This window comes from Arcobacter aquimarinus, assembly GCF_013177635.1.
GTDB classification, from domain to species: domain Bacteria; phylum Campylobacterota; class Campylobacteria; order Campylobacterales; family Arcobacteraceae; genus Aliarcobacter; species Aliarcobacter aquimarinus.
Window position 1 is genome coordinate 2,363,703 of record NZ_CP030944.1, and the last position, 115,343, is coordinate 2,479,045.

116 protein-coding genes, 2 tRNA genes and 3 rRNA genes (2 of these 121 cut by a window edge) are annotated in these 115,343 nt (G+C 28.0%); 66 read left to right on the forward strand and 55 right to left on the reverse strand.

Annotated elements, in window-relative coordinates; all coding sequences use genetic code 11:
• Positions 1-358 carry the 5' end (the start) of a dTDP-glucose 4,6-dehydratase gene (gene rfbB, locus AAQM_RS11935; RefSeq protein ID WP_129096258.1) on the reverse strand. Its footprint begins 683 nt before the window's first position, so the window shows 358 of its 1,041 coding nt (coding positions 1-358); its start codon is at positions 356-358; its stop codon lies off the left edge, out of view.
• A 295-nt stretch (positions 359-653) separates the two neighbouring features.
• Between rfbB and AAQM_RS11940 the strand changes: the two genes are divergently transcribed.
• The 5 genes from AAQM_RS11940 to AAQM_RS11960 all read left to right on the forward strand — a co-directional run bounded on the left by AAQM_RS11940 (position 654) and on the right by AAQM_RS11960 (position 4,397).
• Positions 654-863: a hypothetical protein gene (locus AAQM_RS11940; RefSeq protein ID WP_129095152.1), complete on the forward strand. Its 210-nt coding sequence runs from the start codon at positions 654-656 to the stop codon at positions 861-863.
• A 96-nt stretch (positions 864-959) separates the two neighbouring features.
• Positions 960-2,009 (forward strand): recombinase RecA, encoded by a 1,050-nt coding sequence (gene recA, locus AAQM_RS11945; protein WP_129095153.1) that lies wholly within the window; start codon positions 960-962, stop codon positions 2,007-2,009.
• A gap of 124 nt (positions 2,010-2,133) precedes the next feature.
• Entirely contained in the window at positions 2,134-3,411 is a 1,278-nt protein-coding gene (gene eno / locus AAQM_RS11950; protein ID WP_129095154.1) for a phosphopyruvate hydratase, read from the forward strand.
• Positions 3,412-3,417: 6 nt separating this feature from the next.
• Positions 3,418-3,660, forward strand: a complete 243-nt coding sequence (locus AAQM_RS11955) for an FtsB family cell division protein (protein ID WP_129095155.1) — start codon at positions 3,418-3,420, stop codon at positions 3,658-3,660.
• Complete coding sequence (locus AAQM_RS11960; protein ID WP_129095156.1) at positions 3,657-4,397, forward strand: AMIN domain-containing protein; 741 nt, start codon at positions 3,657-3,659, stop codon at positions 4,395-4,397. The genes AAQM_RS11955 and AAQM_RS11960 overlap by 4 nt, the downstream gene beginning before the upstream one ends.
• Before the next feature lie 48 nt (positions 4,398-4,445).
• Here the strand turns inward: AAQM_RS11960 and AAQM_RS11965 are convergent, their stop codons facing one another.
• From AAQM_RS11965 to AAQM_RS12070, 22 genes are all read right to left on the reverse strand, one after another.
• Positions 4,446-5,348: a biotin synthase gene (locus AAQM_RS11965; protein WP_412784045.1), complete on the reverse strand. Its 903-nt coding sequence runs from the start codon at positions 5,346-5,348 to the stop codon at positions 4,446-4,448.
• Positions 5,305-5,817 carry a metallophosphoesterase family protein gene (locus tag AAQM_RS11970; protein ID WP_129095157.1) on the reverse strand — a complete coding sequence of 171 codons (513 nt, stop codon included), beginning with the start codon at positions 5,815-5,817 and terminating at the stop codon, positions 5,305-5,307. The genes AAQM_RS11965 and AAQM_RS11970 overlap by 44 nt, the downstream gene beginning before the upstream one ends.
• A 3-nt stretch (positions 5,818-5,820) precedes the next feature.
• Positions 5,821-8,181, reverse strand: coding sequence for a type I DNA topoisomerase (gene topA / locus AAQM_RS11975; protein ID WP_129095158.1), 2,361 nt, complete (start codon positions 8,179-8,181; stop codon positions 5,821-5,823).
• A gap of 54 nt (positions 8,182-8,235) precedes the next feature.
• Entirely contained in the window at positions 8,236-9,021 is a 786-nt protein-coding gene (locus AAQM_RS11980; RefSeq protein ID WP_129095159.1) for a UDP-N-acetylmuramate dehydrogenase, read from the reverse strand.
• A gap of 3 nt (positions 9,022-9,024) precedes the next feature.
• On the reverse strand, positions 9,025-9,891 hold the full coding sequence (locus tag AAQM_RS11985; protein ID WP_129095160.1) for a menaquinone biosynthesis family protein: 867 nt from the start codon (positions 9,889-9,891) through the stop codon (positions 9,025-9,027).
• A 13-nt stretch (positions 9,892-9,904) separates the two neighbouring features.
• A complete protein-coding gene (locus AAQM_RS11990; RefSeq protein ID WP_129095161.1) occupies positions 9,905-10,393 on the reverse strand; it encodes a transglycosylase SLT domain-containing protein in 489 nt (162 codons plus the stop codon).
• A gap of 59 nt (positions 10,394-10,452) precedes the next feature.
• Positions 10,453-11,958, reverse strand: coding sequence for an NADH-quinone oxidoreductase subunit NuoN (gene nuoN, locus AAQM_RS11995; protein WP_129095162.1), 1,506 nt, complete (start codon positions 11,956-11,958; stop codon positions 10,453-10,455).
• Positions 11,958-13,484: an NADH-quinone oxidoreductase subunit M gene (locus tag AAQM_RS12000; protein WP_129095163.1), complete on the reverse strand. Its 1,527-nt coding sequence runs from the start codon at positions 13,482-13,484 to the stop codon at positions 11,958-11,960. Before AAQM_RS12000 ends, nuoN begins: the two co-directional genes overlap by 1 nt.
• A gap of 12 nt (positions 13,485-13,496) precedes the next feature.
• Positions 13,497-15,356 (reverse strand): NADH-quinone oxidoreductase subunit L, encoded by a 1,860-nt coding sequence (gene nuoL / locus AAQM_RS12005; RefSeq protein ID WP_129095164.1) that lies wholly within the window; start codon positions 15,354-15,356, stop codon positions 13,497-13,499.
• 2 nt (positions 15,357-15,358) lie between these two features.
• Complete coding sequence (nuoK, locus tag AAQM_RS12010; RefSeq protein ID WP_128986315.1) at positions 15,359-15,658, reverse strand: NADH-quinone oxidoreductase subunit NuoK; 300 nt, start codon at positions 15,656-15,658, stop codon at positions 15,359-15,361.
• Positions 15,655-16,236: an NADH-quinone oxidoreductase subunit J gene (locus AAQM_RS12015; protein ID WP_129095165.1), complete on the reverse strand. Its 582-nt coding sequence runs from the start codon at positions 16,234-16,236 to the stop codon at positions 15,655-15,657. Before AAQM_RS12015 ends, nuoK begins: the two co-directional genes overlap by 4 nt.
• 9 nt (positions 16,237-16,245) lie before the next feature.
• On the reverse strand, positions 16,246-16,866 hold the full coding sequence (nuoI, locus tag AAQM_RS12020) for an NADH-quinone oxidoreductase subunit NuoI (RefSeq protein WP_129095166.1): 621 nt from the start codon (positions 16,864-16,866) through the stop codon (positions 16,246-16,248).
• A gap of 9 nt (positions 16,867-16,875) precedes the next feature.
• Positions 16,876-17,868 carry an NADH-quinone oxidoreductase subunit NuoH gene (nuoH, locus tag AAQM_RS12025; protein WP_129095167.1) on the reverse strand — a complete coding sequence of 331 codons (993 nt, stop codon included), beginning with the start codon at positions 17,866-17,868 and terminating at the stop codon, positions 16,876-16,878.
• A 1-nt stretch (position 17,869) separates the two neighbouring features.
• On the reverse strand, positions 17,870-20,344 hold the full coding sequence (locus AAQM_RS12030; RefSeq protein ID WP_129095168.1) for an NADH-quinone oxidoreductase subunit G: 2,475 nt from the start codon (positions 20,342-20,344) through the stop codon (positions 17,870-17,872).
• Positions 20,341-21,138, reverse strand: coding sequence for a hypothetical protein (locus AAQM_RS12035; RefSeq protein WP_129095169.1), 798 nt, complete (start codon positions 21,136-21,138; stop codon positions 20,341-20,343). The genes AAQM_RS12030 and AAQM_RS12035 overlap by 4 nt, the downstream gene beginning before the upstream one ends.
• On the reverse strand, positions 21,131-21,403 hold the full coding sequence (locus AAQM_RS12040) for an NADH-ubiquinone oxidoreductase subunit E family protein (protein ID WP_129095170.1): 273 nt from the start codon (positions 21,401-21,403) through the stop codon (positions 21,131-21,133). The genes AAQM_RS12035 and AAQM_RS12040 overlap by 8 nt, the downstream gene beginning before the upstream one ends.
• Complete coding sequence (nuoD, locus tag AAQM_RS12045) at positions 21,400-22,626, reverse strand: NADH dehydrogenase (quinone) subunit D (protein WP_129095171.1); 1,227 nt, start codon at positions 22,624-22,626, stop codon at positions 21,400-21,402. The genes AAQM_RS12040 and nuoD overlap by 4 nt, the downstream gene beginning before the upstream one ends.
• Positions 22,627-22,629: 3 nt before the next feature.
• Entirely contained in the window at positions 22,630-23,433 is an 804-nt protein-coding gene (locus AAQM_RS12050; RefSeq protein ID WP_129095172.1) for an NADH-quinone oxidoreductase subunit C, read from the reverse strand.
• On the reverse strand, positions 23,433-23,942 hold the full coding sequence (locus AAQM_RS12055; RefSeq protein WP_129012320.1) for a NuoB/complex I 20 kDa subunit family protein: 510 nt from the start codon (positions 23,940-23,942) through the stop codon (positions 23,433-23,435). Before AAQM_RS12055 ends, AAQM_RS12050 begins: the two co-directional genes overlap by 1 nt.
• On the reverse strand, positions 23,924-24,313 hold the full coding sequence (locus tag AAQM_RS12060; protein ID WP_129012319.1) for an NAD(P)H-quinone oxidoreductase subunit 3: 390 nt from the start codon (positions 24,311-24,313) through the stop codon (positions 23,924-23,926). Before AAQM_RS12060 ends, AAQM_RS12055 begins: the two co-directional genes overlap by 19 nt.
• Positions 24,314-24,592: 279 nt before the next feature.
• Positions 24,593-26,326, reverse strand: coding sequence for an ATP-binding protein (locus AAQM_RS12065; RefSeq protein WP_129095173.1), 1,734 nt, complete (start codon positions 26,324-26,326; stop codon positions 24,593-24,595).
• Positions 26,327-26,341: 15 nt separating this feature from the next.
• Positions 26,342-26,695 carry a hypothetical protein gene (locus AAQM_RS12070; RefSeq protein WP_129095174.1) on the reverse strand — a complete coding sequence of 118 codons (354 nt, stop codon included), beginning with the start codon at positions 26,693-26,695 and terminating at the stop codon, positions 26,342-26,344.
• Positions 26,696-26,803: 108 nt separating this feature from the next.
• Here AAQM_RS12070 and AAQM_RS12075 point away from each other — a divergent pair, with 108 nt between their 5' ends.
• Entirely contained in the window at positions 26,804-27,418 is a 615-nt protein-coding gene (locus tag AAQM_RS12075) for a tetratricopeptide repeat protein (RefSeq protein WP_129095175.1), read from the forward strand.
• Positions 27,419-28,063, forward strand: a complete 645-nt coding sequence (locus AAQM_RS12080) for a tetratricopeptide repeat protein (protein ID WP_129095176.1) — start codon at positions 27,419-27,421, stop codon at positions 28,061-28,063.
• Positions 28,064-28,075: 12 nt separating this feature from the next.
• Here the strand turns inward: AAQM_RS12080 and AAQM_RS12085 are convergent, their stop codons facing one another.
• Positions 28,076-28,657 carry a TetR/AcrR family transcriptional regulator gene (locus AAQM_RS12085; protein ID WP_129095177.1) on the reverse strand — a complete coding sequence of 194 codons (582 nt, stop codon included), beginning with the start codon at positions 28,655-28,657 and terminating at the stop codon, positions 28,076-28,078.
• A 140-nt stretch (positions 28,658-28,797) separates the two neighbouring features.
• On the opposite strand from AAQM_RS12085, the gene dauA reads away from it, so the two are divergent.
• The gene (dauA, locus tag AAQM_RS12090; protein ID WP_129095178.1) at positions 28,798-30,426 is read left to right on the forward strand and encodes a C4-dicarboxylic acid transporter DauA; all 1,629 of its coding nucleotides are present in this window, start codon (positions 28,798-28,800) and stop codon (positions 30,424-30,426) included.
• 9 nt (positions 30,427-30,435) lie between these two features.
• Here the strand turns inward: dauA and nfo are convergent, their stop codons facing one another.
• Entirely contained in the window at positions 30,436-31,281 is an 846-nt protein-coding gene (gene nfo / locus AAQM_RS12095) for a deoxyribonuclease IV (RefSeq protein ID WP_129095179.1), read from the reverse strand.
• 292 nt (positions 31,282-31,573) lie between these two features.
• Between nfo and AAQM_RS12100 the strand changes: the two genes are divergently transcribed.
• Entirely contained in the window at positions 31,574-32,776 is a 1,203-nt protein-coding gene (locus tag AAQM_RS12100; protein ID WP_129095180.1) for an NAD(P)/FAD-dependent oxidoreductase, read from the forward strand.
• A gap of 87 nt (positions 32,777-32,863) precedes the next feature.
• Entirely contained in the window at positions 32,864-34,204 is a 1,341-nt protein-coding gene (locus AAQM_RS12105) for a sodium-dependent transporter (protein ID WP_129095181.1), read from the forward strand.
• A gap of 16 nt (positions 34,205-34,220) precedes the next feature.
• Here AAQM_RS12105 and AAQM_RS12110 read toward each other — a convergent pair whose 3' ends face one another.
• The gene (locus AAQM_RS12110; RefSeq protein WP_228254520.1) at positions 34,221-34,592 is read right to left on the reverse strand and encodes a hypothetical protein; all 372 of its coding nucleotides are present in this window, start codon (positions 34,590-34,592) and stop codon (positions 34,221-34,223) included.
• An 84-nt stretch (positions 34,593-34,676) separates the two neighbouring features.
• Between AAQM_RS12110 and AAQM_RS12115 the strand changes: the two genes are divergently transcribed.
• From AAQM_RS12115 to mreC, 7 genes are read left to right on the forward strand one after another with little or no spacing between them, the layout of a single operon-like run.
• On the forward strand, positions 34,677-35,750 hold the full coding sequence (locus AAQM_RS12115; RefSeq protein WP_129095182.1) for an epoxyqueuosine reductase QueH: 1,074 nt from the start codon (positions 34,677-34,679) through the stop codon (positions 35,748-35,750).
• A complete protein-coding gene (gene lpxB, locus AAQM_RS12120) occupies positions 35,747-36,790 on the forward strand; it encodes a lipid-A-disaccharide synthase (protein ID WP_129095183.1) in 1,044 nt (347 codons plus the stop codon). The genes AAQM_RS12115 and lpxB overlap by 4 nt, the downstream gene beginning before the upstream one ends.
• Before the next feature lie 51 nt (positions 36,791-36,841).
• Positions 36,842-37,285, forward strand: a complete 444-nt coding sequence (gene fabZ, locus AAQM_RS12125; RefSeq protein WP_129095184.1) for a 3-hydroxyacyl-ACP dehydratase FabZ — start codon at positions 36,842-36,844, stop codon at positions 37,283-37,285.
• A 15-nt stretch (positions 37,286-37,300) separates the two neighbouring features.
• Positions 37,301-38,083: an acyl-ACP--UDP-N-acetylglucosamine O-acyltransferase gene (gene lpxA, locus AAQM_RS12130; protein ID WP_129095185.1), complete on the forward strand. Its 783-nt coding sequence runs from the start codon at positions 37,301-37,303 to the stop codon at positions 38,081-38,083.
• An 11-nt stretch (positions 38,084-38,094) separates the two neighbouring features.
• Positions 38,095-39,309 carry an ATP-dependent Clp protease ATP-binding subunit ClpX gene (gene clpX / locus AAQM_RS12135; RefSeq protein WP_129095186.1) on the forward strand — a complete coding sequence of 405 codons (1,215 nt, stop codon included), beginning with the start codon at positions 38,095-38,097 and terminating at the stop codon, positions 39,307-39,309.
• Between the two features lie 15 nt (positions 39,310-39,324).
• On the forward strand, positions 39,325-40,356 hold the full coding sequence (locus AAQM_RS12140; RefSeq protein ID WP_128986291.1) for a rod shape-determining protein: 1,032 nt from the start codon (positions 39,325-39,327) through the stop codon (positions 40,354-40,356).
• A complete protein-coding gene (gene mreC, locus AAQM_RS12145; protein WP_129095187.1) occupies positions 40,349-41,158 on the forward strand; it encodes a rod shape-determining protein MreC in 810 nt (269 codons plus the stop codon). Before AAQM_RS12140 ends, mreC begins: the two co-directional genes overlap by 8 nt.
• Here mreC and ribE read toward each other — a convergent pair.
• Entirely contained in the window at positions 41,148-41,768 is a 621-nt protein-coding gene (gene ribE, locus AAQM_RS12150) for a riboflavin synthase (RefSeq protein WP_129095188.1), read from the reverse strand. The genes mreC and ribE overlap by 11 nt on opposite strands.
• Positions 41,769-41,927: 159 nt before the next feature.
• Here ribE and mnmG point away from each other — a divergent pair, with 159 nt between their 5' ends.
• On the forward strand, positions 41,928-43,805 hold the full coding sequence (gene mnmG, locus AAQM_RS12155; protein WP_129095189.1) for a tRNA uridine-5-carboxymethylaminomethyl(34) synthesis enzyme MnmG: 1,878 nt from the start codon (positions 41,928-41,930) through the stop codon (positions 43,803-43,805).
• Between the two features lie 62 nt (positions 43,806-43,867).
• The gene (locus AAQM_RS12160) at positions 43,868-45,583 is read left to right on the forward strand and encodes a hypothetical protein (RefSeq protein WP_129095190.1); all 1,716 of its coding nucleotides are present in this window, start codon (positions 43,868-43,870) and stop codon (positions 45,581-45,583) included.
• Between the two features lie 8 nt (positions 45,584-45,591).
• Here AAQM_RS12160 and AAQM_RS12165 read toward each other — a convergent pair whose 3' ends face one another.
• A complete protein-coding gene (locus AAQM_RS12165; RefSeq protein WP_129095191.1) occupies positions 45,592-46,380 on the reverse strand; it encodes an exodeoxyribonuclease III in 789 nt (262 codons plus the stop codon).
• 122 nt (positions 46,381-46,502) lie between these two features.
• Here AAQM_RS12165 and AAQM_RS12170 point away from each other — a divergent pair, with 122 nt between their 5' ends.
• Both AAQM_RS12170 and AAQM_RS12175 read left to right on the forward strand, forming a co-directional pair.
• Positions 46,503-47,876, forward strand: a complete 1,374-nt coding sequence (locus tag AAQM_RS12170; RefSeq protein WP_129095192.1) for a TRM11 family methyltransferase — start codon at positions 46,503-46,505, stop codon at positions 47,874-47,876.
• A gap of 64 nt (positions 47,877-47,940) precedes the next feature.
• Positions 47,941-51,003 (forward strand): ATP-dependent helicase, encoded by a 3,063-nt coding sequence (locus AAQM_RS12175; RefSeq protein ID WP_129095193.1) that lies wholly within the window; start codon positions 47,941-47,943, stop codon positions 51,001-51,003.
• A gap of 35 nt (positions 51,004-51,038) precedes the next feature.
• Here the strand turns inward: AAQM_RS12175 and AAQM_RS12180 are convergent, their stop codons facing one another.
• Genes AAQM_RS12180 through AAQM_RS12200 form a run of 5 tightly spaced genes read right to left on the reverse strand, consistent with a single transcriptional unit; the run spans position 51,039 to position 56,116 of the window.
• Complete coding sequence (locus tag AAQM_RS12180) at positions 51,039-51,497, reverse strand: hypothetical protein (protein ID WP_129095194.1); 459 nt, start codon at positions 51,495-51,497, stop codon at positions 51,039-51,041.
• A gap of 3 nt (positions 51,498-51,500) precedes the next feature.
• Entirely contained in the window at positions 51,501-52,697 is a 1,197-nt protein-coding gene (locus AAQM_RS12185) for a TniQ family protein (protein ID WP_129095195.1), read from the reverse strand.
• 1 nt (position 52,698) lies between these two features.
• Positions 52,699-53,568: a TniB family NTP-binding protein gene (locus AAQM_RS12190; protein WP_129095196.1), complete on the reverse strand. Its 870-nt coding sequence runs from the start codon at positions 53,566-53,568 to the stop codon at positions 52,699-52,701.
• A gap of 3 nt (positions 53,569-53,571) precedes the next feature.
• On the reverse strand, positions 53,572-55,458 hold the full coding sequence (locus tag AAQM_RS12195) for a Mu transposase C-terminal domain-containing protein (RefSeq protein WP_129095197.1): 1,887 nt from the start codon (positions 55,456-55,458) through the stop codon (positions 53,572-53,574).
• On the reverse strand, positions 55,445-56,116 hold the full coding sequence (locus AAQM_RS12200; RefSeq protein WP_129095198.1) for a TnsA endonuclease N-terminal domain-containing protein: 672 nt from the start codon (positions 56,114-56,116) through the stop codon (positions 55,445-55,447). The genes AAQM_RS12195 and AAQM_RS12200 overlap by 14 nt, the downstream gene beginning before the upstream one ends.
• Before the next feature lie 154 nt (positions 56,117-56,270).
• Between AAQM_RS12200 and AAQM_RS12205 the strand changes: the two genes are divergently transcribed.
• The 4 genes from AAQM_RS12205 to AAQM_RS12220 are packed head-to-tail and all read left to right on the forward strand — an operon-like array spanning position 56,271 to position 60,819.
• A complete protein-coding gene (locus AAQM_RS12205; RefSeq protein WP_129095199.1) occupies positions 56,271-58,298 on the forward strand; it encodes a ribonuclease H-like domain-containing protein in 2,028 nt (675 codons plus the stop codon).
• A gap of 1 nt (position 58,299) precedes the next feature.
• The gene (locus AAQM_RS12210) at positions 58,300-59,265 is read left to right on the forward strand and encodes an adenylosuccinate synthetase (protein ID WP_129095200.1); all 966 of its coding nucleotides are present in this window, start codon (positions 58,300-58,302) and stop codon (positions 59,263-59,265) included.
• The gene (locus tag AAQM_RS12215) at positions 59,247-60,233 is read left to right on the forward strand and encodes a dCTP deaminase/dUTPase family protein (protein WP_129095201.1); all 987 of its coding nucleotides are present in this window, start codon (positions 59,247-59,249) and stop codon (positions 60,231-60,233) included. Before AAQM_RS12210 ends, AAQM_RS12215 begins: the two co-directional genes overlap by 19 nt.
• Positions 60,223-60,819, forward strand: a complete 597-nt coding sequence (locus AAQM_RS12220) for a deoxynucleoside kinase (protein ID WP_129095202.1) — start codon at positions 60,223-60,225, stop codon at positions 60,817-60,819. Before AAQM_RS12215 ends, AAQM_RS12220 begins: the two co-directional genes overlap by 11 nt.
• A gap of 214 nt (positions 60,820-61,033) precedes the next feature.
• Here the strand turns inward: AAQM_RS12220 and AAQM_RS12225 are convergent, their stop codons facing one another.
• Positions 61,034-62,056, reverse strand: coding sequence for a thioredoxin family protein (locus AAQM_RS12225; RefSeq protein ID WP_129095203.1), 1,023 nt, complete (start codon positions 62,054-62,056; stop codon positions 61,034-61,036).
• A gap of 192 nt (positions 62,057-62,248) precedes the next feature.
• Here AAQM_RS12225 and AAQM_RS12230 point away from each other — a divergent pair, with 192 nt between their 5' ends.
• From AAQM_RS12230 to recJ, 4 genes are all read left to right on the forward strand, one after another.
• On the forward strand, positions 62,249-63,085 hold the full coding sequence (locus AAQM_RS12230) for a hypothetical protein (RefSeq protein WP_129095204.1): 837 nt from the start codon (positions 62,249-62,251) through the stop codon (positions 63,083-63,085).
• Positions 63,086-63,183: 98 nt separating this feature from the next.
• The gene (gene ccoG / locus AAQM_RS12235) at positions 63,184-64,566 is read left to right on the forward strand and encodes a cytochrome c oxidase accessory protein CcoG (RefSeq protein WP_129095205.1); all 1,383 of its coding nucleotides are present in this window, start codon (positions 63,184-63,186) and stop codon (positions 64,564-64,566) included.
• Positions 64,567-64,678: 112 nt separating this feature from the next.
• The gene (gene pyrG, locus AAQM_RS12240; RefSeq protein WP_129095206.1) at positions 64,679-66,292 is read left to right on the forward strand and encodes a CTP synthase; all 1,614 of its coding nucleotides are present in this window, start codon (positions 64,679-64,681) and stop codon (positions 66,290-66,292) included.
• 2 nt (positions 66,293-66,294) lie between these two features.
• Positions 66,295-67,860 carry a single-stranded-DNA-specific exonuclease RecJ gene (gene recJ / locus AAQM_RS12245; RefSeq protein ID WP_129095207.1) on the forward strand — a complete coding sequence of 522 codons (1,566 nt, stop codon included), beginning with the start codon at positions 66,295-66,297 and terminating at the stop codon, positions 67,858-67,860.
• On the opposite strand, the gene AAQM_RS12250 is transcribed toward recJ, so the two are convergent.
• A complete protein-coding gene (locus tag AAQM_RS12250) occupies positions 67,855-68,439 on the reverse strand; it encodes a FlgO family outer membrane protein (protein ID WP_129095208.1) in 585 nt (194 codons plus the stop codon). The genes recJ and AAQM_RS12250 overlap by 6 nt on opposite strands.
• A gap of 3 nt (positions 68,440-68,442) precedes the next feature.
• Positions 68,443-69,108: a FlgO family outer membrane protein gene (locus AAQM_RS12255; protein WP_129095209.1), complete on the reverse strand. Its 666-nt coding sequence runs from the start codon at positions 69,106-69,108 to the stop codon at positions 68,443-68,445.
• Between the two features lie 153 nt (positions 69,109-69,261).
• Here AAQM_RS12255 and AAQM_RS12260 point away from each other — a divergent pair, with 153 nt between their 5' ends.
• The 6 genes from AAQM_RS12260 to AAQM_RS12285 are packed head-to-tail and all read left to right on the forward strand — an operon-like array spanning position 69,262 to position 75,970.
• Positions 69,262-69,807, forward strand: a complete 546-nt coding sequence (locus AAQM_RS12260; RefSeq protein WP_129095210.1) for a DJ-1 family glyoxalase III — start codon at positions 69,262-69,264, stop codon at positions 69,805-69,807.
• A gap of 37 nt (positions 69,808-69,844) precedes the next feature.
• Entirely contained in the window at positions 69,845-70,594 is a 750-nt protein-coding gene (locus AAQM_RS12265) for a UDP-2,3-diacylglucosamine diphosphatase (protein WP_129095211.1), read from the forward strand.
• Complete coding sequence (locus AAQM_RS12270; RefSeq protein ID WP_129095212.1) at positions 70,581-71,342, forward strand: patatin-like phospholipase family protein; 762 nt, start codon at positions 70,581-70,583, stop codon at positions 71,340-71,342. The genes AAQM_RS12265 and AAQM_RS12270 overlap by 14 nt, the downstream gene beginning before the upstream one ends.
• A 24-nt stretch (positions 71,343-71,366) precedes the next feature.
• Positions 71,367-74,933 carry a DNA polymerase III subunit alpha gene (dnaE, locus tag AAQM_RS12275; protein WP_129095213.1) on the forward strand — a complete coding sequence of 1,189 codons (3,567 nt, stop codon included), beginning with the start codon at positions 71,367-71,369 and terminating at the stop codon, positions 74,931-74,933.
• The gene (gene surE / locus AAQM_RS12280; protein ID WP_129095214.1) at positions 74,908-75,696 is read left to right on the forward strand and encodes a 5'/3'-nucleotidase SurE; all 789 of its coding nucleotides are present in this window, start codon (positions 74,908-74,910) and stop codon (positions 75,694-75,696) included. Before dnaE ends, surE begins: the two co-directional genes overlap by 26 nt.
• 10 nt (positions 75,697-75,706) lie before the next feature.
• Positions 75,707-75,970: a hypothetical protein gene (locus tag AAQM_RS12285; protein ID WP_129095215.1), complete on the forward strand. Its 264-nt coding sequence runs from the start codon at positions 75,707-75,709 to the stop codon at positions 75,968-75,970.
• A 53-nt stretch (positions 75,971-76,023) separates the two neighbouring features.
• On the opposite strand, the gene rpsU is transcribed toward AAQM_RS12285, so the two are convergent.
• A complete protein-coding gene (gene rpsU / locus AAQM_RS12290) occupies positions 76,024-76,236 on the reverse strand; it encodes a 30S ribosomal protein S21 (RefSeq protein WP_128986274.1) in 213 nt (70 codons plus the stop codon).
• Positions 76,237-76,350: 114 nt separating this feature from the next.
• On the opposite strand from rpsU, the gene moaC reads away from it, so the two are divergent.
• Together moaC and AAQM_RS12300 are read left to right on the forward strand one after the other, a co-directional pair.
• The gene (gene moaC / locus AAQM_RS12295) at positions 76,351-76,827 is read left to right on the forward strand and encodes a cyclic pyranopterin monophosphate synthase MoaC (RefSeq protein WP_129095216.1); all 477 of its coding nucleotides are present in this window, start codon (positions 76,351-76,353) and stop codon (positions 76,825-76,827) included.
• On the forward strand, positions 76,827-77,090 hold the full coding sequence (locus AAQM_RS12300) for an HP0495 family protein (RefSeq protein WP_129095217.1): 264 nt from the start codon (positions 76,827-76,829) through the stop codon (positions 77,088-77,090). The genes moaC and AAQM_RS12300 overlap by 1 nt, the downstream gene beginning before the upstream one ends.
• Before the next feature lie 247 nt (positions 77,091-77,337).
• Here the strand turns inward: AAQM_RS12300 and rrf are convergent.
• The 5 genes from rrf to AAQM_RS12325 form a co-directional block, all read right to left on the reverse strand.
• Positions 77,338-77,453 (reverse strand): 5S ribosomal RNA (gene rrf, locus AAQM_RS12305).
• 241 nt (positions 77,454-77,694) lie between these two features.
• A 23S ribosomal RNA gene (locus tag AAQM_RS12310) occupies positions 77,695-80,609 on the reverse strand.
• Positions 80,610-80,972: 363 nt separating this feature from the next.
• Positions 80,973-81,048: transfer RNA gene (locus tag AAQM_RS12315), tRNA-Ala, on the reverse strand.
• 31 nt (positions 81,049-81,079) lie between these two features.
• A tRNA-Ile gene (locus AAQM_RS12320) sits at positions 81,080-81,156 on the reverse strand.
• A gap of 99 nt (positions 81,157-81,255) precedes the next feature.
• Positions 81,256-82,773, reverse strand: a 16S ribosomal RNA gene (locus AAQM_RS12325).
• The 16S, 23S and 5S rRNA genes sit together here with 2 tRNA genes alongside, the layout of an rRNA operon.
• 560 nt (positions 82,774-83,333) lie before the next feature.
• Here AAQM_RS12325 and AAQM_RS12330 point away from each other — a divergent pair.
• The gene (locus AAQM_RS12330; protein WP_129095565.1) at positions 83,334-84,035 is read left to right on the forward strand and encodes a Bax inhibitor-1/YccA family protein; all 702 of its coding nucleotides are present in this window, start codon (positions 83,334-83,336) and stop codon (positions 84,033-84,035) included.
• A gap of 42 nt (positions 84,036-84,077) precedes the next feature.
• Positions 84,078-84,482 (forward strand): thiamine-phosphate pyrophosphorylase, encoded by a 405-nt coding sequence (locus tag AAQM_RS12335; RefSeq protein ID WP_129095564.1) that lies wholly within the window; start codon positions 84,078-84,080, stop codon positions 84,480-84,482.
• Here AAQM_RS12335 and AAQM_RS12340 read toward each other — a convergent pair.
• A complete protein-coding gene (locus AAQM_RS12340; RefSeq protein ID WP_129095563.1) occupies positions 84,434-85,129 on the reverse strand; it encodes a methyltransferase in 696 nt (231 codons plus the stop codon). The two genes, AAQM_RS12335 and AAQM_RS12340, sit on opposite strands and share 49 nt — an antisense overlap.
• 107 nt (positions 85,130-85,236) lie before the next feature.
• Here AAQM_RS12340 and secG point away from each other — a divergent pair, with 107 nt between their 5' ends.
• Genes secG through AAQM_RS12375 form a run of 7 tightly spaced genes read left to right on the forward strand, consistent with a single transcriptional unit; the run spans position 85,237 to position 91,117 of the window.
• Complete coding sequence (gene secG, locus AAQM_RS12345; RefSeq protein ID WP_129095562.1) at positions 85,237-85,590, forward strand: preprotein translocase subunit SecG; 354 nt, start codon at positions 85,237-85,239, stop codon at positions 85,588-85,590.
• A gap of 18 nt (positions 85,591-85,608) precedes the next feature.
• Positions 85,609-86,550, forward strand: a complete 942-nt coding sequence (locus AAQM_RS12350; RefSeq protein WP_129095561.1) for a polysaccharide deacetylase family protein — start codon at positions 85,609-85,611, stop codon at positions 86,548-86,550.
• Positions 86,551-86,562: 12 nt separating this feature from the next.
• Positions 86,563-87,120 carry a ribosome recycling factor gene (frr, locus tag AAQM_RS12355; protein WP_129095560.1) on the forward strand — a complete coding sequence of 186 codons (558 nt, stop codon included), beginning with the start codon at positions 86,563-86,565 and terminating at the stop codon, positions 87,118-87,120.
• A gap of 2 nt (positions 87,121-87,122) precedes the next feature.
• On the forward strand, positions 87,123-87,722 hold the full coding sequence (pyrE, locus tag AAQM_RS12360) for an orotate phosphoribosyltransferase (RefSeq protein WP_129095559.1): 600 nt from the start codon (positions 87,123-87,125) through the stop codon (positions 87,720-87,722).
• 3 nt (positions 87,723-87,725) lie between these two features.
• On the forward strand, positions 87,726-88,208 hold the full coding sequence (locus tag AAQM_RS12365; protein WP_129095558.1) for an RDD family protein: 483 nt from the start codon (positions 87,726-87,728) through the stop codon (positions 88,206-88,208).
• Positions 88,208-89,287, forward strand: a complete 1,080-nt coding sequence (locus AAQM_RS12370; RefSeq protein WP_129095557.1) for an MFS transporter — start codon at positions 88,208-88,210, stop codon at positions 89,285-89,287. Before AAQM_RS12365 ends, AAQM_RS12370 begins: the two co-directional genes overlap by 1 nt.
• Positions 89,288-89,314: 27 nt before the next feature.
• Entirely contained in the window at positions 89,315-91,117 is a 1,803-nt protein-coding gene (locus tag AAQM_RS12375) for a mechanosensitive ion channel domain-containing protein (RefSeq protein WP_129095556.1), read from the forward strand.
• Position 91,118: 1 nt separating this feature from the next.
• Here the strand turns inward: AAQM_RS12375 and zntB are convergent, their stop codons facing one another.
• The 4 genes from zntB to AAQM_RS12395 form a co-directional block, all read right to left on the reverse strand.
• The gene (gene zntB, locus AAQM_RS12380) at positions 91,119-92,135 is read right to left on the reverse strand and encodes a zinc transporter ZntB (protein WP_268878219.1); all 1,017 of its coding nucleotides are present in this window, start codon (positions 92,133-92,135) and stop codon (positions 91,119-91,121) included.
• Positions 92,102-92,842, reverse strand: coding sequence for a YaaA family protein (locus AAQM_RS12385; RefSeq protein ID WP_129095554.1), 741 nt, complete (start codon positions 92,840-92,842; stop codon positions 92,102-92,104). Before AAQM_RS12385 ends, zntB begins: the two co-directional genes overlap by 34 nt.
• Positions 92,839-93,267 carry a YchJ family protein gene (locus AAQM_RS12390; RefSeq protein WP_129095553.1) on the reverse strand — a complete coding sequence of 143 codons (429 nt, stop codon included), beginning with the start codon at positions 93,265-93,267 and terminating at the stop codon, positions 92,839-92,841. Before AAQM_RS12390 ends, AAQM_RS12385 begins: the two co-directional genes overlap by 4 nt.
• A gap of 78 nt (positions 93,268-93,345) precedes the next feature.
• On the reverse strand, positions 93,346-93,699 hold the full coding sequence (locus tag AAQM_RS12395) for a ComEA family DNA-binding protein (RefSeq protein ID WP_129095552.1): 354 nt from the start codon (positions 93,697-93,699) through the stop codon (positions 93,346-93,348).
• A 146-nt stretch (positions 93,700-93,845) separates the two neighbouring features.
• Here AAQM_RS12395 and AAQM_RS12400 point away from each other — a divergent pair, with 146 nt between their 5' ends.
• On the forward strand, positions 93,846-94,256 hold the full coding sequence (locus tag AAQM_RS12400) for a hypothetical protein (protein ID WP_129095551.1): 411 nt from the start codon (positions 93,846-93,848) through the stop codon (positions 94,254-94,256).
• Between the two features lie 7 nt (positions 94,257-94,263).
• Here AAQM_RS12400 and AAQM_RS12405 read toward each other — a convergent pair whose 3' ends face one another.
• Positions 94,264-94,911: a Crp/Fnr family transcriptional regulator gene (locus AAQM_RS12405; protein WP_129095550.1), complete on the reverse strand. Its 648-nt coding sequence runs from the start codon at positions 94,909-94,911 to the stop codon at positions 94,264-94,266.
• A gap of 109 nt (positions 94,912-95,020) precedes the next feature.
• On the opposite strand from AAQM_RS12405, the gene AAQM_RS12410 reads away from it, so the two are divergent.
• Entirely contained in the window at positions 95,021-95,368 is a 348-nt protein-coding gene (locus tag AAQM_RS12410; protein ID WP_129095549.1) for a nitrous oxide-stimulated promoter family protein, read from the forward strand.
• Here the strand turns inward: AAQM_RS12410 and ung are convergent, their stop codons facing one another.
• From ung to AAQM_RS12425, 3 genes are all read right to left on the reverse strand, one after another.
• Entirely contained in the window at positions 95,369-96,016 is a 648-nt protein-coding gene (gene ung, locus AAQM_RS12415) for a uracil-DNA glycosylase (protein ID WP_129095548.1), read from the reverse strand.
• A 78-nt stretch (positions 96,017-96,094) separates the two neighbouring features.
• Complete coding sequence (locus AAQM_RS12420; protein WP_129095547.1) at positions 96,095-97,486, reverse strand: aldehyde dehydrogenase family protein; 1,392 nt, start codon at positions 97,484-97,486, stop codon at positions 96,095-96,097.
• 18 nt (positions 97,487-97,504) lie between these two features.
• A complete protein-coding gene (locus tag AAQM_RS12425; RefSeq protein WP_129095546.1) occupies positions 97,505-99,151 on the reverse strand; it encodes an acetolactate synthase large subunit in 1,647 nt (548 codons plus the stop codon).
• A 234-nt stretch (positions 99,152-99,385) separates the two neighbouring features.
• On the opposite strand from AAQM_RS12425, the gene AAQM_RS12430 reads away from it, so the two are divergent.
• From AAQM_RS12430 to AAQM_RS12465, 8 genes are all read left to right on the forward strand, one after another.
• Complete coding sequence (locus AAQM_RS12430; protein ID WP_129095545.1) at positions 99,386-99,976, forward strand: LemA family protein; 591 nt, start codon at positions 99,386-99,388, stop codon at positions 99,974-99,976.
• A complete protein-coding gene (locus AAQM_RS12435; protein ID WP_129095544.1) occupies positions 99,976-100,593 on the forward strand; it encodes a TPM domain-containing protein in 618 nt (205 codons plus the stop codon). Before AAQM_RS12430 ends, AAQM_RS12435 begins: the two co-directional genes overlap by 1 nt.
• Positions 100,590-101,498, forward strand: coding sequence for a TPM domain-containing protein (locus AAQM_RS12440; RefSeq protein WP_129095543.1), 909 nt, complete (start codon positions 100,590-100,592; stop codon positions 101,496-101,498). Before AAQM_RS12435 ends, AAQM_RS12440 begins: the two co-directional genes overlap by 4 nt.
• The gene (locus AAQM_RS12445) at positions 101,485-102,144 is read left to right on the forward strand and encodes an HAD family hydrolase (RefSeq protein ID WP_129095570.1); all 660 of its coding nucleotides are present in this window, start codon (positions 101,485-101,487) and stop codon (positions 102,142-102,144) included. The genes AAQM_RS12440 and AAQM_RS12445 overlap by 14 nt, the downstream gene beginning before the upstream one ends.
• Positions 102,134-102,352 carry a hypothetical protein gene (locus AAQM_RS12450; protein ID WP_129095542.1) on the forward strand — a complete coding sequence of 73 codons (219 nt, stop codon included), beginning with the start codon at positions 102,134-102,136 and terminating at the stop codon, positions 102,350-102,352. The genes AAQM_RS12445 and AAQM_RS12450 overlap by 11 nt, the downstream gene beginning before the upstream one ends.
• 124 nt (positions 102,353-102,476) lie before the next feature.
• Positions 102,477-102,899, forward strand: a complete 423-nt coding sequence (locus tag AAQM_RS12455; protein WP_129095541.1) for a MarR family winged helix-turn-helix transcriptional regulator — start codon at positions 102,477-102,479, stop codon at positions 102,897-102,899.
• A 2-nt stretch (positions 102,900-102,901) separates the two neighbouring features.
• A complete protein-coding gene (locus tag AAQM_RS12460) occupies positions 102,902-104,053 on the forward strand; it encodes a multidrug effflux MFS transporter (protein ID WP_129095540.1) in 1,152 nt (383 codons plus the stop codon).
• Positions 104,054-104,224: 171 nt separating this feature from the next.
• Positions 104,225-106,168, forward strand: coding sequence for a methyl-accepting chemotaxis protein (locus tag AAQM_RS12465; protein WP_129095539.1), 1,944 nt, complete (start codon positions 104,225-104,227; stop codon positions 106,166-106,168).
• A 39-nt stretch (positions 106,169-106,207) separates the two neighbouring features.
• Here the strand turns inward: AAQM_RS12465 and AAQM_RS12470 are convergent, their stop codons facing one another.
• Entirely contained in the window at positions 106,208-106,591 is a 384-nt protein-coding gene (locus tag AAQM_RS12470) for a hypothetical protein (RefSeq protein ID WP_129095538.1), read from the reverse strand.
• 181 nt (positions 106,592-106,772) lie between these two features.
• On the opposite strand from AAQM_RS12470, the gene AAQM_RS12475 reads away from it, so the two are divergent.
• The 4 genes from AAQM_RS12475 (at position 106,773) to AAQM_RS12490 (ending at position 108,397) form a co-directional block, all read left to right on the forward strand.
• Positions 106,773-107,621 (forward strand): bacteriohemerythrin, encoded by an 849-nt coding sequence (locus tag AAQM_RS12475; protein ID WP_129095537.1) that lies wholly within the window; start codon positions 106,773-106,775, stop codon positions 107,619-107,621.
• On the forward strand, positions 107,622-107,813 hold the full coding sequence (locus AAQM_RS12480) for a hypothetical protein (protein ID WP_129095536.1): 192 nt from the start codon (positions 107,622-107,624) through the stop codon (positions 107,811-107,813).
• 64 nt (positions 107,814-107,877) lie between these two features.
• Complete coding sequence (locus tag AAQM_RS12485) at positions 107,878-108,132, forward strand: prevent-host-death protein (RefSeq protein ID WP_129095535.1); 255 nt, start codon at positions 107,878-107,880, stop codon at positions 108,130-108,132.
• Positions 108,122-108,397 (forward strand): type II toxin-antitoxin system RelE/ParE family toxin, encoded by a 276-nt coding sequence (locus AAQM_RS12490; RefSeq protein WP_129095534.1) that lies wholly within the window; start codon positions 108,122-108,124, stop codon positions 108,395-108,397. Before AAQM_RS12485 ends, AAQM_RS12490 begins: the two co-directional genes overlap by 11 nt.
• A gap of 185 nt (positions 108,398-108,582) precedes the next feature.
• Here the strand turns inward: AAQM_RS12490 and AAQM_RS12495 are convergent, their stop codons facing one another.
• The 3 genes from AAQM_RS12495 to AAQM_RS12505 form a co-directional block, all read right to left on the reverse strand.
• A complete protein-coding gene (locus AAQM_RS12495) occupies positions 108,583-109,314 on the reverse strand; it encodes a DUF2971 domain-containing protein (RefSeq protein ID WP_129095533.1) in 732 nt (243 codons plus the stop codon).
• 122 nt (positions 109,315-109,436) lie between these two features.
• On the reverse strand, positions 109,437-110,663 hold the full coding sequence (locus AAQM_RS12500; RefSeq protein WP_129095532.1) for a BaiN/RdsA family NAD(P)/FAD-dependent oxidoreductase: 1,227 nt from the start codon (positions 110,661-110,663) through the stop codon (positions 109,437-109,439).
• 95 nt (positions 110,664-110,758) lie between these two features.
• Positions 110,759-111,073, reverse strand: coding sequence for a cupin domain-containing protein (locus AAQM_RS12505; RefSeq protein ID WP_129095531.1), 315 nt, complete (start codon positions 111,071-111,073; stop codon positions 110,759-110,761).
• A gap of 211 nt (positions 111,074-111,284) precedes the next feature.
• On the opposite strand from AAQM_RS12505, the gene AAQM_RS12510 reads away from it, so the two are divergent.
• The 6 genes from AAQM_RS12510 to cysD form a co-directional block, all read left to right on the forward strand.
• The gene (locus tag AAQM_RS12510) at positions 111,285-112,553 is read left to right on the forward strand and encodes an O-acetylhomoserine aminocarboxypropyltransferase/cysteine synthase family protein (protein WP_129095530.1); all 1,269 of its coding nucleotides are present in this window, start codon (positions 111,285-111,287) and stop codon (positions 112,551-112,553) included.
• 4 nt (positions 112,554-112,557) lie between these two features.
• A complete protein-coding gene (locus AAQM_RS12515) occupies positions 112,558-112,971 on the forward strand; it encodes an RrF2 family transcriptional regulator (protein WP_129095529.1) in 414 nt (137 codons plus the stop codon).
• Between the two features lie 128 nt (positions 112,972-113,099).
• Positions 113,100-114,032, forward strand: a complete 933-nt coding sequence (gene cysK / locus AAQM_RS12520) for a cysteine synthase A (protein WP_129095528.1) — start codon at positions 113,100-113,102, stop codon at positions 114,030-114,032.
• Between the two features lie 31 nt (positions 114,033-114,063).
• Positions 114,064-114,294: a DUF2061 domain-containing protein gene (locus AAQM_RS12525; protein ID WP_129095527.1), complete on the forward strand. Its 231-nt coding sequence runs from the start codon at positions 114,064-114,066 to the stop codon at positions 114,292-114,294.
• An 8-nt stretch (positions 114,295-114,302) separates the two neighbouring features.
• Entirely contained in the window at positions 114,303-115,004 is a 702-nt protein-coding gene (locus tag AAQM_RS12530) for a phosphoadenylyl-sulfate reductase (protein WP_129095526.1), read from the forward strand.
• Positions 115,005-115,132: 128 nt separating this feature from the next.
• A protein-coding gene (cysD, locus tag AAQM_RS12535) for a sulfate adenylyltransferase subunit CysD (protein WP_129095525.1) crosses the window boundary here: on the forward strand, positions 115,133-115,343 show its beginning. It continues 704 nt past the right edge of the window; only the first 211 of its 915 coding nucleotides appear in the window; it begins with the start codon at positions 115,133-115,135; its stop codon lies beyond the right edge, outside the window.

The following is a 115,343-nucleotide window of genomic DNA, read 5'->3' on the forward strand; positions in this document are numbered from 1 at the left end:
TTTTTGCTACATCTACAAGGGTATATGTTCCATTTACATTTGTTTGTACAAACACACCTGGATTTTTAATAGAGTTATCTACATGTGATTCTGCTGCAAAGTGAATAACACCTTTTATATCATATTCACTAAATATAAATTCAACTAATTCTCTATTACAGATATCACCTTTTATAAATTTATAGTTAGGATTTAGTTCACACTCTTTTAGATTTTCCAAATCACCTGCATAAGTTAAAAGGTCTAGATTTACTAAGTTATAATTTGGGTATTTTTCTAGAAAGTATGGCACAAAGTTTGAACCTATAAATCCTGCTGTTCCTGTTAGTAGTATTGTCTTATTTTTATTATTGAACATTTTATTTTCCTTGACTAAAATATACAAATATTTGTCTATACTATTTTTGGAAAGTTATTTTCTCTTCTCTTTATTTAGCTGTCATTATATGCAATTTCTTCTAAACATACTATTTTATTATCTTTTTTAATTTATACGAATTATTTAACTTTTATAAAACTATAACAAAATATTAATACCTAAGCATAAAAATCTTTTCGCTAAAATTCTTATCCTAAATTCTTTATTTTCTAATATTTTTATATTTTTAATAAATTATATGTAATAATCTGTTAATAAATTAAAAGGTTTTTATATGCAAAACACAATCCCAGAAGACATAATAAAAATACAAAAAAAACTTGCTACTTTTGAAAAAGATTCTAGAAATTATAAGAAGTATACAAAAATTTTAGCAAAACATATCAAATCTCATACTATGAAAAAAAGAGTTAATGCACATATTAAAACTATTGAAAATGTAGAGAAGATTGAAAAAACAGCCTTCGAGGATATTTTAAAATAAAAACATTACAATTTGTAATAAAAATTAAGGCTTCAAAAAAAATCTGCTAAAATCCCAACATAAAATATAACAAAACAAATCAACATAGGAAATATTATGGATGAGAATCAAAAAAAATCACTTGAATTAGCTATCAAACAAATTGATAAAACTTTTGGAAAAGGTACACTTATTAGACTAGGAGATAAAGTAGTAGTTCCTACTGAAACTGTTAGTACAGGCTCTTTAGGACTTGATTTAGCTCTAGGAGTTGGTGGACTTCCAAAGGGAAGAGTTATTGAAATCTATGGACCTGAAAGTTCAGGGAAAACAACTCTTACACTTCATGCAATTGCAGAATGCCAAAAAGCTGGTGGAGTTTGTGCATTCATAGATGCAGAACATGCTCTTGATGTAAAATATGCTAAAGATATTGGTGTTGATACTGATAATCTATTGGTTTCACAACCAGATTTTGGAGAGCAAGCTCTTGAAATTTTAGAAACAGTTATTAGAAGTGGTGCAGTTGATTTAGTTGTCGTAGATTCAGTTGCAGCACTAACTCCTAAAGTTGAAATTGATGGAGATATGGACGATCAACAAGTTGGTGTTCAAGCAAGACTTATGTCTAAAGCTCTTAGAAAAATTACTGGTTTATTAAATAAAATGAATTGTACAGTAATCTTTATTAACCAAATAAGAATGAAAATTGGAATGACAGGATACGGAAGTCCAGAAACAACAACAGGTGGAAATGCACTTAAATTTTACTCATCAGTTAGACTTGATATTAGAAGAATTGCAACACTAAAACAAGGTGAAAATTCTATAGGTAATAGAGTAAAAGTAAAAGTTGTAAAAAATAAAGTAGCAGCACCATTTAAACAAGCTGAATTTGATATTATGTTTGGAGAAGGAATCTCTAAAATAGGAGAACTTATAGATTATGGTGTAAAACTTGATATTATTGATAAAGCAGGAGCTTGGTTCTCTTATGGGGATTCAAAAATTGGTCAAGGAAGAGAAAACTCAAAAGTATTCCTAAAAGATAATCCAGAAATAGCCAAAGAAATAGAAAATAAAATTCTTGAATCTATGGGTGTAAATGATTCTATTATTGCAAGTAGTTCTGAAGATATGGATGATATGGCAGACTTAGATGACTAAAATATAATCAAAGGAAGTAGTTCCTTTGATTACAAATTAAAAAATTTCTCTCAAAAAATCACAAAAGCAAATCACAAATTTTTTTTAGCTATAATATCTCAAATTATGAAAATAGGAGACCTACGTGGTATTTATTGATAATGTTTACGCTGATGAAGTATTAGATTCAAGAGGTAACCCAACTGTAAGAGCTACAGTGATATTAAGTGATGGAACTAAGGGAAGTGCAATAGTACCAAGTGGTGCAAGTACAGGGAAAAGAGAAGCACTAGAGTTAAGAGATGGTGATAATAGATTTTTAGGAAAAGGTGTTTTAAAAGCTGTTGAAAATGTAAACACTGTAATTGCAAATGAATTAATTGGATTAAGTCCATTTAATCAAGCTGAAATTGATGCAACTATGAAAGATATTGATGGTACTCATAACTACTCAAATCTTGGTGCAAATGCAGTTTTAGGTGTATCTATGGCAACTGCAAGAGCTGCGGCTAATTCTTTACAAATTCCATTATATAGATATTTAGGTGGGGCAAATGCTATGACTATGCCTGTTCCTATGTTTAATATCATTAATGGTGGAGAGCATGCAAATAATTCTGTTGATTTCCAAGAGTATATGATTATGCCAACAGGATTTGAAAACTTTAATGATGGATTAAGAGCAGTTGCTGAAATTTATCAACACTTGAAAAAAGTTATTGATTCTATGGGTGAAAGTACAGCAGTTGGTGATGAAGGTGGATTTGCTCCAAATTTAAAATCAAATGAAGAACCAATCCAAGTTATTATGACAGCTATTGAAAAAGCTGGTTATAAAGCTGGTGAGCAAATTGCAATCGCACTTGATGTTGCAGCTTCTGAATTGATTAATGAAAAAGGTTTATATGTATTACATTCTGAAAATAGAGAATTAACTTCAGCAGAACTTGTTGAATATTATGCTGATTTATGTTCAAAATATCCAATTGTTTCTATTGAAGATGGATTGAGTGAAGATGATTGGGATGGATGGAAAATTTTAACTGATAAGTTAGGTTCAAAAGTACAATTAGTTGGAGATGATTTATTTGTAACTAATGCTTCAATTTTAGCTGAAGGAATCAAAAAAGGAATTGCAAATTCAATCTTAATTAAACCAAATCAAATTGGATCAGTTAGTGAAACAATGCAAACAATCAGACTTGCTCAAAGAAACAACTATAATTGTGTAATGTCTCATAGAAGTGGTGAAAGTGAAGATGCATTTATTGCAGATTTTGCTGTTGCATTAAATTGTGGGCAAATTAAAACAGGAAGTACAGCAAGAAGTGATAGAATTGCTAAATACAATAGACTTCTTGAAATTGGTGCAGAAATTGGTTATGCTGAATATTTAGGGAAACAACCTTTTTCTAAAAAATAATTAAATATGAAAAAACAATCAACTGGGTTTAAGAGCTTTATTTTTGTAGCGATAATTTCACTTATTGCTACAATATATCTTTCTTATCACTCAGTTATAGTTTTATTTGGGGATAACTCTTTACAAGTTTATAACTCTTTAAAACATAAAAAAGAGTATCTTGAAAGTGAAATATCAAGATTACAAAGAGAAAATGCCTATTTACAAAAAGAGTATTTTGAATTAAAAAACTTGGAGCCAGAAGAATGAAAACTTTATTTTTATTTACATTAGCAAGCTTATTAGCATTAAATTTAAATGCAAGAGAAAATCCTTTTTCTATGATTGACACTTTTGAAGAAGAGTCTGGAAAAATGCTTGAATTAAATGAAACACCTAACACAGTAGAAGGAATACAAGAAGCTCAGTATATAAAACAAATGCAACAGCAAATGGGAAATAATACAAATGCAAATAAAAATAGTGTTGAACAAAAAAGTGTAACTCCAAAAGAAAAACCTGCACCAAAAACTTATTCAAAGCAAGAAGTAGACTCTTTAATTCAAAAAACAAAATCACAAACAGAACAAAAAACAAAAGAAATTGTGAAAAAAGAGTTAGCAAATACTAAAATAGCAGAACCTGAACAAGTTGTGTATGTAAAACCAAGACCTGATGTAAGTGTAGATGATGCATTAGTTGCAAAAAACATTCTTCCTTTTTTAAAAATTGAATACAATGATAATAAACTATTAATCCACACAGAATATAAAGTATCAAAAAAATTTTCTGTTATAAAAGAGAATAAACTAGTAATAGATTATAAAGCAAAAGTAAATTTTAATACAAAAAAAGATGAGATTGACTCAAAAACTTTCAAGAAAATAGCAGTTGGAAATCATAAAACAGAAGGATTTTTTAGAGTTGCAGTTGAACTTGTAAATAAACCTTCAAATTATGATGTTACTTATAACGACAATATAATAACTATCACAAAAAAGAACTAATAAAAAAGGAATAAATATTTAAATATTTACTCCTTCTATAAAATATCTCTATTTTTCGTCCGGCATTACATGAAAGTTTTTAGCTATTTTAAATCCTAACGCTTCTAATGCTTCAACATCATCTTTTGGAGATTTCCCAGCTGTAGTTAAATAATCTCCAATAACAAATGCATTAGCACCTCTATTAAAAATCTCATATTGGTCATCACCAAACATAACTTCTCTACCACCTGCAACCATTATTTTATGAGCATTTGGTATCATTTTTCTAGCAAGAGTGATTAATTCAAAAGCTTCCTCTTTGTTTATTGTATTTTTTACAATTGGTAAAGCTTCATTTGGATGGAAAAAGTTTAAAGGAACATTCATAGGATCTAAAGAATTTATAGCTTCTAGCATAGAAATTCTATCTTCTTGTGTTTCTCCCATTCCAAAAATACCACCACAAACAAGTTTTAATCCAGCTTCTTTTACATTTAAACAAGTTTGATATCTTTCATCCCAAGTATGCGTTGTACAAATTGTTGGATAGAAATCTCTTGATGTTTCTAAATTATGATTATAGTTACTAATACCCGCTGCTTTTAACTCTTTTAATTGCTCAACTGTAGCTGTTCCATTACATGCAATTAATCTAAGTCCTAAATTTTCTTTATTTATAGCTCGTGCTGCTTCAGCTATAAATTTTGTTTTTTTATCAGTTAATCCAAGACCTGCTGTAACTAAACAAAATCCAACTGCACCATTTGCTCTTGCTTGTTTTGCTTCTGATATTATTTGTTCTATACTTTTCAATTTGTATCTTTGAATATCTGCTTTATATCTTACACTTTGTGTACAGAATTTACAATCTTCATTACAAGTACCACTCTCAACATTACAAATAGCACATAAAAATATCTCTTCATTATTGTTCATATTTATACTCTTCTTTTTTAAAATTTTTTTCATTTATATCTCTAAAATATCGCGTGATTATATACTCATTTTCTTTAATCTCAAGTTTCACACACTCAATTAAAGGTTTTTCCCTAGCACAAACTTCACCTGGATTTATAAATAGAGTTTTATTTTTATAATCTTTTTCAAAAATATGAGTATGACCAAAAATAACTATATCAACATCAGGAGTTAAATGATAAGGAAGGTGCATTAATTTGAATCTTTTATTTTTTATTTTAAAATAATAAGGTTCAGATTTTATATTATATTTTGAAGACAATTCTAATAAAGCTCTATCGTTATTACCAAATACAGCAATATATTTAAGATTTGATTCTTCTAAAAGCTGAAGATTTTTTTCTATACATAAATCACCAGCATGAATAAGATATTCACAACCTTGTGATTTCAGATAATCAATAACTTCTTTAGTATAGTCACTTTTTAGGTGACTATCTGATAAAATGCCAATAATCATACTCTATTTATCGGCACTTTTTTTTGTAGTTTTCTTAGCAACTGTTTTTTTTGTTGTTGTTTTTTTCTCAACAGAAGCTTTTTTTGTTGCTGTTTTTTTTGTAGTAGATTTTGAATCTTTTTCTATTATTTCAAGGCAATCTTCTAAAGTTAAATCTTTTGCTTCAATACCTTTAGGAATTTTATAATTTTTTCTACCTTGTTTAATATAAGGACCATATTGTCCTATTAAAATCTGTATCTTTTCTTTATCAAATGATTTTATTGTAGATTTTTCTTTTGCTTCATCTAACTCTTTAATAATCTCTTCTGCTCTAGCTAAATCAACAATATATGGGTCATCTGTTTTTAAAGAATAATATTTTGATTTAACTTGTAAATACGGTCCAAATCTTCCAATATTTGCTTTAATTTCATCTCCATTCTTATCAACACCAACAACTCTTGGAAGAGTAAATAAAAATAATGCTTCATCTAATGTAATAGTATCCATATTTAAATGCTCAGGAATTGCTACAAATTTTGGTTTTTCTTCATCATCTTTTGTTCCAATTTGAACAAAAGGACCAAATCTTCCCACACGTGCACTTACTGGTTTCCCACTTTTTGGGTCAATTCCTATTTCTCTAACTTGTAAATAATCCTCTTTTTGAACACTACTTTCTTTTTCATCAATTGTTTTTTTGAAATTTCCATAGAAATCTTTCATTACTTGTTCCCAAGCAATTTTCCCTTCAGCAATTTCATCAAACTCTTCTTCAATTTTAGCTGTAAATCCTAAATCTACAATATCTGAAAAATGGTCAACTAAAAAGCTATTTACAATCTCACCTGTTGGCGTTGGAATCAATTTTTTATCTTCTGTTTTCGTTACATATTCTCTTGCTTGAATAGTAGAAATTGTTGGAGCGTAAGTTGATGGACGTCCAATTCCTTCACTCTCTAACTTTTTAACTAAAGAAGCTTCTGTATATCGTGCAGGTGGTTTTGTAAAATTTTGTTCACTTTCAAGTTTTTCTAACTCTAAAACTGTTCCAATTTTAATATTTGGTAGAATTTTTTCAGTGCTATCAAGTGCAGCTTCTGGATTATCACTACCTTCTGTATAAGCTTTCATAAATCCAGCAAAAATAATCCTTTGACCTTTTACTTGAAATTCAAACTCTTTATTACTTCCTGCCTCAATTTTATATGTTGTATTTGCAATTTTTGCTTGTGCCATTTGAGTTGCAAGTGTTCTTTTCCAAATTAAACTATAAAGTTTATATTGAGAAGGGTCTACATATGCTTTAATCATACTTGGTTTTAATGCAAGATTTACTGGACGTATTGCCTCGTGAGCCTCTTGAGCTCCTTTTGATTTTGATTTATAAACTCTTGGTTTACTTAAAGCATACTCTTTTCCATACTCTTCTTCAATAACAGCTTTTGCAGCAGTTGTGGCAACTGTTGAAAGATTCAAAGAATCAGTTCTCATATAAGTAATCAAACCACCCGTATGATTTGGAATATTACCAACATTTCCTTCATAAAGTTGTTGAGCAATAACCATTGTTTGTTTTACTGAAAGTCCAAGTTTTCTACTTGCTTCTTGCTGTAAAGTAGAAGTTGTAAATGGAGCTGCAGGATTTCTTGTGCTATCTTTTTCTTCAATATCAACAAGTTTGTAAATACCTTGATTCAAACTTGCTTCTATTTTTAAAGCTTCTTGTTCATTTTCTACTTTTGCTGTTTTTCCATTAATCTTTGCTAATTCTGTTTTTAATTCAGGATTTATAAAATCAGCTTTTACTCTCCAATACTCTTCTGGAATAAATGCTCTTATTTCATTTTCCCTATCAACTATAATTCTTACTGCAACTGATTGAACTCTTCCTGCACTTAAACCATATCTTACTTTTTTCCATAAAAGTGGTGAAAGTTCATATCCAACTGCTCTATCTAAAATACGTCTTGCTTGTTGAGCGTCAACTAAGTGTTGGTCAACATCTCTTGGATGTGCTAAAGCTTCTAAGATTGCGTCTTTTGTAATCTCATGAAAAACTATTCTTTTTATTGGATTATTTTCTATTTTTAATGCAGGGATCAAATGCCAAGCTATGGCTTCTCCCTCTCTATCTTCATCGGCTGCTAGGTAAATTGTGGTATCTTTAGAAATGTGTTTTTTTAAATCACTTATAACTTTTTTCTTATCAGCAGTAACCATATATTTTGGTTTAAAATTATCATCTGGGTCAAACCCTAAACTTGATTTTGGTAAATCTCTTACATGCCCCATCGAAGCCATAACCGTAAAATCACTACCTAAAAATTTCGATATTGTTTTCGCTTTTGCTGGGGACTCCACTATTACTAAATTCTTCACTAAAAGTACCTTAACATTTTTTTGAGTTTGCATTCTAACATAAATAAATTAATTTTAGTTGTAAATTATAATCTCTTCCTCTATATCTATCTCAAACTTATCTTTTATTTTTTGTTTTGCTAAATTTATTAAATAAATTGCATCATCAAAAGTTCCATTGCCATAATTTACTAAAAAATTTGCATGAAGTTCAGAAAAACTCATATCACCTTTTTTGATTCCTTTTAAACCAACAGATTCTATTAATCTTCCTGCAAAATCACCCTTTGGATTTTTAAAACAACTTCCTGCGCTTGCAATATGAGGTTGATTATCTCTCATTTTAGTAAACTCTTTTAACATCTCATTTGAAAAACCATATTCAATATTAAAAACCACTTCATAAACTATTGTATCGATTTTAGTTTCTCTATATGAGAAATCAACATCTTCTTTTTTTATATAACCATCTTTTGTTTTTATACTATCTATATAATTAAAAACTTCCCAAGATTTTAATCCTGCATTCATTTTTACCAAACCACCCAAATTTCCTGGAAGTTTTGCTAAAAATTCTAAGTTTTTAATATCATGTTTTCTTGTATATGTTAAAAGTTTTCCACTTGTTGTTGCACAACCAACATATAGTTTATTTCCCTCTTGTCTTATATAATCAAACGCTTCACCTAAAATTGCAAATTTTTTATCTGTATTTTGTGAAACTAATAAATTATTAGCTCGTCCTATAATTTGATAATCACTATAATCACCTATTTCATTAATTACTAAAACATCTAATGTAGGTCCAATTCTTATTGATGAATATCTTGTAAAATCTATTGTTCTAATACTATTTTGCATCAATTATCTTGCTCTTAACTCTTCATATTCACTTGGTATTAAAAAATCTTCTGCTTTAATCAAATTTTGATAAAAACCATTTTTATATCCCAGTTCAAATAATTTATCAAGTGCTTTATATTGTATTTCACTCATTTTAACTGAATTATCATTTGCATATAAATCTAAATATTTATCAAGCGTTGGCGCATCAACTCTAATTAAACCTTTTTCTAAAAGCATAGGAGCTAAAACTTTTCTATTTTTATTTGCAACTTCAACAGCTTTTATAAGTGTATTTTCATAATTAATTGCATTATTAAGAGGAATTGAACGACGTAAGCACATTCCGCCAAGAGGTAAAGGTAATCCACCACCACTTAATTCCAACCAAACATCCCACATTTCACGTTCAACTTCTAATTCATTGTCATAAGTTAATATTGATTCATGAATTAATACACCTGCATCTACTGTTCCATCAAGAACTGCTTTTTCAATATCTAAGAAATTCATATATGTAATTCTTGCATTTGGATAAGCAATTTTAAACAAAAGTGCATTTGTTGTAAATTCTCCACTAAGAGCTACTTTAAAATTCTTTTTAAGAACAGTTCCTTTTTTCTTTATAAGTTTTGGTCCGTAACCTTCACCAAAAGAGACAGCTGTTTTTAAAAGTGCGTAATCATCTTTAACAAAAGGATATAAAGCAAAAGAGATTGCACAAATATCATATACACCTTTTAATGTAGCCTGATTTAATGTCTCTATATCTAAAGCTATATTATCAAATTTTGCATCATCTGGAGTCACCCAACCAAATTTAATTGCATAATACATAAAAATATCATCTGCATCAGGTGAATGTCCTACACTAATATTTTTCAAAATCGTTCCTTTTTATTTATAAATCATATTCAAATTTTAATTTCTTGATTATATCAAAGATAGAACTTGCATATAAAACACCCGTATTGCTATTAAATCTCCAGCCTGTATTATAACTTGCCCAAATTCTAACCCAATTTTCTTTATGAATTTCTCGCCAATAATCAATCTCAACAATAGCATTTGCTGTTGCAAATCCCACATCTGTTAAAAGTTTTTTTGCAAAATAATTTCTATTTTGTATATTATCTTCAACTTTTTGTCTTCTAATAACACTTTTTATATTTGATTGAAAAAGTCCATAATCATTACTTACACTATTTATTTGTTTTTTGCCAACTGAAGACTCTTTTATTGCAATTGCCATTAAAGTATATTTCATCATGGTATCATCAGTTAATGTTTTTATTTTCTTTAAAATTATTAAATCTGTATTTGTTAATCCCAAAGAGTTTGAATAACTAAAACTAAAAACTAAAAAAATTAAAAGTAAGATTTTTTTCATAGATGAAGTTTACAATAATTCTAATCATTTTTCCAAATGATTAGAACTTGTAAATAGGATTAAAATCCTGAATTAGTAACATATGTACCAATAATATTCAATAAAGGCTCAACCAATAAAATAGAGATTATTGCTAAAAGAACTGCCAAACCAACTACTGATTTCATTGGTGTTGTTGCATTTTGCATAAACTTTGTATTACTAATTCCTACTTCTGGATCTCTTAAAAACATATAAGAAACAGGTCTTAAATAGTAGTATGCTGCAATTGCTGAATTTAATACTATAATCACAGCTAAAGCAATATGCCCTGCATTTACAGCACTTGCTATTAAATACATTTTACCCCAAAATAGTGCAAAAGGTGGAAGTCCAGCTAATGCAAATAAAAATAATCCTAAAATCGATGCTGTAAATGGAGAAATTTGAGCAAGTCCTGAGAACTTCTTAAATGTATATGGAGATTCATAATCGTTATACTCTTTTCCTCTATTTAACCAAAGCATACCAAATGCTCCAAAGTTTGTAATTGTGAATAAAATCCAATATAAAAATAGTGCTGTTGTTGCTTGATGTGTTCCAATTACAATAGCAGCCATTGCCATACCTGCATTTGAAATTGAAGAGTAAGCTAACATTCTTTTTATATCTTTTTGTTGTAAAGCAATTAAATTTGGAATAGTCATTGTTAAAATAACTGTTACATAAAGCATAGTTTGAATAATTGCATCATTTGCATGAATAAATATCTCAAAAAATCTTAAAGCAACAACAAATCCTGCCATTTTTGGAACAACCGATAAAAATCCTGCCATTGCTGAAGTTGAACCTTGATAAACATCTGGAACCCAAGTATGATATGGGAATAAAGATAGTTTAAATCCAAGAGCAGCAAACATAAATACAAATCCAACTAAAACTAATACATAATTAGCATAATTCTCTTTTGATAAGAATCCATCTTGAGTAACCACTTGTGCTATTTGAGATAGTTCTACACTTCCTGTAATTGCATAAAATATCATAGATCCAAATACAAAAAATCCAGCCGTTAAAGCACCCATTGTAAAATACTTAATAGCAGCTTCAATAGATACCATTCTATTATGCATAGCAATCATTGTATATAAAGCAAGAGATGATGTTTCAAGTCCAACAAAAATCATAATCAAAGAGTCAGAACTAACCATAAACTGTAATCCTGCAATTGCTAAAAGATAAAGTGCAAAATATTCGGCATATCTAAACTCTTGAAATCTTAATTTTGATAAACCTAAAAGAACAAAAAGTATTCCTCCACCTATAATTATACATTGAGATAAAACTGCTATCCCATCTAAAAGCATAATATCAAATACTCCTCTTTCATCACCACTAAATGCTAAAAGAGTAAATAAATCAAATACTAAAAATAGAACTACCAAAATTACATAAAGAGATTTATGTTTATTAGTGTTAAATATATCAGTTAATATAATAGCTAAAGCACCAATAATGGCAACAGACATAGGTACTATTGTTCCTAGATTTAAACTCTCTAGGCTTACGTTAATAGGCTCAATCATTATTTAACCTCCCCAATAGAGTTTAAAGCTCTTAGTTTTTCTTTTGTATCTTCATTAACTGCTTTTATTTCCATAACTTTTGTAAGATGAGTAACAGAAGTATTCAATGGGTCTAAAATCACTTTTGGATATATTCCAAGAGCAATGATTAAAACTACTAAAGACCCAAGAGCAACTAATTCTCTTCCAAAAATATCTTTCATAGATTTATTTTCTTCTTTTACTAATTTTCCAAAAAATACTTTTTTATACATTGCTAACATATAAATTGCACTTAAAACAATCGTTAAAGCTCCTATAAATGCCATTATAGGAGAGTATTTAAAGAATCCTAATAAAGATAAAAATTCACCAATAAATCCAATAGTTAAAGGAAGTCCAATAGATGCCATTAAAACAACTATATAAACCACTGCAAAAACAGGCATATTATGTGCTAATCCACCAAAATCTTTTATCATTTTTGTATGTCGTCTATCATATAAAACCCCAACACACATAAATAAAGCTCCTGAAACAATTGCATGTCCAATCATTAAATAAACAGCCCCCGAAATACCCTCAACATTTAAAGCAAAAACTCCAAGAGTAATAACTCCCATATGAGAAATAGAAGAGTAAGCTATCATTTGTTTCATATCTTCTTGAGCATAAGCTAACATTGCAGTATAAATAATAGCTATAAGTCCTAATGTTGCCATAAATCCTACAAAATAAACACTCGCATCAGGAAATAGTGGAAGCGAAAATCTAATAAATCCATAAGTTTCCATTTTTAGTAAAACAGCTGCTAAAATAATAGAACCTATTGTTGGTGCTTGACCATGTGCAATTGGTAACCAAGTATGAAAAGGAAACATTGGAACTTTTACTGCAAATCCTAAAAAGAATGCTATAAATAACCAAAGTTGTAAATCAAATGGTAATACAACACTATTCCAGTCAAGTAAACTAAAGCTCCAAACACCTGTTGTTTGATTATAAACATATCCAAAATATAAGATACCAATTAACATAATTAAAGAACCTATAAATGTATATAGGAAAAATTTAATTGCTGCGTAAAATCTTTTTTCTGCTCCCCAAAATCCAATAATATAAAACATTGGAATTAGTGTTAATTCCCAGAAAATATAAAATAAAACAACATCTAAAGAACTAAATACTCCAACCATTGTCATTTCTAAAAACAACATCGTAATAATAAGGTTTTTTACATCTTTTTTTTCTGTTAATCCAATAATTGCAATCATTGTCATAAATGTAATCATTATGATTAAAAATATAGAAACCCCATCTACTCCAACTATATAATTTATTCCATAAGAACTTATAAGAGGTAGTGTTTGAACAAACTGCATTCCTGCAACATTTGTATCGAAGTAGTACCACATTAATAGTGCTAAAACAAACTCAACAACCGTAACTACAACTCCAAATTGTCTCATTGAATCCTTATGAATCAAAAATCCAACAACTGCTGCAGCTGCAGGAAAAAATATCAACATCGATAAAATATTTTCCATTTACATAACCCCTTAAAGTACCGATAAAACTAAGGCAAGAACTAATCCTAAAATTAATCCAAATACCATAAGTCTTAATGATGATGATAAATTACCAGACTGAATTATTCTAGCTTTTACCCCTAATTTATTTACAAAATGTGCTAATCCATCAATAGAAGCATCAATTAATTTAACTTCTATAACTTTAAATATCCAAACTGAAATCGCATAGTATGGTTTTGAAATACAAACTTCATAAATTTTTGGAATATAATATTGATTACTCAATAATCTATAAATAAATGTATCTTCCCATGATTTACTAAATCCACCATTTCTATATTTAAACACAGCAACTAAAATACCTAAAATAGCTACACCACTTGTAACTAAAATCAAAATCCAAATAGTTGCATTATTAAGATTTGAAGCTTCCCATGTTGGTAATATTTTTGTTACAAACTCTACAAACTGATGTTCAAACATTCCAGCAACTACAGCTAAAACTGCAAGTGGTATCATAGAAGCTATTACAAAACCTTTTGCTTCATGAGGATGGAATTCATCATTTGAATAGTTTTGTTCACCAAAGAATATTTTCATAACAAGTCTAAATGAATAAAATGCTGTTAATCCAGCTGTTATCCATAAAGTTCCCCATAAAATAATTGCATCAGCATTAAATGCAGCTTCTAAAATTTTATCTTTTGAGAAGAATCCAGCAAGTGGGAAGATTCCAGCAAGTGCAAGTGATGCTACAATCATAATAATTGAAGTAGCTTTCATCTTCTTATGTAAACCACCCATTTTTCTAATATCAAGTTCATCACTCATAGCATGCATAACATTTCCTGCACCTAAAAATAATACTGATTTAAAAAATGCATGTGTAGCTAAGTGAAATAATGCAACCCAATAAGCACCTAAACCAGCCGCAACAAACATATACCCAAGTTGTGAAAGCGTTGAATATGCAATGATTCTTTTCATATCATTATTTACTAAAGCCATAGTTGCTGCAAATATTGCAACAAATGCTCCTAAACAAGCAATTGCATAACCAACCTCTGGAATTAAAGTATAAAGTTCATTTGCTCTTACAACTAAATAAACTCCTGCTGTTACCATCGTTGCAGCATGAATCAATGCCGAAACTGGTGTTGGTCCTTCCATCGCATCTGCAAGCCAAGTATGAAGTGGAAATTGAGCTGATTTTCCCATTGCTCCTACAAATAATAAAACACCTATCCAAATTAGTGTACTTGTTTCAAGAGTTGATACTTGAGCAAACACAATATCATATTGTAAACTTCCAATATTCCAATAAATAATAAACATTCCAAGTAAAAGACCTAAATCTCCAACTCTATTCATTATAAATGCTTCATTAGCTGCCCAAGTAGCTGATTCTTTGTGGTACCAAAAACCAATTAGTAACCATGAACAAACTCCAACACCTTCCCATCCTATAAATAAAACAGCAAAGTTATCAGCCATCACAAGAACTAACATTGAAAAAACGAAAGCTGAAAGATAAGAGAAATATCTATTAAATCCCTTATCATGTTCCATATATCCAATAGAGTGAATATGAACCATTGTAGAAACAACTGTTACCACACTCATCATAACAACTGAAACATGATCAACCACAAAACCAAAAGGAATATCTAAGTTACCTATTACTATCCAATCAAATAGATTTACATGTAAAGAGATATCTGTTGTATAAACATAATGCAACAAATTTAATGAAGCATACATTGATACAGCTAACATAAAAGAAGTAAACCATCCTGTAAAGGCTGTTTTTGGTTGAGTTGAAAATAGTGCAGCAACCAAAGAACCTATTAAAGGAGCAAAAAGAGCTATATATACAAATTTTTCCATAATTACCCCTTCATCCCAGCTATATCATCTAAATTAATAGAACCTGTTCTTTTATACCAAAGAATCAACAATCCAAGTCCAATAGCAACTTCACTTGCAGCAACTGCAATAATAAAAAATGCAAACATTTGACCTGTTAAATCTCCATGAAATTTAGAAATTGCAGCAAAACCAACATTTACAGCATTTAACATAATTTCAGTTGAGAAAAAAAGCATCAAAACATTTTTTCTTCTAATTACACCAATTAATCCTATACAAAATAGGAGCGTTGAAAGTATTAAATAGGCATTAAGTGTCATTTAACATCCTTTTGTGATGCTTCATCTTGTTTGATTTTTTCATCAATTTCTTCTTCTTTCATCTCTGAATAAGAGTAATCCATTTTTTTTCCTGCAAGTACAATTCCACCAATCATTGCAACCAAAAGCATAATGGCTGCTAATTCAAATGGAAGTAAATATTTTGTAAATAATACAAGTCCTACATCCACACTATTTCCATATTCAGGATGAACAGGATAATTTGCTTCAATATTTTGACCTATAATTGGTGCAATTAAAACAACAACTACAATTAATGCTACCATTCCAGAAAGTAAAAATACCAATCTTGGATTTTTGATTTTTTCTTTTACTTCTGATAAAGAGTCAAAAAACATCATACCAAAAGCATAAAGAGCCATAACAGCTCCTGTATAAACAACTATTTGAACAGCTCCTAAAAAGTCTGCATTTAATAAAAAGAAAAATCCTGAAATAAATATCATTCCAGCAGCCAAAGAACTTAAAGCATATAAAGCATTGTTAGTTAAAACAGTAATACCAAACATACCAATAGTTAAAACCGAAAAAATTATAAAAGCTACAACTTCAAACATTCAAACTCCTTAGTATGATAATGGTGTTTTTTTGATTTTTTTATCTGCATCAGGAGATACTGAACCATAACCATCAAATTCAAGTTGTGCACCTAAACCATTTGCCGAAGTTAAAATATCTTCTTTAAGTGAAAAATGTGCTCTTTGTTCACTTGAATTTTCATATCTTCCACCATGAACAATAGCAAGTTCTGGACAAACCTCAGCACAATATCCACAGAAGATACATCTTCCCATATTAATTGTATATTGCATAACTTCTTTTCTTGAATTTTCATCAATTCTTGTTTCCATTCTTATACAGTTTGAAATACAAATCTTTTCACAAAGTCCACATCCAATACATCTTTCTTCACCTGATTCTAAAAGTCTTAGAAGCTTGTGTACAGCTCTATATCTAGGGCCAATAGGTAATTTTTCTTTTGGATATTGAACTGTTGCCATTTCACCTTTAAATAATGCTCTATACATTATTCCAAAAGTGATTTTTAAACCTGTAAATAACTCACCTTTAACAGATCGAACCATTACTTGTTTGAACATATCCCAAGAAGTTTTAGGATAATTATCTTCTTGAACTGTAATATAATCTTCGCTTATATTTCTATTTTTAAACTTATTTAGTTCCATAATTAACTCCTAAAACATTAGTACAAAACCAGTAACTAAAATATTTAGTACTGCAAGAGGCATTAAAATTTTCCAACATAACCACATCAATTGGTCAGGTCTAATATGTGGCCAAGATGCTCTTGTCCATAAGAAAAGGAAAATCAAAAACATAACTTTTAAAACAATTGCTAAACCACCTGGAATAAACCATAATGGCTCAAATCCACCCAAGAAAATTAATGCAACTAAAAAAGAGATTGTAAAAAGGTTTGCATACTCTCCAATAAAAAACATCCCCCATCTCATACCTGAATACTCTGTTGCATAACCAGCAACTAATTCAGCTTCATGCTCAAGCAAGTCAAAAGGTGTTCTATTAGTTTCAGCAAATCCAGCAATTACAAATAAAACAAAAGCAACTGGTTGAGACCAAATTATCCAGTTTGAAACACCACCTGCTTGATAATTATTTATATCAATTAAAGAAAGACTTCCTATCATCATAAGTGGAGCTAAAAGAGCAAGTCCTGATACAACTTCATAAGATAAAAGCTGAATTGCAGTTCTTGCACCTCCAAGTAATGCCCATTTATTAGCACTACTCATACCAGCTAAAAGTGGTCCATAAAGCCCAACTGCTCCGACAGACATTACAAATAAAACCCCAACATTAATATCACTAATTATTGGTTTTACTGTATATCCAAACATTTCAAATTCAGGGAAAAAAGGAATGGCACTCATTGCTATAAATGCTGTTGCAGCTGTTATAATTGGTGCAACCATAAAAATAGGTCTATTTACATTTGCAGGAATAATATCCTCTTTTGTGAAAAGTTTAATTCCATCAGCTGCAATTTGTAACAATCCATAAGGTCCAACATTTGTAGGTCCTAATCTTCTTTGCATAAATGCTAAAACTTTTCTTTCAATATAAGTTGTAAATCCAGCGAGTGCTGAAAACACAGCAAGTACAACTATAACTTTTACAATAGTTTCTATTATGATACTTGATTCCATATTATGCCTTTACTACTTTTGCTTTATTAAATCTATATGTATTAAATAAAGCATTTGAAGAACTATTTTTCATAAATGTTGAAATATAAGGAATATTTCCCTCTATTTGAATATCAATATAAGCTGATAAAATCAACTCTTGATTATTTGCTATGACTTTTACCTTATCACCTTCATTTAACTCCAATTTTTCAAATAAAAATTTTGAGAAAAAGATACCATCCTGAAGTTTATCTTTAAACTCATGGGCAATTGCTGTAAATTCATTAAATTGATTTATTGGATTTGCTCTATAAATAATAAGTTCATTATCTTGTAATGTTATTCTTTCATCAATTATTGGTTTAAAATCATCTTGAATTGAAACCTCAAATGATTCTAAATCATAACCTCTATATTCAACTTGATCATTACCAAATTTGTTTGGTAAATCATCGAATTGTTCTGATTTATAACCTTTTTGAATTGGAAGTTTTACTGTATACTCAATTGTATATTCAACATCTGTTCCTAAAACTTCATTTGCAACTTCATTTAATGTATATCCTTTAAATTCTAAAGCTGCATTTGTTGGAATTACTTTTTTATCAATATTGGTAAAAGTTCCCTCTTGTTGGTTAAGAGCTGGAATATCTAAATTAGCATCACCTAAAGCAGATAGTTCAAAATCTGCTTTCATGTTATAACCAACACTAAATCCTTCAACTTCTTTTGATAAAGTACAGATTTGTGCAACTCCTAAAGTGTTAGTTTGTGTTGGAATAATAACCACATCAAAAGCTGTGCATCTATCTATTAAACCACAAAGTTTTGCTAAATTTACACTATTTGGATGAGTTATTAAATCTTCTGCAACAATTAAAGAAAATTTATCTTTTTTAGCTAACATATCTTCTAATAAATCAAGGAATTTTTCATCTTTTCCAAAAAGTTCCACTAAAGTTGAATATTCAAATTCTACTTCTTTTGAAACTTTATTTGTTACAACTTTTTTAACCTCTTTTTCTTCACCTGTTTCTTCATCTTTTACAATTTCAACAACAGTTTCTTTAACCTCTTCAACAACAGTTTTTGTTTTTGTTTGTTTAAATGAATCGATATACTCTTGAACCTGTGATGGTAACTCTTTTCCAAATTTATATAAAATAAAATATAAAATAGCCTCTTCAGCTAATGGTGCATGATAAATAAACTCTGTTGTTTTACCTTTTTTACCAATTTTTTCCATAATTGGATCAGCTACTGGGTGAAAATATAATCCAGCACCTTTGTTCATAATAACAGAGTTATTAAACGCATATCTAGCATTTGGTAAATCAGATTTTAAGTATCCACCAACTGAAATTACAAAATTTGAACTATGAACATCAGCAAGAGTAGAACTATAAAGTGATTTTCCAGAAGTTTTAGAGTAATTATTTAAAAACTCTTGATATCTTCTTGCATCTTCATTTACAAGTTTTGCACCAGTTTTTGAAGCAATTTCTTGTAAAATTAAAGCCTCTTCATTTGTAATATAAGAGTTAAATTTAATATTTTTTGCATTTTTAAATGCCTCAACAGCTTTTTTAAATGCAACTTTGTCTTTTGATGAAACTTTGTTTTCAAAATCATAAGCAAATCTTCCAGCACCATTTACAGTTGAATAATGAGGTTCACTATTTACTCTATAAATCTTTTTTGTTGCATGATTATCTATTGATTCATGTTTTATATCATAATATAAAAAGGCACAATCACTTGAATGAGGATTTGCTGCTGGTATTTTTTTAAGTTCCCAAGCATTTGAAGTATATTGGAAATCATGGCTTACTAATGCTCCAACTGGACAGGCACTAATACACTCTCCACAATTTGTACATGCATCAGCATCATAACCAATAAGTGATTTATTTAACTTATTCCACATAGCATAAGCATCTTTTGGCATCTCTGATTTAAATGTAGCATCAATTGCATCACTTGGTCTCTTTACTGTACTTAATGCATTTGAACCAACCATATCTTGACAAACTGTAACACATCTTTCACAAACTATACATAAAGCTGGGTCATAATTCATAACTCCCCAATGCTGAGTTGGTCGGTGTATATCTTTGATACTATAAGATTGAGAATCAACTTTCATATACAAAGAGTAGTTCTGTAGTTCACACTCTCCACTTTGGTCACAAACACCACATTGTAATGGATGGTTTACATCATAAACTTCCATAATTGCTCTTCTTTCAATTGCAATATTAGGAGTTGTAGTAGATATATCCATCCCTGCTTTTACTTTTGTATTACAGCCATATACTTGTTTTCCATCTGCTTCAACTAAACACAATCTACAGGCTAATGTAGGGGAACATCTAGTTAAATAACAAACTGCTGGAACAAAAACATCGTTTGCTCTAGCTACATTTAATATTGACTCACCATCTTTTGCTTCAATTGTTTTACCATCAATTGTAAGTGTAATCATATCACTCATACTTCTACCTTTTCAATTTTCACTTGCTTATATGAATAACCATTAAAAATATCTTTACTATTTTTTGTCTTTAAAATTGCTATAGTTCCATGTAAATTTTCATCTACTTTTAAAATTTTTTTAATTTTTTCATTTTTAAAGATTACAAAAACCTCATTATTATCAGCTACCTTTGCAATATTTGCAAAAGTTTGGCTAACAATTAACTCTTTACTATCTTGACCTATTAATTTATAAATCAATGTTCCATTAAATGATTTTAATTCTTCAAGCTCTTCTAAATCAAAATTTATACAACTATTTATTTTTTGCTCTAAATCTTCATTTAAAACAACCAAATTAAAATCTGAATATTTTTTTATTAATGCAACTATTTTGATGATATTTTCAACTCTTTGATGCTTTAAAATATCATCTCCAATAATTAAAGTTTTTATTTTTGAATTTGATGAACTTTCAAAAGCTTCTTCAAACTCCTCTTCACCTGCACTACTTTCAGCACTAATATAACCTAAATCTAAATCTTCTATAAATTCTTTAGTTTTTTCATCACAATTAGAACTAAAACTATTTAATAATAGAGCAACTATTCCCTCTTCACTTCCAACTTCGTATTTTATTAACTGCGAATAAAAAGATTTTAAATTAGAATTGTCAATTGGATGCATATAAACAAATTTTGCATCATTATTTTTCACTGCTTGTTCAATAGAATTTTTTAATTCTTCATTTTCTAAAAAAGTAGCAAATGATATTATAAAATCACTCTTTAAAATCTGTTCTACTTTATTCATCTTTTGCACTTTCTTCTGCTACAGGTCTTGGTTCTGGTTTTACTTTTTTTACTACCAATGTCCAATCAACCTCATTAAATTTAATCGAATTCATTAATGTATATCCAGCTTCATAAATCACATCTGCACTTTTTTGAATATTTGAAAAATCCCCTATTTCAAACATAATAATTGCAACCTCTTGGGGTGCTATTTGTTTATCTAATAATTCCAACATTCTTTCATAAAAATCATTTTTTAAGTGTCTTAAATCAAATCTTTTCATCTGTCAATCTCACCAAAAACTATATTAAGATTACCAATAATAGTAACCACGTCTGCCAATTGGCAACCAATTAAAAGCTCTTCTAAAATAGCTGTATGCTGGAAACTTGGTGTTCTTATTTTCATCCTGTAAGCATAAGGACTTCCATCACTTACTACAAAATATCCAAGTTCTCCTTTTGGTGATTCAGTAGCCACATAAACTTCACCAACAGGTGGTCTCATACCTTGTGTCACTAAAACAAAATGTTGCATTAAAGAGTAATTTTGAGTCATAACTTGCTCTTTAGGAGCTGAAATATAATTTGGTGCATGAGCCATAAGTTGAGAATCTGTATCTTTATACATAGAAAATAATTGTTTTAAAATTTTTGAAGATTCTCTCATTTCAGCAATACAAATTTTATATCTTCCATAAGAGTCATTTGTATATGAAACAGGAACATCAAAATCAAGTTCAGGATAAATTCCATAAGGCATCTCTTTTCTTAAATCCCATTTAATACCACTTCCTCTTAAAGCAATTCCAGAACATCCCCAATCTTTTGCCATAGAAGGAGTTATAACACCAACATTTTCAAGTCTCATTTTCCAAATTCTATTTTCTGTTAATAAACCTTCATAAGTCTTAAGTTCTTGTTCTAGTACATCTAAAAAACTAGCACAATCATCAATCCAATTACTTGGTAAATCCAAAGGTACTCCACCAATTCTAACTGCACTATGAGTAAGTCTAGCACCACAATAGTCTTCTATTAAGTCCATTGCATATTCTCTTTCCCTAAAACAGTATAAAAACATAGACATAGCTCCAACATCAAGTGCATGAGTTGCAAGCCAAAATAGATGAGAAGTAATTCTATTTAACTCTAAAAGCATTGTTCTGATAATCTCAGCTCGCCTTGGAGCTTCAATTCCTAATAGTTTTTCAATAGCTAAGGCATATCCATAATTATTTGAAGTTGCAGCTATATAATCCATTCTATCTGTTGTTGGCAAAAATTCATTATAAATCATATTTTCAGCCATTTTTTCCATACCTCTATGAAGGTATCCAATCATTGGTCTTGATTTTACAACTTCCTCACCTTGAAGCTCTAAAATAAGTCTCAATTGACCATGAGCAGATGGATGTTGAGGACCAAAGTTTACCATCATAGTATTATCTTCACGCTCAAAGTGAATATTTTCAAAAAAAGGTTTTAATCTATTTGGTTGTTGCATTTTCTACCTTCTTCTTTTTAAAACAACTGATTCTTCAGGTTTTAATTTTTTAACTAAAGTATTTCCATCTTTCTCTTCATAAGAAATAGGAGTTTCTGGCTCAAATTGAGAAATATCCATTCCAAATGGAACTTCATGTCCAAGTCTTGCAAATCTAGTTGTATCATATCTATCAATAGCAGCTGGATCTCTTTGTTCAGGTCCTATAATATCACGTGCTTCTTTTCCAAAAATTTTATCAACTTCATACCATGAAGCCGCCTCATCACCTTGAAGTGGATATGTTTTTTTAAGAGGATGGTCATACCAATCATCAGGCATAATAAGTCTTTTTAAATTTGGATGATTTACTATTTTTACACCTAACATATCATACATTTCTCGCTCAGACCAATTTGCTGATTTAAAAAATGGAGTTAATGATTCAATAGCTTTATCTTTTGGTAAAAAACATTTAACTCTTAATCTTTTGTGTTTTGTTAAAGATAAAAATTCATAAAAAATTTCATAACCACCTTTTGAAGCTAAATAATCAATTGCTGATAATTCAATCAACATATCATATTCTAATTTTTCCTTTAAAAGTTTTACACATGAAATTAAAAAATTTCTATCAATTACAACTACTAAATGCCCAAGTTCAATATATGCTTCTTTTACATTGATAGAATAATTAATCTCTTCAAAATCTTTAGCAAAAACTTCATCTTCACTAGGATTTAATCTTGGAACTGGAGGACTTACAAAAAATCTATCTGAAAAGTATGCTTGTTTTTGAACACTATCTTTTGGAGTATATTTTCTCATTATACTAACCTCTTCTTTTTATGAGCTCTAAAAATTGATTCTTTTCTAATTTTTTGTTGAAGTGTCATAAGAGCATATTGTAGTGTTTCAGGTCGTGGAGCACAACCAGGAAGATAAATATCAACAGGGATAATTCTATCTGCACCTTGAACTGTTGCATAAGTGTTAAACATTCCACCCGTGTTTGCACATGAGCCCATAGAAATTACCCATTTTGGATCAGGCATTTGATCATATAATCTTCTCATAAACTCAGCATGTTTTTTTGTTAATGTTCCAGCAATTATCAACACATCAGATTGTCTTGGACTTGCTCTAAAAATAGTTCCAAATCTATCAAAATCATATCTTGAAGCTCCAGTTGCCATCATCTCAATAGCACAACAGGCTAATCCATAAGTCATAGGCCATAAAGAATTAGACCTACCAAAATTTACTATTTTATCAATAGTTGTTAACTTAACAGCTGCTCCACTATCTTGTAGATAATTTATTTTATGCTGTGCCACTCAAGACCTCCTTTTTTCCATTCATAAAGAAAACCAATAGCTAAAATTAATAAGAAAAATAACATAGCTACAAATCCAAACCATCCAAGTATTTTAAAATTTATAGCCCATGGAAACATAAATATTATTTCTACGTCAAATAATATAAATAATAAAGCTGTTAAATAAAACTGTGCTGAGATTCTGTTAGGTTGTTTTGTAACTTCAGGTCCACACTCATAAAGTGTAGTTTTTAGTTTTTCTGTATCTAGTCTTGCAATCTTTCTACTTATATATCTTGAAAGCCATACCGTTGCACCAAATGCGGTAAACGTTACAATAAACATTACGAACGCACCAAAATAGGGATGGGCAAATTCCATGTGTGTCATTTAATTTATCCTTTGAAAGCTAAATATACTCTTTTACTTTATAAATAGTTTTAATAACTTAACATAACTATTTACAATAATTTATGAGAATAATATTCTAACCTTATATAAATGCGCTTTAAAATTAATGTTTTTCTAAGGATTAAGTGTAAACTGGTACAAAAAGAAACACTAAATATAATCATAAAGCTTTATGGCTATTTTACTATATTTTTTATTGTTTCTTAATTAGAGATAAAATTTATTAATTAATATTCTAGTTTAATAATTAGATTTTATTTAAAAAAATCCAACTTTTGTTTCTGAATCAAATTGACCTTTTTGCTCTTTTGTAATTTGCTCTTTAAAATTTTCTACTTTAAAAATAGGCTCATCACTAACTGCAATTTTATAAGCTGTGTTTTTAATAACTAATTCTATTTGACCACCTGTTAATTCGTATTTTGCTAATTCTTCAATATCAAAATTTTCTTCTAATGGCAAGTTTGCGGGAAGTAATTTTTTCCAAAGCTTAACTCTTTGGTCTTTATTTGGTTTAATAAATTCAATTTTATAATTAAATCTTCTTGAAAATGCCTTATCAAGATTTTCAAGTAAATTTGTTGTTGCAATCAATATTCCATCAAATCTCTCTATTTGTTCTAAAAAGATATTTTGCATCTGATTATGCATCTTATCACTACTACTCATTCCACCTAAAGCCCTTGAACTTAAAAACTGATCTGCTTCATTTAGTAACAATACAGGTTCTGATTTTGTTTGAGTTCGAAGTTCATAATATTTATCAAAAATATTTCTAACATTTTTTTCACTCTCACCAATGTACATAGATAAAATTTTTGAACAATCAAAACTTAATACATCTTTTTTAAGTGATTTTGCTAAAGCTAAAGCAGTCAAAGTTTTTCCTGTTCCAGCAACTCCATAAAAAATGATTTTTGCTTCAATTCCTCTTTTTTTATCTTTTATTCCCCATTGTTTTAGTCTATTTATTACATTTTTATCAACTTGTTTTAAAAGAGCATCTAATGTCTCTTTTGTTTTATCGTTTAAAATTACATCATCTAATGTTTTAGTTGTAGAAATTAACTCAAACATATCTTGTTCTTTTATTACTGTATCTAATTTTATTTTTCCAACACCTGCACTTTTTTTAGTTGGATGAGAAATCTTATATAAAACATCATCAGGAATATAAAAATTTCTATTGATTCCACCAAAAGGTGTTAAAACCTCATCATAATCAATGAGTGCTTTTGAAACTAATGTAGAGCTTTCCTCAAGTAAACTTCTATATTTGATTTTTTCATAATCATCACTTGAAATTAACTCTATTAAAGAATTCATATCTCTTAATGTTCCATCACCACCTGAATATTCCTCTTTTAACAAAGCCAAAAATAGAGTTTGTTCTTGTTCATTTAAACTATTTTCTTTAAAAAAATCTTCAAGCATTATAGAATTTGATGTTACTTTTATTCTCTCTTTAATTCTATTTTCTAATAAAATCAATTTTGATTTTAATCTATTAGAACTAGGACTATTTACATCAAAATTTTTTCTAACTACATTTAATTGTTGAGCTAAATCAATTCTGAAAAACTGGTCTTGTAAATATTCTAAATGATCACTATAATTTTTAATTTCAGGAAGAACAAAATCATTACTTCCATTTTCCAACATTTTTAAATAAGCACTAGAAAGAGAAACACTTGAATTTATAAGTTCAAGTTTTGAAACTTCACTAAGTTTTACTTGATCAAAAGATACTTGAACAAGCCAACCAAACTCTAAAAGAGATTTTATTAAATCGAGTTTTTCCAAATGTTTGTATGTTTTTAAATCATAAAATTCACCTAAAATATCAATAACACCTAAAGTATCTCTACCATTTACATACTCTTTTGACATAAATTGTAATATTTTTGCCTCTTCAACTGAACATTTTAATTGATTAAAAAAATTTGTTTTCTCTACATCTTGAGCTTTTATAAAATTAATTACTTCTTTCATTCTATTCTTTTAATCCTACTTATTTAATTTTTCTTCTAAATTTTTATTAAATGTACTAATATCTTCATTATGTTTAAATTCTAAAACATACTCATCATTAATTACTATTTTTAAATCTTTAATTTTTATATCTTTTATATCTTCGTATTTTGTGATTTTAGAATTTTTTTCCACATCTACAGTGAAACTATTGCTTATTTCTATTAAATTATCTTCACATAATGCTTTATACGAACCTTTTGAATAAGTATAGTTTAAACAATTAGATTTTTTTAAATAATCTTCAATTTTATCTAAGTTTGCATGATTATGTAAGTTTAAAGATATAACTACTAAGGCTATCAATAAAAAAAAACCAATAAAAATCATTTTTAATTCCTTTAAAAATAATATGATACATCAATATCTCTTAACTACATATGAATAAAAAAATTGCTAGAATGCAACAATTTATATGAAAATTTAAAAAGGACACTTATGTTTAGGCTTGTTAAAAATTCTACAAAGTTACTTCTACTATTTTTTTTGCTCAATGGTTGTTCTAATCATGAGGAAGCAATGAAAGTTTTACCAAATGAATTAGCAATTGCAGATGAGTGTAGAAATCTTAAAAAACAGTTTGAGATAGATTGTTATGATTTAATTGCTTATAAAAATAGTTTTGCTCAAATAAGACTAGGATTAACAGCACAATATAGAGGTAATTTTGAGGAAGCCTTCCAAAGATATAATTTAGCAAAACAAAAAGGAAATTTTTATGCAAATTCTTTATTAGCTAATTTATATATCAATGGTTTTGGTGTTGCTAAAAATGAAAAAACTGCAATAAATCTTCTTGAAGATACAAAATCTGTAGATCCAATTGCTGCATATAAACTTGCAAATTTTTATTTAATTGATAACAAAGTAAAAAATGCAATTGAACTTCTTACATACGCAGGTGAAAATGAAGTTAAAGATGCTCAATATCAACTACATCTTTTATACTCAAATGAACAATATATACCTGTTGATTTAGAAAAAAGTGAATATTGGGACTTAAAACACAAAGAAGATACACAATCTTTTACAAATAAAATATATGGAATATAAATGTATAAACAACTAATATTATCAATTGGAACAATTTTTTTATTCACAGCTTGTTCTTTAAAAATGCCTTCTTGGCCATCTTTTTTAAGTTTTGGAGATAACTATGAATCTATATTAGAAGAAGCTAATAGTTGTCAAGTTATTGAAGATGAAAATCAGAAATTAAGTTGTTATAAAAATATCGAAAAAACAAATAGTTTTGCTCAAATTAGATTGGGAACTTATTATGCTGATAAAAAAGTTTATAAACAGGCTATTAAATATTTAGAAATGGCAAAAGAGAATGATAATATCTATGCAAATTTACCTTTAGCGTTTTTATATTACAAAGGTGAAGGTGTTACTAAAGATGTAAATAAATCTTTTGAACTTTTAGAAGAATCAAGTACAAAAGACCCAACAGCTGCATATCAATTATCAAGATTTTATATTCAAGGAATAAACACAAAAGTTGATAATGAAAAAGGTGTAGAACTATTAGAGTTTGCTGCATCAAAAGGTGTTTTAAGTGCTATGGAAATGCTTATAAATATAAGTAAAAATGGATTATTTGAACAACCTAAAGATCAGAAAAAAGTAGATTATTGGCAAAAGAAAATCAAAGAAACTAAAGAGGATATAAATCATAAGATATATAGGTTATAAAAAACCTATATCTTATTTTTTATCTTCTAAACCTTTAAAAAATAGACTCATTGTATCACTTATAACATCTTTAGTATCATATTTTACTAACAAATAACTCTCAATAAATCCATCTGATAATTTTTTAAAAAGTATAGCTATATGTTTATAATTCATATTGCTATTTGGATATATCTTTTTAAACTGTCTAATTAAAAAATTGTATATTTCATCTACTATTTTATGATTCGAAATATCTAATTTATGAAAAAAATATGGATCAGTTATAATAGTAATATCCCTATTTTTATCAATCTGCATAAATATTTCATATTTACAGGAAAGATATAACTCCAAATTAGCATAAGCATTATTCGTTTCTTTTTCATTTAAGCTATTCATAAAATTCTGAAGTTTTAAAATCAAATACTCTAAATATAAATCATCTTTTGAATTAAAAAGATTATAAATTGTTCCGACAGAAGTTTCAAGTTCTTTTGCTAATTGAGAAATTTTAAAATTTTTATATCCATATTTATCAAAATACTCTGATGCTTGTTTTAAATATAAATCTCTTTTTATTCTATTTATCTCATTATTTATTTTACTTTTCATATTAATCCAAAAAAATTTTGTGATTATAATTGATTTATTATTAAAAGATTAAATGAATATAAATTCATTATTTTGAACTTAATTCAATATTAAGTAAGTTTGATTTAGAATCTACAAATTTTCCATTTTTTAGGAATATAATGAAAAATAATCTATTATCAGGTTTAACTGTTGGAATTATAGCTCTTCCTTTATCAATGGCTTTAGCAATTGCAACAGGAGTTCCTCCACAACTTGGACTTTACACAGCAATAATAGCTGGAATATTTGCAGCAATTTTTGGAAGTAGTAAAATAAATATTTCAGGTCCAACTGCGGCTTTTGTTGTAATCTTAATTCCTATTGTTCAAGAATTTGGAGTAACAGGATTGTTACTTTGTGGTTTACTTTCAGGAATTATATTAATATTTATTGGTGCTTTAAAACTTGGAACATTAATAGAATTAATTCCCTACCCCGTAACTGTTGGTTTTACTTCTGGAATTGCTGTGGTAATAGCAACTTTTCAAATAAAAGATTTTTTTGGTTTAAGTATTGAAGATTTTAATGGTAGCTATCTTGATAAAATTTATTTAATATTTACTTCATTTCATACTATTAATTTTAGTGAATTTTCAATAGGTTTATTAACTCTATTCTTACTAATATTATGGCAAAAAACAAAAAGTAAAATTCCATCTGCACTTATTGCTTTAACTATCACAACTATTGTCGTTGCTTTTTTAAATATTTATGTTCCAACAGCAAATATTTCAACTATTGCCTCAACTTTTAGTTATCAAATAGGAGATTTACAAGGAAATGGAATTCCTCCTATTCCTTTACAATTTTCACTTCCTTGGGCTCATTTAGAACTTCAAGAGATTAATTTAGAGCTAATTTACAGACTTCTCCCACACGCTATTGCTATTGCAATTTTAGGAGCTTTAGAATCTTTATTATGCGCTGTTATTAGTGATGGAATGACAGGAAATAAAACAAATCCAAATAAAGAGTTAATAGGTCAAGGAATAACTAATATAATCGTTCCATTTTTTGGAGGAATTCCAGCAACTGCTGCAATTGCAAGAACTGTTGTAAATATAAAATCAGGAGCAACTTCAAAACTCTCTTCTATTATTCATGCTTTATTTGTTTTAGTTTCGATTACATTTTTATCAACTTATCTTTCATACTTACCAATGGCTTCATTATCAGCTTTATTATTAGTTGTAGCGTGGAATATGTCTGAAGTTAAACACTTTAGAAATATCATTCAAGTAGCACCAAAAGACGATGTTTATGTATTATTAACTTGTTTTTCTCTAACTGTTTTATTTGATATGCAAATTGCTGTTGCTGTTGGAATTGGACTTGCTTCAATTTTATTTATTAAAAGAACTATTGATTTATACTCTATAGAACTAATCAATACAAAAAATCTAACTGCTCATCCTGATATTCCTCAAAATATCTCTATTTATGACATAAATGGTCCTATGTTTTTTGGTGCTGCTCAAAATGCGTTAAAAACTCTTTTAAATACAAACGAAGATACAAATACTGTTATTTTAAATATGCAAAATGTTTCTATGATTGATATGACAGCAATTGTAGCTTTAAAATCAATCGTTGAAAATTTTGAGAGTAAAGAGAAAAAACTTATATTTTGTGGCTTAAATGAAAGAATTATAAAAAAACTTGAAAAGGCAAATTTTAATCTAAATAAAGAAAATCTAAACTCTTTTAAAAGTTTAGAAGAATCAATTTTTTATGCAAAAAAACTTTAGTGAAAAATCTTAATTTTTCACTAAATCATATAAAGCTTTTATCTCTTGCTCCCAAATCTCTTCATTGATAGTTTCTAAAACAAGTGGAATATCATCCATTCTTTCATCATTCATAATAAAAGAAAAAGCATCCCAACCAATTTTTCCAAGACCTAAAGAATCATGTCTATCAACCCTACTTCCTAAGTCAGGCTTTGAATCATTTATATGCATTCCCATTAGATATTCTCTTCCAACAATTGAATCAAACTCATTCCAAGTTTTATCATAAGCTTCCCTTGTTCTTATGTCATAACCAGCTGTGAACATATGACAGGTATCGATACAAACACCAACTCTACTTTTATCTTCTATTTTATCAATTATATAAGCTAAGTGTTCAAACTTATATCCAAGATTACTTCCTTGACCTGCTGTGTTTTCAATCACTAGTTTTACATCTTTTGTAGCATCTATCGCTCTATTCATAGATTCTGCAATATTATTTAAACACTCTTCTTCAGAAATTTTTCTAAGATGGCTTCCTGGATGAAAATTCAATCTATCAAGTTTTAATATTTCACATCTTTTTAATTCATGAATAAAACTATCTAAAGATTTTTGTCTTGCTTCAATTTCTGGATGACCAAGATTTATTAAATAACTATCATGTGGTAAGATATGTTTTGTTTGAATCCCACTTTTTTCTAACTCTGTAAACCATTTATCAATCGTTTTTGTATCTAACTCTTTTGCTGTCCATTGTCTTTGATTCTTAGTAAAAAGTGCAAATGCCTTAGCACCTATTTGCATTGCATTTATTGGTGCATTATAAACACCTCCACTTGCACTTACATGAGCTCCTACATATTTCATTTTTAATTCCTATTTTTTTATTTTTAAACTATATTTTTTGATGAATATTTATTCATAAGTTTTTATAATTTTATTTAAAAGTAACATTTATAAACATCAACAAATAAATTTCTTAACTTTTTTAGATTTTTATATTATCCTAAAATGGCTAAGTATAGAATTACTAATAATTTACTATATACTTCAAAAAAGTATATAGTTTTAAATATTCCAGAAGAATTTAGGCTACAATGCCATAAAATAGGAATAAAAATCTAAGTTAAATCTAAATATTGTTAAAGGGTGAGTCTTTATGGAGAGAATTGTTATTATTGGTGGTGGATATGCTGGAATTTACGCATTAAGAGAGTTAGTTAAAAATAAAAATATAAAAATTACGTTAATAGATAAACATACTTATCACAATCTACAACCCGAAGTTTATGATTTAATTGCAAATAAATCAAACTTTGCAGATGTAACTATAGATTTAACTACATTATGTAGAGGTTTTAACCACAATCATTTAGAATTTAAAAACTTAAAAGTACGAAAAATTGACCAACATGCAAAAAAGATTTTTACAGAAGAGCAAGAAATAGTTGAATATGATTATTTAATCATGGCAGCAGGAACTAGAACATTCTTCCCTTCTAGTATTCCAGGATTAAATAATGCAGATGATATCAAAAAACTTCATAGAGCAATTACTTTTAAACAAAGTTTTGAAAGACAACTTTTTGAAAAAATAAAAAATGAAGCTAAACAGTGTGCTGATACGCATATTGTTGTAGTTGGAGCGGGTCTTTCTGGAGTTGAAATAGCTGCAGAAATGGCATATTATGCAAACAAATTCTTTCAAAGAGGAAATTTCTCTTGTGATAATCTAAAAATCTCTTTAATTAGTAGCTCTTCTTCTATTCTTCCTGGTTTAAAGCAAGATTTAATCAATATTTCTCAACAAAGATTAAAATCTTTAGGCATCAACATAATCACAAACACAAAACTTCAAAAAGTTGAAGATGGTTACTGTTATTTATCAAATGGGACAAAAATAAACCACTCTTTCGTAGTATTTACAGGAGGAGTTGAATCTTCTACAATAACAGCAGAACTTGATGATGTAGCAAAAAATAATAGAGGTCAAATTATAGTAAATGAATTCATGCAAACAGATAGATATGAAAATATTTTTGCAGTTGGAGATATAGCAGAAATTAGAAATCTAAAAGGTGAAATTATGCCTCCAAATGTAACTATTGCAAGAATTAGTGGAACAAATGCAGGAAAAAATGTATTAAATATGATTGCTCAACGTCCTTTAGAAAAATGTAATCCAAAACTTGATGGAATTTTAATAGCCCTTGGAGGAGAATATGCAGCAGGAGATATTTATGGAATTCTTACAGTAAAAGGAAGATTAGCTTACGAAATTAAAAAATATGTTTTCCATTCATATAGAAAACCTTTAATTAAATTGATAAAAAAAGGTTATGCAAAACTAAAAAGATTTTAAAATTATCTATTAATTATACTTTTTATTACAGAAAATTAAAAATATTAGTGTTAAAATGGTTACCTTATTTAAAAATAAAGAGTTTTAATGCATAAAAATAGATTTACTAGAATTGGTTTTATTCTAGCAGCAGCAGGAAGTGCTGTTGGTCTTGGAAATATATGGAAATTCCCATATATTGCGGGTGAAAATGGTGGTGGCGTTTTTGTACTTGTTTACCTAGCTACAGTATTTTTTATAGGAATGTCTATATTTATAGCAGAAGTTTTAATAGGAAGTAATTCAAATAAAGATGCAGTAACTGCTTTTGAAACCCTAGCTCCTAAAGAAAAAAAATATTGGAAATATGGTGGTTTCTCCTTTTTAACAGGTCTTCTAATTCTAACTTTTTATTCAGTTGTTATTGGATGGATTTTTCACTACATTGTTTTATCTATCTCATCACTACCTGCAAATTTTAAAGAATCTGAAGAGGTTTTTTCAAATTTCGTAAAAAATGATATTTTAAATCAATTTATCTACTATACTTTAACTTTTATAATTATTGCTTATACAATTTCAAAAGGTGTAAAAAAAGGAATTGAAAAGTTAAATAACATATTAATGCCATCTTTAATAGGTATTTTAATTTTCTTACTTATTTACTCTATTCAACTTGATGGATTTTATAAAGCAGTTGAATTTATGTTTTACCCAAATTTTGCAAAATTTAATACAAATTCAATTATTGTTGCTGTGGGACATGCCTTTTTTACTCTTTCTATTGGAATGGCAACAATTTTGACATACTCTGCTTCTTTAGACAAAAATGTAAATATTGTAAAAGCATCAACTTATATTGTAATTATGGATACATTAATTGCCCTTGTTGCTGGACTTATTATATTTTCTATTACATTTACAGCTGCTCAAGAACCAAGTAAGGGAGCTGGATTAGTATTTATCACTCTTCCTGCAATTTTTTATGAAATGGGAACAATTGGTATATTTTTAGCACTTTTATTTTTTATAGCACTTGCTTTTGCTGCTATTACTTCAGCTGTTTCTATATTAGAACCAACTGTTATGTATTTAGTTGAAAGAAAAAATATTTCAAGAAAAAAAGCAACTTATAGTATTGCATTTTTTGCTTATTTAGTTGGAATTTTTGTATTACTTTCAAATACTGGCGCATATTCACAAACTTTAACATTTGGAAGTAAAAATCTTTTTGACTGGTTTGATTTTATAAGTTCAGCTATTCTAATGCCTATTGGTGGAATCTTAATTGCTATATTTGTAGGATATATTTTAGATAAAGAAGTATCAAAAAAAGCAATTGTTCCATATACAGGAGAAAATTTCTATAAAATTTGGTTATTTACAATCAAATATGTAGCTCCTATTTCAATAATTGCTATTATGCTAAAAGAGATAGGTATTATTTAATTATAAGAGATTAAAATCAATCTCTTATAATTTTTATTAAAATATCATTTTGTTTATCTCTGTGAATAACCTCTTTTTGTTCTTTTTCAAATAACTCTTTTAAAAAATTATCAGGATAAGAAGATGAAAGATTCTCTTTATTAAAAGTTTTTAAGTCTTGACATTTAAATGTTGTTCTACAAATCCTATCATTGTATATTTTCATATCAAGAATAGCTGTTCCTGCAGAAAAAATCTGAACTTGTGTAAACTCTTTATACTTATAAATAAAACCTTTATCATAAAACTTCATTTGTGGAGTTTTTATCAATATAGTTGCACTTGAAGAGTTTAATTGCGGTTGTGTTGTATTAAAACAACCTGTAAAAATAAATAGTGAAAATATCACTAAAACTAAATTTTTTATACCTAATCCTTTGTTTTGTAAAGTTTTAATATAATTATATCAAATTATATAATTAAAGGTTTTATATTGTTAGTTCATATTTGTTGTGCAGTTGATAGTCACTATTTTTTAGAAAAAATACAAGAAGAATTTCCCGATGAAAAATTAGTTGGTTACTTTTATGACCCTAATATTCATCCATATAGTGAATATAGACTTAGATATTTAGATGTAGAATACTCGTGTAAAAAATTAGGAATTCCATTACTTGAAGGTCCTTATAACCTTGAAGAGTGGCTAAAAAAAGTAAAAGGTATGGAGCATTTACCTGAAAAAGGAGATAGATGTACTGTTTGTTATGATGATAGACTTGATGTATCAGTTCAAAAAGCACAAGAATTAGGTCATGATAAATTTACAACTTCTTTATTAATTTCTCCAAAAAAATCTCAAGAAAAACTTGAAATTATTGGTGAAAAACTTACAAAACAAACAGGTGTTGAGTTTATTTTTAGAGATTATAGAAGTGGAAATGGTGGAGTAATTCAAGGTGAAAAAGTAAAAGAAAATTCTTTATATAGACAAAATTATTGTGGTTGTTTATTTGGATTATCTGCTCAAAGAGAGATTCAAAAAAAGATAATGGATGAAATGTTTAATCCTATTTCAAATCAAATACTTCCTGAATCAATAGAAGAAAGACTTGAACTTTATCAAAAAAGAAATGATTATGAAGATTTACAAAAAAAATACAAAATCATTAAACAAAGATTTTTGAATTATCGGCTATTAAGTGGAAAAGTTAAAATTGCAAAAAAAATTGTCCCTTCATATATCATGTGTTATTCAACTATAAACAGAAATAATACAAATGGAAGAATCGAATACTCAAAAGATGGAATAAATTATCTTAATCGTGATGAAGTAAAAATCATAGATCTAACAACTTTCAATTTATTTGCAAACAGTTCATATAAAAATGTAAAAGAACTTATGTATAACTCTTTAGATTTTTATAAAGAGTTAGAGATTCGAAATATGATTTTAAAAAATCCTTATGATTTAAGTGCATTAATAATAATAGATGAAATTATTGATGAAAAATATGAAATAGAAATAAACTCTATTACTTATGAAGATACAAAAGAAGAATTAATATGAAATTACTTGTATGTGCTATGGAAGCCTCATCAAATATCCATTTAAAAGAGTTGAAAAAACACTTACCAAATAGTGTAGAATTATATGGAGTTTTTGATAAAGAGTTAGGTAATCCTCTTTATGATTTAACTTCCTTAGCTATTATGGGAATAGTTGATGCTTTGAAAAAAATCAGGTTCTTTTTTAAACTTCGGGATGAATTAGTGCAATTAGCAAAAGATTGTGACAAAGTACTATTAATGGATAGTTCTGGTTTTAATCTTCCATTAGCGAAAAAATTACGAGAAACCTATCCAAATAAAGAAATTATTTACTATATTTTACCTCAAGCTTGGGCATGGAAAAAAGGAAGGGTTAAGAAACTTGAAGCATATTGTTCAAAACTTTGCTCAATTATTCCTTTTGAAAGTGAAATGTATAGTGATAAAAATAAGATTTCTTATGTGGGACATCCCTTATTAGATGAAATAACTGTTTTCAAAGATGAGATAAAACAGACTAATAAAATAGCTTTTATGCCAGGAAGCAGAAAAACAGAAATTACAAATTTAATGCCAATTTTTAAAGAATTAATCAAAAAAATTCCAAATAAAGAATATATTCTCATAATTCCAGCAAAATTTGATAATGAATATATAAACAAAATTTATGGAGATATTTCTGATTTTACTATTTCAAGAAATGCTCATAAAAGTTTAACTGAAGCTGAATATGCTTTTGTTTGTTCTGGAACAGCAACTCTTGAAGCAGCACTAATTGGAACTCCTTTTACTCTATCTTATATAGCTAAAAAAATAGATTTTTTTATTGGAAATCTATTTGTAAAATTAAATTATGTGGGTTTAGCAAACATATTTTTTGAAAAAATGGGAAGGGAATCTCTTCATAGTGAATTTTTACAAGAAAATGTTACTGTTGAAAATCTTTTCAATGATTATATAAACTTAGATAAAAAATTATTTTTTGAAAATTCGAAAATTTTGAGAGACTATCTACAAAATGGAAGTTCACAAAATGTAGCACAGATTATAATAAACTAATTTTTTTTTAGATATAATATTTCTCATTCAATAAAAAAATCAGGATATTAAATGTTAGATATTATGCAAATTCAAGAAATCCTTCCTCATAGATACCCTTTATTACTTGTGGATAGAATTACAGATATGGAATTAAAAAAATCTATTAAAGGTTTTAAAAACATCTCTATTTCAGAACCAGCTTTCCAAGGACATTTTCCAGGTCATCCAATTTATCCAGGTGTATTAATTTTAGAAGGTATGGCTCAATGTGGTGGTGTTTTAGCTTTAAAAAGCTCTGATATGACAGAAGAAGAGATGAAACAAAAAGTAATCTATTTTATGAGTATTGATAAAGCAAAATTTAGAAATCCAGTACGTCCAGGTGATAGATTAGATTACGAATTAGAAGTTGTTAGAATGAAAAGTTCTTTAATGACTTTAGTTGGAAAAGCTTATGTTGATGGAAAACTTACAGCAGAAGCAGAACTTAAAGCTATGATAGTTGATAAATAACAAATAGGCAAATAAATGAATAATATTCACAAAACAGCAATAATAGAAGAAGGTGCTATTCTTGGTGATAATATCACAATAGGTGCATTCACAATTATTGGAAAAGATGTAAAAATAGGTGATGGAACAATAATCGATTCTCATACCCTAATAGATGGGAAAACTACTATTGGAAAAAATAATCATATTTTTTCACATGCAAGTATTGGTACTATCCCTCAAGATTTAAAATTCAATGGTGAAGATGTTGAGTTAATCATTGGAGACAATAATAAAATAAGAGAATTTACACTATTTAATCCAGGAACTATTGGTGGTGGAAGTGTAACTAAAATAGGAAACAACAACTTATTTATGGGTTATGTTCACGTAGCTCATGATTGTATTATTGGAGATAATTGTATTTTTGCAAATGGAGCAACACTTGCTGGTCATGTTGAATGTGATGATTTTGTAGTTGTTGGAGGATTAACTCCTGTTCATCAATTTTGTAAAATAGGAACACAAGTTATGATTGGTGGTGCTTCAGCTGTTGCTCAAGATATTCCTCCTTTTTGTTTGGCAGAAGGTAACAAAGCAATTCTTAGAGGATTGAATTTAACAGGTTTAAGAAGAAGATTTGATAATAGAGAAGATATAGATGCTATAAAACATGCATATAGAGAACTTTTTGAATCAGGTAAACCTTTACAAGAAGTAGCTCATGAGCTATTTGAAAATGATGAAAATAAATATGTAAAAGAATTAGCTAGTTTTGTTATAAATACAAAACGAGGTATTCCTTTTAACAGAAAGTAAATAGGTATAAAATGAGTAAGATTATATGTGATTTTTGTGGTGCAACTGATACAAGAGAGAATCCAGTAATTGCTGGAGATAATGCTTGCATTTGTAAAGCTTGTGTAAATGCAGCACATGAAATAATGAATGGAAATCTTCCAATTGAAGAAATAAATAAAGATTCAGCTGAATTAAAAGAGATAAAAATCAAAACTCCAGCTGAATTAAAAAAAATATTAGATGAATATGTGATAGGTCAAGAAAGAGCAAAAAAAGTTCTTTCTGTTGCTGTTTATAATCATTATAAGAGAATTTTCAGACACAATGAAATAAATGATGATACAGAATTAAATAAATCAAACGTTTTATTAATTGGTCCAACAGGTTCTGGAAAAACTCTTTTAGCACAAACTATTTCTAAATATTTAGATGTTCCTTTAGCAATTGCTGATGCAACTAGTCTAACAGAAGCTGGTTATGTTGGTGATGATGTTGAAAATGTTGTAACAAGACTTGTTCAAGCAGCTGATGGTGATATCAAAAAAGCAGAAAGAGGAATTATTTTCATCGACGAAGTTGACAAAGTTGCAAGAATGAGTGAAAATAGAAGTATCACAAGAGATGTTTCAGGAGAAGGAGTTCAACAAGCTTTATTAAAAATTGTTGAAGGAAGTGTTGTAAATGTTCCACCAAAAGGTGGAAGAAAACATCCAGGACAAGACGCACTTCAAGTTGATACTACAAATATTTTATTTATTTGTGGTGGAGCATTTGATGGACTTGAAGATATCATTAAGAAAAAACAAGGTTCAAATGTACTTGGATTTAATCAAGATAAAAAATCAAAAAATGACCATGATAAAGTAATTGCAAAAGTAGAAACTGATGATTTAGTAAAATATGGTTTAATTCCTGAATTAATAGGAAGACTTCATATGGTTGCTACTTTAAATGAAATAACTGAAGATGATATGGTACATATTTTAACTGAACCAAAAAATGCTTTAATTAAACAATATATTAAGCTTTTTGAGATGGATGATGTTAAATTAGAGTTTGAAAAAGATGCATTAAAAGAGTTAGCACGACTTGCAATTGCTAGAAAAACAGGTGCAAGAGGATTACGTTCAATTTTAGAAGATATTATGCTAGATATTATGTTTGATCTTCCTAAATACAAAAATAAAACTATAACTATTACAAAAGAAGTTGTTCAAAAAACAAAAGAACCAAAAGTTGCATAAAAAAAGGATAAAGAAGTGTTTTTAGATAAATTAATAGGTCTATTTTCAAATGATATGGCGATTGACTTAGGAACTGCTAATACAATCGTTTCGGTTAGAGGAAAAGGTATTATAATAAATGAACCATCTGTTGTCGCTGTTCAAAGCGATAAAAATGGAAGAGATAGAATTTTAGCTGTTGGGCAAGAAGCAAAGCAGATGATAGGAAAAACTCCTTTAAATATTCAAGCTGTTCGTCCAATGCAAGATGGTGTTATTGCAGATTTTGAAATGACTGAAAGAATGATTAGATACTTTATCGAAAAAGCACACTCAAGAAAATCTTTTGTAAGACCTAGAATTATTATTTGTATCCCTTATGGAATTACTCAAGTTGAAAAAAAAGCAGTTGAAGAATCAGCTATGAGTGCAGGTGCAAGAGAAGTATTCTTAGTTGAAGAACCAATGGCAGCTGCTATTGGTGCAGGAATTCCTGTATCAGATCCAGATGGATATGTAGTTGTTGATATAGGAGGAGGAACTACTGAAATTGGTGTTACTTCACTTGGAGGACTTGTTTTATGTAAATCTATCAAAGTTGCAGGTGATAAATTTGATAAATCAATTATTGAACATGTAAGACAAAATTATAATTTATTCATTGGTGAAAGAACTGCTGAAAATATTAAAATTGAAATAGGAACAGCAGTAAAACTTGATACTGAATTAAAAATGAAAGTAAAAGGAAGAGATAACTCAGGACTTTTATCTACTATTGAATTAGGTAGTGAAGGAGTAAGAGTAGCTATAAAAGAACCTCTAAAAGAGATTGTTTCTGCTATAAAAAGTGTTTTAGAAAATATGCCACCAGATTTAGCAAGTGACATTGTAGATAATGGAGTTATTATCACAGGTGGTGGTGCATTAATTAGAGGATTAGATACTTATTTATCTGATATTATAAAACTTCCTGTAAAAGTTGCTAATGAACCTTTATTGTCAGTAGCTTATGGAACAAGTCAAGTTCTTGACGAGCCGGAATTACTAAAACTAATTACTAATGCGTAAACTTCTTTTTTTATTTCTATTTATAATAGCAAGCTTATCTTACCTCTTTGAGGTAGATGAGATTCTTGTAAAAAAATTCTCTTTTTTTAATGATTTAAAAATATCATATATCAACAAAGCAATAAGTATTTCTACATCAATTGAAAAGTATTTTAATCAAGCTGAAACAATAGAAAGATTAAGAGATGAAAATAAAGAGTTAAAAGAGTATAAAATTCTTTATTCTGCAACAAAAAAACAATTAGATTCAATAAAAGAATTTTTAATTCATGTTGAAATTCCAGAGATTAGACCTGAAATTGAACTTGTAAAAGTTTTATCATATATAAATTTTAATGATTTTACAAAAGTTTGGTTAGATAAAATTCCTCAAGATGATAGAATTTTAGGTTTAATTACTGAAAACAGTGCAGCTGGTATTATCGTAAATAAAAATGGTAGAAGTGTTGGTTTACTAAATGGCAATAAAGATTGTTCTTATGCTGTTTTTATTGGTGGAAATAAAAGTCCGGGAATTATAACTTCAGGTGAAAATGGTAGTGAATTAGAAATAAAATATATACCTATTTGGTCTGAAATAAATAAAGGTGATGAAGTTATAACTTCAGGTATGGATAACATATTTTTTGAAGGACTTAAAGTAGGAATTGTAACAGAAGTTATAAATTCAGCAGAAATGAAAATAGCAAAAGTTAAACCTTATGTAAATGTTTTAAAAAAGAAATACTTCTATACTTACAAAAATACCAATGATGATACTATTCAACAAGAGAATACTCTTGAAGAAAAGACTAATAATTAGCCATTATCTTTTCTACATCTGCCCAAGTTAATTTATCTTTTTTCTCATCTTTTGGTTTGAACATATTATAAATATATCTAGCAAACATATCAGTTTCAAGATTTACTTTTGTTCCTATTTTATATCTTTTAAATAGTGTATTTTCAATCGTATGAGGAATAATTGTTAATCTAAATGAATCTTTTAAAACTTCATTTACAGTTAAAGAGACACCATCTATTGTAACACTTCCTTTTGGAATAATATATTTTAAATATTCACTTGGTAATGTGACAAAAAAATCTGTTGAGTTACCATTCTGTTTTATAATTTTAATAGTTCCTAAACAATCAACATGACCTTGAACAATATGCCCTTCAAACCTATCTCCCATCATCATCGCAGGTTCCATATGAACCTCATCTTTATAGTTTTCCATTGCAAGGATTTTTTGTGATTCTGGTGAAAGTTCAACACTAAAAGTACCACTCGCTACTTTTACAACGGTTAAACAAGCTCCATTTATAGCTATAGAATCCCCTATTTTAGGCTGATATTTAGCTTTTAGAGTTAAATAGTTATTTTGAAAACTAACTACCTTTGCCATTTCTCTTATAAGTCCTGTGAACACTTAAAAAACCTTTTGATAAATTTTAGGTATAATATCTAAAAATTGTTAAGAAGCTAATTTTAACTACTTTATGTAAATTTCTTAGATAAGTGGAAGAAAACATTTATCTAAGAAATTTCCCAAATATAAAAATCATGAAAAAAGTATATAAGGAATAATATGAATTATGATGTAATCGTTGTTGGTGGTGGTCACGCAGGAATTGAAGCCTCACTTGCAAGTGCTAGAATGGGGAAAAAAACCCTTTTAATAACAATGTTAGTTGAACAAATAGGAGCTGCTAGTTGTAACCCCGCAATTGGTGGATTAGCAAAAGGACACTTAGTTCGAGAGCTTGATGCACTTGGTGGAGAAATGGGACTTTGCACTGATGCAACTGGTATTCAATTTAGAATATTAAATGCTTCAAAAGGTGCAGCAGTTCAAGGAAGTCGTGCTCAAATTGATATGGATAAATACAGAGAGTATATGAGAAAAGTTTGTCATAACACTCCAAATCTTGAAGTTTATCAAGATGAAGTTACAGAACTTCTAGTAAAAAATACAAATGAAGTTTATGGAGTAAAAACAAAATTAACAGAAGAGTTTACTTCAAAAAAAGTTATTTTAACAACTGGTACATTTATGCGAGGTTTAGTTCACATTGGTGAAAATAAATATGACGCCGGACGTGCTTGGGAATTACCTTCAACTACTCTATCTTTACAATTAAAAGAGTTAGGTTTAAATGTTGGTAGATTAAAAACAGGAACTCCAGCAAGACTTGATGGGAACTCTATTGATTTTTCATCAATGGATATGCACGGAGGAGATGTAAATCCTGTTCCTTTTTCATTTAGAACAAATAAATTAGAATTTAAACCAACTCAATATCCTTGTTATATCACATATACAAATGAAAAAACTCATGAAATAATCTCATCAAACTTCTATAGAGCACCTCTTTTCACAGGGCAAATAGAAGGTTTAGGTCCAAGATATTGTCCTAGTATTGAAGATAAAGTAAATAGATTCGCAGAACGTGATAGACATCAATTATTTTTAGAACCACAAACAGCAATGTGTACAGAATATTATATAAATGGTATGTCAAGTTCTCTTCCTATTGATGTTCAAAAACAGATGATTCATTCAGTTGCTGGTTTAGAAAATGCAAAAATTATAAGATATGGATATGCAATAGAGTATGATTATGTAGACCCTACAGAATTACAACACACTTTAGAAACTAAAAAGGTAAAAAATCTATATCACGCTGGACAAATAAATGCAACAACAGGATATGAAGAAGCTGCTGCTCAAGGATTGATGGCTGGAATAAATGCTTGTTTAGCCATTGATGAAAAAGAACCATTTATTTTAAGACGAGATGAAGCTTATATTGGAGTATTAATAGATGATTTAGTAACTAAAGGAACGAATGAACCATATAGAATGTTCACTTCTCGTGCTGAATACAGACTTTTATTAAGAGAAGAAAATGCTGATTTAAGACTTTCATCTTATGGTCATGCTTTAGGATTAATTGATTCAGAAACAATAGCAAAAGTAGAAAATAAAAGAAAAACTCTAAGTGATGCAATTGAATTTATGGCAAATGAGTGGATTACTTCTAAAAAAGAGAATTTAGAACTTCTTGAATCAATTGGAGAAGAAAAAATCAATGATAAGGTATTGCTTGTAGATTTAATAGGAAGAAATAGTATTGATGCTGCTAAATTTGACAAACTAGTACCAAGTTATTCTTCAATGGATGATTATATAAAAGAACAAATAATTATTGAAGCAAAATACTACAGATATATTCAAAAACAACAAAAACAAATAGAAAAAATGAAAAAAATGCTAAAAGCATCTATTCCAGATGATTTTAGTTATAGAGGATTACCTGGATTATCAAATGAAGTTATTGAAAAGCTAGAAAAGCACAGACCACCTACACTTTTTAATGCAAGTCTAATTTCGGGAATCACACCAGCTGCTTTAGATATTATACATCTAAATCTAAATATGTTTGTCAAAAACACTAAAAAATGAGAATAGACATTAAAAATTGATAATGTGTACATTAGAATTTGAGAATGGAGTTTTAAAATAACATGGCACGAGGTAAAAATATCATTCCAGATTTTATGGCTGAAAACCCATATGATACATTTAAACTACTTTTACCTCTTAAACTTAACTTGGATGAGGATAAGTATGGGAATAGCCATTTTAAAGTCATTATTAAAAATATGACTCAAAATGAGCTATTTACATATGATTTATCTCCAGAATTATTATTTACTCATTTCCCTTTAGAAAAATCTTTTAGTAATGGTCAACAAAATGACTACTATCAAAATAAAACAATCTTTGAAAAAGATTTTATAATCGATACTACAAATATCTCTAAAAATAATTCGTATAAACTTCATGAACTGCTTGATGAAAAAAGTATTGTTTCTATTAGTGGTTGGAAAAGAAAATTCTTAAATGAATCAAAATACATTAACTGTTATCTAATAGAACAAAATGGGAATAAAATCATTATCCCTGATTTTGTAATTGCTATATATTACTACTTTAGATTTTCAGAGATGAGAGAAGCCGCATTAGACTGTAATCTTGAAGACCTATATGTGATGTGTACTCCCGATAGGAATGATGCAAAAATTGTATTACCAATACCTAGAAATGATGAAGATGCAGCTTTTATACATAGATATGCTTGTAATGAAATTGCCCAAAAAGAGTTTGATAATATAGGTAAATATATTAACAACTATTTAAGCTATATGAGAAATCTTGATATAGATAAAGAGATCGAAAGTATCCCAATAAAAGCAAATTTCCCTATAAAAGAGAAGTTTAAAATAGAAACTAGATGTAGTATTTTAACAAATGAAGAAAATAATGAAAAATACTATTTTATACATGAAATACTAAATGACTATTCTGATATTGGTTTTGATAAATTTACTAAAATTATTGAACAAAATAAAACAATAACTACAATAGATGAATTTGAAAATCTTCCTAAAGTAGATAAAGAAATACCTGGAAATATTACTGAAATACTTAAAGGTAAACCTGCAAATAAAAAGTATACTCAAACTCATCATAGAAAAGATAAAAAGAAAAGTTGTGGTAGTTTAAATGGAATTGAAATTGAGCATGAAACTATTACAAAAGATACTTTAATTGATATCCTAAAAATATATAAAGAACAACAAAATAATGAATCTATAGATCAGAGCTTAACAGAATCATCTAATAAAGGTGAAAAAAATATCAGTAAAATTGTAATATCAAGTGAGTTTGAAAAAGAAAATGCAGAAAGAAATCCTTTAAATGAGATTGATAACTTTACAGTATTTAGACAATATATGGAGTTTTTAGAACAACAATCTTCTATTAAAAATTTTATATTAAGTGAAGTAAAAGATTTACCTGAATTTCTGATTGAAAAAGATGGAGATAAAAAAGTAAATTCTAAATGTAAAATAAAAAAGAGACAAAAACAATATCTTACTGCCACATTTCAATATGAAGAAATATATATAGGACTATTAGAGCTTGAGAACAAGCCTTCATCAGCAGCTGCTACTTGGGTAATAATTTCAAGAGAAAATTACATTTCCGAACATATATTTAATAGTTTTATTTCATTTTTTTTAGAAGACAATTTATCAACCAAAGAATTAAAAGCTATATATACTAAATCTCCCATAAAATTCATTACAAAAAATCACGAAAGGGATGAGAACTTAACAATAGAACAACTTAGCAAATGGCTAGCTGCATTAATAGGAAAACTATCCATCAATTGAAAGTTAAGCTAAAAATATTCACTTAAATCAATTTCTATTCCAATGGGACAATGGTCTGAACCTAAGACATCTTTTAAAATAAAGGCATCTCTTAGTTTTGATTTTAAATCTTCTGAAATCAATATATAATCTATTCTCCAACCTTCATTTTTTTCTCTAGCTTTTGAACGGTAAGGAAACAAAGTATAAGCATTGAGTACATTCCCATTTATATATCTAAAAGAATCCACAAATCCATTATTAAGAAAAAACTCAAAATGTTCTCTTTCTATATCTGTGAAACCTGCATTTGAATATATTTTTCCAGGCTTTAAATCTAAGTCAGAATAAGCAGTATTAAAATCACCACATATAATTATTGAAAAACCTCTATTCTTTAAATTATTACAATAATTAAAAAATTCTTTATAAAAATTAAGTTTTCGAAGAAGTCTACTCTTATTTAATTTTCCATTAGGAAAATATACATTAAATATAGCCAACCCTTCATATATATATTCAATCACTCTTCCATCATTTTCTATATCCACTTCATTACAAAAAGATTTACTTTTAGGCATATATTTAGAAAAAGACAATGTTCCTGAAAATCCTTTTGAAAATTCACTTGGATTATTAGTATATATCTCAAACTTTGTTTTAAATAAGCTTATAAAATTATGTATATCTTCAGATAGTTTTGTTTCTTGTAAAAATAAAAAATCTGTTTTTTTCTCATCTATCCAACTTAGAGCTTTTTTCTTTTCAATTGCTTTAAGACCATTGACATTCCAACTTATTATATTTATATTTTTCATATTAAATTCTATAAATTTTTCTTTAAATTTATACTAAAGTTAATGATTCTTTTTATGTACCAGGAGGTATTTAGTTTGGATTGAGTAAAATTCAATCATAATAAGATTTATTTTGGGGAAAAATGAATAAACAACAAAAACCAATTCATACTAATATTGATTTATTACAAACTAGATTTACTTATTTAAAAAGTTTAGGTGATGAATTTTGGTCATTTAAAAATGATTATAAAAGAGATCATTCTCACTCATATTTTAGATATCCTGCAATGATGGTTCCTCAAATGATAAGAAAGATATTAGATGAAATATGCAGAACAGACCCAAATATAAAACATATTCATGATCCATTTGTTGGATCTGGTACAATATTGACTGAAAGTATGTTACGAGGTTTAGAATTTACAGGGAGAGATATAAATCCTCTTTCAATTTTATTATGTAAAGTAAAGTCTGGCCCCTTTTATCAAAAAGCACTAGAGAATAAAATCAATAATTTATATAATGTGATTAGCGATGATACTTTATCAATTATAGATTTGAATTTTAAAAATATTGATAAATGGTTTAGAAAAGATATTCAAATAGAACTTTGTAGAATAAGGAGATCTATAAAAAAAGAAAAAACTCCATGGATTAGAAGATTTTTTTGGGTTGCTTTTGCAGAGACTGTTAGATTAGTTAGTAATTCAAGAACAACCACTTATAAACTTCATATCCGAGAAAAAGAACAAATTGAATCTAGAAACTTAGATGTTAAAAAGATATTCAAAAAGAATTTAGAGGATAATTTCTTTCAATTTAAAGAAACAAGAACTTATCTAAAAAAAAATGGATTACTTAATAAAGATACTTATAAAAAAGATATACGACTTATACTTGGAGATGCAAAAAAAAAGTTAAAAATCAAAAATAAATTCGACTTAATCCTAACCTCTCCACCATATGGCGATAATCATACTACGGTTACATATGGTCAATATTCCTATTTACCTTTGAGTTGGATTGATTTAGAAGATATAGATAAAAGAATTACTCCTAAATGTTTAGAAAACTTTTCTATGATTGATTCTATGAGTCTAGGTGGTAGAAGTTTTAGTAATCTCAAAAAAGAAAAATATTTAAAAAATCTTTCTCCAACTTACGCTCAATATATTAGAATATTTGCAGATAAGCCTAAAGAATTAATAAATAAATTAACTTCTTTTTTTTATGATTTAGACCAAACATTAAGTCCTCTATGTGAAAACTTAAATGATAATGGCTATTTAATTTGGACTTTAGGGAATAGAACTGTTGGAGGAATAAATATAGAATTAGATAAAGTTCTTATTGAACTTTTCAAGGCAAAAAATATAAGATTAATTGACATATTTTATAGACCTATACCCAATAAAAGAATGGCTTCAAAAAATAAATCTGCAAAAACTATGACAAGAGAAAGTATAGTAATCTTCAAAAAACATAATGAAGAAATATTTCTAACAAAAAAATAATTTTTCTAATCTAAATAAAATAATTTTTTCTATATTATTAAGTACTAATAAAAGGAGAATTATTATGAATTCATTTGAAGAAAAAGATTTAGAACAATATACAAATGAGCAGAAAGAAGCAATTACTTCAGATAACAATCTTAGGATAATTGCTTGTGCAGGATCAGGAAAAACGAAAACATTAGTTGGAAAAATTAAATATTTATTAGAGAATTCAAAAAACCCTAAAATTGAACCAGAAAATATCATAGCCTTTACATATACTGAAAAAGCTGCAAATGAATTAAAAAGTAGAGTTGTAAGTAAAATAGATTCTAAACATGGAATTGCACAAATGTTTGTAGGAACAATTCATGGATGGTGTTTAAAAGTGCTTCAAGATTATTTATTTACTAAATATCAAAATTATTCAGTTTTAAGTGAAATTAAACTTAAGTTATTTGTCGATAAATATTATTATACTAATGGAATGGTAGATTTAAAACATATGAAACATGGTAGTGATTTATGGAGATTTAAACATACGAACATTTTTCTTAATATCATTGATATTATCAGAGAACAAGGTTTAATTAAAATTACTCCGGAGTATATTAAGGATGCAATAGTTAAATATGAAAAAAGTTTAACAGATAAAAAATATCTTGATTTTACAATGTTACTGACGAAAACACTGGATGCATTAAATGAAGATAATGAATTAACTAAATACATTGCAAAAAAAATAAAATATTTAATTGTTGATGAATATCAAGATGTAAATAATATTCAGAATAAATTAATTAAAAGAATATGTGATATAAGTCAGTGCAAAATTATTGTTGTAGGAGATGATGATCAAAATATATATAAGTGGAGAGGAAGTAATAATACTTACATTAGAAATTTTTTTAAAAAAGATTTTAAAGATATTTATTTAACAAAAAATTTCCGTAGTTCTGAGGGAATTGTAGTATTAGCAAGCACGTTAATAGAAAATAATGAAAAAAGACTTCCAAAAAATATGGAGTCTGCAGGGAACCAAGAATATAAAAGAAAAGATATTTTATTTAATCAATATGCTAATGTTGATGATGAAGATAAAGGTATTGCAAAATATATTAAAGATGAAGTTTTAGGAATGCCATTTTATGATGAAGGTTTAAAGTCTAAAAATAAAAAAGAACCAAGGGGTATAACCTATTCTGATATATGTATTCTAGTGAGATATAAAAAAAGAATAAATTCATTAACAAAAGTATTTGATGAATGTGGAATCGATTATATAACAGCTGGAGTTACAAATTTGTTTGAACAGAAAGAAATAATTGCATCTGTTGGAATATTTGAATATTTAAATAAATTATCTAAAACTGCAGAAAAATATATAGATCAAATATCTTCAGAAATTAACACTGAATATAAAGATATTTTACAAAAAATAATTAATAATACAAAAAAAAGACAAAATAAAGAAAAAGTTAATATTGAAGAAGGAGATTATTCTAAAGAAAGTATATTAAAAATTTTACAAGAAAAGTTATTATCTAAATTAAATGATAATGAAAATGAATTATTAAAATTTTGTGAAAATGAATTGTTTAGTAAATGGGAGTTTATAAATTCAAAAGATTTTTTAATAAATAAATTATTTGAAGGGGAAAAGAGACTAATTACTATGCTGCCTTTTAAAGGACTTTTTCATGGAAAAATTGGGTTAGATAATGAATTCTTAAATTTTGATTGGGAATATAATCTTCAAGAAATATTTCAAAACTTTTTTGAAGTAACAAATTTTAATGAAGATTCTATTCAACAAAATAAAACTAAATCTCAAGTAGAAATAATATTTTTTAATTTAGGAAAATTTAGTCAGGTAATAAATGATTATGAAGAAGTTAATTTTACAACTACTTGTCCAGATAAATACTTAGAATATTTTTTAAAATTTCTAGAACATGGTGCTAAAGATTATTATGAAGAAGGATGGGTAAATAATACATTTAGAACGGTTAATGCTGTTCAAATAATGACTATCCATCAAGCAAAGGGACTAGAATTTCCTGTTGTAGTTATTCCTGGCTTAAATGAAAACTTTCTTCCCGGTTCAAATATGGGAGGAACAAGTGAAATACATTTTTTACCAGATGATTTCAAAAAGCCTCTAGAGGAATTAAAAATTGATGCTAAAAAAGAAGATGAACGAAGGTTATTTTATGTTGCTATAACTAGAAGTCAAAAATATTTATTTTTATCCCAGGCTCCAGTAAATAAAATGGCAAAAAAGGTTTCAAGATTTATAAAAGAAATGGAATCTCCAAATATCTTAATTGATTCAAATAATACAAAAATTTTTCCAGATGATATAAAAATTAAACAACAGGCTAAAAATGATAGAAATAATCTGCAATTAGATTTTACAACATTAAGTGATTATTTTTACTGTCCATATAAGTTTAAATTAGTTTCACTTTATGGGTTTTGTACACCATTAAATAGAAGAATGGGTTATGGAAAATCTTTTCATAGTGCATTAATGGAATACCATATTCGTAGAGGGAAAGAAGAAGTTTTAACTGACGTAGAAATCAATGATATAGTTGATAGACAAACTTATTTCCCTTATCAATCAGACTTATTAGCAGGTGATTTAAAAAATAAGTTAACTAAAAATTTAAAATCTTATCATTCTGATATTAAGGATAGTTTAAGAGTAGAATATGTTGAACAAGACATTCAATATAAAATTAATGATGATATATTAATAGTAGGTAAAGTAGATCTAATAAAAAATGAAAAAAATTATAATGATTTTGAAACAGTAATTGTTGATTTTAAAACAAAAGTACCAAAGAATAATGATGACAAAGAAATAACAGATGAATTAACTAATAATCAGTTAAATCTTTATGCAATTGGATATAAAGAATTAACAGGAGAAAATGCAACTTCAACGCAAATTTTTAATTTAGATTATGATAATAAGGACAGAAATCATAATAATCCTAAATTAATTAATAATACTCAATTGGAAGATTTAAAAATAAAAATAAGAGATTCAGTTGATTCAATAAAAACTTCTAATTTCTTAAAATGTAATAAACCAAAATATTGTGATTTATGTAAATATAAGTCTCTATGTATATAAAAAAAGTACATCAATATAGATATTAGAAATAATTACTATATTGATATCTTCTCTTTTATATTTTTTGATAAATCTTGCTTTTCTAAAAGATACTTTTTACACAAATATGTAGCTTTAAGAAGAATTCTTTCAATTTGGCTATTATTCAATTTCTGATATCGAGATAAATTAATTAAAATATCTTTATTTCCATCTTCAATTAATTTATCAATATCTTCCATACTCAAATCATTTCTTTGTGCAATAATAATCTTATAATTCTGAGCAATTAAAGCTGTTGTATTTATAGCAGAAATAAACTCATCACTATTTTTGTCAACAGTTAAATAATCTACAGACTTCATATCCTTTAATTTTTCAAACTCTTGTTGTCTATATTCTTCTAAAACTTCTTTTTCAGCTCTAACCCAGTCATTACCACCCTCTGAAGATAAACTTCCAAACTCTAAACCAAGTCTTTCATAAATTTTAATTCTTAATTCTTTACTGTCCATATTTTACTTTTTTACATAATTATAACTTATTTTAAATATCTTTCTATAAATTTTATTAAACCCTTTATGAATACTAGGATGACAACAAACTATTTCAGCAACATTTATAATATTTACTCGTTCGCCTATGCTTTTTAAATATTTTATTGCTCCAATAACTTCACTTTCAACTATTTCTCTGCCTTTTTTATTTTCTATTGGCACTAAATCAAGTATCAAATTTTTATACCAAAAAGAAGCATCTTTAAATCCATGTAAAAAATCTCTATAAGTAATATGATTTTCTTTTACAAATTTTTGGAAATTAACTGGAAGATTTTGGAATAAAAAATAAATCATTGCAGTTAGGAAGAAATCTTTATAAATCATACTTGCCTTTTTAGAATTGTAATTTTCAAGTTTTTTACAAAGATTTTTATATTCATTTATCAAAGGAAAATCATCTAAAATCAGATTTTCTTTTCTATCGAGTAAATAAACAAATCTTTTAAAACTATCAAATACAAAAACTGAATGAACTTTTTGATTATGGATTATAAAATAACCTCTATCCAATCCTTTTTCAAACCATTTCACAGCTTTTAGTCCATATTTATAGTTTGATTGAATTTTTATAAAAAGTGTAGTGCCTAAATCTTTTTCACACTTACTGCAAACCGCTAAATTTTTATTATGTTTTATTTTTGAAAAATTAATCTTTTCATAACAAACCCAACATCTATCAGTTAAAAATATTTCATGTTTAGTACAAACATTATAGAATTGATATCTCCATTTTTTTCTAAAATATGGGATTTCATCCTCAGCTAAACATTTTGGACAATACATCAAACCATAGTGGTTTCTTTTATCTAGTAATTTTCTTATTTGATTTGGAGGATATAAATTATTGGCACTACATGAATAAAGATAACCTTCTTCACTACGAAGAGACATTTTAAAAATATCTTCTTTACTCAAATTACTTTTATTTACTATAGCTTCATATAATTTTTCATCATACAAAAAATCTATATCTGTTCTAGATATAGAACTACCCTCTTTTTTTACAAAAAGAGTCAAAAAAGTAGAAAGTTGTCTTTTATGTTCAAGGGCAACTCTTGTAAGCCAAGAGCTTAAAAGTTCATCTTCCAAAGGTTGTGGTACTATTAAAAAGAAATAGTCTTGAACCCAAGCATTATTTCTTTTTTTCTTTGCCATGTTACAACTTTGGTAAATACTCTATATCATCAACTGTAATATATTCTCTTTTTGATTTTATAGCTTTTATAGCTGCTTTTTTTAGTAAATTAACCGCTTTACCTATCAATCCCTCTGATTGATAAAATAAAGCATTTAATAATTCAACATTATCAGCCATATTTGAAGCTTTTTTAAGAGGTAGACATTTTTCATAAGTTGCCACAAATGACCTAAATTTTCTATCATTATTCCATCTAGGAAGTTCAAGTGCTGGAAATCTTGTACTTGTTTCATTTCCTATTGATAAAGCTGAATATGCTTCTCTTGTACCTGCTAAAACAATTGTTAGAGATAAACTATTACTTAACTGTTTTAAATCATCTATAAAAGTTCTTTGTTTATTTAGATTTCCTCTTAATGCACTATGTATTTCATCAATTAAAATCATTCTTGTACCAAGTTTATTCAAAAAATGTTTTGCAAGATTAGCTTTTACAACAACCTTATCTGTTCTTTTTTGAGGAACACATAACTCATCTAAAATAAGGCTATATAATCTACTTTCATCAGGAACTGTTGGTGCTTGGAAATATATAATAGGTATTTCATAAATTGCTTCACCATCTTTTGTAGCATAATCAAGTTTTGTCTTATGCAATTCATACATTCTTTTTAAAATCGCTGTTTTACCATTATTTGAATCACCATAAATAAGTAATCCCTCATGCCTCATTTGAGGTGGGTCTAAAAATTTATCTTCTAAAATCTCTACTAACTTTACAGCTGAACCATATCCAATCCAATGATCTTTTTTACAATATATAATTCTTTCTTCATCACTTTTACTTAAATATTCAAAAGCTTCATTTGTTAAATTTCTTTCATTCATAAATTAGCCTATTGGATAGATTTCATAATCACTATCATCTTCTTCATTAAATTGTTTTCCTAAATTTAATTTAGATTGAGATTTAGGAGTAACATCTAATACTTTTGATTCATATTCCATTGTTTTCTCTTGATGTTTTTTCGTACTTTTTTGTCTTCTAACAGACTTAGTTTCTTTTTTAGCATCCAAAATATATTGATTTAATCTTTCGTGAGCTTCAAAAATATCATGAGGTTCAAGTTCCCTTCCTGTAATAGCTTTTTTTGCTTCACTTATAGATCTTCTTAATTCTGTTAAATCCATAGCTGGTCTTCGTATATCTGCATATGGTACTATTATATAATCTTTAATATCTTCATCATAAACATAGATTTTACTAATATCTCTTGGATCTCTTCTACACTCAACTTCATTTATCAAATCAGGTTTTAATTTTTTATATTGAGATGGAATTATATATTTTCTAAGAGTTTCAGAAAAATAAGTAATATAATCAATAGTTATCCCATTTTTTTGGACACTTCTTTTTATTTTTGGTAGTAAGGACATTCTAAATTTTATAGTATCAGCAGGTACTATTGGTAAAAATGGTATTTCTTTCTCATCTCCAACTCCAAGTAAACCTTGATAAAATTTTTCTTCAGGTGTCATACCTAAAGAACTATGTACAGTTTTATGATATACATTTACTATAAAATCAACATACCACTTCTCTAATTCAGAAACAGTTACTGCTGCTTTTTTACCCGATTTATATTTCCCTCTTTCAAATATATTTGAAAAAGTACTTCCTGGTAATTGATGTGTTTTTTTCATAAAAGTACCGATAACACGCTCGACTGCCCCACCAAATTCAGGACGTGCAACTGGACGATAGATATCTTCTATACCAAATTCACTACAAAAACCATGTAAACTTATTGACCTAAAATCTTTTCCATTGTCCATATGAATTTTGCGAGGCAATCCATATACAGGCCATTCTCCTGTAATACCATGTTGATTCAGAAAATCATCTTTTGGTAATACTGCATTTAAAAAACATTGCCCTACACTAAAATAGCTTGGTGCATTTAATGAAATATAAAATCCATAAATCATTCTACTATACATATCAATAGCAACAGTGATAAATGGTCTTCCTATTTCTTCTCTTGTTTCCTCATCAACTAAAATTACATCAACTTTAGTATGATCAATTTGTATAATATCTAGAGGTAGTTTTACTTCAGGAAATTTCCCAGGCATTCCTCTAGTTTCTCTTACACTAAGATTTTTTCTATGTTTTGCAATTAATTTAGGATTAATGTTATTAAGCCGATTCCTTATAGCTCCTCTTTTAGGAATCTGAACATTAAATTTTTTACATTCATTTGCAATTACATTATAAATATTTGAAAATGGCAATTGCTGGTCATCTAAATAAACTTCATTGATTATTGTATTTATAATTGCCTCTGTTTCTTGAGGAAATCTAGATTTTCCTTTACCTCCACAATTTTCTCTATTTCCAGCTAAGGAACTAACTGTGCCAAACTTCTCAAAAGTTTCAATCCATCTATAAAGAGTTGCCATACCTTTTTTAAATTTTTTAGCTCGTTTTTCTACATCTTTAGCTGTTCTCTTCTCCATTTCAAGTAAAGGTTTAATTATTTCATACTTTTCATTTGCTTTATCTAGAGCTTTATCTCCATATTCAACTTGTGATTTTTCAGGTTCATTTGCATTTTTAGAATTTTTTATTAAATCATTTACTTTTACAATTATTTCTTCATAGGGACTAATACTCTTTTTTAATAAAACTTTATCAGCAGAAGGATAACTTTTTATAATATATTCATTATCTTCATAAAATATTTTTGAGTTTATATTAAATTTAATTACTCCCATTATTTTTCTCCACAATAGATTTCATCGTGACTTTTTCATTTTCTAAATCAGTTTTTAAAATATTTTGAGCCACAAGTTTCCAAATATTATTTGAAACTATTTGATACTCACTTTGAGATTTCATAATTAAATTCGCAATTTCAAGTGCTGTCATTTTTTTGTCTTTTAAGACATCTAATATAATATCATCATACTTATCTTCAGAAGGATGAAGAATAAATCTGTACAAAAAATCAATATTTGATATATAAATTTCATTAAAATTTAGTTCTGTTAGAAATTTAAAATCTACACCTATTTCATCAGATCTTATTTTTGCAGCATTAAATTTCTTTTCATAAATATCTTTATTTTTTTCAAATTCACTTAAGTATTTAACTTCAATAAGTGCATCTTTTAGATTTGATTTTTTACATCTTTTAACAAAACAATCTAGGTCATACTTTTGTGGTTTACCATTTTTAATTATCATAATTCTTGGTTGTTCTCGGTAAGTTTCTACAGTATTATCAAATTCTAAAGAAAGGAAAAGTGTTTTTTCAAGTGAAGAGTCAAACCCAATAGATCTATTGTTTTTAACACTTGGGAAATGTCCCGTTACAGAACGATAGCTTTTTTTAATTTGTCTTTGTCCAAAAGTTATTGCATCATCATACATAATTTATCCAAAGTAATTTTAATAAATTATAGTATAAATATTCTTTTATTAAAATATTAAAATTTTTCTTCGTATTATTAATATTTAATATGATTATATATCATTAATTTAAATTTAGCTATTATAATTGAAATTAAATATTGGTTAAAAAAATATGCATATTCAATCAACATTCATTCATTTAGATAAAATAGGAAAAAAATCAGAGAAAGAATTATGGGATAAAAATATTTTATCTTGGGAAGAATATCAAAACTACTATGAAAAAGATAACCTTTTCTTTGATTTTAAATCATCAAAGCTTTATGAATCTATAAATGCATATAATACTAGAGATATACAGTTTTTTACTAATGGACTACCAAATAATGAATACTACAGATTAGCACTTTCTTTTCCTGAAGATGTAATTTTTTTAGATATTGAAACTACAGGCTTAAGTCATTACTATGACCACATTACAATGATTGGATGGAGTATTGGTGATGAATACAATTATTATGTAAATGGGATTTCAGATAAAGAAAAATTTAAAAACGATATGCTAAAAGCTAAAATCATTGTAACATTTAATGGTTCTATGTTTGATATACCATTTATAAAAAAAGAATTTCCACATATTAATATCCCAAAATGCCATATTGATTTAAGATTTTTTTCCAAAAGAGTTGGACTATCAGGTGGTCAAAAGAAAATTGAAGATGAAATAAACTTTAAAAGGAATAAATCATTAAAAAATACAGATGGATATATGGCTACAATTTTATGGGATATGTATAAATGGGGGAATAAACCCTCTCTAGAGAAGCTTATAGCTTACAATCATTCTGATATTGAAGGAATGAAAGCAATACTTGATTATTCAATTAAAGAAATTCATAAAAATTCTATTCTAAAAAAATATTTTAAAATACCATATAAATTTACAAGTAAAAAATCAAAATTAAAAAAACTAGAAATAAAAGAGTTTGTTAAAAATAATAAAATACCATTTGACCCTAAATCAACATTAAAATATAATGAACTTTCATCAAGAATAAATAGAAATATAAAAATTGTAGGTATTGATTTAACAGGTAGTGAAGAAAGACTTACAGGTGTATGTTTAATGGATAACAATAATATAGAAACTATGCAAATAGGGACAGATAAAGATATGATTGAATGTATCTTAAAATTTAAACCAGATTTAGTTTCAATAGATTCACCTCTATCATTACCCATTGGTAGAATTTCTGTATTTGATGATGATCCAGGAAGAGATGAATTTGGTATTTTAAGAGTTTGTGAACGTGTTTTAAAAAAAAGAGGAGTAAATGCCTATCCTACTTTATTACCAAGTATGCAAAAACTGACAAAAAGGGGAATAGAACTAGCTGATAAACTTAGAAAATTGGGTTTTCCTACAATAGAAAGTTATCCTGGTGTCGTTCAGGATATTATAGGATTGCCTAGAAAACAAGTTAGCCTTGATTTATTAAAAAAAGGATTAGGTAAGTTTGGTCTAAAAGGTGAATTTCTAAAAAAAGAAGTTAGTCATGATGAAATTGATGCAATTACTTCAGCAATAGTTGGGATGTTTTTTTTAAGTGGAGATTATGAAGGTATAGGTGATTTAAAAGAAAACTTAATGATTATTCCAAACTTAAAAGCCAAAAATAATCCCAGAAAAATTTTTGGAATTGGTGGACAAATAGCTTCTGGTAAAACAACAGCTGCAGAAATATTAAAAGATAAGGGATATGAATATACTCGATATAGTCAAATACTCAAAGACATACTTAAAGAAAAAGGTGAAATAGTAAATAGAGATAATCTTCAAGCCCTTGGTTTAGAAATGAGTAAAAAGCAAACAGAGTTTTCAAAAAAACTTTTTGAAACTATAAAAGACTTCAATTATGTTGTAATCGATGGCTTAAGATATCCTGAAGACTATACATTCTTTTTTGAAATGTACGGTTTTGATTTTAATTTTTTGTTTATCGAAGCAGATGATAAATTAAAAGAAGCCAGATATATTTCTTTAGGAAACACAAAAGAAGACTATTTAAAAGCTATTTCAAATGATTCCGAAATAAACATACCTAAGTTAAAGCTTTTATCCAATAATATTATATATAATAATGAATCTATTGAAGTATTGAAAGATAAAGTCTATGAAATAATAGAGGAGCAAAAATAAAGTGAGTGTAACAATTGTAGTTGGTGGACAATATGGTGGAGAAGGTAAAGGTAAAGTAACATATTGTATTGCAAAAGAAAAAAATATCAGAATAGCAGTAAGAGTTGGAGGAACTAATTCTGGCCATACTGTAGTTGATGAAAACAATAATAAGTTTATTTTAAGGCAATTACCAACAACTGCTATTTTACCAAATTCTATTTCAGTATTAAGTGCAGGAAGTTATATTGATTTAAATATATTAAAAGAAGAAATAAAATTAACAAAAATTTCTAATGATCAATTACTAATAGATGAAAATGCCATGATTATTACAAATGAAGATCTAGAAAATGAAGCTTCTTCAGTATTAAGAAAAGAAATTGGTTCTACATTAAGTGGAACAGGGCAAAGTGTACTTAGAAGAATACAACGAAATAAGTCAACTAAACTTGCAAAAGATGTTGAAGAATTAAAACCTTTTATAAGCAATACAAAAGAGTTTTTATTTGAAAGAATAATTAAAAAAGAAAAAATTATTATTGAAGGTACTCAAGGCTTTGGACTTTCTTTAATACATTCTCCACATTATCCATTCACAACATCTAGGGATACAACAGCAGCAGGCTTCTTATCAGAGGTTGGATTAAGTCCTTTTGATGTTGAAGATATTATTCTTGTAATAAGAACGTATCCTATTAGAGTTGAAGGTAATTCAGGTAAATTAGAAAATGAAATTTCTTGGGATGAGTTAGAGCAACTACCTGAATTTACCTCTGTTACAAAAAAAATGCGTAGAATTGCTAAATTTGATTCAAAAATTGTTAAGAAGGCAATAATCGCAAATAGACCAACAAATATAGTTCTAAATCATCTTGATTATATAAATGAAGTAGATAGAATTAAATATTTAAAAGAGATTGAAGAATCAATTGCACAAAAAGTTAATTATATAGGGTTAGATAATCAATGTATAACGAGCATATAACTTTACAATATAAAAGTTTATTAGAAGAATTAAGACCTAATGAGATAAATAAACTTTCTCTTGAAGATCAAAATGATATTGCACAAAATAAATATGATTATTATAAAATTAAAGATCCATATCCTGAAATATCTCCCGCATTATTAAATCCTTATGATATTGATAAATATATAAATAAAACTGGAATGATTTTTCCTTATGAAAGAGATAATTTAAAAACAGCAACCTACAGAATTCCATTATATGGAGATATTCATTATTGGGAGAATAATAGTAGAAAAAAGAAAACTCTTTCTAAAGATAAAAAAGATATATTCATTTTAAAACCTAATGCAATTATATATATACATATTTCAACAGTCTTTAGAGTTCCATATTATATAGCATTTAGATTTAATTTAAAAATTGATTTAGTACATAAAGGTTTATTATTAGGAACTGGGCCTGTTGTCGACCCTGGTTTTCAAGGTAGAATTATGATACCTATTCATAATTTAACTGCAAATGAGTATATATTGAGATCTGGAGATGGATTAATATGGATAGAATTCACTAAACTAAGTCCATTTAAAGAAGATAAACCTTTTAGTGAATTTAAATCTTTATTAAATCATACAGCAGATGATTATTTTGAATCAGCAAATAAATTAAGGAGTATTCAAAGTGCAATTCCAAATGCTATGGATAAAGCAAAAGAAGATGCAAAACAAGCTAAAGAAGATGCAGAAGCTGCACATAGTGCAGTAAAACTCATCTCATTTGCTACAGTTATTGCAGCTGTAATTGCTATTGGTGGAATTATCTATTCAGGGTATACATTATTAGCAAATGTAATAACACCTACTATAAGTTTAGTTGATTCTCAAAAAGAACAGTTATTAAAAAATGAAGATGAAATTAAAAAATTAAATGCTAAATTAAAATTAATTGAGGAAAAATTAACAAAAGTTAAAAAAAATGAAGAATAGAAGAATTGAAATTTGTGGTGGTATTGCATCAGGTAAAACATCTCTTACAAAATTACTTGAAAATAATAATTTAGGAACACCTATATATGAAAATTTTGAAGAAAATCCTTTTTGGAAACCTTTCTATGAAAATCCTGGAAAGTATATTTTTGAAACAGAAATCTCTTTCACTCTTCAGCATTATCATGAAATAAAAAAATTAAATCAATCTAACTTATTAATATGTGACTATTCTCTTCTTTTAGACCATGCATATGCAATGATAGGATTAACAGGTAAAAAATTGGAATTATATCTACAACTAATTCAAGAAATATATAATGATATTTCAACACCTGAATTAATCATATATTTAAAATGTAGTGCAGATGAAGAACTAAATAGAATTAAAAATAGAAATCGATCTGTTGAAACAAATATAGAACTTTCTTTTTTAGAACTTTTAAATAATGCTATTAATAAAGATATAAAAAAAGAAAATAAAATATTAACAATTGATAGTGAAAAGTATAATTTTGTAGATAATGAAAATGATAAGAAGCACATTATAAGCTTAATAAAAGATGAAATTAATAGTTTATTATAAAAAATTCAGATAGAAAAACTAGAAAGTATTTTAATTAGTCATTATCAATTTTTAATATATACATTAATATGTACATATTTAACTAATTTATAGTACAATCCTTTATTAAGGTAGGTATTAGGAGAAAAACTTATTCTCAAATTTTAATGAATATGACAATGTTCAGCAAAAAACAATAAAAATAACACTTCTTTTGAAGTGTTATTTTATATTTTTACTCACCTAAATCTATATTTATTCCTTGTTTCAAAAGTTCATCTTGTCTTACTTTTAAATAATCTAAATAACTATTTGGATATTGTTCATAATATTTTCCACTTACATATCTTAATAATTCTTTGAAATGGAAAGGGAATAACAACGCATCAACTGTAGAAATAAGTTTCTTATTATCATAAAGTAAAACTCCTGGTCTATAATCTAAATTGATTTTTAAAGCCCATTGTTTTGCTGTTGTTTTGTTACCTTCAACATCAATAATCTCTTCATCACTATTAGCATCAAGTCTTACTATTGTAAATTTAGAAAACTCTTCAATTACAGATTTTTCTTTTAATAATCTATTATGAAAATAATCACATTGAGTACAACTTCCATCTTCAAAAATTACTGCTAATGCTGTATTTATCTTCGATAAATCCTTTGTTTTTGTAAACATTTTATTATCTTTTAAAGTATAAAGCTCTTTTCTCTCAATCTTATTAATATATTCTGTTAATGTCATTTTCTCATAATGTTTACCTTGAACATATTCTAAAATATATTTAAAATCAGTTGGATTTCTATATCCATTAACTCTTACAACAACCTCTTTTTCATAATTAAAAAATAAAATTGTAGGACTATATTGAATCTGTAATTTTTCAGCTAGTTCTTTTTCTGTTAAAGTAATCTCTTCATCCCAAGCGATTTCTCTACTTCCTTTAACATTTATATTAATTACATCAAAATATTTTTTTATAAATTCACTCGTTTTATTTTCATTTATAAAATTCTCTTTTAACATCTTAGAACAATATGGACAACCTTCTAAATCCATAAAAACCATAAAATGTTTATTATTTTCTTTTGCTTCTTCAATATCTTCACTAATATCTAAAAAGCTATCTTTAAACCATTCAGGTGATTCATGCATTGAACCTCCTATAACTTTACCTTCAGTAGCATTCGCTGATATTGTAAACAATAAAATAATGCTAAAAAATAAAAACATAACTTTTTTAAATGATGCTTTCATAACTCTTCCTTATTATAATTTTCTATATTTTATTAAATAGTTCTTTAATATCAATGAAAATAATATTTAATAGTTAAAAAATTGATTTTTAATTTCATTTAGATACACTATTCAAATTTAAGGCTATTATTTACTTTATTTTTATAAAATAAAACTAATTTTTTAAATTAATTATTTTTAAAGGTTTATATTATGCAAGTTTATTTATATGCAAAAAGTGGTCATACAGTAGGACTTGAAGCTACAAAAAGATGTGCAACTATTGCAAATGTGTTAAAAGATTTTAATCCTATTTTATGTACAAGTGATTTTAGAGCAGGAGCTTTTGCAAAAGAGCATTTAGGTGTTAAAAAATACGTTAATGTTGATGTTTTAAGAAATCTAACAAATCTTATGCAAAGAAACGATATCTTAATTTATGAATCAGAAGAAGAAAATGAACAAATGCAACAAGAAATAAAAAATTTCTGTTCTTTATCATATAAAATTGGGATAGATATTCAAAAGCCTATTGTAGATAATTTTATATATTCAAAAATCGATACTCCTACTATTGAAAAAACTCTATTTTTTGGAGATGATGATTATGAAAACTTACTAATTGAGATGACAAAAGATTCTAAAAAATTTGATTTATCTCTTCTTATGGGGCATTATTTCTTTTTAGGAAATGAAAAAATATTTAAAAACAATTTTACAAATATTATAGATGAAGAAGAGTATGTACAAACTATTCAAAACTCTAAATATCTTTTAACCTCATCTTTACAAACAGCACTTGAATCTCTTGCTTGTGGGAATAAACCTGTTTTATTTCAAAGAAGAGATAAACAATTAGACCATGAATTGATAAACAAATTTTCTTTACCTATAATCGAATATTCTGATTTTGATGATTTAATAAATAAATTTGAGAATTTAATAAAAAGTTATCCTAATATTAATTTTGATGAATCTAACAATTATGAAAATATTATTTTAGAAATAAAAGAGAAAATAGAATTATTTAACAAATTAACTCAATCATAAAAACCTTAAATATTTTTATATAACTAAATCTTATAATAGTTTATGCAAATCATAAGGTTAGTTTATATAAAATTTTAAAAAATCATAAAGGTTTTAAAATGAAAGAGAATACAGAGTTTTTAAAAAAAACTCCATACAGATTTAAAAGATATTATGGATACATTATAGCAACCCTTGTTGCTTTATCTTTACCATTTATTAAAATTGATGGGAATCATATCTTTTTATTATCTTTTGACAAGAAACAGTTACATTTATTAGGTACAGCTTTTGATATGCAAGAGTTGTATTTAATGCCATTTTTATTAATGCTTTTATTCTTAGGAATTTTTGCAGTTACTTCTCTAGGAGGAAGAGCTTGGTGTGGTTGGGCATGTCCACAAACTATATTTAGGGTAATTTATAGAGATTTGATTGAATCAAAACTTTTAGGATTAAGAAGAATAAAAAATAAACAAAAAGAACCTGATTGGTCAAAAGCTGAAAATAAAGCAAAAAAAGTTGTTGGTATTATAATTTGGTCATGTCTAGCACTTTTAGCTGCATCAAATTTCATGTGGTATTTTGTTCCGCCTGAAGACTTTTTTGCATATTTACAAAATCCAACTGAACATCTATTTTTAATCGGTTTTGTTTTAGCAATTGCTGGATTTTTAATTTATGATGTTATTTTTCTAAAAGAAGATTTCTGCGTATATATCTGTCCTTACTCAAGAGTTCAATCTGTTTTATATGATAATGATACATATCAAGCCATCTATTCTACAAATAGAGGTGGAGAAATCTATAATGATAGTAAAGAGAAAATAATTTTTAAAGCAAAAGATTTACCAAATCCATCAAATGAATGTACAACATGTGAATCATGTGTAACTGTTTGTCCTACACATATAGATATTAGAAAAGGTTTACAATTAGAGTGTATTAACTGCTTAGAATGTGTTGATGCATGTACAACGGTTATGGGAAAACTTGGAAAACCGTCATTAGTTCAATGGTCAAGTACAAATGCTATTAAAAATAATACTCCAACAAAAATAGTTAGAAAATCAACGGTTATGTATTTTGTTGCATTAGCTACTGTAATAGGTCTTTTATTTGTGATGAGTGGCGAAAAAGAGTATATGCTTTTAAATGTAAATAAAACAACAGAATTATATAAAGTAAAAGAAAACAATGTAGTTTCAAATAACTTTTTATTATTGTTCCAAAATACAGAATCTAAACCTCTAACTTATAATCTTGAAGTAGTTGGAAATCCAGATATTACTATCTCAAGATTTGAACCATTTACTTTAAGTCCAGGAAAACTTGCAAAAAAAGTAGTAATTCTTCAAACAAATAAAGTTTTGGTAAGTGATAATACAAAAGATACACCTATTGAAATTACTTTAAAAGCTTATGCAAAAGAAGACCCTGAAAAAGTTGTGGTATTCAGAAAAGCTGTATTTATCTATCCAAGATTAGATAAACTTAAATAAACATCATATAAGATAAGAGAACTCTTATCTTATATAAATTAACTTACTTATCAACTAAACTTAGATACAATCGCGATTATATATTTATCAACTATTTTATGGAGTATTTTTAATGACAAAATTCATTTTTGTAACGGGTGGAGTTCTTAGTTCACTAGGAAAAGGTATAACTTCTGCTTCTATTGCAACAATATTAAAACAATCTGGCTTTAAAGTGAGTATGCTTAAAATCGACCCTTACTTAAATGTAGACCCAGGAACTATGAGTCCACTTGAGCATGGAGAAGTTTTTGTTACAGCTGATGGTGCTGAGACAGATTTAGATTTAGGAAACTATGAAAGATTTATCGATAAAACTTTAACTAAAAAGAACAGTTTCACAACAGGTCAAGTTTATCAAAGTGTTATTAAAAGAGAGAGAGAAGGTGGATACTTAGGTAAAACTATTCAAGTAATTCCACATGTAGTTGATGAGATTAAAGATAGAATTTTTGATGCAGCGGAAGATAATGATTTTTTAATTATTGAACTTGGTGGAACAGTTGGAGATATTGAAGGCTTACCTTTTATGGAAGCAATTAGATCAATAAGACATGAACTTCCAAAAACTAATACTATGAATATTCATGTAAGTTTAATTCCTTATATTAAAGCAGCTGGTGAATTAAAAACAAAACCAACTCAGCACTCTGTTCAAGAATTAAGAAGAATTGGTATAACTCCTCATATGTTAGTTTGCAGAACAGAAAAAGAGTTACCAAAAATCTTAAAAGATAAATTAGCATTATCTTGTGATATTGATAGAAATGCAGTTATTGAAGCAGGAGATGCACAATCTATTTATCAAGTACCTCTTCATTTCATTAAAGAAGGAATATTAACACCTTTATCAGAGCATTTTAATATTAAAATTAAACCAAATATGGAAAAATGGGATACTTTAGTAAAAAACATTCTAGTTCCTCAAGATGAAGTTACTATTGCTTTTGTTGGTAAATATCTTGATTTAAAAGAGTCTTATAAATCATTGATTGAAGCTTTAATTCATGCAGGGGCTCACTTAAATACAAAAGTAAATATTCACTGGTGCGATAGTGAAAGAATAGAAGATGTTGGAGTTTACGATATCATTGGAAATGCTGATGGAATTTTAGTTGCTGGTGGATTTGGTCAAAGAGGTGTTGAAGGAAAATTAGCAGCTATAAGATATGCGAGAGAAAATCAAATCCCTTATTTAGGAATTTGTCTTGGTATGCAGCTTTCGATTATTGAATTTGCTAGAAATGTTTTAGGAATAGAAGATGCAAACTCTATAGAGTTTGATGCAAATACTAAAAATCCTTTAATATATTTGATTGATTCATTTATTGACCAAAGTGGAAATAAACAATTAAGAACACATGAATCACCAATGGGTGGAACTATGAGATTAGGTGAATATCCATTTGAACCACTAAAAGGTTCAAAATTACAAAAAGCTTATGGAAATGATGAAGTATACTATGAAAGACATAGACATAGATATGAAGCAAATCCAGCATATAAAGAAGCTTTAGAAAATGCTGGTATGATTATCTCAGGTCAATCAAATGGTTTAATTGAAGCTGTTGAATTAAAAGATCATCCTTGGTTTGTCGGAGTTCAATTCCATCCAGAATTTACATCTCATTTAGAGACTCCAAATCCAATTATATTAGAATTTGTAAAACAAGCAAATAAATCTTAATAATGACTAAAATCACAAAAAGTAGACTTTTTGAGATTTTATCAGCAAGGCATTTAAATAATCCTTATTCAAAACTTGCTGATATACCATCTCCTGATAATTTCAAAGATATATCAATCGCTAGTAAAAGAATCAAACAAGCTATTTTAAATAATGAAACTATCACTATTGTTGGTGATTATGATGTTGATGGAGTAGTTTCAACTACTATAATGCTAGATTTTTTCAAAACAATTAATGTAAAAGTAAATCACATTATTCCAAACCGATTTGAACATGGTTATGGACTTTCTACTAAAATTGTTGATTTAATAGATGAAGGATTAGTAATCACTGTCGATAATGGAATTTCAGCATATGAAGCTTCAATTAAATTAAAAGAAAAAAATATTGACTTAATCATTACTGACCATCATACGGTTGGAGATAAAATTCCTTTAGCATTTGCAATAATAAATCCAAAACAAAAAGATTGTAACTTTGAATTTAAAGATATTTGTGGAGCACAAGTTGCTTGGTATTTATGTGCTGCAATAAAAAAAGAGATGAATTTAGATGTAAATATGGGAAATTTCTTGGATTTATTAAGCGTTGCAATAATTGCTGATATTATGCCTATGACTGCTTTAAATTATACTATGGTAAAACAAGGTTTAAAAAAAATAAAATCTTCATCAAGACAAGCTTTTAAAATTTTAAATGAGGTTATGTCAAAAAAATCTTTAGTATCTGATGATATTGGCTTTTTTATTGCTCCAAAACTAAATAGTGCAGGAAGAATGGATGATGCAAGCATTGCTTTAGAATTTTTACTTTCAGAGACATCACATAGTGCAAATGAAACTCTATCTTTATTAGATGAATTAAATAATTATAGAAAAACTTTACAAGAAGAGATTTCAAAAAAAGCTGATTCCAAAACAGATAAAAATGATAAAGCTGTTATTGTTTGGGGAGAGAATTGGCATGAAGGAGTTATTGGAATTGTTGCTTCAAAATTATCAAATTCACATAAAAAACCTGCATTTATTTTTTCAATTCATAATGGAGTAGCAAAAGGAAGTGCAAGAGCTAACTCAAATATAAATTTATATGAACTTATTACAAAAGCATCTCATCTTCTTTTAGGATACGGAGGTCATAAAAATGCCGCTGGGTTATCTTTAAAAGAGGAAAATCTTGAAGAGTTTAAAAATATAATAAATACTGAACTTAGAAACCAAAATGAAGATCTTCACATCGAACCAATAACATTAGGTGAATTGGATGTTTCAAGTGTAGATTTAGAATTTATATCGATAATCGAACAATTTGAACCTTATGGCTTAGAAAATCATAGACCAATATTTAAAATCTCAAATGCATCATTAGTTAAATATGATTTAATAGGTCGTGACAAAAATCATTTAAAACTAACTTTAAATAGTGATGGATATATTTTTGAGGCTTTAAAATTTAATGATTCAAATAAAGATATCTCTTCAAATTTAGATTTAATAGTATCCGTTTCAAAAAATGAATTTAGGGGAGAAGTTTCTCCTCAATTTTTAATTCAAGAGATATTATAAAACTAAAAAAGGTCTTCTTGGAGGATTTTTTTTATCCAAAGTTCCCTCTAAACCTAAAATTTCCTCATCAATATCCGTTCTAGCATATGATGATGATAAAATATTTCCTGTTTGAATATCAATAAGTTTTATAAATACATTTAAACTTCTACTTGTTATAGAATAGGTTCCTACAACTGCATATCTAGTTTTTACTTTATCAGATAAAATTCTATTTTTTTCTCTTGTTAATAGATTAAATCCAGAATTACCTATTTCAAACTCTTTTCCTAACTCTATTTCACGAACTATTATATCAAGAGAAGATAATTTATCTTTTAGCATACTTGATAATAAAAATCCCAATTGAGATCTATTTTTTAATTTATCTAAATTAACAAAATCAGATACTAAAACCACATCACCTAATGGAATATTTTTTTTAATTTTAGAAGCTGATTCATCAACCATTTTTGAAACTAAATAGTGAAAATTATTTGATCCATTAATAGGATTTTTGAAAGCACAAGAAGTAAAAAAGAGAGTTAAGAAAACTAAACCAAAAACAAGTTTTAATTTTCTTAATGATTCAATAATCATAAATTATCGCTCTTTAACTATTTTTATAGTTCTTGCTGGTGCACAATCTCCAAACATGATACAGTCATTTGCCAATCCATGTTTGTATGTTGATCTAGCACTTGAAATTATTTTACCAGTAATATTATCTATAACCCTAGCATTTAAAATAACTCTTCCAGCTTGTCTTGAATAAGTTCCAACAACAACATAAGTACTTGGTACACTTCCTTTTAATTCATGGGGTTTTCTTGAAATAAAATATTCACCTTGTTCGTTTATAGAAACAGCCATTTGACCTCTATATTCTATAACATTAAATCCTCTATTCGATAGTTCATTTATCATACTTTCACCAATAACTCTTCCAAATTCTGATGTCTCTTTTAACTTATCTAATCTAACAAATGATGTAATAAGCACTGGTTTATTTGTGTCAAGTTTTCTATTTTGCATAATTTGTGTAGATAATGATGCTATCGTAGCTTCCAGTGATTTTTGCGTTGTTACGTTATTTTGCATATCCTGAGCAACTTCTAAATGTTGTTTAGCTGTTTGAACTTTACTATACTCTTTTACAACTTCATCACTAACTGCTGTGTTTGAACTAATTTTTTTATAAGAACAACCCGTCATAACAAATAGAAGTAAAGAAGCTAAAACACTTACCCTAGAAATATTTTTAAACATAAAAACCCCTTTTTATAATTGGTTAGATTTTATTTAAAATTTGCTTATATATCCTTGAATAAATAATCCTAAAATAATATTAAAAACATCTATTTCTTTATATTTCAACTTCCTTTGTATATAATATTTCTAAATTAAATAAAGGATAAAAAGATGGCAAAAATTCTTATTCCTATTTCGAATGGTTTTGAAGAAATAGAGGCAATTTCGATTATAGATATCTGTAGACGAGCAAATATTGAAGTTACCGTAGCAGCTGTTGAAGATATTCAAACTATAGGTGCACACAATATAAAAATTGAAGCTGATTGTAAAATTGAAGATGTAAAATCTGATGATTTTGATATGATAGTTTTACCAGGTGGTCTTCCAAATGCCTTTACACTTGCAAATAATAATCATGTACTAACCCTATTAAAAGAATTTAAAACAAAAAATAAAAAAATAGGTGCAATTTGTGCAGCTCCTTATGCTTTACACAAAGCTGATGTTTTAAATGAAAATTTTACTTGTTATCCAAGTTTTGAAAATAAAATAAGAACCAATGGTTACCATGAAAATGATGATATTGTGATTGATAATAATGTAATTACATCAAAAGGTCCAGCAACAGCTATGAATTTTGCTTTAGAAATAGTAGATATTCTTTGTGGTGAAGAGATTTATACAAATGTAAAAAATGGTTTATTAGCAAAATAGAAATCAAATTGTAATAAAAAATAATTAAAATGCTTTTATGAAATATAAAAGCATATTTATCTCAGATGTTCATCTGGGAACTCGTTTTTCAAAGGCTAAACTATTATTAAACTTTTTCAAACATAATGAATGTGAAAATTTAATTTTAGTAGGTGATATAATAGATGGTTGGTCAATAAAAAGAAAATTATATTGGCCTCAAGAGCATTCTGATGTTATTCAAAAGATTTTAAAAAAAGCAAAAAAAGGTACAAAAGTGACTTTTATCACTGGTAACCATGATGAATTTTTACGTCCTTTTGTTCCTTTATTACTTGGAAATTCCATAAATATCTCTAATGAACTAGAATATATAGCCTTAAATGGTAAAAAATATTATATAACGCATGGTGACTTTTTTGATTCTATAACAATGACAAAAAAATGGTTAGCTGTTTTAGGAGATTATGGCTATGATTTACTTTTACATTTAAATAGCATTTTAAACTTTTTTAGAAAATTATTTGGAATAAGAAAATATTGGTCTTTATCAAAATATGTAAAAGACAATGTTAAATCATCTGTCTCTTTCATCAATGATTTTGAATCAGTTTTAGCAAATCATGCAAGAAATAAAGCTTATGATGGTATCATTTGTGGACATATTCATAAAGCGGAAATAAAATTAATAGATGAAATAGAATACCTAAATTGTGGAGATTGGGTTGAATCATGTACTGCTATTGTTGAAACTTTTGATGGAAAATTTGAAATTATTGATTGGTTAGAAAAAAATGCAACTAAATAATATAGCTTTTGCTTTAGGTGGAGGTGCTTCTCGTGGTGCTTTTCATTTAGGAGTTTTAGATTTTTGTGAAGAACAAAACATAGATATAAAAGCTTATAGTGGCTCTTCAATTGGAGCAATTATTGCAGCCTCCCATGCAAGTGGAATAAAAGCAAAAGAGCAACTAAAAATATTCTCTTCAAAAGATGTAAAACAAGCTTTAAAATTTAATTATTTTAAAAATGGTTTACTTAAAATTGATACATCAAATAAAATTATTAAAGAGTTATTACCTATTGAAAAACTTGAAAATATTCCAAAACCTATTTGGGTTAGTGCTTATGATATCAAAAAAAAGCAATTACACTATTTCAATAGTGGAGACACTGTCACTTTATGTATGGCATCAAGTGCATTAATTCCACTTTTTAAACCGGTCTCTTATGAAGGAATGTATTTAATAGATGGTGGTTTATTTGATAATCTTCCCATAAAACCTCTTCAAAATAAAAGTTATGATATTCATACTCTAGATTTATTTGCAAAAGAGCCCAAAATAGGAACAAAAAATAAAAATCCAATTAAAAATATAAAAAAATTACTCTTTAAGCAACTTCATCAAAATCATAAACATAGTATAGAAAACACCCATTATTACATAGGAACTCATCATATAAGAAATTTTTCTTTATTCAGTTTTAAAGAACTAGAAGAGTGTTTTAAATTAGGTTTTAAAGAGGCTCAAAAACATTTTTTAGATATACTATAAATAAAAACACAAAAGATTTATACAATGTCACAAATCCCACAATTTACCCATTTACATTTACATACAGAATATTCATTATTAGATGGGGCTAATAAAATAAAACCTCTGGCAAAAAAACTAAAAAAACTTGGTATGACAAGTGTTGCAATGACAGATCATGGAAATATGTTTGGTGCAATTGACTTTTACAATGCAATGAGAGCAGAAGATATAAAACCAATTATTGGAATGGAAGCTTATATTCATAATAGCGATGATATTGGAGATAAAACAAATAGGCAAAGATTTCACTTATGTTTATATGCTAAAAATGAAATTGGATATAAAAATCTTATGTTTCTAAGCTCTCAAGCATATATGCATGGATTTTACTACTATCCCCGAATTAATAAACAACTTTTACGTGAAAATGCAGAAGGTTTAGTTTGTAGTGCTGCTTGTTTACAAGGTGAAGTAAATTGGCATTTAAATACTCAAAATGAAAGAAATGTAAAAAATGGTGCAAAAGGTTATGAAGAAGCAAAAAGAATTGCTTTAGAATACAAAGAAATTTTTGGAGATGATTTTTATTTAGAGATTATGAGGCATGGTATTGGTGACCAGCATTTTGTTGATGATCAAATTTTAAGAATCTCAAAAGAGACAGGAATAAAAGTTGTAGCTACAAATGATACACACTATTTAGAACAAAAAGATGCTGATGCACATGAAGCTTTTATGTGTATTGCAATGAATAAACTTTATGATGACCCAAATAGATTAAGACATAGTGTTCATGAGTTTTATTTAAAATCACCTGAACAAATAGCAAAACTATATGCAGATATTCCTGAAGCCATCGAAGCTACTCAAGAAATAGCCAATAAGTGTAATTTAACAATAAAATTAGGAAATCCAACTCCCCCAAATTTTAAGTTTACTAGACAAAAATTAAAAGAATTAAATCTTGATATTCCTGAACCAAATGAAGAGTACTCTTTAGAAAATGATAAAGTTTTATTTATTCACGAATGTAGAGCAGGACTTGAAGATAGACTTAAAATAGTTCCAAAAGAAAAACATCAAGAGTACAAAGATAGACTTGAAGTTGAAATAGAAATCATAAATAATATGCGATTTCCTGGATATATGCTAATTGTTTGGGATTTCGTAATTGTAGCAAAACAAATGGGAATTCCTGTTGGTCCTGGAAGGGGAAGTGCGGCTGGAAGCTTAGTTGCTTTCTCGCTAAAAATCACAGATATTGACCCTATTCCTTATGGACTTCTTTTTGAAAGATTTCTAAATCCAGAAAGGGTTTCAATGCCCGATATTGATATGGACTTCTGCCAAGCAAGACGGGGTGAAATAATTGATTATGTTGTTCAACAATATGGTCGAGCAAACGTAGCTCAAATTATAACTTTTGGTAAGCTTTTAGCAAAAGGAGTTATACGAGATGTTGCAAGAGTTCTTGATATGCCTTATGCAAAAGCTGATGCAATGGCAAAACTTATTCCTGATGAATTAGGAATAAATCTTACTTCATCTTGGGAAAAAGAACCAAAAATAAAGGAACTTTGTGATTCTGACCCACAAGCTGCACGTGTTTGGGAATATGCTTTGGCACTTGAAGGATTAAATAGAAATGCAGGAACTCACGCAGCAGGTGTTGTAATCTCAAATGAACCTTTATGGAAAAAAACTCCACTTTTTAAACCAAGTGGACTTGATACACTTGCAACTCAATACAACGGTAAATATGTAGAAGATGTGGATTTAATCAAATTCGACTTTTTAGGTTTAAAAACCCTAACAGTTATTGAAGAAGCAAATAAACTAATAGAACAAAGACATGGAAAAAGAGTAGATTTTATCACAGCAGATGTAAATGACAAAGGTGTTTATGACCTGATTCAAACCGGAAATACAATGGGATTATTTCAAATCGAGTCCGATGGTATGCAAGATTTATGTAAAAGATTGAAGCCATCAAATTTTGAGGATATAATAGCCGTTCTTGCACTTTATAGACCAGGTCCAATGGAATCAGGGATGCTAGATGACTTTATTGATAGAAAACATGGTCGAGCTGAAATTAACTACTTTTATGATGAGTTTGATGCACCACTTCGTCCAATTCTTGAAACAACTTATGGAGTTATTGTTTATCAAGAGCAGGTTATGCAAATCGTTCAAACGATAGGAGGTTTCTCACTTGGAGGCGCTGACTTAGTAAGACGTGCTATGGGTAAAAAAATTAAAGAAGAGATGGATAGATTAAAAGGTGAGTTTGCAGAAGGAGGAGTAAAAAAAGGATACCAAAGAGCACACTGTGAAGAACTATTTGATTTAATTGTAAAATTTGCTGGATATGGATTTAATAAATCTCACTCAGCAGCTTATGCCTTGGTAACCTTTTATACTTCGTATTTAAAAAAATATTATCCATCAGAGTTTATGGCAGCATTACTAACACTTGAAAAAGATAATACAGATAAAGTTGTTAAGTATGTTGATGAAGTAAAAAGATTAGGACTTGATTTATTTCCACCTGATATTAATAAATCAGATTTAGTATTTAGTGCAAAAAAAATAGATGGAAAAGAAGTTGTAATGTTTGGAATGGGAGCAATTAAAGGTGCAGGTGATGTTGCGATTAATTCTATTTTAAAAGCAAGAAATGAAGGTGGTTCATTTAGTGATTTAGCAGATTTTATCTCAAGAATAGATGGAAGTAAAGTAAATAAAAGAGTAATTGAATCTCTAACAAAAGCTGGTGCTTTTGATAGTTTTGGCTACTCAAGACAAGCTCTACTTAATCAAATTGAAAAAATTATTGAAACAGTTGGAAAAGCAGCCGTTGCAAAAAAAATGGCTACAGGTTCACTTTTTGGAGATAGTGATGAACTTACAAAAATAGATATAGAACTAGAACATCTTCCTGAATTTGAAGCAAAAGAAATTTTAGAACTAGAAAAAGCCTCTTTAGGTTTTTATGTTTCTGGACATCCACTCGATGAATATAGAGAACAAATTGATAAAATCAATTATACTTTATCTTCTCAAATTGATGAACTTGATGACGGAAGTCAGGCATTATTTGTAGGAAAAATCGAGAATATTACTGAAAAAATATCTAAAAAAGGTAATAAATTTGGAATTGCAACTATTATGGATTTTCACGGAACAATTGAACTCATGCTTTTTGAAGATAGATTAAAAGAGTTAAAAGAAGAGTACAATTTAGAAGAACCAATTGCATTTAAAGTAAGAATTTCAAAAGATGAAAACTTTACACGAATGAATATCCTAAAAATTGAAACTATTTTAGATGCTCAAAAAGAGAAAATAAAAACTAAACAAAAAGAGATTCAAGAACCTCCTTTGGTTATTGCTATCCCTTTTTCTCATGATGAAAATAAAATATATCAACTATTTGAGATAGTTGCAGAAAATCAAGGTAAAAGAGAATTGAAAATTTTAATAAAATCTAAATTAGCTGATTTAGAACTTGAAACAGGTTTTAAAGTTACAAATAATGTAGAAAAACTACTACATAAAATTGAAGGAGCCTATATAATAGATGAAACAAATACTAATAACCAATGATGATGGATATGATGCAGTTGGATTAAAAGCGTTAATTGAAGCTTTAACTCCAATTGCAAAAATCACAGTTGTTGCACCAGCACGTAATAAATCAGCTTGTGGTCACTCATTAACACTAGATAAACCATTGAGAATGGTAAGTGTTTCTGACGATTTTTATAAAATTGATGATGGAACTCCAACTGATTGCATATATATTTCCATTTCAAATCTATTTAAAGAAGGTTATAAACCAGATTTGGTAATAAGTGGTATTAATATTGGTGCAAATATGGGTGAAGACATAACTTATAGTGGAACAGCAGCTGGTGCTATGGAGGCAGTTATTCATGGAATTCCATCTATTGCGATTTCTCAAGTTTGTATAGATAATTGTCAAAGTATAAAAAATGGTTGGGATTTTGAATTAGCAAAAAAAACGATTTATGAATTAGCTTTAAAAATCTTAAATAGTAACTTTCCATTAGATGAAAGAAAGTTTTTAAATGTTAATATTCCACCTATTAAAGCCTCTGATTGTAAAGGTATAAAAGTTACAAAAGCTGGATTTAGAGAGTATGGAAATGATACTCATAGACATTTAAATCCAAGAGGTGAAGAGTATTACTGGATAGGATTACATCCTTTGATTTGGAAATCTTCAGAAAATAAAAATTGTGACTTTGAAGCAATAAAAGCAAATTATGTATCAATTACTCCAATTATGCTTGATATGACTTCTTATAATGATATAAAATCAATTGAAAATTGGTTAACAAAATAAAAGGAAACAAATGAATTTTACAAATTCTTTATTAAAACATATTGACAAATTAGTTGGTACATTAAGGTCTGAAGAACAATTACAAGAAATACTAAAAAGAAAATTTACAAAAAAAGAGTATAAAGTTTTTGTTGCATTTGAAGAAGGGAAAACTATAGAAGAGATAAAAGCTATAGTAAAAGATGATGAAGAAAAAATAACTGAACATTATAAAGTTGCAAAGAAAAAACTTAATCAAGAAAAAATAAAAAAAGAACTAGTAAGTTATGAATAAAAAAAGGGGAAAAGATAAAATCTTTTCCCCTTTTATATTAACAAAACAGAATCTTATAATCTTGATTCGTATCTTCTTAACATATATAATCTTTTTAACATTTTCTTTCTAGCTGATATTTTTTGTTTTTTTCTGATCTCTGTCATTGGCTCAAAATATCTTCTAGCTCTAGTTTCAGTAACAATAAGATTTCTATCACATTGTTTCTTAAACCTTCTATAAGCTTCGTCAAAAGATTCGTTATCCTTAACTTTAATGCCTGGCACTAAAATCACCCACTTTCTTTTTAAATTTAGATGTATATTATATTTAAAATTTACTTAATTCTCATTTAACAAAGAATAGACTACAATAATATTTTAAACTCTAAAGGAATTATTTTGAACCTAACTCATCTAGATAATAATAATAGACCTAAAATGGTTGATGTATCAAATAAAAATGAAACTCAAAGAATAGCCATTGCTTCAGGTGAAATAACAATGTCTAAAGAAGCCTTTGATGCAATAATTTCTAAAAATACAAAAAAAGGTCCAGTTCTACAAACAGCTGTAATTGCAGCTATTATGGGAGTTAAAAAGACTTCTGATTTAATACCAATGTGCCATCCTTTACTATTAAGTGGTATAAATTGTGATATTGAAGAAAAACCATTACTTCCTGGCTTTAAATTAATTGTAACAGCAAAATTAAATGGTCAAACAGGTGTTGAAATGGAAGCATTAACAGGGGTTTCTATTGGATTATTAACAATATACGATATGGTTAAAGCAATTGATAAATCTATGATAATTTCAAATGTACAATTAGAAAAGAAATCAGGTGGGAAAAGCGGTGATTTTGAAAGGAAAATATAATGATTGATTTAAGTAAAGAAAGATTAGAATTAAACTATCCATGTAACTGGGAATATAAACTTGTAGTTTTAGAACATATAAATATAAAAATGACAGTAAAAGAAATCATTTCAAATCGTGAACATAAAGTAAAAGAATCAAAAGTTAGTGCTAAAGGTAAATTTAAAAGTTACACATTAGAATTACTTGTTCATAATGAAGATGATAGAAAAGAATTGTTCAAACAACTAGGGGAACATGAGAATATAAAGATGGTACTATAAGAATAGATACTAAAAGAGGTATAAAATAGAAGGTATAAAAAGTCCTTCTAAAAATTATAAGATTGAATAAAAAGCATGCCAAATTAAAGAAAGAGTAAAAAAGCCTTTAGGAGAAAAGAGATAGAAAACAAGAACTAAAGAGGAAATAACAAACAAGGGTAAAAAGGGTAGGTAAAAAAAAAGCTTCTTCCAAAGAGAACTAGTAGTAGTTCAAATAGAAAGAAGCTTTGTGTGTGTAAAAACTCAAAGCTGGCAGCGACCTACGTTTCCACCAGGGGACCCGGCAGTATTATCGGCGATGAAGTGCTTGACTTCCAGGTTCGGAATGGGACTGGGTATTTCCACTTCTCTGTAGCCACCAGCAAGTTGAGTATTAAATAAATTAAGAATAAAAAAGAACTAAAATTCTGTTCACTCATAAAAATCATCACTTAGATAATTTCTCTAAATTTACTTAATACTCAACTCGTTAAGGAGTTAAGAAAAAATAATGCTAAAGTCTTTGCTTCTTAAAAAAATTGACATTTTTTCAAGGTAACATTAAACACAATATATATTAAATATAAAAACATATATTTAATAAGATAGTAAACCAAAGAATTGTTAAAATAAGCCAAACGTTCTATTAGTACTGGTCAGCTAAACGCCTTACAACGCTTACACATCCAGCCTATCAACCAGCTAGTCTTGCTGGGAACTTCAGGGAAAGTTAATCTTAGAGTTGGCTTCGAGCTTAGATGCTTTCAGCTCTTATCACATCCGTACGTAGCTACCCAACGATGCTCTTGGCAGAACAATTGGTACACCAGTGGTACGTTCATCCCGGTCCTCTCGTACTAGGGACAAATCTCTTCAACTTTCCTACGCCCACGGAAGATAGGGACCGAACTGTCTCACGACGTTCTGAACCCAGCTCGCGTACCGCTTTAAATGGCGAACAGCCATACCCTTGGGACCGACTTCAGCCCCAGGATGCGATGAGCCGACATCGAGGTGCCAAACCTCCCCGTCGATGTGAGCTCTTGGGGGAGATCAGCCTGTTATCCCCGGCGTACCTTTTATCCTTTGAGCGATGGCCCTTCCACGCAGAACCACCGGATCACTATGACCGACTTTCGTCTCTGTTCGACTTGTATGTCTCACAGTCAAGCTAGTTTATGCCATTATACTCAACAAGCGATTTCCATCCGCTTTGAACTAACCTTTGTAAGCCTCCGTTACTTTTTAGGAGGCGACCGCCCCAGTCAAACTACCCACCAGACATTGTCCTGATACAAGATAATTGTACGCAGTTAGTAACTCAAATATTCAAGGGTGGTATCTCAAGGATGGCTCCGCTAGTACTTGCGTCCTAGCATCACAGCCTCCCACCTATCCTGCACATGAATATCCAAGCTACAGTGTCAAGCTGTAGTAAAGGTGCACGGGGTCTTTCCGTCTTTCCGCGGGTAGGAGGAATTTTCACCTCCACTACAATTTCACTGGATCCCTGGTTGAGACAGCTCCCATCTCGTTACGCCATTCATGCAGGTCGGTATTTAACCGACAAGGAATTTCGCTACCTTAGGACCGTTATAGTTACGGCCGCCGTTTACTCGGGCTTCAATCAAATGCTTCGCTTGCGCTGACATCATCAGTTAACCTTCGAGCACCGGGCAGGCGTCACACCTTATACATCCACTTACGTGTTAGCAAAGTGCTGTGTTTTTGGTAAACAGTCGGGAGGGACTCTTTGTTGCAACCTCTCTAGCTTTTTGGAGCAAGTCCATATACCAAAGTAGGCACACCTTATACCGAAGATACGGTGCTAGTTTGCAGAGTTCCTTAACCAGGGTTCTTCCACGCGCCTTAGAATACTCATCCCACCCACCTGTGTCGGTTTACGGTACGGGCAACATACAATATACTTAGTGGCTTTTCTTGGCACGACAGTATCATCGATTCTCCATCTCCTCCGAAGAGTGTCAAGAGCCTGTAAGATCTCGGCCTATTGCAACCCGGATTTGCCTAAGTTACAGCCTACGTCCTTCGACCCACTATTCCATCAGTGAGCTCGATTAACTCTATGCGTCCCCACATCGCGCTTATATGTTGGTATTGAAATATTAATCAATTTGCCATCGTCTACCCCTTTCGGACTCGACTTAGGTCCCGACTAACCCTACGATGACGAGCATCGCGTAGGAAACCTTGGGTTTTCGGCGTTGAGGATTCTCACCTCAATTATCGCTACTCATGCCTGCATGCTCACTTCTATCCGCTCCAACGCTCCTTACCGGTACATCTTCTACGCTGAATAGAACGCTCTCCTACCACTCAATTAAAAATTGAATCTAAAGCTTCGGTGTACATCTTAGCCCCGTTATATTTTCCGCGCAGAATCACTAGACCAGTGAGCTGTTACGCTTTCTTTAAAGGATGGCTGCTTCTAAGCCAACCTCCTGGTTGTCACAGTAACTCCACATCGTTTTCCACTTAGATGTAACTTAGGGACCTTAGCTGTTAGTCTGGGTTGTTCCCCTCTCGACGATTGATTTTATCACCCACCGCCTGACTCCTGTGATTCCACATATAGTATTCATAGTTTGATAGGGTTTGGTACCGCGGTAAGCAGCCCTAGCCCATTCAGTGCTCTACCCCTATATGCTACAACACAAGGCTATACCTAAATATATTTCGGAGAGAACCAGCTATCACGAAGTTTGATTGGCCTTTCACCCCTATCCACAAGTCATCCCAAGACTTTTCAACGCCTGCGGGTTCGGTCCTCCACTGGCTCTTACACCAGCTTCAACCTGCTCATGGATAGATCACTTCGTTTCGGGTCTGCAGCATCTGACTAATTCGCCCTATTAAGACTCGCTTTCGCTACGGCTTCGTACTTGACTTAACCTTGCCAGACACCACAACTCGCAGGCTCATTATGCAAAAGGCAGTCCATCACCCTGATAAATCATAGGGCTCTGAATGATTGTAAGCTAATGGTTTCAGGTTCTATTTCACTCTCCTCGCTGGAGTACTTTTCACCTTTCCCTCACGGTACTTGTTCACTATCGATCTGTAAGTAGTATTTAGGATTGGAGGGTGGTCCCCCCAGTTTCAGTCAAAATATCACGTGTTCCGACCTACTCAGGATACCATTAGAGCTATTGAGAATTTAAACTACAGGAGTTTCACCTTCTATGCTACACTTTTCCAAGTATTTCATCTATCCTCTTTAGTCTCATGTTATGGTCCTACAACCCCCAATGCAAGCATTGGGTTTGTCCTAATCCGCTTTCGCTCGCCGCTACTAACGGAATCTCGTTTGATTTCTCTTCCTCTGGCTACTGAGATGTTTCACTTCACCAGGTTAGCTCCCATATTGGGTAATATAGCTCTCACTATATTGGGTTGCCCCATTCAGAAATCCCCGGATCAAAGCTCTTTGGCAGCTCCCCGAGGCTTATCGCAGCCTAATACGTCTTTCATCGCCTCTTACAGTCTAGGCATCCACCATTAGCCCTTAATAGCTTATTAATAAATAGAGTTAAACTCTATCGCATTTTTGATAATATTCTTTGGCTACTATCTTATTAAACATATTACTTAAAATATATCTAATAAAACATGTTGTGTTCTATCTATAGTTTTATTTCTAAAATTTAGATATGAAATTTTTTTTGTTTTAAATTATTTAACATTGCTGTTATATAATTCTTACGAAAAAATTAAAGACTTTAACATTATATTTTTAAATATCATTTTCAAATCTCTTTGAAAAACTTTGATTCGAAAATCAAATATAAATTCAATCTCTTTGAACTTATATTTAACTTTCTATCATCTTTTTTTATCTTAATTGAACTATTTCTATTTAAAACTCTCATTTTAAATAATAGGTGGTGGAGAATAGCGGGATCGAACCGCTGACCTCCTGCGTGCAAAGCAGGCGCTCTCCCAGCTGAGCTAATTCCCCAACCTAAATTAATCTTTACTAGATTATTTAATGGTGGGCCTATCAGGACTTGAACCTGAGACCTCACGATTATCAGTCGAGCGCTCTAGCCAGCTGAGCTATAGGCCCCTTTTACTACCTATTTAAATAATCTTTATAAACCGAATATAAAATCATATATTTTTTTAAGTTTTTAAGTTAAGAAACAAATCTTAACTTAATTCTCTGAAAGGAGGTGATCCAACCGCAGGTTCTCCTACGGTTACCTTGTTACGACTTCACCCCAGTCGCTGAATCCACTGTGGAAGGTAGCTATTTTAGCATCCCCGCTTCGAATGAGTTCAACTCCCATGGTGTGACGGGCGGTGAGTACAAGACCCGGGAACGTATTCACCGTAGCATAGCTGATCTACGATTACTAGCGATTCCAACTTCATGTAGTCGAGTTGCAGACTACAATCCGAACTGGGAGATATTTTTGAGATTTGCTCCACCTCGCGGTATTGCTGCTCTTTGTATACCCCATTGTAGCACGTGTGTAGCCCTGGACGTAAGGGCCATGATGACTTGACGTCGTCCTCACCTTCCTCCTACTTGCGTAGGCAGTCTCATTAGAGTTCTCAGCCGAACTGTTAGCAACTAATGACGAGGGTTGCGCTCGTTGCGGGACTTAACCCAACATCTCACGACACGAGCTGACGACAGCCGTGCAGCACCTGTATATAAGTTTCTGCAAGCAGACACCAATCTATCTCTAGAAAGTTCTTACTATGTCAAGTCCAGGTAAGGTTCTTCGTGTATCGTCGAATTAAACCACATGCTCCACCGCTTGTGCGGGTCCCCGTCTATTCCTTTGAGTTTTAATCTTGCGACCGTACTCCCCAGGCGGTACACTTAATGTGTTAACTGCATTACTGCAAGGTCGAGCCTCACAACAACTAGTGTACATCGTTTAGGGCGTGGACTACCAGGGTATCTAATCCTGTTTGCTCCCCACGCTTTCGCGTCTCAGCGTCAATAATGTTCCAGTAGATCGCCTTCGCAATCGGTATTCCTTCTGATCTCTACGGATTTTACCCCTACACCAGAAATTCCATCTACCTCTCCCACATTCTAGGTATACAGTTTCAAAAGCAGTTCTATAGTTAAGCTATAGGATTTCACTTCTGACTTATATACCCGCCTACACGCTCTTTACGCCCAGTGATTCCGAGTAACGCTTGCACCCTCCGTATTACCGCGGCTGCTGGCACGGAGTTAGCCGGTGCTTATTCATATAGTACCGTCATTATCTTCCTATATAAAAGGAGTTTACGCACCGAAATGTGTCATCCTCCACGCGGCGTTGCTGCATCAGACTTTCGTCCATTGTGCAATATTCCCCACTGCTGCCTCCCGTAGGAGTCTGGACCGTGTCTCAGTTCCAGTGTGACTGATCATCCTCTCAAACCAGTTAGGCGTCATAGTCTTGGTGAGCCATTACCTCACCAACAAACTGATACCATACAGACCCATCCTCTAGCACTAAAGCGTTTCCCTTGCATACTTATGTATTAAAGGCATATAGGGCATTAGCAGACGTTTCCATCTGTTATTCCTTTCTAGAGGGCAGGTTATCTATACATTACTCACCCGTGCGCCACTTAGCTGACAATTATAGCAAGCTATAATCCGTTCTCGTTCGACTTGCATGTGTTAAGCACGCCGCCAGCGTTCACTCTGAGCCAGGATCAAACTCTCCATAAATTATAGATTATTTGAAACTGACATTTTTGTATTATTTTACTAATTACAAAATTATCACTCATTATCATAGACAAGTTTTCAATGTTTTACCATCTCATCTTGTTTTATATATTTTTTATATTAACATTATTTCTTATTTTATTTCTGTAAACAATGAAACAGATTTTTATAAGATTTATATATTCGGTTTATAAAGATTACTTCATAAACTTCAATTAAATTATTTTAAAGATCATCCTAATAAACTAAAACCTTTCTCATCTCTCTTTCGTTTGATGCGCTTCAGTCAATTTGGACGGGAATTATAATAGGATTTTTTATCCTTGTCAAGAGCTTACAGCTTAAATTTAGCTAAAATTTTCAAATTTACTGTTTTTTATTCCTTTTTTCCTTTTTTACTAGCTTTTTATTGCCTTTACTCTTCTTTTCTTCCTTATTAATCTTTTATTTACTTTTTTTATATATTATAATGTTTATAACGTAATAAATAAGTTGTAATTTATAAACCATTAAATTATCTACTTAATATAAAATTACGAAAAATAAAAAAAGGAAAGAATATGTATAATAGAGATTATTTATCAAATCAATCTTCACAATATACACAAGAATCATCTAAAGTTCAATTAATGAGTTTCTTAAAAGCAACGTATCAACTATTTGCTGGTTCTTTATTAGCAGCAACTGCTGGTGCATATATTGGATTAGGAATTGTATCGTTATTGATGGGACCAGTTAAGTGGGTTTTATTTGCAATTGAATTAGCATTAATATTTTTTGTTATTCCAAGAGTTAAACATACTCCAGGATTAAATTTAGCTGTATTATTTGCATTTACATTTATCACTGGTTTAACTATTGCTCCATTATTAGCATCTATTTTTGCAATGCCTAGTGGTGCTTCTATTGTAGGTCAAGCATTTTTAATGACTTCAGTTGCATTTGGTGCAATATCAATGTTTGCAATGACAACTAAAAGAGATTTCTCTTCAATGGGGAAATTTTTATTTATTGCTTTAATTATAATGATTGTTGCAGGTATTTCTAATATCTTCATTCAATCTTCATTATTTCAATTAGCAATTGCAAGTGCCGGAGCATTATTATTCTCTGCATTTATTTTATATGATACTCAAAATATCATCAAAGGTAATTACGATTCTCCTATAGAAGCTGCATTATCTTTATATTTAGATTTCTTTAATCTATTTATATCTTTATTACAAATTTTAGGAATTATGAATAGTGGAGATAAAGAATAAAACTAACTCGAAAGAGTTAGTTTTAAATCTATAACTAAATATATGAATGAAAACTACTTAAGACTTATTGATGCTAATTTAAATAGACTACGAGAAGGTATTCGTGTAGTTGAAGATATTTTCAGATATTTATACAATGATAAACAAACTGCTTTAAAACTTAAAGAATTAAGACATTTGTCAAGATTAGAAAATTATATTGAATTACTTGAAACAAGAAATGTGAAAAATGATGTCTTAAGAAGTTCTATTAAAAGTGAACAAAATAGAAGTGATTTATCTTCTATATTAATAGCTAATTTTAAAAGAGCTCAAGAGAGTTCAAGAGTTCTTGAAGAATTTACAAAATTAACTTCTATAAAAGATAGTGAAAATTTTAAGTATATTAGATATGAACTTTACAATTTAGAAATAGTTTTAACAAAAATCACTTCAAATTCTAAATAATTTAAATTATACTCTTTATATAACTTTTTTGCTTCTTTAAAATCTAAAGATGTATTTCCTCCACTTACTCCTGATTTTTTTATATAATCAAATAACTCTTTTTTATCATCAAACTCTAATTTATACATTATAGTTTCAAATTCACATTTAAAATATTTTGAAAATGCTTTTTTGATTGAAAATTCATCTAAAATAGGTGATTTTATTTTTGTGATATTTTGTATTGTTTTAAAAGTATTAGAAGTAAACAAAACTGCATTTATTTCATTTGTAATGTATGAAAGATGTTTGATAATTTTTGATAAATCCTTTGACCATTGTAATGCCGATGAAGACAATACAATATCATAGGAATCACTTTTTATCTCATTTATAAACTCTTGAGTATCAAAATCAAAACATTTTACTTCTATGTTGCTAGCTTTTGGATGTAATTCACACATTGAGGCTGAAAAGTCTATTGCTTTATAAAAATCAATTTCCCAAGAAATATGACTGAATACTTGACCTGAACCGCATCCCAATTCTAAAATTCTTTTTGGTTTAAAATTCAATTCTCTTACTAGAGATTTTGCTACTATTTGCTGAATAATATTATGATTTTGATACTCTTTTGCATATTTTGAGAATTGATTCTTAACTGACAATTTTACTCTTTATTATAAATCTTGAAATCTTTTTTAATATTCATTTTAACTTATTCTTAATAAGTTTTAGATAAAATAATTACCATTTTTAAAAAAGGAAATAGATAATGACATCTACACTTTTAATCGTTCAGTTTGTTTTAGCAATTTTACTAACAATAATCATTTTACTTCAAAAAAGTTCAAGTATTGGTCTTGGAGCGTATAGCGGAAGTAATGATTCGTTATTTGGAGCAAAAGGTCCAGCAAATTTCTTAACAAAAGCAACGATGGCATTAGGTTTAGTATTTGTAATAAACACTCTTGTATTAGGTTACTTGTACAATGAACAAAGAAATCAAAGTGCTGTTGATAAAATTCAAACAGACTCTTTAATACCTTTAACACCTATAACACAAACTCCTGTGGCTCCAACGGCTCCTGAACAACCTTTAGTGCCAACTGTTCCAGAAAATAAATAATACAAAGAAAAAAGAAAAATGAAGTATTTCTTACTTCTTTGTTTATCTTATCTCTATTTAAATGCAAACGGACATATTTTTGTATATCACCGTTTTGGAGATTCTAAACATGAAAGTACAAATACTTCTATAAAAGAGCTAGAACAGCAATTTGATTATTTAAAAAAATATAATTATGAGGTTGTTCCTCTTTCTAAAATAATAGATAGACTTGCAAAAAAAGAGAATATTCCTAATAATTGGGTAGCATTTACTATTGATGACGCTTACAAAAGTTTTTATCAAAATGGTCTTGAAATATTCAAGAAATATAATTATCCATTTACACTTTTTGTTTATGTTGAAGCAACAAATAAAAAGTATGGTGATTTTATGAACTGGGAAGAGATAAAAGAGAGTTCAAAATATGGAGATATTGAATTACACTCTTATTCACATGAACAATTAATTAAATTATCTGACGAAGAGATTTATAATGATACAAAAAAATCTTTTGATATTTTTGAAAAAGAGATGGGATTTAAACCAAAAGGATATTCATACCCGTATGGAGAATATGATGATAGGGTTAAGAACGTTATAAAAAAGTTTGATTTTAAGTATATTGCAAATCAAAATAATGGTTCTATAAATGAAAATAGTGATATTTTTGATTTAAATAGAGTTGCATTAGTCGGAAAAGTAAATTTAAAAGAAAAACTAAAATATAAAACACTAGAAGTTGAGTGGATTGAACCACAAAATTATCCTAAAAATGGTATTTTGACAAAGGTAAAAGCGAAAGTTAATCCTGAAGTAAAAACCGCAAAATTATTTATATCAACTTATGGTTGGCAAGATATCAAAGTTAAAAATGGTATAATAGATATCAAATTAGATAAAAAGTTAAATCTAAATAGAAATAGAGTTGCAATTAGTACAGATTACTACACTATTTCAAATAAATTACTTATCAAATAAAGGAGAAAATATATGTTAGAAGAAGTTTATGCCCAAACAAAAGAGCATATGGAAAAATCAATTGAATCATTAAAAAAAGATTATAAATCTTTAAGAACTGGAAAAGTTAGTACTAATATTTTAGATGGTATTAAAGTAGATTATTATGGAACACCTACTGATTTGAGTCAAGTTGGTTCTGTATTAGCTCCTGATGCTACAACAATTACTATTAGTCCATGGGAAAAGAATCTTCTAGGAGCAATTGAAAAAGCCATTCAAAGTGCAAATATTGGTGTAAATCCAAATAATGATGGTCAAATAATAAAACTATTTTTCCCTCCAATGACTGTTGAACAAAGACAAGAAACAGCTAAACAAGCAAAAGGTATGACTGATAATGCAAAAGTTGCAATTAGAAATATCAGACAAAACTCTAATACAAAAATCAAAAATTTATTAAAAGATAAAGCTATTACTGAAGATGAGAGTAAAAAAGCTCAAGATGAAATCCAAAAGATTACTGATTCTTATGTTTCAAAAGCAGATGATACATTCAAAGCTAAAGAAGCTGAAATCTTAAAAGTATAATTATGAACGTAGAACAAATATACAAAGATGCGAATGCTTTATTAGAGGGGCATTTTAAATTAAGTAGCGGAAATTACTCTAAATTTTATTTACAATCAGCAAAAGTTCTTGAAGATCCTAAAACTGCAAAGTTACTAGCAGATGCTCTAGCAGAACAAATTAAAAAATCTGGAATTAAAGTAGATGCTGTTTGTTCTCCTGCACTTGGTGGATTAATAGCTGGTTTTGCACTTGCAACTGCTTTGGATGTAAGATTTATTTTTGCAGAACGAGCAGAAGGTGAAATGACTATTAGAAGAGGTTTTGAAGTTAAAGAAGGTGAAACGTATATTATCTGTGAAGATATTATTACAACTGGAGGAAGTGCTTTAGAAGCAGCCAGAGAAGTTGAAAAAGCTGGAGGAATCGTAGTAGCTTATGCAGCTTTGGCAAATAGAGGATTCTGTTCAAGAGTTGGAAGTGATATCGAAAGAAAAGATAACTGTAAATTACCTTTAGATAAACCACTTTTTGCTTTAGAAGATTTTGCATTCCAAATGTACACTCCTGATGAGTGTGATTTTAAAGACATTGCTTATAAACCAGGAAGTAGAGGAAACTAATTAGTGGCAAAATGGAGAGATGTAAAACAAAATAAAATTCAACAAGAAAAAATTGTTGAAAAAAATTCTAAATTACAAAAAAGTAATTTAGCATCTCTTCCACTAAGATTAAAAGCTTTCTTAACAGATACTTTTTTAATCACTACTCCTATTTTTTACATAGTTATCTATTTAATCATGGGAAGTGGTGAAGAATTTGCTCAAGATAGAGCTTTTGGATGGGGAATAATATTTGCAGTTCATGCAACTATTATTTTAATATTTTGGCTAAAAAATGGTCAAACTCCAGGACTAAAAGCTTATGATATAAAACTTGTAGATAATAATACGAAACAAAGAGTTTCTGTTATACAAGTTCTTGTTAGGTATATTGCAACACTGTTTGCTGTTATATCAATCTTTTTACTTTTTGTTCCATTTTTCAATAAAGACAAAAAAACATTTCAAGATATTCTTTCAAATACTATTATAATCAACGATAAATAATGCTTTTTTTTAATTTATCTGCATTTTATTTCTTTTATTTTGCAGCAGTTGGAGTTTATGTAATATTTTTACCAAAGGTACTTCATGATATTGGATATAGTACTTTTGATATTGGTATTATTTTGGCAATTCCTTTATTAATGAAATTTATAACACCTTTTATGTTCTTAAAATATATAAAACTTGATAAAAATATGTTCAAAACAGCACTTGCTATTTTACTTATTTTATCATCCTTGTTTTATTTAACGTTAGAAAACTTTTATCTTTTTTTGATTAATAATGCTCTTTTGGGAGTTTGTTTATCTTTGATTTTACCATATCTTGAAGTAACTGCTGTTTCAAATTTAGGAAAAGAGAAATATGGCAAATCAAGACTTTTTGGCTCAATTGGTTTTGCAATAATCTCTTTGGTTTTAGCAAAATTTCTGACACAACCTTATGTTGCTATTCATTTTTATTTAGTCTTAAATATTTTAACTGTTATTTTTGCACTATTACTTTTAAAATTTGATATGGAACAAAAAGAAGAAGAGAAAAAAATTCCTTTTTCATTTTTAAAATTCTTACCATTTTGGTTAAGTCTGTTTTTTATGCAAATAAGTTTTGGGGCATTTTATAACTTCTTTACTATTTATGAAACACAACATGGAATAAGTCTTGAAATGACATCTTATCTTTGGTCTTTTGGTGTCCTTTGTGAAATTTTAATGCTTTATTTTCAAGCACCACTTTTAAAAAATAATCTTTTAAATATTATAAAGTTTTGTGTTGCAATTACAACTCTTAGATGGTTATTATTATATTTATATCCTGATTCTTTAGGAATTACATTTTTTACTCAGTCAATTCATGCTTTTTCATTCGGGCTTTATCATAGTGCTGTAATCATATATTTATTTACTCTTTATGAAAACAAAAAATTAGCTCAACAATTCATGTATGGAGTGACTTATGGACTTGGTGGATTTATAGGAGCTTTAGTTTCAGGAGCTGTTTATGGGGAGTTTCTATTCCTTTATAGTGCTTTATTTTCTCTTTTATCTTTTTTTGCACTTTATTTCATAAAAAAAGTGTAGAATTCCATTTTTTAAAGGAGTTTATTTATGAAATTATTACTATTTATTTTTCTTTTTAGTTTAAACCTATTTGCTTTAAATATAGACAAAACTTGGTACGAACAATCAAGTGAAAATTTAGAAAAAATTTATTTAGAGCAACTAAAAAAAATCGAATTTCAAGAAAATAATTTCTCTAATGAAGATAAAGAACAAATTGATTATCAAATTCTTTTGTTAAAAAAATTATCTACTTTAGTAAAACAAGAAAACAACATAAAAATACAAGAAGTTTCTAAAATAGAAGATTTAGAAAGTTATATAAAACAGATTAAAGAGTATATAAAATTAGAGAAAGAATTAACAAATAGAAAAAATGAATATGATGATAATATCAAAAAAATTGAATTATTAGAAGAACAAATATCAAAATTAACAGAAAAAAACTCTATTACTTCAATCAATTCTCAACTACTTTATGCTTTTTATAAACTAAAAAATAAACAAAATAAATTCATTATTGATAAATATATAAAAAATCAAAATAATTTTAGAAAATCTCTTCTTGATAGTTTAAAAAATATAAAAATTCCAAATAATGAAACACTACAAGCTAAGATAACAAAAATAGAAAATATACATGAACAAATTTTAAAGGAAGAAAAAAGATTATCTCTTGCTTTAGATAAAGCAAAAATAAGTGAAAATGAACAAAAAATCAATTCATTAAATAATGAAATTGATATATTAAAAAATGAAAAATCAAAAGTTATTGACTCTATGATTTATACTAAAATAGAATTCTTAATTCCTCTTTTAAAAAACAAAGATTCAAAATATTTTGAAATAAACAAAGGATTACAAGATTTTATTGAAAAAAGTCCTGAAACTTATACAAGTTTAGTTGAACTCCTAAAATATCTTTCAAGAGAACATTTGGGAGTTACAAAAACTACTTTTATAGATACAAAAGAGAGTTTTTTTGATATTTTAAAATATACTTGGGAAGAGATAAATAATCCAATTATTCCAATTGGTGAAGGAATATCTATATTGGCGATTAGTAAATTCTTTTTAATTTTCATTATAGGTTTTACAATTGCTACTTTTTATAAAAAGAAAATATCAAATTCTACAACTCACTATTTAAGAAATACCTCTATTGCAACAAGAACAATGCTTGCAAATCTTGGTTATTATTTTTTAGTTGCTATAACTTTTGTTTTTGGACTTAAATCTGTTGGTATTGATTTATCTTCACTTACTATTTTAGTTGGGGCATTATCAGTTGGTATTGGATTTGGTTTACAAAATATAGTTTCAAATTTTATTTCAGGAATTATATTAATATTTGAAAAATCAATTCAAGTTGGACATATTATAGAGATTTCAACAGGACTTAGAGGAAAAGTTTCTCAAATAAATATGAGAAGTAGTGTCGTTACAACTTTTGATAATATTGATATTATTATTCCAAACTCAACTTTAATTCAAAATAATGTAATAAATCTTACATTTTCAGATGATATTAGAAGATTAAATGTTCCTTTTGGTGTAGCTTATGGTTGTGATATTGATGAAGTAATAAAAATAGTTTTAGATTCTTTACAAACAAGTAACTTAATATATATAAGAAATATGCCACAAAAAGCTCCAAAGGTTAGAATGACTTCTATGAATACAAGTTCTATTGACTTTGAATTACTTGTTTGGATTAGTGAGAATCCTGATGAAAATGGTGTTGGTTCTTCTAATATGTCAGATTTTTTAATCTTCTTATATAAAACTTTACAAAAAAACAATATTGAAATTCCATTCCCTCAAATGGATATACATTTAAAAAGAAGTTAGTTTATAACCACTTCTTTTTTTTAAAAATAAAAAACTGCAAAGTTATAACTATAAATAAAATAATTATAAAAACATAAAATGCATTTTCATTTTCAGCACCTGGAATTCCACCTATATTTATTCCTAAAAGTCCTGTTAAAAATGTAAGTGGTAAAAAAATTGCTGAAATTATAGATAACATATACATTTTCTTATTTAGTTGTTCATTCATGCTATTAGCTAACTCTTCTTGAATTAATATCACTTTATCTCTAATAGTATCAAGTTCTTCTATATGCCTCATTAATTGGTCATTTGTCTCTCTTAATTCTATTCTTTGATATTCATCTATCCAAGATATTTTTTCATTATAAAGTTTTATTAACGCATCTTTTTGAGGAGTTAAATATCTTTTTAAAACTATAGTTTCTCTTCTAATTGCCAAAATCTCACTTCTATATTCTGTATTTTCAGAATCAATAAAATTCTCTTCTAATAAATCTGTTCTATCTTGAATCTCATCAATAACCATATCCATTCTATCAGTGACTTTTCGTGTTAGTTCAACTAAAAACTCTGCAGAAGATTTAACACCTTTAGAATTTTTTAAATCATCTATTATTTCATCAACGGATAAAAGATTTCTTTTTCTTGTACTAATAATTAAATTAGGTGAAATATAAAGTCTGATTGATATCATATCCTCAGGTTTGGAATTTGGGTTTAAATTTACGCCTCTTAAAGCAATAAGTAAAGCTTCACCCAAAATAGTAGTTCTTGGTCTTGTCTCTTCTGTTAATAAAGCATCAATAGCAACTGAATCTATACCACTTTTATTTGTAATCCAATCAATTGCCTCTTTGCTTGAATAATCAAAATGAACCCATAAAATTTTATCTTCATTGTTTATATTTTCTAATTCATCATAACTTAGTTCTAAAGATGAACCTTTTTTATCAAGTAAAAAAGCTTTAACGGGACTATTTGGCATAAGTTCTTCCTCTTTTAAAAAATTGAATAAACAATTTCTGTTTTTAATTTACTCTTTTTTATCTCTTCAATTTTTAGATTTTCTATTTCCATACTCATTAATTCATCAATAGTTTTTATACCATTTTTTGCAAGAAGTTTTAAAATAATTCCTCTGTAAGCTTTTGCCCAATGGCTTACTACTTTTCCATCTTTTATAAATTTCATTGTTGTATATGGTTTTTCTATTTTGTAAAACTTTTCATAAAATCCAGCTCTTAAATCAATAATGTCTTCATCTTTTAAATATTCATTTAAAGCTTTTGAAAAATTATCCATATAAAATTTCTCTATTTTTAAATCAAAAAAAGTCTCTCCTTGTTTTAGTTTATAATCAGGGAGTCCTTTATTCCCTGCTTTTAAAACTCCAAAGAGATTCGAAAAAATCAAAACATTTTCATCAATATAAGATTTTTCATTTTCTTTTAATTTTGAATATTCCAAATAATCAAAAGCAACTCCGTCATATCTTTGAATTACTTTCATCGTAGGAGTTTTAAATAAATCCTTTGAATATTGCTCTAATACATCTTCTTTTTTTGTTCCAAAAAGTTTTATCAACTCTTCTTTTGAAGCAGTTGTAATGAAATCATTATATTGTTTTACAATTTCCATTCTTTTTTCAAAAAGTTCGGGAAAAATAAAACTATTTTTATCAAAAGATATTTCATCTCCACCTGCTATTTTTGTTTCACTTGGTGAAAATAGTATTTTCATTTTTCTTCCTCTTCTATAAATTGTCCATCTATATATTTCCAAATTCCCTCAACTTTTAAAAATCTACTTTTTTCAATAAATGAAATATCATTTTTATCTTGAAACAAAGTAGCTTTAAATGTTACAAAACTCTCAATTTCATCATCAATAATCTCTAAAATTTCTAGTTTTTCAAATTTTGTATTTTTTGAAAAATTCAATATATCATTATTCCAAGATTTTAAATCTAAAGTAAAATCACAATTATTTGGATGTGTTGTAAAAATTATATATTCGCTATTGCAAAGAGCAAAAGCTGAAAATCTTGATTTCATAAGTTCTAAAGCAGTTTTAGGAAAATTGATTTTGTCGTGAAATGATTTACAACATTTTTTGTACTTTTTCAAAGAGCCACAAGGACAGTTATCATTTGGAGAGAATTTCAAAATAGAACCTTATTAAATTTTAGGGATTCTATCATAATTGAAGTAAAAATCTAAAATGGGAAAAACTTCCCATTTAGACTATAATTTAGGTACTAAAGCTCCTGTAGTTTTTTCTATTTTTTTATCAACAGCTTTATTTAACTCTTTTTTCTTTTCTTCTTTTTTATCTTGAACTTTCTTTTCTGTTTTTTCTTTTGAAGTTTTACCTGACTCTTTTACATTTCCAACTATACTATCTCCAAAACCTTTGATATTTTTCAAATCTTCAGGATTTTTAATAGTATTTTTTTTTCTATACTCCATAATCTGTTCAGCTTTTTTCTCACCAATTCCTTTTATACTCATAAGTTCTTCTTTACTTGCTGTTTGCAAATTTATTTGAGCAACTAAAAAAGTTCCACAAAGCATTAATAATGCAACTATTTTTTTCATAACTTCTCCTTTAAAATAATTTAATTAATTATACATAAATTATTTTAAATATTATTTATATAATAATTAAAATTATCTTTTTTTATTAAATAAACTATTATATAAAATTATGCTAATCTAGAAAAATTTAAATTAAAAGGTGTAAAATGGAACAATTTCCTATTGAATTTGTATCTAATATTGCTTCAATAATTTTAGTAGTAGTCTTAGTTATTAATTATTTGAAACATAAAAAAAGAGTTGAAGTTATCCAACAACTTGATTCTTTAAAAAGTGAAAATCAATTAACTCAACAAGATATTTCATACATCTTTGAAAATGAAAAAGAGTATAAGGAAAAAGCAGAAAAAGCAGAAGGATTTACAAAGCTTTTAAATCCAATTTTTATTTTGATTGTAGGTATTTTATTTATATATCTTCCTTTTTCTGAAGCAATGATTCATTTAAACGTATTTGTTGTAGCTTTTATTTTTGTTCAACTTGATAAGATTAACAAAAAAAATACATATATACTTCTAAATGAGTTAAAAAAAGATATTAAAAAAGAGGGAAATTAACTCTTTTTTAATTAGTAAAACAAGCTTTCAATTTTTCATGATTTAAAATCTTAATATAACCCTTCTCATTTTGAATAATTTTCTCTTTTTTAAGTTTTGCTAGTTTTCTTGAAAATGTTTCAGGAGTTATATTTAATAATTGAGCTATTTTTACTTGTTTTAAATTTATCAAAATTGATTCATTATCAATTAAAAATTTTGCAATTTTCTCTAAACTATTAGAGCTAATATTATAATTTATAAAACTCTCTAAGGCTTTTATTTTTCTTGTAAGTGATTTTATAAAAAACATTGATATTTCAGGTTTTAATAAAAATTCTGTTTTAAACTTTTCATAATCGATAAGTAAAACCTCTGCTTTTGTTTCAAATGAGCAATTTGCTGGAAATTTTAAATCTTCATAATTTACAATTTCAGCTATTAATGAAGGTGCCATTAAATTATGAATTACTACCTCATTCTCTTTATGGTCATAAGTATAAAGTTTTGCTATTCCTTTTATCAATAAATGTAAGTATTTAGGCTCATCACCTTTATAAAAAAGTATTTCATCTTTATTAAAATATTTTTTAATTGTTATCTCTTTTAATCTGTTTAAATCCTCTTCTTTTAAAAAACTAAAAAAATTAAAATCATTTTGTGCTATATTTATCATCATCTCTCTTTCTTGATTATAATCAATGTGTAAAAATGTATTTTATGTAAAAATATTAAAATGTTATATTAAATAAGACAATAATTATCCTAAATATAAGTAATAAATTATGACAAAAGAAAAATTTGAACTAGAAATAAAAACATTAAAAACTTTTTATGAACTATATTGTAAAGATAAACATGAAATTCAAGAAAAAATACAAAATAATATTGAATATAAATCAAATTTTTTTACTCTTGAATTAAGTTTATGTCAAGATTGTCAAAAAGCAATTAATTATTCCTTTAAAAAACTCCAATCTTGTCCCCATGAAATAAAACCAAGATGTAGAAAATGTCCAAATCCTTGTTATGAAAAAGAAAATTGGAAAGAAACAGCAAAAGTCATGAAATATTCATCAATAAAACTAAGTTTAGGAAAAATAAAATCAAGGATATTTAATCTTTTTAATTAATTACCAGTTGATTGGCTCTTTTTTTAAACTAGTTAATATCTCATTTGTTTTAGAAAATTGTTTTGAACCAAAAAATCCTCTATAAGAAGAAAGAGGACTTGGATGTGGTGAAGTTAAAATATGATGTTTTGACTTATCAATTAATTTTGTTTTAGCAATCGCTGGAGCTCCCCAAAGTATAAATACTATATCACTACAATTTTCACTAATATATTTAATTATATTGTCTGTAAATATTTCCCATCCAAGTTTGTGATGAGATTTTGGTTTGCTCTCTTCTACAGTTAGAATAGTATTTAAAAGTAATACTCCTTGTTTTGCCCAAAGTGTTAAATCACCATCTTCACAAATAGATTTTTTTCCTAAATCATCATTTATCTCTTTTAAAATATTTACCATTGAAGGTGGATTTTTTATTTCACTTGGTGTTGAAAATGCTAAACCTTGAGCTTGTCCAAATCCATGATAAGGGTCTTGCCCTAAAATCACAACTTTTAGATTTTCTAATTTTGTAAGAGAAAAAGCTTTAAAGATATTTTTCTTTTCAGGGAAAACAGTTGATGTTTTATATCTTTTTTCTATCTCATTATGTAAATTTTTATAATAATCTTTTTCTTTTTCTAAATTTATCACATCTTCCCAAGTCATATCTATCCTTTTAAATTTTTAAATAAAAAAAGCTAAGGTTATAAAACCTTAGCTTTGAAAAAATCTATAATTTATTGATTATAAAACTGGTGATTTAATAACCATCATTTTTTGATTTTGCATTTCTCTCATAGAATCAGGAATTCCACCTAATCCTAATCCAGAAGTTCTAGCTCCACCAAATGGCATCCAATCAACTCTAAATGCTGTATGGTCATTTACCATAACAGCAGTTGCATTTAATCTTTTTACTGCTTTTAAAGCTGTATCAAGATTTTTTGTAAATACTGCTGCTTGGAAAGAAACATCCAGTTGATTTGCTCTTTTGATTGCTTCATCTAATGTTTTATATGAATATACACAAACAACTGGTCCAAAAATCTCTTTTTGAGAGATAATTGCATCATCAGCAGGATTTACAATAACTGTTGGTTCAAAACAAGAATCAGAAATTCTTTTTCCACCAGTTAAAATTTTTCCACCTTTTTCTACTGCTTCATTAACCCACTCTTCAACCCTATTTACTTCATTATGGTTAATTAATGGTCCAACTTCAGTTTTAGGGTCTAATTGGTCTCCAACTATTAATTTTGAAGCTTTTTCAGCAATTTTAGAAGCTACAACTTCTGCTAATGATTCATGTACAAAAATTCTTTGAACAGAAACACAAACTTGACCAGCATGGTAGAATCCACCTTTTACAAGGTCTGGAATCATAGCTTCAACGTCTGCATCTGGCTCAACGATTACTGGTGCAACTCCACCATGTTCTAAAGCACTTCTTGTCCCAGCACTTGCTTTTGAATTTAAATACCAACCAACAGGTCCTGAACCAATAAATGTAAAGAATGCAGTTTTAGGACTTGTAACTAATAACTCTCCACCTGCTCTATCACAAACAACAGCTTGTGCCCAACCGTCAGGAAGTCCTGCTTCTTTTAATAACTCTACAAGTCTTAATGCAGACATTGGAGTTTGTGTAGCAGGTCTAATAATAACTGGACAACCAACAGCAATTGCAGGAATTACTTGATGAATTGCTAAATTAAATGGGTGGTTAAATGCAGAAATTGCAGCAACTACACCAATTGGTTCTTTCATTGTATAAGCCATTCTATTTGCACTTGAAGGTGTATGACCCATAGCAATTTCTTGACCTTCTTGTAATCCAATTTGCTCAATAGCGATTTTTACACCATTAATAGCTCTTTGAATCTCAACTTTAGAGTCAATATAAGGCTTCCCACCTTCACTTGCACAAAGAATTGTTAACTCTTCAACTTGAGAAGACATAATCTTCATCAAGTTTTCTAAAATCTCAATTCTTTTATATTTTGGGATCCAGTTATCTACATCCAAAAATCTTTCGTATGCAGTATCGATAGCTTGTTGTACTCCTTCAACTGTAGTGAATGGAACAGATCCTACAACTCTTCCATCAAATGGTGATGTTACTTCTATTGTACTCATATTTTTCCTTTCAAATTATTATATTAAACACTGTTTTTTAGCTAATAAATCATTTAATATTGCATGATTTAAAGAGTAATCAACTGCTAAATCGATTAAATGAACACCTTTTCCATTTACACATTTTTCTAGAGTTTCAGTAAATTCTTCAACTGATTGAGGTCTATGTCCATGAGCTCCATAAGATTCAGCATATTTAACAAAATCAGGATTATCTAAATCTAATCCAAATGTTTCAAATCCCATACCAGTTTGTTTCCATTTAATCATACCATATGCATTATCATTTAAAATAATTACAGTTAAATCAAGACCTAATCTTACAGCTGTTTCCATCTCTTGTGAGTTCATCATAAATCCACCATCACCACAAACTGCAACAACTTTTTTATCAGGATTTATCATTTTAGCAGCCATTCCAGAAGGAAGTCCAGCACCCATAGTTGCTAAGGCATTATCTAATAATAATGTATTTGGTTTTGCACATCTATAATTTCTTGCAAACCAAAGTTTATAAACACCATTATCTAAAGTTACAATATCCTCATCATTTAATGCTTGTCTAATAGCTCTAACTGCTCTTTGTGGTAAAATTGGGAATCTATTGTCACCAAAATATTTTGATAATCTTGTTCTAATATCATCTGCTAATCTTGCATAATAATCAAAATCCCAATGCTCTTGTGCAGTAATTGCCTCTGTCATTTCTTGAACGCTTCCAGCAATATCACCAACAACATCAAGTTGAGGGAAATAAGTATCATCAACTTCACTTGGGAAGAAGTTTACGTGAATAACTTTAGTTGCATCTGGAGTATTTTCCATAAAAAATGGTGGTTTTTCAATAACATCATGTCCAACATTGATGATTAAATCTGCTCTTTCAATAGCGCAGTGAATAAAGTCATCTTTAGATAATGCAGCTGTAGATAAACATAATGGATGGTTTTCATCAATAACACCTTTACCCATTTGCGTAGAGAAAAATGGCATTCCAGTTTTATTTACAAAATCAGTTAAAGCATTTCCGATTCTAGTTCTATTTGCACCTGCTCCAATTAATAACAGTGGTCTTTTTGCACTTTCAATCATTTTAATTGCATCTGCAACAGCACCTTTACAAGCAGTTGGATATCTAAATGGTTTAACAGGATAAATATTAAATTCAACTTCTTCAGCTGCAATATCTTCTGGTAATTCAATATGAACAGCACCTGGTCTTTCTGTTGTTGCTATTTTGAATGCTTCTCTAACCATTGATGGAATATTATTTCCATTTACAACTTGTTTAGCATATTTTGTCATTGGTTTCATCATACCAACGATGTCAATAATTTGGAATCTACCTTGTTTAGATTTTTTGATTGGTTTTTGCCCTGTAATCATCATCATTGGCATTCCACCAAGTTGTGCATAAGCTGCACTTGTAGCAAAGTTAGTAGCTCCAGGTCCTAAAGTTGAGATACAAACTCCAACTTTTCCTGTAAGTCTTCCATAAGTAGCTGCCATAAATCCAGCACCTTGCTCATGTCTTGTTAAAATCAATTTGATATTTGAAGTTCTTAAGGCTTCAAGAAAATCAAGATTCTCTTCACCTGGAATTCCAAAAATATATTCAACACCTTCATTTTCTAATGCTTTTACAAATAATTCTGATGCATTCATCTTTTGTTTACTCCGATTTTTTTTAAAAATAATTTATTGATAATCATATTCAATATCTGTTTAATTTATTCTTCATTATTAGGTTTTTTTTCCAAATATGAAAATTTTTATGTTATTACATAACTTGCGAATTATAGTTGATTAACCCTTAATATTTTAATGATTTTAATAATCTTGTTTAGAATATATTGATATTATTTTTAATATGATAAAAAATTACTCAAAAGGTTACATATGAAAAAAATTATCCTCATTTTAGTTTTAGCTATTGTTTTACCATTAATCTATATTGTTGTGGTAAATTATAATAATGTTCCAAAACTTGATGAAAATGTTAAAGAGAAATGGTCTCAAGTACAAAATCAATATAAAAGAAGAGCTGATTTAATACCAAATCTTGTAGAAACTGTAAAAGCTTATGCAAGTCATGAAAAAAGCACTTTTGTAGAAGTAACAGAAGCTAGAAGTAAAGTTTCTCAAATAAATTTAGATGTAAATAATCTAAATCCACAAATGTTAGAACAATTTTCACAAGCACAAGCAGGACTTTCAAGTGCTCTATCAAAACTTATGGTTGTTGTTGAAAAATATCCAGAACTTAAAGCAAATGAAAATTTTCTATCTTTACAATCTCAACTTGAAGGAACAGAAAATAGAATTACTGTTGCAAGACGTGATTTTATTGAAGCAGTTAAACTTTACAATTTAGAATTAAGAACTATGCCTGGAAAACTTGTAGCTGCGATTGCGCATCCTGATGCTCAGATAAAAGAGACTTTTTCAGCAAGTCAAACAGAGCAAGAAGCACCAAAAGTGAAATTTTAATGATTTTAAAAGATAATGAAAAAGAACTAATCTCTCAAGAAATTGAAAATCTTGAAAGATTTAGTTCTGCTGAATTAGTTGCAGTTATTACTCAAAAAAGTTCAGATTACAAATATGCTTCATTAATAATATCTATATTTTTAACTTTTTTATTCTCTTTTATTTTATATTTTCTAAAAGAAATATCAACTTTAGAACTTTTGCAATATCAACTTTTGATTTTTATAGGAACTAATCTATTTTTCATTAAATTTAACAATTTAACTTTAAAACTTCTTCCTTTAAGTTACAAACATCAAAAAGCTTCTTTAAAAGCAAATGAGCAGTTTTATAATTTAGGATTAAATAAAACAAAATCTAAACAAGCAATTATGTTTTTTGTAAGTCTTGATGAAAAATATGTAGAGATTATTACGGATACAGAAATCTCAAAAAAAATTCCTAATGAATTTTGGGAACAATTAGTTTATGAATTTACTCTGGATATAAAAAAAGATGATTTTTTAAGTGGTTATTTAAAAGCTATTAAAACTTCAAAGGCTATGTTAATTCAACATTTTCCAATACAAAATGATGATGAAAATGAACTTTCAAATGAAGTAATCGAGTTAAAATGAAAAAGATTATAATTTTTTTATTATTTATATTTAGTTTTTTAAATGCTGATATTTCCCAATATTTTCCAAAATTAGATTCAAGAGTTATAGATGAAGCAAAAATTTTATCACCAAATGTTAAAAAAGATATAGATTTAATTTTAAAAGAGGAAGAGGAAAAGAGTTCAAATCAAATTGTTGTTGTAATCCTAAACTCACTTCATGGTTATACAATTGAAGAGTATTCATATCAATTAGGTAGATATTGGCAAATCGGACAAAAAGACAAAAACAATGGAGTTTTACTCGTAATTTCAATGGATGAGCGAAAAATAAGAATAGAAGTTGGTTATGGACTTGAAGGTGCATTAACCGATAAAATAGCCCATGAAATTATAAACTATACTATAAAACCAAATTTCAAAGCAAACCAATATGAACTAGGAATTTTAAAAGCTGTAAATGAAATGATAGCCTCTATAAAAGGTGAATATGTTGCAAAACCTAAAAATAGTGAATTTAATGATGTAATAAATGCTTTTATTCCTTTAGCTTTTTTTGCATTGATTTTTATATCTATGTTTATAAATAGTATTTCAAGAAAATTAAAAAGTCAATTTTTATACAAAGTTACAAATTCATCTATGGGTTCATCATTTTTTGCTTTTTTTTCTTATATTATGTCTGAAGCATTTACAACATCTAATTTGATTGTTGCTTTAATTGTATTTATAGTTGTATTTATTTTTAATTTGAAAACTGCAAGAGATGTAGATTTTGATAAACTCTCAAAATCTAATTACACGAACAGTTCAAGAAATTCAGGTGGATTTGGAGGATTTAATTCTTCAAGAAGAAGCTCAGGTGGTGGATTTAGTGGAAGAGGAGGAAGTTTTGGTGGAGGAGGCGCAAGTGGCGGCTGGTAAAAAAACAATAATATTTGATTTAGATGGGACACTTATAGATTCTTTAGAAGATATAGCTGTTTGTATGAATCAAGTTTTAAAAGAGTTAAATCTTCCTATTCATAAAATAGAAGATTATAGATATTTTGTTGGTGGTGGAATTTCTGTTTTAGTTGATAATGCTTTAAAAGGATATTCAAATGAAATTAAAGAAGAAATTACAAAAAAATTTAAAGTACTTTATGACCAACAATTGCATTCAAAAACAAAACCCTATGATGGAGTTTACGAGCTATTAGATGAGCTAGAAAAACTTGATATTAATTTGGCAATTCTTTCAAATAAACCTCATGAATTTACATTGCAATATGCAAATTCTTTATTTGATAAATACAATTTCAAAGAAGTTCATGGACAAAAGCAAACTATTCCTAAAAAACCTGACCCAATTGCAGCTATAAATATAGCAAAAAGTTTTGATGCAAATTGTGAAGAGGTATATTTTGTGGGAGATACAATGGTAGATATGCAAACTGCTAAAAATGCAGGGATGATAGCTATTGGTGTTTTATGGGGTTTTAGAGATGAAAAAGAGTTGAGTGAACATGGAGCTGATTTTTTAATAACTCATCCTTTAGAAATTTTAAAGATTATAAATGACAAATAGTTATAAACCTATTTCATGTCATTTCTATGATAAATTAGAAGAATTAGCAGTTAAAAAACAAAAAGTGAAGATAATATATTTAGATAATGAATTAACTCTCGAAACAGAAGACTTAATAGTAGATTTCAAAACAAAAAATAAAGAAGAATTTGCGATATTATCAAATGGTTTAATTATTAGATTAGATAAAATTGTTGAAATAATATAATTATTTTTTTGATATTTAATCTCATTTAATATTGAAAAATATAAAGGAGGGTTTTTGCTCTCCTTTTTTAATATTTATCAAAGGTTGTATATGCAACTATTGCATATACAATTAAAGGAAAATAATGACTTATGAATTAGAAAAATCACTTGGATTTAAAATAAATCGTACAGCAAATAAAATCAATAATAAATATAACAAAATACTTCAAGAGTACGATATAGCACCTGAACAAAGGGCAACTTTAGAAATTATAAAATATGAAAAAGATGTAAATCAAACAAAAATTGCAGAGATTCTTGGAAAAGATAAAACAACTATAAGTAGAACCTTAGCAACACTAGAAAAAAAAGATTTTATTACAAAAATACAATTAGATAAAAGAACTAATCAAATAAAATTAACTTGTAAAGCCGAAGAAATGCTAGAGAAAAGTGCTTTAATAGTAAAAAATTTTAGAGAAAAACTAAAAACAAATTTAAATGAAAAAGATATAAAAACTTTAATAGAGTTACTTGAAAAAGTAACTTTAAATATAAAAGAGTAAAGATGAAAAAAGCTACAAATCACATATATTTAATCATTCTACTTTCTATTTTATCATCGGTTGCTCCAATGGGTGTGGATACTTATTTACCTTCTATTCCAGATATTGCAAAATATTTTGATGTGAGTATTCATAAAATTGAACTATCTTTATCTATATTTTTAATAGGTTTTTCTATTGGTCAAGTCTTTGGAGGACCAATTTCTGATAGATATGGAAGAAAGATGAGTTCTGTATTTGGTCTTTTAGGTTTTGCATTCTTCAGTTTTATAATCATCTTTAGTTCAAATATTTATGAACTATGGGTTTATAGATTTTTTGAAGCATTTTTTGGAGGAATTGTAGTTGTAAATGCTGCTGCTGCTGTTAGAGATAGATTTCATGGAGCTGAAGCTGCAAAGATATTCTCACTTATTGGAATGGTTAGAAGTTTAGCACCACTTTTAGCACCTGCTATTGGAGCTTTTATAATACATTTTTATTCTTGGAAAGCTATTTTTATTTTTCTAACTATTTATTCTTTAGTAGTTGCATTTTTTGTATATAAAGATCTTCAAGAGAGTTTTGTTTACAACAATCAAAAAATTATAGACTCTTTTAAACTTGTTTTATCAAATAAAAATGCTATGAAAATAATGCTTACATTAGGTTTTTCATTTGGTGGATTCTTTATAATTATTGCAAAAACTTCTTTTATATATATAGAATATTTTGAGATTTCAACAGATTATTTTCCTTTTTTCTTTGGAATAAATTTTATTATTTTAGTTTTGATGATAAAAGTAAATGTAACTTTATTAAAAAAATATTCACCAATTAGTTTAGTAAAAATGGCAATATTTATACAAACTTTTTCAGGATTTATTTTTATTTTACTTTATAAAGATATTTCTATTGTGATGATTATGATAATAATTGCTTCATATATGAGTATGATGGCTTTTATCTTTGGAAATTGTATGGCTTTGATTTTAGAACATTTTCCTAAAAATGCAGGTGTTGCTTCAGGAGTTGCAGGTGTATTACAATTTGGATTAGGAGCAATTATTTCTTCAATTGCACTTAGTTTTCATAGCCCTACTTTTTTTCCGATAGCTTTTAGTATAACAATAATTTCTCTATTCTCTTTCATGCTTATAAGAGTTTATAAATAATGGTAAAGATTAAAATTTTACCACTAAAAAATTATTATTATTGGGTTATTTTGTTTCATAGAGTATCAAAATGATTGCATTTTTAAATATTTTCTTCTTCTAATAGATTTTTTTGTTATTTTATTATATAAAAAATAGTAATATAAGTCTTTACAAAAAAGGACGCAAACTATGTTAAAAAATCTTAATACAAAGAAGAAACTCTTCTTATTTCCTATATTATTTATCTTAATAATAATAGGTGCAGCATTTGTTTATAAGCACTATAGCAATACTGCAAAAGCTAGAAACAATATTGCAATTCATACAGATGAATTTGTACAACAAGTTCTTACTGCTAGAATATCTGTTTATCAATTTCTTAGAAACCCTACTAATGAAATAGCACAAACAGTAAATTCTCAATTTAATGAACTAAAGAAAAATGTTCTTCATTTAAAAAATAAATTAAACGTTGAAGAAAATAGAGTTTTATCTGATGAAATAGCTAAACTTACAGACGAATATTTAAAACATTTTGATTTATTATCAGAATTTAGAATCAAAAATTTTAATAGTGGGACTATTGAAGAATCTGAAGAAATGAGAAAAAAAATCTCTCAAATGTCAGAAATTGGAGCTCATTTAGAAGATAGAATTACACAAATAAATAAAAATGCTTCAATATTAAGAGATGACTCTTTTGAAACATTAGATTTTATGTTAATTGTTTTAGCTGTAGTTGCTACAGTGATTTTTATCATTATCTCTATTTTAATATCAAATATAATCGTTAACTCTTTAAATTCATTTAAAGAAGGATTATTAAACTTTTTCTCTTACTTGAATAGAGAAGCAAAAGATGTATCTTTATTGGAAGATAGTGCAAAAGATGAATTTGGTGAAATGTCAAAAGTTGTAAATGAAAACATTTCAAAAACTAAAAAAGGTATAGAAGAAGATAGAAAACTAATCGATGAAACTATTATGGTTTTAGGTGAGTTTGAACAAGGTGATTTATGTCAAAGATTAAATATTGATGTTTCAAATCCAGCATTAATGCAACTAAAAAATGTTGTAAATAATATGGCAAATAATCTTGAAACAAATATTGATAATGTTTTAAATATCTTAGAACAATATGCACACTATAGTTATCTAAATAAAATCTCTACAAAAGATTTGAAAGAACATTTATTAAAACTTGCAAATGGTGTAAATATGCTTGGTGATTCAATAACTGAAATGTTAATTGAAAATAAAACAAATGGTTTAACGCTTGATGAAAGTTCAAATATTTTATTAACAAATGTTGATAAATTAAATGTTAGTTCAAATGAAGCTGCATCAAGTCTTGAAGAAACAGCAGCAGCAATTGAACAAATTACAAGTAATATCAGACACAATACAGAAAGTATTGCAAAAATGGCAAGTTTCTCACAAAATGTAACAACATCAGCAACACATGGTGAAAAACTTGCAAATCAAACAAATGTTTCAATGGATGAAATAAATGCTCAAGTTACAGCAATAAATGAAGCAATTACAGTAATTGATCAAATAGCATTCCAAACAAATATTCTTTCACTAAATGCAGCTGTTGAAGCAGCAACTGCTGGAGAAGCTGGAAAAGGATTTGCTGTTGTTGCTCAAGAGGTAAGAAATCTAGCAAGTAGAAGTGCTGAAGCAGCTAAAGAGATAAAAGATTTAGTTCAAAATGCTACAACAAAAGCAAATCAAGGAAAAGAAATAGCTTCTAATATGATAGATGGTTATAAACAACTAAACGAAAATATTTCTCAAACTATAAACTTAATAGCAGATATTCAAAATGCTTCAAAAGAACAACTTTTAGGAATTGAACAAATCAATGATGCTGTAAATAGCTTGGATCAACAAACTCAACAAAATGCAATGATTGCAAGTCAAACACATGATGTTGCAGTATTAACAGATGAAATAGCTAAACTTGTTGTAAGTGATGCTGACAAAAAAGAGTTTAAAGGTAAAAATGAAGTAAAAGCTAAAAGTGTAGATGTTGCATCAAATCATAAAGCAGTTCATAACCATAAACCAAAAGAGACAAAAATAGCCTCTAAAACAGTTTCTCAAAACGATGAATGGGAAAGTTTTTAAAAACTTTCCTTTGTAGTTGATATTGGATGTATAAAAATATTATACATCCAACTCAAAAAACTCTTCTTCAACTTTTTCATATTTAGATACAGAACAACTAATTTTTATAGCATTATCATAATCTTTAAACTCTTCTAAAAACAATTTTTTTAATTTTTCTATTTCTACTGCTCTAAATATAAAATATCCTAAAATTTCACTTCCTCGTGAACCTGCTTTTTCTATACCAAAACTATCAAATTTCCAATCTATTCCTCTAGAAAAAAAGAAAACTTCACTTATTCTTTTTTCTAAATCTTCTCTTACATTGTTATTATATGCTTTTAAATGTACATAAAATGCTACATTTGTATTAAATTGTGATTGCACTAATTTTTCTTGTTCTGGTGTCTGTGGTTTTTCTATTAAATTTTTATTACTCATAATTAATACTTTCCTAGTTTTTGGCTTATTATATTCAAGTTTCTTAAAATAAAACTTGTAAAGTAAAAATAAACAAATTATTTTTAGCTATATTTTAACTTTCTTTAATAATAAAATTAAAATTATTTTTATTTTAATATTAAATTATATATAATCAATTTAGACAATAAAAAGGGACTTAATGGAACAAAAAGTTGAAAACATTTCTATTATTTGGAAATCAGAATACAATATAAATAATTTTAAAATTGATAGAGAACATCAACAATTATTTTCTATAGCAAGAGAAGCTTTAAGTATTTCCAAACTTAAAAAGGATGAAGAACAAATAGAAAAATTAAAAAAGACTATTACAAAACTTTTTGATTATGTAGGAACGCACTTTTCCAATGAGCAAAAACATATGGAAAGTATTTCTTATCCAGAACTAGAAGAACATAAACTTCTTCACAAAAATATGATAAATATGCTTACAAATTTAGTTTCAAAATTAAACTCTATGGAACTTGAGCAAATCCAACAAGCTTTATTCAATTTCATCGAAGAGTATTTTATAAGACATATTATTTTAGAAGATAAAAAAATAGAATTATGGTCTACAAATTTAGAGGATTTAAGAAAAAGCTTTGGATGGAAGCAAATTTATAGCATAAATAACCCTAAAATTGATGCTGAACATAAAATGCTTTTTGATATTGCAAAAGAAGCATTTACAGAAGTTGAAGCTAGCGAAAAAACTGCAAAAATCAAAGATATTTTAACAAGATTATATGATTATATGAAAACTCACTTTAAGCATGAAGAAGAGTATATGCAACAAATAAATTATCCAGCATTTAAAGAACACAAAAAACTACATTCTGAAATAATTTCAAAAATAAATGATTTTGTAAAAAAACTTCCAACTTTAAACGAAGATTTATTTGAAAAAGAATTGGCAAAAATTATAGATATTTCATTGGTTTACCATATTATTCAAGAAGATAGAAAAATTATTAACTGGGTAAAAGCAAATGAAAATAAAAACTAAATGAACATAGAATACAAATTTTTACAAAAAGCTATAGTTGATAAAAACTATGTTTGTTTTAGTTATGAAAATAAAAATTATAAAAATGTTAAACCTCTAAAACTAGATAGTGAAAATAGACTAACTAGCGATAAAGGTGTTTTTGAGTTTGAGAAGATTAGGAAATTGGTGGTTTTGAAAGAGAGGTTTTGAAATCTTTGACAAATTAGAATAATATAGTATATAATACTTTTAAAAGTACTATTAAGGATACTATATGATAATAAATGCAAATGAAGTAAAAACAAAAGGTGTATCTATTTTTGGAACTCTTCTTGAAAAATTTGATGAACTAATTATAAATGTTAGAGGAAAAAATCAATATGTAGTTCTTGATATAGAAAGATATAAAGAACTAAGAGCAAATGAACTTGACTTGGCTTATCTAAAATCTCTACAAGACATAAAAAAAGGAAATTTCAAAATACAAAGCGCAAAAGAGCATGTTGAAGAGATAAAAAATGAATTATAAACTAATCATCACAGATGAATACAAAAAGCGATTAAAAAAGTTTTTGAAAAAACATCCTGATATGATTGAACGATATGCTAAATGTATCTTTATCCTAGAAAATGACCCTTTTCATCCAAGCCTTAGACTTCATAAGCTAAAAGGAAAATTGGCTGATTTTCACTCAATTTCTATAAATATGGAGTATAGAGTTATTATTGATTTTATTATAAAAGATGATGAGATTATTCCTATTGATATAGGAACTCATGATGATGTGTATTAATACTTCATTCTTTTCTTTTTAGTAAAGAAAAGAAGCAAAAGAAAATCGTTCGCAAAGTTCCAAAATAGCTAAAAAATAAAATGAAATCTTAAAATTTGAAAACTCGCTTATCGCTCAAACAGTTCAAATTTCTTAACAGATTTAATTTAATTTTTCTTTACGCTATTTTGAAAATGCTCACTTTTTTATAAATATTTATTTTTATCTAGTTCATCAAAATCTAATTCAAATTTTCCAGGTACTATTCTAGCTTTTTTAAAAATTACATGTTTAAATCCATTTAATTGGCATAATTGAATTATTTTCTTAATATTGGTTTCATCAGCTTTACAGCCAAATAATATTTCTTTTAAATATTTATTATTAAATCTTTTTAAACCATAGCTATTCTTTAAATCTAATAATCGAAATTCCTCCTCATATTCCCAATATCTTGATTTCAAGGTAAACATTCTTTTTATATCTTCTATTTCACAGCCAAGATAAGGAATTAATTCATACCTATCATCTTCTGAATAAATTACTTTACTCATAGTAATGCCACTTTCTTTATAAAAATCATTCTTAAAACCAAAACACAAACCTTTGTGATTATCTGCATAATGAGACCACATTAAAATATTTTTATTATTTGTACTCATAGATAATATACCAACTTTTGATTTTTCAATTATTAAATTTCTTTTTAAATCTTTTTTATAGTCTTCAATTGTTTTTTCACCTAATAAAGATTTTTCTGTTTTATTTAAAGTTTCACAATGTTTATTGAAATCTCCATCTTCTTCAAATTCTAAATTACAATCAAATGGGTCATTAAAACTAGTATGTGATGCAAAATATAATTCTGAATTTAATATAATTTTATCAGCATATTCACCAAAACTACGATATTTATATAAAATTAAACTTCTATTCATTTATTCTCCAAAATAGTAAATTTTTGTAAAGATCAAGGCTAGCAGTAAAAAATATTATAGGAGTTTACTATTGTAAATGACTATAATATTTTTTGCAATAACGCTGAGATTTGCAAAAAGAACTATTTTACTAATGATTTTCCTACAAGATACCCACTCGCCCACGCAAAGTGTAAGTTAAATCCTCCCCTATTCCCTACGATATCTAAAACCTCACCTGCAAAATATAGATTCTTCACTAGCTTACTCTCATAAGTTCTATTATCAACCTCGATAGTTCGTACACCGCCACCACTAGCTTCCGCATGACCGAAACCTTGAGTATCTACAATCTTCATCTTCCAAGAGTTTAACTGATAAGCTATTGCTTTAATCTGTTTTGCATTTATCTCGTTTGCTTTTGTATCAATATTTATTTTACAAATATCAAGTAACACAGGAGCAATTTTATTTGAAACCATTCCTGTCAAAATATCCACAACTCTTTGATTTGGAACTGTTTTTAGCAAACTTTGTATTTGGTCAGCTAAATCATTTTTATTAATTTTTGGGAAAAAATTAATAGCGATTTTCACATCTTGATAAGAACTAAGATTTAAAACAGCAAGTTGTGAAATATCTAAAATAGCAAAACCAGACACTCCATAACTTGTAAAAAGTACATCTCCAAAAATCTCTTGCTCTAAATTGTTATTCACAAATAAGATTACATTACACTCTTTTTTTACCCCTTGAAGTTTTCCATTGTAAGTATTGTCAGTTTTTAATCCAACTAATGAAGGATAAGTTGAATTGTATGTGTGTCCAAATTTTGAAGCAAATTCAAGACCACTCTCATTTGCATTTAGTTGAGGAGCTGCTCCTAAACCATTTGAGATAAGAACTTTATCATAGCCTTTATATTCTGTTTCATCAAGTTTGATATTGAATTTTTCATCAACTTTTTCAATATCCCTTATAAAACTCTCTAAATAGATATTTACTCCTAACTCATTTAAAGCCAGCTCCAAAAGATTTGTTACAGATTTTGCTTCATTTGAAAGGGGATAAACTTTACAACTCTCTTTCACATCAAGCAAAAGTCCGACACTTTTACAAAACTTTTCAAAGGCTTTAAAATCAAACTCTTTTAAAGCAAAGTTTACAAAATCAGGATTCTCTCCTATATAGTTTTTTGAAGTGATAGAACTATTTGAGATATTGCATCTTCCATTTCCACTTGCTAGGATTTTTTTACCTATTCCTTTATTTGCATCAAATAAATCTATTTGTAAATTTTTGTTTAATCTTTTGGCTGTAATACAAGCCATTATTCCAGCTGCACCTGCGCCTATTATTGCTATTTTCAAAATGTTGCCTATTAATATTTTTTTTGATTATAGCTAATAGACTCTTTTAAATTAAAAATTCATTTTTAATTTTAATTTTTTAATTCTTACAAATATCAATAAAACACTGCAAACCAAATAGTAGTTTCATCTAAACTTGTAAATTTAACTCTATGTTTTTGATAAGCTTTTATATTTAAACAATCACCTTTTTTCAGCTCAACTTCAAAATCTTCAAATTCAACTATGGCAAAACCCTCCATAACTAAAACAAATTCATTTTTTTCCTGTTCATACCAAAAATCTTGAGGTGATTTTTGTCCATTTGAGACAATTTTTTCTATTTTTATCTTCTCATCTTTAAAAATTTCAAAAAATTTTTCTTCACTTTTATCTACTGGAATTTCATCAAAAATATTATATTTTTCCATTTTTAAACTATCCAAATTATTGATTTTTTGGTATTTTACCTAAAATTACTTAATCATCTGATATAATCTTGATAGATTTAATCAAGTTAGATAAACACACCTTATTTAAAGGTTATTATATTAATTTTGATTAAACTACTTGACATTGATAAAAAAATGTTCTATAATTCCAACATAATTAAAGTTGATTAAATTAAAAAGGATTAACAAAATGCAAAAAGAAACTATTGCAATACATGCAGGATACGACAAAAAACAAGGTAACGGAGAGATGGCTGTTCCAATTTCTCAAACAACAGCGTATGCTTTTAGAGATAGTGAACATGCAGCAAATCTATTTGCACTAAAAGAACTTGGACCAATCTATACAAGATTAACAAATCCAACTTCTGATGTTTTAGAGCAAAGATTTGCACAACTAGAAGGTGGAGCAGCTGGTATTGCAACTGCAAGTGGAGCTTCTGCAATTTTTTACTCTATTGCAAATGTAGCTGAAGCTGGAGATAACATAATAATCTCTGATAAACTTTATGGAGGAAGTGTAACACTTTTCTATTTCACTTTAAAAAGATTTGGAATTAGTGTAAAAGTATTTAATAGTGATGATGCTTCAAATTTAGAAGAGTTGATTGATGATAAAACAAAAGCAATTTTCTTTGAATCATTATCAAATCCACAAATTGCTATCCCAGCTATTGAAAAAATTGTTGAAGTTGCAAAAAAACATGGAATTATTACTATTTGTGATAACACTGTTGCAAGTGCAGCTTTATTTAATCCAATTGAATGGGGAGTTGATGTTTCAGTTCATTCAACATCAAAATATACAAGTGGAAATGGAACAGCTCTTGGTGGTATTATTGTAGAAAGAGATGGATTAGCAGAATTTTTCAAAAAAAATGTAGCTAGATATCCACATTTTTCTACTCCTGATGCTTCATATCATGGATTAGTTTATACAGATGTTCCTCTTCCAAACTTTTGTTTGAGAATTAGACTATCTTTATTAAGAGATATTGGAGCAACACCATCACCTCATAACTCTTGGTTATTAATTCAATCATTGGAAACTTTAGGATTAAGAGTTGATAAACACTCTGATAATGCACTTGAAGTTGCAAAATTTTTGGAATCACATCCAAAAGTAAAAAAAGTAAGTTATCCAGGGCTAAAAAGTGATAAATATTATGAAAAAGCTCAAAAATATTTCAAAGGTGGAAAAGCTTCAGGATTAATTTCATTTGAAGTTAGCTCTTTTGAAGAAGCTAAAAAAGTTATAGATAGTGTTAAACTATTTAGTGTAGTAGTAAATATTGGAGATAGTAAATCGCTTATTACTCATCCAGCATCAACTACTCACTCTCAAATGACTCCAGAAGAGTTGGTAAAAGCTGGTGTAAATCCAGTTACAGTTAGGCTTTCTATTGGTTTAGAAAATACAGCAGATTTAATTCAAGATTTAAATCAAGCATTAAACTAAAAAAATGCCATTAATTTCAACAAAAGGTGTATATGGTCTAACAGCCATGTACGAATTAAGTAAGCATCAAGAAGATAGTCCCATGCAAATCAAGGATATATCAGCAAATGCTAATATTCCTCAAAACTACTTGGAACAGCTCTTAAGTAAATTAAGACGTGCTGAACTTGTAAAAAGTATAAGAGGTGCAAGAGGCGGATATATTCTTGCAAAAACTCCTGATGAAATCAAAGTAGTGGATATTTTGATTGCATTGGAAGATGATATAAAGATTATTGATTCAAAAGCGGAAAACCCTATTTTGAATATCTTTTTTGATGAGTCAAAAAATAGTATGAAAAAAATCTTTGATATTCAACTATCAAAACTAGATGAGTATCAAGATAAATATAATGAATTTTTACATTACAATATATAAGTAAGGCTTTATTCTTAAAGCCCTTTAGGTTTTGCTACTTTTAAGGATTTTTTATAAATCCTGCTAAAAAGTAGATAAATATGAAAAGGTTCCCTTACAAATGGGAACTATTTGAAAGGAATAATAAGATGAAATATGCAAATAACATAACAGAATTAATTGGTAACACACCTTTAGTAAAATTACAAAAAGCAAGTGAAGTAAGTGGAGCAACAGTTTTAGGTAAATGTGAGTTTATGAATCCATCACATTCAGTAAAAGATAGAATTGGAACAAATATGATAAATAGTGCTTTAAAAGCAGGACTTATCAACAAAGACACAACTGTGATTGAACCTACAAGTGGAAATACAGGGATTGCATTAGCTTCTGTTTGTGCAGCTTTAGGTATCAAATTAATTCTTACAATGCCAGCTTCTATGAGTATTGAAAGAAGAAGATTATTAAAAGCTTTAGGTGCTGAACTTGTATTAACCCCACCTGAAAAAGGAATGAAAGGTGCAATTGAAAAAGCAAATGAAATAAAAGAAACTACGCCAAATTCTTTTATTCCTCAACAATTTCAAAATGCAGCAAACCCTGAAATTCATAGACTTACAACAGCAAAAGAGATTTTAGCTGATACAGATGGAAAAATTGATATTTTTGTAGCTGCTATTGGAACAGGTGGAACAATAACAGGAACAAGTGAAGTTTTAAAAGCTCATAATCCAAATATCCAAATTATTGCAGTTGAGCCAGAAGCAAGTCCAGTTTTAAGTGGTGGAAAACCAGGACCTCATAAAATTCAAGGAATTGGAGCAGGATTTGTACCAGATGTTTTAAATACAAATATTTATGATGAAGTTGTACAAGTTTCAAATGAAGATGCAATTGAAAGTTCAAGAGCTTTAGCTCAAAATGAAGGATTATTAGTAGGAATTAGTGCTGGAGCAAATGCTTATGTAGCATCTCAAATTGCATCAAGACCAGAAAACAAAGGTAAAGTAATCGTAACAATTTTATGTGATACAGGTGAAAGATACTTAAGTTCTGGATTATATAACTATGATGAAGAGTAAAAACTCTTCATCAATATAAAAAAGGAAACAAATGCACGAAAAAGCATATAGGTCAGTTGTAAAAACTATCTCTTGGAGAACAGTTGGAACTTTAGATACGATGATTATTTCATATTTTGTAACGGGTAATTTAGTAATGGCAGCCTCAATAGGAACTATTGAATTAGTTACTAAAATGGTTTTATATTATTTTCATGAGAGAGCTTGGAATAAACTATCTTTTGGAAGAGTAAAAACACAAGAAAATGATTATCAAATTTAGGTTATAAAATGAGTAAAGAATTAATAGAAAATATAAATAAAGAATTAGAAAATAAATCAACTCAAGAAGTAGTAGCTTATTTTTTAACAAAATTTAAAAATGTAGCTTTAAGTTCAAGTTTAGCAGCAGAAGACCAAGTTTTAACAGATGTTATTTTAAAACAAGATAAGAATGCAACAATATTTACATTAGATACAGGAAGACTTCATCCAGAAACTTATGATGTTATGGATGCAACAAATTTAAAATATGGTGTAAAAATTGATGTATTTTTTCCAAATAGTGAAAAAGTACAAGAGCTTTATCAAACTCAAGGTGTAAATGGTCAATACGAAAGTATTGATAATAGAAAAAACTGCTGTAATATCAGAAAAATCGAGCCATTAAAAAGAGCTTTAAAAGATGTTGAAGTTTGGATTACTGGTTTAAGAGCATCTCAAAGTGTTACAAGAGTTGATATGCCTTTAGTTGAATGGGATGAAAACTTTAAAGTAATTAAAGTAAATCCTTTAATCAACTGGAGTGAAAAAGATGTTTGGGATTACATAAAAGAAAATAGAGTTCCATATAACAAACTTCATGATATTGGTTTCCCTAGTATTGGATGCGCTCCTTGTACAAGAGCTATAAAAGAAGGTGAAGATATAAGAGCAGGAAGATGGTGGTGGGAGAACCCAGAACATAAAGAGTGTGGTTTACACAAAAAATAAGAGTAAGGCTTTGTTCTCAAAGCCCTTTAGGTTTTGCTACTTTTAAGGATTTTTTACAAATTCTGTTAAAAAGTAGTTATATAAAAAAATAGGTTCCTTTAAAATGGGAACCATTTGAAAGGAAAAAAATGCAAATAAGCCAAGATAGGTTAACTCATCTAAAACAACTAGAAGCAGAATCAATGCATATTATGAAAGAAGTAGTAGCAGAATTTTCTAATCCAGCAATGTTATACAGTGTTGGAAAAGATAGTTCAGTTATGTTACATCTTTTACAAAAAGCATTTTATCCAGCGCCTCCACCGCTACCTTTAGTTCATGTTGATACAACATGGAAAT

Bases quoted from the DNA above. Each gene is read 5' to 3' on its own strand.
- AAQM_RS12185 (WP_129095195.1), bottom strand. From the start codon at position 52,697: ATGGCAAAGAAAAAAAGAAATAATGCTTGGGTTCAAGACTATTTCTTT.
- AAQM_RS12530 (WP_129095526.1), top strand. From the start codon at position 114,303: ATGAGTAAAGAATTAATAGAAAATATAAATAAAGAATTAGAAAATAAA.
- AAQM_RS12300 (WP_129095217.1), top strand. From the start codon at position 76,827: ATGATTGATTTAAGTAAAGAAAGATTAGAATTAAACTATCCATGTAAC.
- AAQM_RS12030 (WP_129095168.1), bottom strand. From the start codon at position 20,344: ATGAGTGATATGATTACACTTACAATTGATGGTAAAACAATTGAAGCA.
- AAQM_RS12160 (WP_129095190.1), top strand. From the start codon at position 43,868: ATGGCACGAGGTAAAAATATCATTCCAGATTTTATGGCTGAAAACCCA.
- dnaE (WP_129095213.1), top strand. From the start codon at position 71,367: ATGTCACAAATCCCACAATTTACCCATTTACATTTACATACAGAATAT.
- AAQM_RS12225 (WP_129095203.1), bottom strand. From the start codon at position 62,056: ATGAAAGCATCATTTAAAAAAGTTATGTTTTTATTTTTTAGCATTATT.
- AAQM_RS12425 (WP_129095546.1), bottom strand. From the start codon at position 99,151: ATGAATGCATCAGAATTATTTGTAAAAGCATTAGAAAATGAAGGTGTT.
- AAQM_RS12440 (WP_129095543.1), top strand. From the start codon at position 100,590: ATGAAAAAGATTATAATTTTTTTATTATTTATATTTAGTTTTTTAAAT.
- AAQM_RS12080 (WP_129095176.1), top strand. From the start codon at position 27,419: ATGTATAAACAACTAATATTATCAATTGGAACAATTTTTTTATTCACA.
- mnmG (WP_129095189.1), top strand. From the start codon at position 41,928: ATGAATTATGATGTAATCGTTGTTGGTGGTGGTCACGCAGGAATTGAA.
- AAQM_RS12455 (WP_129095541.1), top strand. From the start codon at position 102,477: ATGACTTATGAATTAGAAAAATCACTTGGATTTAAAATAAATCGTACA.
- AAQM_RS12430 (WP_129095545.1), top strand. From the start codon at position 99,386: ATGAAAAAAATTATCCTCATTTTAGTTTTAGCTATTGTTTTACCATTA.
- AAQM_RS11955 (WP_129095155.1), top strand. From the start codon at position 3,418: ATGAAAAAACAATCAACTGGGTTTAAGAGCTTTATTTTTGTAGCGATA.
- nfo (WP_129095179.1), bottom strand. From the start codon at position 31,281: ATGAAATATGTAGGAGCTCATGTAAGTGCAAGTGGAGGTGTTTATAAT.
- pyrG (WP_129095206.1), top strand. From the start codon at position 64,679: ATGACAAAATTCATTTTTGTAACGGGTGGAGTTCTTAGTTCACTAGGA.
- surE (WP_129095214.1), top strand. From the start codon at position 74,908: ATGAAACAAATACTAATAACCAATGATGATGGATATGATGCAGTTGGA.
- AAQM_RS12270 (WP_129095212.1), top strand. From the start codon at position 70,581: ATGCAACTAAATAATATAGCTTTTGCTTTAGGTGGAGGTGCTTCTCGT.
- AAQM_RS11970 (WP_129095157.1), bottom strand. From the start codon at position 5,817: ATGATTATTGGCATTTTATCAGATAGTCACCTAAAAAGTGACTATACT.
- nuoL (WP_129095164.1), bottom strand. From the start codon at position 15,356: ATGGAAAAATTTGTATATATAGCTCTTTTTGCTCCTTTAATAGGTTCT.
- AAQM_RS12195 (WP_129095197.1), bottom strand. From the start codon at position 55,458: ATGGGAGTAATTAAATTTAATATAAACTCAAAAATATTTTATGAAGAT.
- AAQM_RS11990 (WP_129095161.1), bottom strand. From the start codon at position 10,393: ATGAAAAAAATCTTACTTTTAATTTTTTTAGTTTTTAGTTTTAGTTAT.
- nuoI (WP_129095166.1), bottom strand. From the start codon at position 16,866: ATGGAACTAAATAAGTTTAAAAATAGAAATATAAGCGAAGATTATATT.
- ung (WP_129095548.1), bottom strand. From the start codon at position 96,016: ATGACTTGGGAAGATGTGATAAATTTAGAAAAAGAAAAAGATTATTAT.
- cysK (WP_129095528.1), top strand. From the start codon at position 113,100: ATGAAATATGCAAATAACATAACAGAATTAATTGGTAACACACCTTTA.
- AAQM_RS12265 (WP_129095211.1), top strand. From the start codon at position 69,845: ATGAAATATAAAAGCATATTTATCTCAGATGTTCATCTGGGAACTCGT.
- dauA (WP_129095178.1), top strand. From the start codon at position 28,798: ATGAAAAATAATCTATTATCAGGTTTAACTGTTGGAATTATAGCTCTT.
- AAQM_RS12490 (WP_129095534.1), top strand. From the start codon at position 108,122: ATGAATTATAAACTAATCATCACAGATGAATACAAAAAGCGATTAAAA.
- AAQM_RS12515 (WP_129095529.1), top strand. From the start codon at position 112,558: ATGCCATTAATTTCAACAAAAGGTGTATATGGTCTAACAGCCATGTAC.
- AAQM_RS12170 (WP_129095192.1), top strand. From the start codon at position 46,503: ATGAATAAACAACAAAAACCAATTCATACTAATATTGATTTATTACAA.
- lpxA (WP_129095185.1), top strand. From the start codon at position 37,301: ATGAATAATATTCACAAAACAGCAATAATAGAAGAAGGTGCTATTCTT.
- AAQM_RS12230 (WP_129095204.1), top strand. From the start codon at position 62,249: ATGCAAGTTTATTTATATGCAAAAAGTGGTCATACAGTAGGACTTGAA.
- AAQM_RS12180 (WP_129095194.1), bottom strand. From the start codon at position 51,497: ATGGACAGTAAAGAATTAAGAATTAAAATTTATGAAAGACTTGGTTTA.
- pyrE (WP_129095559.1), top strand. From the start codon at position 87,123: ATGAACGTAGAACAAATATACAAAGATGCGAATGCTTTATTAGAGGGG.
- AAQM_RS12250 (WP_129095208.1), bottom strand. From the start codon at position 68,439: ATGATTATTGAATCATTAAGAAAATTAAAACTTGTTTTTGGTTTAGTT.
- AAQM_RS12050 (WP_129095172.1), bottom strand. From the start codon at position 23,433: ATGAGAAAATATACTCCAAAAGATAGTGTTCAAAAACAAGCATACTTT.
- AAQM_RS12075 (WP_129095175.1), top strand. From the start codon at position 26,804: ATGTTTAGGCTTGTTAAAAATTCTACAAAGTTACTTCTACTATTTTTT.
- AAQM_RS12460 (WP_129095540.1), top strand. From the start codon at position 102,902: ATGAAAAAAGCTACAAATCACATATATTTAATCATTCTACTTTCTATT.
- AAQM_RS12480 (WP_129095536.1), top strand. From the start codon at position 107,622: ATGAACATAGAATACAAATTTTTACAAAAAGCTATAGTTGATAAAAAC.
- AAQM_RS12510 (WP_129095530.1), top strand. From the start codon at position 111,285: ATGCAAAAAGAAACTATTGCAATACATGCAGGATACGACAAAAAACAA.
- AAQM_RS12370 (WP_129095557.1), top strand. From the start codon at position 88,208: ATGCTTTTTTTTAATTTATCTGCATTTTATTTCTTTTATTTTGCAGCA.
- AAQM_RS12410 (WP_129095549.1), top strand. From the start codon at position 95,021: ATGACAAAAGAAAAATTTGAACTAGAAATAAAAACATTAAAAACTTTT.
- frr (WP_129095560.1), top strand. From the start codon at position 86,563: ATGTTAGAAGAAGTTTATGCCCAAACAAAAGAGCATATGGAAAAATCA.
- AAQM_RS12400 (WP_129095551.1), top strand. From the start codon at position 93,846: ATGGAACAATTTCCTATTGAATTTGTATCTAATATTGCTTCAATAATT.
- AAQM_RS12085 (WP_129095177.1), bottom strand. From the start codon at position 28,657: ATGAAAAGTAAAATAAATAATGAGATAAATAGAATAAAAAGAGATTTA.
- AAQM_RS12070 (WP_129095174.1), bottom strand. From the start codon at position 26,695: ATGATTTTTATTGGTTTTTTTTTATTGATAGCCTTAGTAGTTATATCT.
- AAQM_RS12385 (WP_129095554.1), bottom strand. From the start codon at position 92,842: ATGAAAATACTATTTTCACCAAGTGAAACAAAAATAGCAGGTGGAGAT.
- AAQM_RS12475 (WP_129095537.1), top strand. From the start codon at position 106,773: ATGGAACAAAAAGTTGAAAACATTTCTATTATTTGGAAATCAGAATAC.
- AAQM_RS12105 (WP_129095181.1), top strand. From the start codon at position 32,864: ATGCATAAAAATAGATTTACTAGAATTGGTTTTATTCTAGCAGCAGCA.
- recJ (WP_129095207.1), top strand. From the start codon at position 66,295: ATGACTAAAATCACAAAAAGTAGACTTTTTGAGATTTTATCAGCAAGG.
- AAQM_RS11965 (WP_412784045.1), bottom strand. From the start codon at position 5,348: ATGAAAAAAATTTTAAAAAAGAAGAGTATAAATATGAACAATAATGAA.
- AAQM_RS12200 (WP_129095198.1), bottom strand. From the start codon at position 56,116: ATGTATGATGATGCAATAACTTTTGGACAAAGACAAATTAAAAAAAGC.
- AAQM_RS12505 (WP_129095531.1), bottom strand. From the start codon at position 111,073: ATGGAAAAATATAATATTTTTGATGAAATTCCAGTAGATAAAAGTGAA.
- AAQM_RS12395 (WP_129095552.1), bottom strand. From the start codon at position 93,699: ATGAAAAAAATAGTTGCATTATTAATGCTTTGTGGAACTTTTTTAGTT.
- AAQM_RS12065 (WP_129095173.1), bottom strand. From the start codon at position 26,326: ATGAAAGAAGTAATTAATTTTATAAAAGCTCAAGATGTAGAGAAAACA.
- AAQM_RS12350 (WP_129095561.1), top strand. From the start codon at position 85,609: ATGAAGTATTTCTTACTTCTTTGTTTATCTTATCTCTATTTAAATGCA.
- AAQM_RS12175 (WP_129095193.1), top strand. From the start codon at position 47,941: ATGAATTCATTTGAAGAAAAAGATTTAGAACAATATACAAATGAGCAG.
- AAQM_RS12330 (WP_129095565.1), top strand. From the start codon at position 83,334: ATGTATAATAGAGATTATTTATCAAATCAATCTTCACAATATACACAA.
- AAQM_RS12205 (WP_129095199.1), top strand. From the start codon at position 56,271: ATGCATATTCAATCAACATTCATTCATTTAGATAAAATAGGAAAAAAA.
- AAQM_RS12035 (WP_129095169.1), bottom strand. From the start codon at position 21,138: ATGAATAAAGTAGAACAGATTTTAAAGAGTGATTTTATAATATCATTT.
- AAQM_RS12405 (WP_129095550.1), bottom strand. From the start codon at position 94,911: ATGATAAATATAGCACAAAATGATTTTAATTTTTTTAGTTTTTTAAAA.
- nuoD (WP_129095171.1), bottom strand. From the start codon at position 22,626: ATGCAACAACCAAATAGATTAAAACCTTTTTTTGAAAATATTCACTTT.
- AAQM_RS12220 (WP_129095202.1), top strand. From the start codon at position 60,223: ATGAAGAATAGAAGAATTGAAATTTGTGGTGGTATTGCATCAGGTAAA.
- AAQM_RS11980 (WP_129095159.1), bottom strand. From the start codon at position 9,021: ATGCAAAATAGTATTAGAACAATAGATTTTACAAGATATTCATCAATA.
- nuoK (WP_128986315.1), bottom strand. From the start codon at position 15,658: ATGACACTTAATGCCTATTTAATACTTTCAACGCTCCTATTTTGTATA.
- AAQM_RS12060 (WP_129012319.1), bottom strand. From the start codon at position 24,313: ATGACACACATGGAATTTGCCCATCCCTATTTTGGTGCGTTCGTAATG.
- secG (WP_129095562.1), top strand. From the start codon at position 85,237: ATGACATCTACACTTTTAATCGTTCAGTTTGTTTTAGCAATTTTACTA.
- clpX (WP_129095186.1), top strand. From the start codon at position 38,095: ATGAGTAAGATTATATGTGATTTTTGTGGTGCAACTGATACAAGAGAG.
- AAQM_RS12375 (WP_129095556.1), top strand. From the start codon at position 89,315: ATGAAATTATTACTATTTATTTTTCTTTTTAGTTTAAACCTATTTGCT.
- AAQM_RS12215 (WP_129095201.1), top strand. From the start codon at position 59,247: ATGTATAACGAGCATATAACTTTACAATATAAAAGTTTATTAGAAGAA.
- lpxB (WP_129095183.1), top strand. From the start codon at position 35,747: ATGAAATTACTTGTATGTGCTATGGAAGCCTCATCAAATATCCATTTA.
- AAQM_RS12190 (WP_129095196.1), bottom strand. From the start codon at position 53,568: ATGAATGAAAGAAATTTAACAAATGAAGCTTTTGAATATTTAAGTAAA.
- AAQM_RS12000 (WP_129095163.1), bottom strand. From the start codon at position 13,484: ATGGAAAATATTTTATCGATGTTGATATTTTTTCCTGCAGCTGCAGCA.
- AAQM_RS12435 (WP_129095544.1), top strand. From the start codon at position 99,976: ATGATTTTAAAAGATAATGAAAAAGAACTAATCTCTCAAGAAATTGAA.
- AAQM_RS12255 (WP_129095209.1), bottom strand. From the start codon at position 69,108: ATGTTTAAAAATATTTCTAGGGTAAGTGTTTTAGCTTCTTTACTTCTA.
- AAQM_RS12285 (WP_129095215.1), top strand. From the start codon at position 75,707: ATGAATTTTACAAATTCTTTATTAAAACATATTGACAAATTAGTTGGT.
- recA (WP_129095153.1), top strand. From the start codon at position 960: ATGGATGAGAATCAAAAAAAATCACTTGAATTAGCTATCAAACAAATT.
- nuoN (WP_129095162.1), bottom strand. From the start codon at position 11,958: ATGATTGAGCCTATTAACGTAAGCCTAGAGAGTTTAAATCTAGGAACA.
- ccoG (WP_129095205.1), top strand. From the start codon at position 63,184: ATGAAAGAGAATACAGAGTTTTTAAAAAAAACTCCATACAGATTTAAA.
- AAQM_RS12260 (WP_129095210.1), top strand. From the start codon at position 69,262: ATGGCAAAAATTCTTATTCCTATTTCGAATGGTTTTGAAGAAATAGAG.
- AAQM_RS12485 (WP_129095535.1), top strand. From the start codon at position 107,878: ATGATAATAAATGCAAATGAAGTAAAAACAAAAGGTGTATCTATTTTT.
- AAQM_RS12420 (WP_129095547.1), bottom strand. From the start codon at position 97,486: ATGAGTACAATAGAAGTAACATCACCATTTGATGGAAGAGTTGTAGGA.
- AAQM_RS12470 (WP_129095538.1), bottom strand. From the start codon at position 106,591: ATGAGTAATAAAAATTTAATAGAAAAACCACAGACACCAGAACAAGAA.
- AAQM_RS12450 (WP_129095542.1), top strand. From the start codon at position 102,134: ATGACAAATAGTTATAAACCTATTTCATGTCATTTCTATGATAAATTA.
- AAQM_RS12335 (WP_129095564.1), top strand. From the start codon at position 84,078: ATGAATGAAAACTACTTAAGACTTATTGATGCTAATTTAAATAGACTA.
- nuoH (WP_129095167.1), bottom strand. From the start codon at position 17,868: ATGGAATCAAGTATCATAATAGAAACTATTGTAAAAGTTATAGTTGTA.
- AAQM_RS12495 (WP_129095533.1), bottom strand. From the start codon at position 109,314: ATGAATAGAAGTTTAATTTTATATAAATATCGTAGTTTTGGTGAATAT.
- AAQM_RS12040 (WP_129095170.1), bottom strand. From the start codon at position 21,403: ATGAAAAGATTTGATTTAAGACACTTAAAAAATGATTTTTATGAAAGA.
- AAQM_RS12525 (WP_129095527.1), top strand. From the start codon at position 114,064: ATGCACGAAAAAGCATATAGGTCAGTTGTAAAAACTATCTCTTGGAGA.
- AAQM_RS12165 (WP_129095191.1), bottom strand. From the start codon at position 46,380: ATGAAAAATATAAATATAATAAGTTGGAATGTCAATGGTCTTAAAGCA.
- AAQM_RS11960 (WP_129095156.1), top strand. From the start codon at position 3,657: ATGAAAACTTTATTTTTATTTACATTAGCAAGCTTATTAGCATTAAAT.
- mreC (WP_129095187.1), top strand. From the start codon at position 40,349: ATGCGTAAACTTCTTTTTTTATTTCTATTTATAATAGCAAGCTTATCT.
- AAQM_RS11940 (WP_129095152.1), top strand. From the start codon at position 654: ATGCAAAACACAATCCCAGAAGACATAATAAAAATACAAAAAAAACTT.
- fabZ (WP_129095184.1), top strand. From the start codon at position 36,842: ATGTTAGATATTATGCAAATTCAAGAAATCCTTCCTCATAGATACCCT.
- AAQM_RS12100 (WP_129095180.1), top strand. From the start codon at position 31,574: ATGGAGAGAATTGTTATTATTGGTGGTGGATATGCTGGAATTTACGCA.
- AAQM_RS12465 (WP_129095539.1), top strand. From the start codon at position 104,225: ATGTTAAAAAATCTTAATACAAAGAAGAAACTCTTCTTATTTCCTATA.
- AAQM_RS12015 (WP_129095165.1), bottom strand. From the start codon at position 16,236: ATGTTTGAAGTTGTAGCTTTTATAATTTTTTCGGTTTTAACTATTGGT.